Origin of the sequence: Aquisalimonas asiatica (assembly GCF_900110585.1) — a bacterium.
Lineage (GTDB): Bacteria > Pseudomonadota > Gammaproteobacteria > Nitrococcales > Aquisalimonadaceae > Aquisalimonas > Aquisalimonas asiatica.
Map to the genome: position 1 here is coordinate 113,757 of NZ_FOEG01000006.1, position 83,857 is coordinate 197,613.

An 83,857-nucleotide genomic window follows, 5' to 3' on the forward strand; every position below is an offset into this window, starting at 1 on the left:
TGCTGCCCCTGTCCATGGTTCCCGCCGAACCGGTTCCGTCGCCGCAGCCCGAGTCGCCGGAGACGGCGGCGACGGGCACCGACATGACTGCCGAGGGTGTCGAGATCATCGAGGAGGCCGATCGCATCAGTCTGCGCATCCAGGACAATCTGCTGTTCGATTCCGGCCGGGCGGACCTGACGGACGACGGCCTGGCGGTGCTGGATGGCGTGGTCGAGATCCTGCGGGAGCATGACGGCCCCATCTCCGTGGAAGGCCATACCGACAACGTGCCCATCGCCACCGAGGCGTTCCCCTCCAACTGGGAGCTGTCCACGGCGCGCGCCACCCGCGTGCTGCGGCATCTGGACGATGCCGGTGTGGATGCCACGCGCATGCGCGCGGTGGGGCGCGCCGACACCGACCCGGTGGCCCCCAACACCAACGCCCCCGGGCGCGCGGCGAACCGCCGTGTCGACCTGATCATGCACCAGCGCGAGCTGCCCTGACCGCTGAACCGGTGTGTCGAGAAGTGTGACACGCGCCACTATGTTGCAATGCGATGGGCCGTTACAATATGACCCATCGCGAGGCACCGGAATACACGTTGCCGGCTGTATGCTGGCGGCGGTCGGGCAGGGTGTCCGCGAATGGGTCATGAATTGGGTACGGGTGGATGGTGCATCGAAAAGGACAGTTGATCGGGGTAATGATCACGATGCTTGGCGCTGGAAGCGCCGGTGCAGGGGAGCTTGTGCCCATGCATGGCACGCAGCCGCAGCCACAGCCGCTGGAACTTGAGCTGCAGCTCAGCGCCGACGACTGGTTGCTCGAAAACGGGGCTGATACCCGGCAGCCGGCGTACCGCGGCGGTGGCGGTGGCGATGCCCTGGCGGCCGCAGACGACCGCTCCGGCAGCGGCTTCCGTGTCGGCCCCGTTGTGCCCGCCCTGTGCGAGGACGACCTTCCCGGCACCAGTACCGTGGTCGACGCCTACAGCCGCGCCATGGAGTGCGAGGACGACCAGATCGGCCTGTCCGTGTCCATTCGCAACTACTGATCCGTAAAGGCGGCGCGCCCGGCGTCCGGGCTCCGCCCTCCGTCAGCCTTCGTCGCGATCCAGCGGCCGGATCAGCCCTTCTTGCACCACCGATGCCACCAGGGCGCCATCGCGATTGAAGATGTGCCCGCGGGTAAAGCCGCGCGCATTGGATGCGCTGGGGCTGTCCATGTGGTAGAGCAGCCAGTCGTCCATCCGGAACGGCCGGTGGAACCACATGGCGTGGTCCAGGCTTGCCATCTGCGTCTGTTCCTGGAAGATCGTGCGCCCGTGGGGCAGCAGTGCCGTGCCCAGCAGCCGGAAGTCCGAGGCGTAGGCCAGCAGTGCGCGATGGATGGTGTCGTCGTCGGGCAGGACCCCCATGGCACGAATCCACGAGTTGCGGAATGGCGCTACGGGCTCCGGGTCCATGGGGTCTTCCGGGTCGATGGGGCGGATCTCGATGGGCCGTGCGCGGGTGGACGCTTCGCGGAACTGCTCCGGCAACCGTTCGCGGTTGCGCTCCATGATGTCCAGCTCCGATTCAACGTCGTCCGGCTCCGGGATGTCCTCCGGCATGTTGAGCTGGTGGTCGCACCCCTCTTCCAGGATCTGGAACGACACCGACATGTTGAAGATCGGGCGGCCATGCTGGATGGCCACGATGCGCCGCGTGTTGAAACTGCCGCCGTCCCGGGCGCGCTCCACGTCGTAGACAATGGGGGCGTTGGCGTCGCCGGCACGCAGGAAATAGGCGTGCAGCGAATGGGCGTAGCGATCCGCCTCCACCGTCCGGCCGGCGGCCACCAGCGCCTGCCCGAGCACCTGCCCGCCGAATACCCGGGTGCCCACGATATGCCGGCTTTCGCCCCGGAACAGGTTGGTTTCCAGTTGCTCCAGGTTCAGCAGCCCGACCAGTTTGTCTAGTTGTGCGTTCATGCCTGCCCCCAACCGTGGAACCCGGGCAGCCCGGGCCGGTCTGTTGCGTCTGCAGTGATTGAAAGGCGCCAAGAATACCAGAACTGCGGGGCGCTCACCGCCGTAACCAGCTCGCCCCGAGAATACCGACGCCGGTTACGCCCAGTGCCCAGCTGAGTGCGGGAACGCCTGCCAGCAGCGGGCCGGCGGCAAGACCGGCCATGGGCACGGCCACCGCCGCCGCCAGCACCAGGCCCGCGGCCAGCGTGCCGTCACGGCGTACGCTCAGACGGCCGATGTCCGTGCGCAGCCGTTCCAGCTCCTGACGCTGCTGGTCCATCTGACGGCGGGTGTCCTGTGCGGCCTCCAGGGCCTCCAGCACCCGTTGCGGCATGCGCGGGAGCTCTTCACCCCAGTGGGGCAGCTCCCGCTGGATGTTGCGTAGTACGGCACCGATGCCGAGCTGTCCGCGCATCCAGTGCTCCATGTAGGGCTTGGCGGTCCGCCAGAGATCCAGGTCCGGATAGAGCTGCCGCCCCAGTCCCTCGATGTTGAGCAGTGTCTTCTGCAGCAGCACCAGCTGTGGCTGGATCTCCATGTCGAAGCGCCGGCCGGTCTGGAACAGGCGCATCAGCAGGGCACCGAAGGAGATCTCCCGCAGCGGTCGCTCGAAGATGGGCTCGCACACCGTGCGCATGGCCGCCTCGAACTCCTCGACCCGGGTCTCCGGCGGCACCCAGCCGGACTCCACGTGCAGCTCCGCCACCCGGCGGTAGTCGCGGTTGAAGAAGGCCAGGAAGTTCTCGGCCAGGTAGCGGTGGTCCACCGGCCCCAGGCTGCCGACGATGCCGAAGTCCACGGCGATGTAGCGCGGATCATCCGGGTTCGCGGGGTCCACGAAGATGTTGCCGGGGTGCATGTCGGCGTGGAAGAAACTGTCGCGGAACACCTGGGTGAAGAAGATCTCAACGCCCTTCTCCGCCAGGCGGCGCATGTTGACGTCGTGCGCCCGCAGGGTCTCCACGTGATTCACCGGAATGCCCGCGATGCGCTCCATGACCATCACCTGGGCCGTGGTGAGGTGGAAGTGAACGCCGGGGACGTAGAGCAGGCTGGAGTCCTGGAAATTGCGCCGCAGCTGCGAGGCGTTGGCGGCCTCGCGCATGAGATCGAGTTCGTCCAGCAGTGTCTTCTCGAACTCGGAGACCACCTCCCGTGGCCGCAGCCGCCGGCCGTGCGCCCAGTAGCGCTGGGTCAGGGCGGCGAAGGTGTACATGAGATCCAGGTCCCTGCGGATCACCGGCTCGATGTCCGGGCGCACCACCTTGACCACCACCTCCTGCCCATCCAGCAGCCGGGCGCCGTGGACCTGGGCGATGGACGCCGAGGCGATGGGTGTATCGTCGAAGCGCGCGAATACCGTGTCGATGGGGGCGCCGTAGGAGCGCTCGATGATGCGGCGCGCGTCGATGGCCGGGAATGGCGGCACGCGGTCCTGCAGCCGTGCCAGCTCCTCGGCGATGTCCGGAGGTAGCAGGTCCCGCCGGGTGGAGAGGATCTGGCCGAACTTCACGAAGATGGGCCCCAGCTCCTCCAGGGCCAGACGGATGCGCTCGCCGTGGCTGCCGCGGGACCGGCGCACCCAGTTCCAGGGCATGATGTAGAGGGTCCAGCGCAGTGGCCGCATGATGCGCGTGGCGAGAATGACGTCATCGAGACCGTGCTTCACCAGCACCCAGTTGATGTGGGCGAGGCGCAGAAGCCGCCGGATCATTCCGCCGCTCCCCGCTGCTGCTCCAGCCGCCGGATGCGGGCCTCCAGCCGGTCGGCGTCTGCCCGCAGCCGGTCCACGTCGTCGAGGAAGGCCTCCACCTCAGGGCGAGCGGGGAGCTGCCGCTGTTCCTCGGTGAGGTACTCCGCCACCCCGCTGCCCGCGGCCTCCGCGCTATGCCGGAACCAGTCGTTCACGCCGCGCAGGGTGCGGCCGATCTGGTGTGCCGCCACGTCGCCGACGTGGTCCGCCAGCGCCTCTTCCCAGTCTACGTCCAGCTCGCGGAAAAACCGGCGCGCTTGCTGGGCCACCGCCGGGTCACCCTCGAACCGCAGCCGGCTGCCCGCCGCGTCCGGGTCCCGGGCCATGGCCAGCAGGTCGCCGACACTGCCGGTGATGACCACGTCCGCCGCGTCGTCGGCTGTCTCCGCGAGTGTCAGGCCGTCGCTGGTGAACGTCACCGTTACGGTCATCTCGGGCGCGGTGAGCTGCAGACGGAGCCGGCGCTCCAGCAGCGGGGTCAGCCGCCCCTGGAGTTCCGGGTCCATGTGCAGAATCCGGTTGACGATGTGACTGGCCGGACCCAGCAGCAGACCGAGGGATGCCATGCTCAACCTCCCGCGTGACTCAGTACCGGTAACCCCGGTGAATGGCAACGATGCCACCGCTGAGATTGGTGTAGTCGCAGTCCTCGAGGCCCGCCTCGAGCATCATGTCCCGCAGGGTTGCCTGGTCGGGGTGCATGCGGATGGACTCCGCCAGGTAGCGGTAGCTGTCGGCGTCTCCGGCGACGGCCTGGCCCATGCGCGGCAGCACCTGGAACGAGTAGGCGTCGTAGAGCGGCCGCAGGGGCCTGATGTAGAGCTGCGAGAATTCGAGGATCAGGGCGAAGCCCCCGGGGCGCAGCACGCGGCGCATTTCCGCGAGCGCGCGGGGCTTGTCGGTGACGTTGCGCAGGCCGAAGGCGATGGTGATGCGGTCGAAGCTCGCCGCCGGGAACGGCAGCGCTTCCGCGTTCACCAGGGCGTAATCGATGCCGCTGACCAGACCGGAGTCGATCATCCGGGAGCGCCCTTCGGCGAGCATGGCGTCGTTGATGTCGGTCATCACCACCTGGCCGCCCGGGGCGACCTTCGGTGCCATGAGCCGGGCCAGATCGCCAGTGCCCGCGGCCAGGTCCAGGACCTGCTGCCCGGGACGCAGACGCGCCATGGCGATGGTCTGGCGCTTCCACAGCCGGTGCAGGCCGGCGGACATGAGGTCGTTCATCATGTCGTAGCGGCTGGCGACGGAGCTGAACACTTCCCCCACGCGCCGGGCCTTGTCACCGCGCGGAACGCGCTGGTAGCCGAAGTCGATGGGGTCGTCATCGCGGGCGTTGCTGGTCACGGGTGGAACCCCTGTGTCATGGCGGCCAATGGTCGGTGCCAACGGTACCACCACCGCGCGCCGCGGAGTACCCCGCGGCGACTAACCGCGCCGCTTGTAGCCCGCCGCGGCCAGCGCGTCCAGGTATTTCGCCCAGTAGGCGTCCTGGTTGGCACCCAGCTCGTAGAGGTACTCCCAGGTGTACAGGCCCGTGTGGTGACCGTCGTCGAAGTACAGCCGCACGGCGTAGTTACCGGTGGGCTCGATGCGGGTGATGTTGACGTCTTCCTTGTTCACCTGCAGGACTTCCTGCCCCGGCCCGTGCCCCTTCACCTCGGCGGAGGGGGAGTGGACGCGGAGGTACTCGCACGGCAGCTCGAAGCGGCTGCCGTCATCGAAGGAGACCTCGAGCACTTTCGAGGCCTGGTGCAGTTGCAGTTCGGTCGGGTTTGCCATGACCACCTCGATTCAGCAAACAGGCGCCGACGCCCGTGTAGGGTGGACCTTCAGGTCCACCATGGGAAACCGGGCCGTACCACCCTGGTCTGCCCCGCGACACGGTGGACCTGAAGGTCCACCCTACGGCCCTTACAGGATGTAGCGGCTGAGATCCTCGTCCCGGGCCAGTTCCTGCAGGTGCTCGTCCACGTAGGCCGCATCCACGGTAATGGTCTGGTCGCTGCGGTCCGGCGCCTGGTACGACACCTCCTCCAGCAGCCGCTCCATGACCGTATGCAGGCGGCGGGCGCCGATGTTCTCGGTGCGCTCGTTGACCTCCGAGGCCACCTGGGCGATGCGGTTGATGCCGTCCTCGGTGAACACCAGCTCGCAGTCTTCCGTGCCGATCAGCGCCGTGTACTGTTCCGTGAGCGAGGCGCTGGGTTCGGTGAGAATACGCACGAAGTCCTCGGCCTGCAGGGCGTCCAGCTCCACGCGAATGGGCAGCCGGCCCTGGAGCTCCGGAATCAGGTCGGACGGCTTCGACAGATGGAACGCCCCGGAAGCGATGAACAGGATGTGGTCCGTGCGTACCATGCCGTGCTTCGTGGACACGGTGCTGCCTTCCACCAGGGGCAGCAGGTCGCGCTGCACGCCTTCCCGGGAGACTTCCCCGCCCTGTCCGCCCTCGTTGCCCTTGGCAACCTTGTCCAGCTCATCCAGGAAGACGATGCCGTTCTGCTCCACCCGGTCCACGGCGGTGAGCTTGATCTCTTCCTCGTTGACCAGCTTGGCGGCTTCCTCTTCCTGGAGCACCTTGCGCGCATCGCGGATCTTCATGGTGCGCTTCTGGGAGCGCTGCCCGCCCATGTTCTGGAACATGCTCTGCAGCTGGCTGGTCATCTCTTCCATGCCGGGCGGGGCCATGATCTCCACCCCCGGCGAGTGGGCGGCCACGTCCACTTCCACTTCGCGGTCGTCCAGATCGCCGAAGCGCAGCTTGTTGCGGAACTTGGTGCGGGTCGCCTCACTGTGGTCGTCGGCGTCACTGCTGTGGGTGCTGGCGCGCGGTAGCAGGATATCCAGCAGGCGCTCCTCGGCGGCCTCCTCGGCCCGGTACTGGACCTTCTCCATGGCCTCCTCGCGGGTCATCTTGATGGCGATATCCACCAGGTCGCGGATGATGGACTCCACGTCGCGGCCCACGTAGCCCACCTCCGTGAACTTGGTCGCTTCCACCTTGACGAACGGCGCCCGCGCCAGCTTGGCGAGACGGCGGGCGATCTCCGTCTTGCCCACGCCGGTCGGGCCGATCATGAGGATGTTCTTGGGCGTGACCTCGGCGCGCAGGGTCTCGTCGAGCTGCATGCGGCGCCAGCGGTTGCGCAGGGCCACGGCCACGGCGCGCTTGGCATTGGCCTGGCCGATGATGTGGCGGTCCAGTTCCTGGACGATCTCACGGGGTGTCATCTCTGACATGGCTGTTCACGCCTCCACGGTGGGCTTGCTGCCGGGCAGCTCTTCGATGGTGAGATACTGGTTGGTGTAAACGCAGATATCCGCGGCGATGTTCAGTGCCTTCTCGGTGATCTCGCGGGCGCTGAGGTCTGTGTTGTCCATGAGCGCCGTGGCGGCGGACTGGGCGTAGGGGCCGCCGGAGCCGATGCTGATCAGGTCGCGCTCCGGCTCGATGACGTCGCCGTTGCCGGAGATCATCAGGGTGAGCTCCTTGTCCGCCACCACCAGCAGGGCTTCCAGGCGGCGCAGGGCGCGATCCGAGCGCCAGTCCTTGGCCAGTTCCACCGCCGAGCGCGCCAGGTTGCCGCGGTGCTTCTCCAGCTGCCCCTCGAAGCGCTCGAACAGGGTGAAGGCATCGGCCGTGCCGCCGGCGAATCCGGCGATGACCTCGCCGTGGTAGAGCCGCCGGACCTTGCGCGCATTGCCCTTCATGACGGTATTGCCCAGGGAGACCTGACCGTCGCCTCCAAGGGCGACCCGGCCGTTGCGGCGCACCGCCAGGATGGTTGTACCTCTGAACTGTTCCACGTGACTGCTCCGCTGTTCGTGGATGGAAAGCCTGCCATTGTAGAGCGCAGACGTGTCGTTGGTCACCGTGGACAGGTGATGGGGGGTAGCGCCGCGGTTTTAAAGGGGGTGTCGACGAGGGTCAGCCGCCGGTGTCATCGCTGCCCTTGCGGGCGCGCGGGTGCGCGGCGTCGTAGACCCGGGCCAGGTGCTGGAAATCCAGATGGGTGTAGACCTGGGTCGTGCCGATGCTGGCGTGGCCGAGCAGCTCCTGCACGGCGCGCAGGTCGCCGCTGGATTCCAGCAGGTGGCTGGCGAAGGAGTGCCGCAGCATGTGGGGGTGGACCGGCTGGCCCAGCACCCGGGCCGCCAGCTGCGCCAGCCTGCTCTCGATGCTGCGCCGGGACAGCCGCCCGCCGCGCTGGCTGACGAACAGGGCGTGCTCGTCCATCGTCGCAAGCTGCCCACGCACGCCCAGCCATTCGCCAAGGCGTGAACGCGCCCGCCGCCCCACCGGCAGGATGCGCGCCCGGGATCCCTTGCCGAGCACCTGCACCGTCCCTTCCTTCAGGTCCACGCCGTCCAGGTCGAGGCCGGCCGCTTCTGCAAGACGCAGCCCGCTGGAGTAGAGCAGCTCGAACAGGGCCAGGTCCCGGAGCAGCAGCGGATCGTCGCCCGGGTCCAGGCCGTCCAGCAGGCGTGCAACGGCGTCGGCATCCAGGGTGCGGGGCAGGCGCTTGCCGCTCTTGGGCGCGGGGATGTCCGCCGCCGGGTCGTGCTGGAGCAGCCCGTCCCGCACCAGGAAACGGAAAAACGTTCGCAGCGCGGCGAGGCGGCGCTGCAGGGAGCGTCCGGAGAGCCCGCCGCGATGGCCGTCCGCCACGAACTGGCGGATATGGCTGGCGTCCAGTTCCGGCCAGTGGTCGATGGTGTGCCGGTCGCACCACGCCACCAGCGCGTCCAGGTCGCGGCGGTAGTGCTGTCGGGTCAGGGCGGCCAGGCGGCGTTCGTGGGCCAGGTGGCTGTCAAAGCGCTCCAGACAGGCCAGCGCCGCCGGGGTCATGCCGTGCCGCTGGCGCGATAGGGGCGCAGGGCGCGGCCGGCGAGCTGGCCGAGCTGGCGCAGGAAGACGGTGCCCTGGCTGGGGTTGAAGCGGTCCGGCTCGAAGCTGCCCACGGCAAGAATGCCGGAGACGTTGTGATTGTCGCTGATGGGCACGACGGCCGCGGAGCCGAGCCGGTCGGCGGCGTCGCCGAACAGCAGCGCCGCCTGTGCGGGATCGAGGCGCCCCAGACGTGGTTTCGCCGCCTTGATGAAGTCGCCGAACACCGCCTGGTCGTCGGGCGAGAGCACGTCCTGGCCGCCGGATTCCCCTTGCGTCGGCAGCAGCGCGATGGCCACCAGGTCCGACTGGAACTGGTGCCGGAGGCCGTCCTTGAGGGTCTGCAGCAGGCCGTCCAGGTCCTGGCTGTCCATGAGCTCCAGGGTCAGGCGGTGGAGCTGATCGGCAAGGCGGTCGTTGTCCCGGGCAACCTGCAGCAGGTCGTCGAGGCGGTGCTTGAGCTGCTTGTTCTCGTCGCGGAGCCGGGCGACCTGATAGGTGACCAGTGAGACCGCGTCGCCGCACTCGTGGGGGATCTGCAGGCGCGTCACAAGCGCCGGGTGGCGCACAAAGAAGTCGGGGTCCTCTTCCAGGTACGCGGCGATGGCTTCGTCCGGCAGGGTGTCATCCAGTCCCGCGCTGTTCTGGCTGGTCATCCGCCATCCTCCAGTGAGGCGCCCGGGGCGTCGCCGGGCAAAAATTCAGTGAATGCATGCCAGTTTATCGGACCTGGCCCGGGGCGTCATCGTCCGGTGACAGGGGGATGCGGCCCTGGAACACCGTGGTGGCCGGCCCGGTCATCCACACCGGCTCGCCCTCGCCCGCCCAGCGGATCGCCAGGCGACCGCCGGGGAGATCCACGGCGACAGTCTCCGCGAGCAGCCCCCGGAGGCGGCCCGCGACCACGGCCGCGCAGGCGCCCGTGCCGCAGGCGAGCGTCTCGCCGGCGCCGCGCTCGTAGACCCGAAGCCGCACATGCTCCGGGTCGACCACCTGCATGAAACCGGCATTGACCCGCGCCGGAAACGCGCCGTGGCGCTCCACGACCGGGCCGAGACGGTCCACCGGGGCGGTGTCCACGTCCGGGACCACGGTGACCGCATGGGGATTGCCCATGGAGACCGCGCCAATGGTCAGCGTTTCGCCGTTCACGTCGAGTTCGTAGGTGGTAGCCCGGGGGCTTGCGGTAAACGGGATCTCGGTCGGTTCCAGGCGCGGAGGACCCATGTTGACGGTTACCTGCCCGTCGGCCTCGATGGCGATCTCCGTCGGCCCGCCCAGGGTCTCGATGGTGAGCCGGTCGCGCGTGGTCAGCCCTTCCTCCAGCAGGAACCGGGCGAGGCAGCGCACGCCGTTGCCGCATTGCTCCACTTCACCGCCGTCGGCGTTGAAGATGCGGTAGCGGAAGTCCATGCCGGGTTGCGTGGCCGGGGCCGCCAGCAGCACCTGGTCGCAGCCCACGCCGAACCGGCGGTCCGCAATCCGGCGGACGTCGGCGCCGGACAGTGCAACGTCCTGGCGAATGGCGTCGATGACCACGAAATCGTTCCCCAGGCCGTGCATCTTGGTGAATCGCAGCGTCATGGCAGCAGCCGCTCCGGTGCCAGCTGGTCCTCGACCGTCTCCCGGCGGCGCACCAGGTGCACGGCGTCCCCGTCCACCATGAGTTCCGGCGGGCGATTGCGGGTGTTGTAGTTGGAGCTCATGACGAAACCGTACGCGCCCGCGGAGTGCACGGCCAGCAGGTCACCCTGCGCCAGCGCCAGCACCCGGTCCTTGCCCAGGAAATCACCGGTCTCGCAGACCGGGCCAACAATGTCGTAGGCCACGGGGCGGTCGCTGTCCCGGGGCTGCACCGGCACGATGGACTGCCACGCGTCGTAGAGCGCCGGGCGCAGCAGGTCGTTCATGGCGGCATCGACGATGGCGAAATTGCGGTCCGGTGTCGGCTTGAGGTATTCCACCCGGGTCAGCAGCACGCCGGCATTGGCCGCGATGGAGCGCCCGGGCTCCAGGTAGACCGCCAGCTCGCGTCCGGCCAGGCGCGCCAGCAGCGCGTCGGCATAGGTGGCCGGGTCGGGGGGCGTTTCGTCGTGATAGCACACGCCCAGGCCGCCACCGATGTCGATGTGCTCCAGGGTCAGGCCGGCGTCGCCGAGCCGGTCGATCAGCGCCAGCACCCGCTCCAGGGCGTCCTCGAACGGTGCCGTGCGCGTGAGCTGTGAGCCGATGTGGAAGTCCACGCCCACGAACTGCAGGTGGGGGAAGTCCGCATGGCGGCGGTAGAGCGCTTCCGCGGCATCAATGGAGATGCCGAACTTGTTCTCCTTCAGCCCGGTGGAGATATACGGGTGGGTCTCCGCGTCCACGTCCGGGTTGACGCGCAGGGAGACCCGCGCGCGCCGATCGAGCCGGCCGGCCACGTGATTGAGCCGCTCCAGTTCCGGCTCCGACTCCACGTTGAAGCAGCCCACCTCGGCGTTCAGGGCCTGGGCCATTTCGTAGCGACTCTTGCCCACGCCGGAGAACACCACGCGCGCCGGATCGGCGCCCGCGGCCAGAACCCGGTCCAGCTCGCCCCCGGAGACGATGTCGAAGCCCGATCCCAGGCGCGCCAGCACGTCCAGGACGGCCAGGTTGCTGTTCGCCTTGACGGCGTAGCAGACCTGATGGGGAACGGCCGCAAAGGCGTCGTCGTAGGCGTGCCAGGCCGCTTCCAGCGCGGCCCGCGAGTACACGTACGCGGGCGTGCCGTGTTCGGCGGCGATACGGCCGAGGGGCACGTCTTCGGCGTGCAGTGTGCCGTTGCGGTAGGTAAAGGGCGTCATGCGGGCTCCTGGGGGCCGTACGGGGCGCTCACCGGCGCGGTGTCCATGGCGGTGTCGTCATCGTCCTCGGGCAAGTGCAGATCGCCCTTCTGCCCGCAGGCCGCCAGCAACAGGGCGAGGGCAAGCGTGCCAGTCAGTCGGTACATGGTGTGCCACCTCCGGCGATCAAACCCCACAGTATAAAGGGCGCGCGCGCCTTCTGCAGTGGCTGCGCCAGTAGCGCCGGTGCAACGGGTCCGGGTAGCATGCGGCACCAAGGGTTTCACCACCGAGGAGATAACCATGAGCGAACTGCTGGAGTGCGTCGAGACCGGCGCCCGGGACAACGCCACGGCGAGCGTGATCTGGTTGCACGGCCTGGGCGCCGACGGCCACGATTTTGAACCCATCGTGCCGGAGCTGCGCCTGCCGGCCGGGCTGCCCGTGCGCTTTGTCTTCCCGCACGCGCCCGTGCGGCCCGTTACCCTGAACGGTGGCATGTCCATGCGCGCCTGGTACGACATCATCGCCCTGGGCGGCAACGCGCAGCAGGACGCCGACGGTATCCGCGACTCCGAACAGAAGGTGCATGCGCTGATCCGCCGCGAGAACGAGCGCGGCATCCCCACCGATCGGATCGTGCTCGCCGGCTTCTCCCAGGGTGGCGCCATCGCCCTGCATACCGGGGTGCGCTATCCGGAACGGCTCGCCGGCATCATGGGGCTCTCCACCTACCTGCCGCTGGCCGATACGGTCCCGGCGGAGCGCAACGAGGCCAACGCCGGCACGCCGGTTCTCATGGCCCACGGCACGGAAGACCCGGTGCTGCCGCTGCAGATGGGTGCAAACTCCCGGGCCCAGCTGGACGGCATGGGCTATAGCGTCGAGTGGCACGACTACCCCATGCAGCACCAGGTGTGCCTGGAAGAGATCCAGGCGATCAGCGCGTGGCTGCAGCGGGTGCTGGGGTAGTTTTCCGCCTCGGGTGGATGGCCGCATCCGCCTTCTGTGCCGTACATGTGGTGGACCTGAAGGTCCACCCTACGGTCATCGTGGCCGCACGGCCTACCGGGGAACCGGCGTCGGGTGGACGTTGACGTCCACCACCAGGCGCCGTCTGGCGGTCACTCGTCCCGCTCCAGCCGCTCCCGCGCCTTGCGGACCTGCGTCCGTACCTGTGCCGGCGCCGTGCCGCCGATGTGGTCCCGGGCGGCCAGCGAGCCCTCCAGGGTGAGCACCTCGTAGACGTCCTCGCCAATGGCGTCGGAGAAGCCCTGCAGGGTGGCCAGGTCCATGTCGGCCAGGTCGACGCCCTGCTCCACGCCGTGGCGCACGGCTGCACCCACGATGGCGTGGGCGTCCCGGAACGGCACGCCCTTGCGCACCAGGTAGTCGGCCAGATCCGTGGCGGTGGAGAAGCCCTTCTTGGCCGCGGCGAACATGTTGTCCCGCTTCGGCTCCATGGCCGGCACCATGTCGGCGAAGGCGCGCAGCACGTCCAGCACCGTGTCCACGGTGTCGAACAGCGGCTCCTTGTCTTCCTGGTTGTCCCGGTTGTAGGCCAGCGGCTGGGATTTCATCAGGGTCAGCAGGCCCACCAGGTGGCCGTTCACCCGCGCCGTCTTGCCGCGCACGATCTCGGCCACGTCCGGGTTCTTCTTCTGCGGCATGATGCTCGAGCCCGTGCAGAAGCGGTCCGGCAGGTCCACGAAGTCGAACATGGGCGAGGTCCAGAGGATCATCTCCTCGGCCATGCGCGAGGTGTGGGTCAGCAGGATGGCCGCCGCTGCCGTGAACTCCATGGCGAAGTCACGATCCGACACCGAGTCCAGGGAGTTGTCACTGGGGCGGTCGAAACCCAGCTCGGCGCAGGTCATGGCGCGGTCGATGGGGTAGCTGGTGCCGGCCAGCGCTGCCGAGCCCAGCGGCATGACGTTCAGCCGCCGCTGGCAGTCCTCCATGCGCTCCTGATCCCGCACCAGCATCTCGTACCAGGCCAGCATGTGGTGGCCGAAACTGAGTGGCTGTGCCACCTGCAGGTGGGTGAAACCGGGGATGATGGTGTCCGCCTCCCGGTCTGCCAGCTCCACCAGTCCCCGCTGGAAACGCAGCAGCTCGGCGGTAATGGCGTCGATGGCCTCGCGCAGGTAGAGTCGCACATCGGTGGCGATCTGGTCATTGCGCGAGCGGCCCGTGTGCAGCTTCTTGCCGGCATCGCCGATGCGGTCCGTGAGCCGCTGCTCGATATTCATGTGCACGTCTTCCAGCGCCGGTGACCACGGGAAGTCGCCCTGCGCGATCTCCTGTTCGATCTCCGCGAGCCCCGCCAGGATGCTGTCGCGCTCCGGCTCCGTGAGCACCCCTGCGTCGGCGAGCATGCGCGCGTGGGCCATGGAGCCGCGGATGTCCTGACGGTACAGTCGACGATCGAAGTGCTCCGAGGCGGTGAACGCCTCGACGAACTGATCGGTTGCCTCCGTGAACCGGCCGGTCCACAGTTGCTGGCTGGTGTCCTTGTCGGTCATGGGGTCTCTCGCTGGATCGTGTGACGCGAATGATACGTGTGGCGCGGAGTATACCAGCGCGGGCGTCCGGCGGCTTGCCGCGCGAGCGGACCGGAGCGGCACCGATTGCAGGCCATCCGGCGCCACGGCGCCGGCACGGGAAGGCTGATGACACACATGAACTCGGGATTCCTGCCGGACTTCTGCAACCTGCGCACCGTGCTCGCCGTGGTGGTCATTGCGGAACTGCTGGTGTTCGTCCTGGTGCTTGCCCAGCCGGCCGGGGTCGATCTCTGGCAGGCGCTCAGCCTGTACTCCCTGTATGTCCAGTGGGTCGCCCTGGGCTGCACGGTGCTGCTGTGCCTGCTGCGCAATGCGCTCAACCGGTTGCGGCCGCTGACCGCGGGGCTGCTGGCCTGGCTGCTGGTGATGGCGGTCACCGCCTTGGTTGCGCATCTCGCCTGGACGCTGGTGCTGCTGGAGAGCGAGGGGACGCGCGCCGGATTCATGCTGCGCAGCCTCGGGCTTGCCGCCGTGGTGGCGGCGGTGGCGCTGCGCTATCTCTATCTGCAGCAGGACTGGCGTCGGCGGATCGAGGCCGCGTCCTCCGCCCGGGAGCAGGCGCTGCAGGCGCGCATCCGCCCGCACTTTCTTTTCAACAGTCTGAACACCATTGCGGAGATGATCCCCTCCCGCCCCCGGCAGGCGGAGACGGCCGTGGAGGATCTGGCGGATCTCTTTCGCGCCAGCCTTGAATCCGGCGAGGGGTTGTCGACGCTGGATGACGAGCTGGCGCTGGCGCGGGGCTATCTCAACATGGAACAACTCCGCCTTGGCGACCGTCTGCAGGTGGACTGGGAGACCGACGATCTGCCCGGGCAACTTGCCATCCCGCCCATGACGCTGCAGCCCCTTCTCGAGAATGCGGTCTATCATGGAATTGAGCCCCGCCGGGATGGCGGCCGGCTGGTGGTGTCCGGTCGGGTCCGGGACGGGAGGCTCCAGGTCTGCGTGCGCAATCCGCTGCCCCCGGACGGGGCGGTCGCGCGCGGTGGGTTCGGAATCGCCCAGGACAACGTCCGTGAGCGGCTGCGGCTTGCCTACGGCGGCGAGGGGCACTTGAGCGTGCAGCAGGAGGACGACTGCTACAGCGTGTGCCTGACACTGCCCTGCGACCCAGGGGAGGCGGGCGCGGGTCAGGCGGAACGGGGGAAGGAGCATGCGCATTCTGATCGTGGATGACGAAGCACCGGCCCGGGAACGGCTGGCCCGCCATGTGGCCGATATCGGCGATCATCAGGTGATCGGCACGGCCGCGGACGGCGACGAGGCCGTGCGCATGGCGTACAGCGAGGAGCCCGACCTGGTGCTCATGGATATCCGCATGCCGGGGACAGACGGGGTGACGGCCGCCCGGGCGCTGGCGGAAATGGACGCGCCACCGGCGGTGATTTTCGTCACGGCCTACGGCGAGCATGCCCTGGCGGCATTCGACGCCGAGGCCGTGGACTATCTCGTCAAGCCGGTGCGACGGGAGCGGCTGGCCCAGGCGCTCCGGCGCGCGCGCCGCGTCACCCGCCCGCAGCTGGACGCCCTGGCACGCGAGGCGCCGCCGGTGCAGGGGCCGCGGGAGCACATCCTCTGTCGTCGCCGGGGTGCCATGGAGCTGATCCCCGTCGCCGACGTGCACTACTTCCAGGCGGACAACAAGTACGTCACCGTCTGCCATGCCGGTGGCGAGGACCTCATCGAGGAGTCCCTGCGCCAGCTCGAACACGAGTTCGGTGAGCGGTTCGTGCGCATCCACCGCAACGCGCTGGTGGCCCGTGACCGCCTGGGCCGGCTGGAGCGCGGGCTCGGTGGTCGCCCCTATCTCGCCCTGCGCGGCATGGACTGTGCGCTGCAGGTCAGCCGGCGGCACGTGAGCCGCATCCGCCAGTTGCTGGAAACCATGGGCTAGTCGTGCCGGTGCGGCCGTTCGGCAGCGCAGTGGAACCATGGCATCCTATGCGGCCCCGGACATCCTGCTGACAAGAGGCCCTGATGCGCATCGACACCCTTCGAATCGCCACCCGCAAATCACCGCTTGCCGTCTGGCAGGCCGAACACGTGGCCGGCCGCCTGCGTGCGGCGCACCCGGGGCTGCAGGTGGAGCTGGTGAAAATGAGCACCCGGGGAGACCGCATCCTGGATGCGCCGCTGGCGCGTATCGGCGGCAAGGGGCTGTTCCTGAAGGAGCTGGAAGAGGGGCTGCTGGACGGGCGTGCGGACATTGCCGTGCACTCCATGAAGGACGTGCCCGCTTTCATGACGCCGGACCTCCACCTGCCCGTCATCCCGGAGCGCGGTGACCCCCGTGACGCGTTCCTGTCGGTTCACTACGCCACCCTTGCGGAGGTCCCGGAGGGTGGCGTCATCGGCAGTGCCAGCCTGCGCCGGCAGAGCCAGATCCGGGCCGTGCGGCCCGATTTGCACGTGGAGACCCTGCGCGGCAGCGTCAACACGCGGCTGGCCAAGCTCGACGAGGGGCAGTTCGACGCCATCATCCTCGCCGCCTCCGGGTTGCAGCGGCTGGAGCTGCAGGCGCGCATCACCCGCACCCTGCCGCCCGGGGAGAGCCTGCCCGCCGTGGGACAGGGTGCGCTCGGGATTCAGTGCCGGGTGGGGGACACGGATGTGGAAGAACTCATCCGGCCGCTGGATCATGAGGACAGCCATATCCGCGTGGCCGCGGAGCGCGCCATGAACAGGGAGCTGGAGGGCAGCTGCCAGGTGCCTATCGGCGCCTATGCCGAGCTGGATGGCGATCGTCTCCGCCTGCGCGGGCTGGTGGGGTCCCCGGACGGCCGCGAGATGGTTCGCGGCGAGGTCACCGGTGCGGCGGAGGACGCCGATGACATCGGCTCCAGGCTCGGTCATGACCTCCTGGATCGTGGTGCGCGGGAGATCCTTCAGCGGCTGTTCGCCGAAACCGGGGAACAGCCTCTGTGACTGCCGCCGAGCAGCCCCTCGCCGGTGTCGGTGTCCTCGTGACCCGGCCGGCGCATCAGGCGGAGCCCCTGTGCGACGCACTGGCGGCCCGGGGGGCGGTGGTGACGCGCTTTCCGGTCATCGCCATCGGCGCGGCGCCGGACCCCCGGGCCCTGGACCGCGGGCTCGATCGCCTCGGTGATGCCGACCTGGTGATCTTTGTCAGCCCCAATGCGGTGGATGCCCTGTTTCGCCGTCTGAACGAACGCCGGCTGTCCTGGCCCGACGGGGTCCGTGTGGCCACCGTCGGGCGGGGCACCGCGCGCGCCCTGGCGGCCAGGGACGTCACCGCCACGGTGGTGCCGGCGGATGGTTACGACAGCGAGGCGCTGCTCGCCCACCCCGCGCTCCGACACGTGCGCGGTCAGCACGCTATGCTGGTGCGAGGGGACGGTGGGCGCGAACTGCTGCGGGAGACCCTCGAACGCCGGGGCGCGACGGTGGACGTGCTGGCCGCTTACAGCCGCGGACTGCCGGATGTGGATCCGGCCGTGCTGGATCAGGCGTGGGCCCGAGGTGCCCTGGATGTTGCGGTGGTCACCAGCGGCAACGCCCTGGAGAACCTGGTCAGGCTCGCCGGTGCACCGCGCCGGTCAAGGCTGTTCGGCACCGGACTGGTGGTCATCAGTGAGCGGGTTGCAGCCCGGGCCTCGGGCCTCGGGTTCTGCAATGGTATCGTGACTGCAGATGGCCCGGATTCCGACGCCCTGGCGGCGGCGGTCGAACGCTGGGTGGCAGGCAAGGGGAGACAGGCGAATTCATGAACGACGCGTCGACACATCACGGTAAGCAGGACGAGGCGGTGACGGATTCCAACGGCAGCACCACGGCGGATGCCGCACCGGAGGAGACCACCCAACCCCAGACCGATGCGGACGGTGGTGGTGGCCAGGCCGCAGCCCCGAAACCCGGCGGCGGTGACGGTGGCCGGGGTGGTGACCGGCGCGCTGCGGTGCTCGCGGCCGTTGCCCTGCTGATCGCGCTGATTGTTGCCGGCCTTGGCGGCATGGGCGGCTGGTGGGTCTGGGAGCGCTTCCAGGCGCTGGAGCGCGCCAGCGACGACTACGCCGAGCGCATGGAAGTGGCCGAGGTGCGCGAGCGCCTCGACAGCCTCGAAGGCAACCTCACCGGTCGCGTCGACAACCTGGCCGAGGAGCACAGCAGCCACGTGCGGAGTCTGGCGCGGGCGGAGGAGACCATGCGCACCGTGCGGGAGCAGCACGACAGCGCCCAGGAACGCATGGACCGCATCGAGGAGCTTGCCGCCGCGCATCGCGACGAGTGGATTCTCTCGGAGGCGGGTTACCTGTATGGCGTCGCCCGCTACCGGGCGCGCTTCCACGGTGACGTGAGCGGCGCGCTGGACGCCCTGCGCGAGGCGGACAGCCTGCTGGAAGAGCTGGGCGGTGCCACCGTGGATCAGCGTCAGGCGGTGGCCGATGCCATCAATGCACTGCTGGACGTGCGTCTGCCCGACCGTGAAGCCATGGCTGCCGACCTGCGCGCGCTCATCAACGGCGTGGATGAGTGGAGTCTCAAGCGCGTGGAGCGCCAGGTGGAGCCGGCGGACGTTCCCCGCCAGCGGGATGCCGAACTGGACAGCCTCGACGGCTGGCGGAATGCCGGGTTGCGGGCCTGGGAGCAGTTCCGGGACGCCATCGGCTCGCTGGTGGTGGTGCGCCGGGATGATGCGCCGCCACGCCTCATGGCCCCGGAAGAAAGCCATTATCTGCGGGAAAACCTCCGCCTGCAGCTGCTGTCCGCCCGCGCCGCGCTGCTTCAGGGCGACGCCGATGCGTACCGGGACAGCCTGGAAGATGTGGGCGAGTGGCTGGACCGGCACTTCGACGACGATGACGACGCCGTGCGTGAGGCCCGCGAGACGGTCAGCCGGTTGCGTGACGCGGACGTGGAAGCCGACATGCCGGATCTCGGGGAGAAGCTCCCGGAGCGCCGTCTCCCTGGTCGGAACAACATGATGGAGGGCGGTGAATGAAACGCCTGTTCCTGTTTCTGCTGGTGCTGTTCGCCAGCGCCGTTACCGCGCTCTGGTTCCACGAGCAGGCCGGCTACGTGTTGATCTCCGCTGGCGACCTCACCATGGAGACCAGCCTTTTCTTCGCCGTTGGCGTCCTGGCGGTGATGGTGGTCGCGCTGCTGCTCGTGGCCGGCATTGTCCGGCGTGTCGGTGCCATGCCGCAGGGCATGCGTCGCTGGCTGGCCGACCGCCGGGCCGGGCGGTCCCGCGACCAGCTGGTCCGCGGGCTGGCACGCCTGGCCGAAGGCGACTACCAGGAAGCCGAACGCCTGCTGATCCGCGCCGTGGATCGCAGCGAAACCTCGGTGCTGCATTATCTCAGTGCGGCCTGGGCCGCACACCGGGCCGGTGCCGACGGCCGGCGTGACAGCTATCTGGCCATGGCCGACAAGGCCGATCCCGATGCACAGCTGGCCATCGGCCTGCTGCAGGCGCAGCTCTACCTGGAAGACGAACAGTGGGAGACGGCGTTCGCCACGCTCAATCTGCTGCAGGAGCGCTACCCCCGGAATCCGCGGGTGCTGGAGATGCTGGCGCGAGCGTGCGAGGTGCTCGGCGAGGCGGACCGGCTGCTGGATCTCCTGCCGCGGCTGCGCCGGCATGCGGACATGGATTCCGAACGGCTGCATGCCCTTGGCCTCACCGCCGCCACCGGCGTGCTGGAGCAGGCCCGGCGTCGTGGCCGCGAGGCCCTGGAGCGCGCCTGGGAGCGGCTGCCGCGCGCGATGCAGGAAGACCCCGACGTGCTGCTGGCCTACGTCGACGGCATGCTGGAGCTGGCCCCGGGCAGCGAGCAGCTCGAGAAGCGGCTGCGCCTGGCGCTGCGCAAGGACTGGGACCTGCGCATCATCGAGCGCTACGGCCGGCTGGAGCTGGACGACCCGGAGCGGGCATTCAACGTGGCCGAGGGCTGGTTGCGGGAACACCCGGAAGACCCGGTTCTGCTGCTCGCCGTGGGGCGGCTTGCCATTCGCAGCAGCCTCTGGGGGCGGGCGCGGTCCTACCTGGAAGCGTCCGTCTCCCGGCAGCCCAGCGCCGAGGCGTTCTATCTCCTGGCCGACCTGCTGGAGCACCTGGGGGAGCGGGACGCGGCGCGGCGGGCCTATCGGCGCGCCGCCGAGCATGCCGGTGGCTTCCGCGCGCTGCCCGAACTCGAAGGCGTACGGCGGCAGGAGCCGGCCACGGCCGAGTCGTAAGCGGCGGGAGCGGGCGGCGTCGCCCGCTCCCGGTGCCGTGGCTCAGGACAGCGTGAGCACCGTGGAGCCGGTGGTCTGTCTGCCTTCCAGAGCGCGGTGCGCGTCGGCTGCCTGGGCGAGCGGGAAACGGTGGTTCACCTCGATGGTGACCACGCCCTTCTCCACCAGCTCGAACAGCTCCCCCGCCGCCGTCTCCAGATCCTCCCGCGCCGCCACGTAGTGGAACAGCGTCGGGCGGGTCAGGAACAGTGACCCCTTGGCGGCGAGCTGTCCCACGTTGAGTGGCTCCACCGGCCCGGACGACTGACCGAAGCTCACCAGGATGCCGCGCGGGGAGAGGCAGTCCAGCGATGGCAGGAAGGTGGACTGGCCCACCGAGTCGTAGACCACCGGCACACCCTTGCCGCCGGTGAGCTCCCGGACCCGCTCGACGAAGTCCTCGGTGTTGTAGTTGATCGGGTGGTCACAGCCGTGGGCGCGCGCCAGCTCCGCCTTCTCCGGGCTGCCCACGGTGCCGATCACCGTGGCGCCGAGGTGCTTCGCCCACTGGCATGCGATCAGGCCGACACCGCCCGCCGCCGCGTGCACCAGAATGGTGTCGCCGGCCTTCACCGGGTAGGTGCGCCGCAGCAGGTACCACGCCGTCATGCCCTTGAGCATCATGGCGGCAGCGGTCTCGTCACTGATGCTATCCGGCACCTTCACCAGCCGGTCCGCCGCCATGACCCGCTGCTCGGTATAGGCGCCCGGCGGGCCGGCGGCATAGGCCACGCGATCCCCCGGCGCAATATGGTCCACCCCTTCGCCCACGGCCTCCACCACGCCCGCCGCCTCCATGCCGGGGGTGAAGGGCAGCTGCGGTGGCGGATACAGCCCGGTGCGGAAGTACACGTCGATGAAGTTCAGGCCGACCACGGTGTGGCGCACCAGCGCCTCGCCCGCCCCGGGGGTGCCGACGTCCACCGTTTCCCAGTGCATCTGCTCCGGGCCGCCTGTCTCATGAACCACGATTGCCTGGGGCATGGATTCACCTCGCTGTGTTCTGGACCGTTGCAATGGCCGCCGCACCTGTTCAGTCGGCGGCCGCCTCGTTGGCGTCTTCGTCGTCGGCAGCCGGGTTCATCATGGCTGCCTCCACCGCCGCCAGCGCCGTCATGTTGATGATGCCGCGCACGGTCACCGACGGCGTGAGAATGTGCGCCGGCTTGTCCGAGCCGAGCAGGATCGGCCCCACCGAGACGCCGTCGCTGGTGGCCTTGAGCAGGTTGAAGGCGATGTTCGATGCGTCCAGGGTCGGCAGGATCAGCAGGTTCGCGGTGCCCTGCATCCGCGCATTGGGGAAGATGCGCCGGCGGATCTCCTGGGAGATGGCCGCGTCACCGTGCATCTCACCCTCCACCTCCAGGTTCGGGTCCCGCGCCTCGATGAGCTCCAGAGCGTCGCGCATCTTCTGGGCCGAGTCGGCGCCGGAGGAGCCGAAGCTGGAGTGGGACAGCAGCGCGACCTTGGGCGTCATGCCGAAGCGGCGCACCTCGTCCGCGGCGAGAATGGTCATCTCCGCCAGCTGCGCCGGTGTTGGATCCTGGTTGACGTAGGTGTCGCACAGGAAAAAGGTGCCCTTGGGCAGGATCAGCGCACTCATGGCCGCGAGGTTGCGCACGCCCTGCCGCCGGCCGAGCACGGACTCGATGTGCGCCAGCTGCCGGTGATAGCGGCCGTCGATGCCGCAGATCATGGCGTCCGCCTCTTCCCGGCGTACCATCAGCGCGGCGATCACCGTGTTGCGGGTGCGCACCACGTTGCGCGCCTGGTCCGGCGTGACGCCCTTGCGCTCCATGATCGAGTGGTAGAGCGTCCAGTACTCCCGGTAGCGCGGATCGTCCTCGGGGTCGGCCAGTTCGAAGTCCTCGTCCATCTTCAGGCGCAGGCCGAGGCGCTCGATGCGCATCTCCACCACCTTGCGGCGGCCGATGAGAATGGGCTTGGCCAGGCCGTCATCCACCACCACCTGCACGGCGCGCAGCACGCGCTCCTGTTCGCCTTCGGCGTAGACCACGCGGCGGGGGTGCTGGCGGGCCCGCTCGAACAGCGGCTTCATCACCAGCCCGGACTGGAACACGAACTGGTTGAGGCGCAGCTTGTAGGCGGCCATGTCCTCGATGGGCCGTGCGGCCACGCCCGAGTCCATGGCGGCCTTTGCCACGGCCGGCGCCACCCGGGAGATCAGCCGCGGGTCGAACGGTTTCGGGATCAGGTAGTCGCGCCCGAACTGCAGCGGCTTGCCGCCGTAGGCCGCCACCACCACGTCCGACGACTCCTCCATGGCGAGGTTGGCGATGGCCTCGACACAGGCCAGCTTCATCTCGTCGTTGATGGTGGTCGCACCCACGTCCAGGGCGCCGCGGAAGATGAACGGGAAGCACAGGACGTTGTTGACCTGGTTCGGGTAGTCGGAGCGGCCGGTGGCGATGATGCAGTCGGGACGTTCCTCCTGGGCCTCCTCCGGGATGATCTCCGGGGTGGGGTTGGCCATGGCGAACACCAGCGGGTCCCGCGCCATCTTCGCTACCATGCCCCGGGTGAGCACGCCGGGGCCGGAGAGGCCGATGAAGATGTCGGCGCCGTCGATGGCGTCGTCCAGGGTGCGGTCGTCGGTATCCCGGGCGAAGCTCGCCTTGCGCGCATCCAGGTTGTCCCGGCCGGTGTGGATCACGCCGCGGGAGTCCAGCATGGTGATGTGCTCGCGTTTCATGCCCAGCCCCACCAGCAGCTCCAGGCAGGCCATGGCGGCGGCGCCGGCACCGGAGCACACCACGGTGACATCGGCGATGTCCTTTTCCACCACGCGCAGCCCGTTGCGCACGGCGGCCGCGGTGATGATGGCCGTGCCGTGCTGGTCGTCATGGAACACCGGGATGTTCATGCGCTCCTTCAGCTTCTCCTCGATCTCGAAGCACTCGGGCGCCTTGATGTCTTCCAGGTTGATGCCGCCGAAGGTGGGCTCCAGGCTGGCGACAATGTCCACGAACCGGTCCGGGTCGCGCTCCTGCACCTCCACGTCGAACACGTCGATGCCGGAGAACTTCTTGAACAGCACGCCCTTGCCTTCCATCACCGGCTTGGAGGCCAGCGGGCCGATGTTACCCAGCCCCAGCACGGCGGTGCCGTTGGTGACCACGCCGACCAGGTTGCCGCGGGCGGTGACGCTGGCCGCCTCCTTCTCGTCTTCAACGATCAGTTCGCAGGCGGCGGCGACGCCGGGAGAGTAGGCCAGTGCCAGGTCGCGCTGGTTGGCAAGCGGTTTGGTCGGGACGACCTGCAGTTTCCCGGGGGTGGGGTGGCGATGGTATTCCAGTGCATTCTCACGCAGGTCGTCTGACATTACCTCTCTCCGCGGTCTCTTGTTGGTGTGCCGGCATCGGAAACCGGCCCGGTTTGTAAGCGCTCCATCATAACGCCCGCGTCAACGGCGCTTCCACCTGACCCCGGCGTCATGCCGCGTTTCGCCCCGCCTCGAGGAAGCGCCGGGTGCGCTCCAGGAATGCCTGGGGCTGTTCGGCGTGCAGCCAGTGTCCGGCGTCCGGCAGCGGCTCGATGGCGGCAGCGGGAAACAGCGCGTGGATGGCGTCGTGGGCGGACTCCGGCACGTAGTCGGAGTTGGCGCCGTGCAGGAACAGTGTCGGCCCGTCGTAGTGCCCGTCCATGTCCGGGAAGTCCGCGATGGTCGGCAGGTTCGCCTCCAGCGCCTGCAGCGGGATCCGCCAGGCGAAGGCGCCGTCCCGCGATTCCAGGTTGGTGAGCAGGAACTGCCGCAACCCCGCTTCCGGGATGTCTTCCGCCAGTGCCTCACTGGCAGCGGCCCTGGAGCCGAGGCGCTGCGGGTCCATGCGCTGTAGCGCCCGCAGCAGCCGCCCGTGTCCGTGATCCCCGTAGCGGATGGGGGCGATGTCGCCGATGAGCAGGCGTCGCACGTACGCGGGGTCGGTCAGTGCCAGCGCCATGGCGACCTTGCCGCCCATGCTGTGGCCGATGATGGTACCCGGCGGAATGCCGTAGTGGTCCAGTGTGTTGGCGACGGCGGCAGCCATGTCCGGGTAGGCCATGGTCTCCACGTGGGGCGATTGCCCGTGATTGGGGAGGTCCATGACCACCACCTGGTGGTCCGTGGCGAGATCCCGTGCGATGCGATTCCAGTTCGACCCGGAGCCGAACAGGCCGTGGAGAATGACCACGGCATGGCCCTCGCCCTGAATCCGGGTATGCAGCAACGTTTCACTCATGAGGTCTCTGTGTCCTGGTGTTGTCCCTGCCGCCGTGTCGACAGCACGGCGACGTTCTTGAGGTCCTGGACCGCCACGGTCAGCATGGACAGGTCCGGTTGTCCGATGCCGTGGATGTCGTCCAGGGTCTGCGCCAGGCGCAGGGTTGGCCCGGCCATGGTGGCCTGCCACTCCTGCACCTGTTCTGCGGGCGTGCGGGCGGCGTCGTCGGCTTGCAGGACGCTGGTGGTCAGCAGTCGCAGGTAGAGCGCGAAGTCGTCTTCCAGGCCCAGCCGGCATCGCTCTTCCCACTGGGTGGCCGTGTTCAGGCCGCGCACGGCCTCCTCCAGCCAGCGCAGGCCCAGGCTGTGGGCGAGCTGGTAGTAGACGGCGGCGGCACGGCCAGGGGTGCAGCCCGTATCCTCGGCGATCAGGGAGATGTCCATCGCCGCGCCCAGGGGGCCGAGCTGGGCGATGTCCCGGGCCAGGGCTTCAGGCAGCCCCCGGGCGACGAGTTCGCCGGCCTGCTGTGCCTGGCTGTCCTGGTCGGGGCCCGGCAACAGCGCGTCCAGCTCCGCGGCCAGGCCGGCAACGATACCGGCCAGGTGATCGCTGGTGCGCGCATCGGCGAGGCTGCCGGGCAGGTGGCGCAGCAGCCACAGTGCGGTGCGCTCGGCCAGTACCAGGATGTCCAGGCGAAGCTGCTGCTGCAGGTCGGCGGAGATGCGGTTGTCCTGGGTATCCAGGGCATCCCAGAGCTGTTCCAGGCCGAAGATGCGGCGGGCGGCGAAATACGCCCGGGCGACGTCGCCGGCCGGCACGCCGGTCTTGTCCGCCATGCGGAAGAGAAACCCGGCACCCATGCGATTGAGCATGTCGTTGGTGACCTGGGTGGCGATGATCTCCCGGCGCAGGCGGTGGTCGGGCATGTGGTTGCGGTGCTTGTCCTGCAGGGGCGACGGGAAATAGCGGACCAGGACGTCCTGCAGCCCGGCGTCGTCCACCAGATCGCTGTCCACCAGGGCGCGGAAACCGGCCAGCTTGGCGTGGGCGAGCAGCACCGCAAGCTCCGGGCGCACCAGGCCGCTGCCCGCCTGCGCCCGCTCCTCGATGGCCATGTCGTCCGGCAGGCCTTCCAGCTGGCGGTCCAGCTCGCCCGCCTGCTCCAGGGCGCGGATCTGGCGCGCATGTTCGCCGAGCAGCTCCGGCGCCCGGTACTCCATGGTGCTCAGGGCTTCGGTCTGGCGGTAGTTGTCTTCCAGCACCAGCTGTGCCACCTCGTCGGACATGTCCGCCAGCAGGCGCTTGCGCTGTTTCTCGGTGAGGTCGCCGCGCTCCATCTCCTCGTTGAGCAGGATCTTGATGTTGACCTCGTGGTCCGAACAGCTGACGCCGCCGGCGTTGTCGATGGCGTCGGTATTGATGCGGCCGCCGTGGCGGGCGAATTCGATGCGACCGAGCTGGGTGACGCCGAGGTTGCCGCCCTCGCCGACGACCTTGCACCGCAGCTGTGCCGCATCCACCCGCACCGGGTCGTTGGCGCGGTCGCCCACGTCCAGGTGGGTTTCTTCCACGGACTTGATGTAGGTCCCGATGCCGCCGTTCCAGAACAGGTCCACCGGGGCCTTGAGAATGGCCTGCATGAGCTGGTTGGGCGCCATCTGCTGGTCGTCGATACCGAGCGCGGCACGGGCCTCGGGGCTTAGCTCGATGGACTTGGCGCTGCGCGGATAGATGCCGCCACCGCGGGAGAGGAGTTTGCGGTTGTAGTCGTCCCAGCTCGAGCGGGCCTTGTCGAACAGGCGTTTGCGCTCGGCGTAGCCGGTGGCCGGATCCGGGTCCGGATCGATGAAGATATGGCGGTGGTCAAAGGCCGCCACCAGGCGGATCTGTTCCGACAGCAGCATGCCATTGCCGAAGACGTCGCCGGACATGTCGCCCACGCCGGCCACCGTGAACGGCTCGCGCTGGATGTCATGCCCCAGCTCGCGAAAATGGCGCATGACCGCCACCCACGCGCCGCGCGCCGTGATCCCCATCTTCTTGTGGTCGTAGCCGTTGGAGCCGCCGGAGGCAAAGGCGTCCCGTAGCCAGAACCCGTACTCCTCCGCCAGGCCGTTGGCAATGTCGGAGAAGGTGGCCGTGCCCTTGTCGGCGGCGACCACCAGGTAGGGGTCGTCCTCGTCGTGACGCACGACCCGCGGCGGTGGTTCCACGGTATCGCCCACGTAGTTGTCGGTGACGTCCAGCAGGCCGCGGATGAACAAGCGGTAACAGGCCTGCACCTCCGCCGGCTGGGCGTCGCGCTCCTCCGGCAGCTGCTTGGCCACGAACCCGCCCTTGGCACCCACGGGCACGATGACGGCGTTTTTCACCATCTGCGCCTTCATCAGGCCGAGCACCTCGGTACGGTAGTCCTCCTTGCGCTCCGACCAGCGCAGCCCGCCCCGGGCCACCTTGCCGCCGCGCAGGTGTACGCCCTCGGTGCGCGGCGAGTAGACGTAGATCTCGAAGGCGGGCCACGGCTTCGGCATCTCCGGAATGCGCTCCGGAATCAGCTTGAGGCTGAGGTAGGCGTGGCGCCGTCCGTCGCGGTCGCGTTGATAGGCGTTGGTACGGACGGTGGCCTGGATCGCGGCGAGCAGCCGGCGCAGCATGCGGTCCTCGTCCAGGCTGGGCACGTCGTGCAGGGCCCGCTCGATCTGTTCCGCCAGTCGGCCGGCGCGCTTGGCGTCCACCCGCTCCGGGTCGAAGCGGTTGTGGAACAGCCGGATGAGCAGCCGCGTGATGCGCGGGTTGTTGGCGAGGGTCTCTTCCATGTAGGCCTGGCTGTAGGCAGTGCCCGCCTGGCGGAGGTAACGGCTGTAGGCGCGCAGCACCACGATCTCGTCCCAGGCGAGCCGGGCGGCAAGGACCAGGTGGTTGAAGCCGTCGTCGTCGGCATGGCGGTGCCACACGGCGCCGAACGCCTGCTCGAAGTACTCGCGCACCTGCTCCACGTCCAGGTCGCCGCCGGGGTAGCGCAGGCCGAAATCGTGAATCCAGGCGGAGTGATCATCACCTGTGGCGTGAACGGTGTAGGGGCGCTCGTCGAGCACCTGCACGCCCATGTTCTCGAGGATGGGCATGGCGTCGGACAGGGTGACGCTGTCGCCGCGATGGTACAGCCGTAGCCGCAGCCGGTCCTCTGGTGCTTCCAGGGGCCGGTAGAGCACGATGTTCAGGTTGGTCCCGGCGTCCAGCTGCTCCAGCCGCTCGATGTCGTGGGCGGCGGCGCGGGCCGAGGTGTCCTCCCGGTAGGCGGCGCCGAAGGCGTGGCCGTAACGCTGGTACAGGCTGTTGCCGCGCGCTTCGCCGTAGTAATCGCGCAGCGCCTCGTGCAGGTCATCGGTCCACGCGCGCACGGTGGTGGCCAGGCGACGCTCCAGCTCCTGGTGATCCTGTTCGAGATCGGCGCCGGGGCTGACATGCAGGATGAAGTGAATGCGCGCCAGCATGGATTCCGACAGGTTGACCGTGAACTCCGAGTGCTCGGACTGGAACGCCGACTCCAGCAGGCTCTGCATGCGCTGGCGCACGTCGGTGTTGTAACGGTCCCGTGGTGCGAATACCAGGCAGGAGACGAACCGGCGGTAGGTGTCGTGGCGCACGAACAGCCGCACCTGCTGGCGGTCCTGCAGCTGCAGGATGCCCATGGCGATGTCGTGCAGGGTGTCCGGGTGGATCTGGAAGAGCTCGTCCCGCGGATAGGTCTCCAGGATGTTGATCAGCGCCTTGCTGGCGTGGCCGGGATAGGGCAGATCGGCGCGCTCCATGACCGTCTGGATCTTGCGCCGCAGCAGCGGGATGTCGCGCGGGTTGCGGTTGTAGGCCGCCGACGTATACAGCCCCAGGAAGCGGTGTTCGCCGATGACCTTGCCGTCGGCGTCCATCCGCTTCACGCCCACGTAGTCCATGTAGCCCGGCCGGTGCACGGTGGCCCGGTGGTTGGACTTGGTCAGGATCAGGGTCTCCGGGTCGCGGGCCAGCGCCTTGACCGCGGTCGGCAGCGCGTTGAAGCTCTCGGACGATCCCTTGCCGGACATCCGCCGGAGAATCCCGAGCCCGGAGCCCTTGATCGGCGTCAGCGCGTCCTTGCGGCCCTGGCGCTCAAGGTCGTAACAGCGGTAGCCGAGGAAGGTGAAATGGTCCTCCGCCAGCCAGTCGAGAAAGGCCAGGCTCTCGTCGCGGTCCGGTCCGGTGGGCGCCGTCTCGGCAAGCCCGGCGCGCGCTTCCGCCATCCGCTCGCGCATGGTTTTCCAGTCCGCCACCACCTGGTCCACGTCGTCGAGTACCCGCTGCACGTCATCGTGCACGGCGTCCATGATGTCGCGGCTGCTCTGGCGGTCCACCTCGAAGTGCATCCACGCTTCGCGCACGCCCGCATCGGCGGTGTCCGGGTTCACCTGCTCCACTTCGCCCTGGTCGTTGCGCCGGGTGACGATGATCGGGTGGATGATCAGGTGAACGGTGAGGTTGTGGCGGTTGAGGGCCATGGCGACGGAGTCCACCAGAAAGGGCTGGTCGTCGCAGATGATCTGCACGATCGTGTGGCTTGATTCCCAGCCGTGCTGCTCCGTCTCCGGGTTGTAGACGTGGATGCGGGCCTGTCCCGGGCGCCGCCGCCGGGCGAGGTGCCAGTGGGAGAGCACCGTTCCGTAGAGGTCCGCCGGCTCCCGCTGCACCAGGTCCTCCGCCGCGACGCGGTGGTAGTAGTCGCGGACCAGCCCCTTGATCGTGTCGCGTTCCTCCCTGGGCCAGCGTTCGTCGATTCGTTGCTCCACTGCGTCCAGCAGTTCCCGTTTGCGCGCTTGCGGTCCGGTTCGCATGGGTTGCGGCCCCTTCTTGTTGGTCTCCGGCTTTCCTCCAGCATACGAGCTGCACCGCCGGAGTGCACCCGTGCTAGCCCCACGTCGTATGCCCTGCGGCGGCGGTATCCGTTAGACTGCCTGCGGGCGTCGGCCACAGGGCAAGGGGAGTTATCGATGAGTCCGTCCTTCGAGGAGCAGCAGCGCCGGGTCAAGCGTCACTTCCGTAACGGCACGCCCGATGCGGAGGATCAGACGCGTATCGCGCTGTATCTGCAGGCTGTCAAGGGGATCAACGTCGCGGTGCTGGCCAAACTCGAGTGGCAGCCGGTGGACTGGCTGCCGTACCGGTTCCTCCACGGTCAGTACTACCGGGAGCTGGAGCTCAGCACGTTGCTGGGCCGCGCCACTCAGTGGTCGTCCCAGTCGCTGATCTACATGGAGGCGGCGACCCTGAGCATGGACCTGTGGACACGCACGGAAGCGGCCCGTTACCTGCCCGGCTTCTTCGAGGTGGACGAGCGTTTCTACAGCTATCTGGCGCTCAGTCACGCGTTCATGTCGGTGCTGCGGTTCATGCCGCTGGTGCCGCCCTCCGTGGATGTGGAAGCCGATCCGTTCCTGAGCGCTCTCAAGGCCATCGAGGACGAGAACGGCCGCCAGATCCAGACCCAGATCCGCATGCTCAAGGATCTGGATGCCGGCCTGTCGAGGCAGGAGCGCGAGCGTCTGGTGGAGACCCAGAGGGAGCGCGTCGAGGCGTGTTTCGCCCAGCTGCTGGCAACGCTCGGCCACCCCCCCGGCCATGGCCTGGAAGAGGAGGACGGCTGAATGCCGAGCTTCGAGCACGACGGTCAGTCCCTCTACTACGAGCTGCACGGGCGCGAGGGCGACCCGGTGGTCACCATCGTCAACGGCCTGTCCATGCGCACCAACCACTGGGCGCCCTACTTCGAGCTGCTGCCCGCCCGCGGCTGTCGCGTGCTCACCTACGACATGGTGGGCCAGGGGGCCTCGTCCAAGCCGGTGCTGGGGGCGGACTTCGACGACCACGCCACCATGCTGGCGGCGCTCCACGCTCACCTGGGCATCGAGCGGCCCTACGTGTTCGGCATCTCCTTCGGCGGCGTGGTGGCACTGAAATACGCCATCCGCTACCCGCAGCGCATTGGCGGGCTGCTGCCGGTGAGCACCTTCTCGGAGCTGGACCCGCAGCTGGAAGGCCACGCGGTCAACCTCTACCAGGGGCTGGCACGGGTGGGTTTCGAGTTCTACCTGGACCTGCTGATGCCGCTGAACTTCAGCAACCAGTACATCGCCGCGAACCGGGATCTGGTGCACCTGATCAAGCGCGTGGGGGCATCGACCAACGAGCTCTACGGCATCCAGAATCTCATGGAGTCGCTGTCGGACTTCCACTCGCTGACGCCGGAGCTGGCCGACATCGACTGCCCGACGCTGATCATGAACGGCGAGTTCGACTACCTGACCCCGCGTCATCTGCACGACATCATGCGCCGTCATATCCGCTCCTCGCGGCTCATCCTCGTGCCGCGGGTGTGCCACGCCTTCACCCTGGAGATTCCGGAGCTGACCAGCCGGCTGATCGGCGATTTCGTCAAGTCGGTCGAAGCGGGCGAATGGGTCGGCGACCAGAGCGTCTGGATCGCCGACGAGCATCCCGATGCCCAGGTGCCGCTGACCCGCTGCGAACAGGACCACCTGCGCGCGATTCCGGTGCCGGAGTCGCAGCGGCCAGCGCGTGCACCGCGGCGCGAGAACGGGCCGGGCAGCAAGAAGAAGCCGGCGGCGGGCAAGGGGCAGGCCAGCACCAAGGCGGCTTCGGGCGGGACGAAAGCGTCGACCAGCGGCAAGAAGGCAACGGCCCGCAAGAAGGCGCCCAGCGGCCAGCGGTAGCCGGCGGCGCGGCCGGATCACCGAGGGCGCGCCGCCCCTTGCACGCCCAATACCCGCGCCTGGGCACGCCGGCGCAGGTGGATGTCCCAGCCGACGCCCACGGCCAGGGCCAGGAAGCCTGCCAGCTCCACGCCCATGGTGTAGTGCACGAACAGGGCATAGCACACCACCAGCGCGCCCGCCGCACCCACGACCACGGGCGCGGCACTACGGTGATAGCGGATGCCGGGAGCGATGGCGACGACGGTCAGGATGGCGAACACGCCGATCAGGGCCGCCCACAGGCCCTCATCGACGGTGACGGCGGTCCCCGTGGCCGCCAGCATGGCCAGGGCGGCCATGGTGCCGTAGCAGGTCAGCAGTGCCAGAGCGAGGCTGGCGACGCCGCCGGCACCGCGCCGCCAGAGGGATTTCACGCCGCGGACCGGATTCAGCCGGCGGGCCCAGTGCCAGAGGAAGCCCGGTGGTCGTTCCGCCCGCTGCATGGCCAGTTCCACGGAGTGTGCACCGAAGCTCGCGGCGATTTCCCGGGTCTGGGCACTGGGGCTGTGGGCGAAATAGTCCAGCGAGCGAACGACGCGAATGTCCTCGAAACCGGCGTCGCGGAACAGGGCCAGCAGATCCTCGTCCACCGTGGCGCCCACCACGCACTCCACCCACAGGCGCGGGTCGTCGCTGCAGTCCACGGTCACCGGGCGGCGGATGACCACGTCGGCGATCTGCAGCCGGCCACCTGGGCGCAGCACACGGAACATCTCGGCGACGGCACCCCGCTTGTCCGGGACCAGGTTCAGCGCGCCGTTGCTGGTGATGCTGTCGATGCTCTCATCGGCAAGGGGTAACCGTTCCGCCGAGGCTTCCACCACGCTCACGTTGGCGGCGCCGGCTTCCCGGGCTGCGGTGCGGATGCGCCGTGTCATGCCGCCGGTGAGATCCAGGGCGATCACGTGGCCGTCAGGCCCCACGTGTTCCGCGGCGACCAGGGTGTCGCAGCCCGCCCCGGCGCCGATGTCGAGGACGGTGTGGCCGGGCTGGACGGCGTTGCCGGAGAAGGGGTAGCCGACACCGGCGAAAGCGCTGACGGCAGTGGCGGGAAGGCGGTCGAGCAGGTCGTGCGGGTAGCCCATGGCCGTCGCGGCGGCTCGGCCCACCGGGAAATGGAAAGGGGAATCCGGCGACGCCGCCACCGCGGTGTACATGTCCCGGACGGCCGCGACGATCTGCTGGCGTGAATACCCCAGTATCGCCACCATCGGATTGCCCTCCGCTCCAAGGGCCTGGATCAGTATCGATCAAGCACTTCTTTCAGGCGCTGGCGCAAGCGCTCCGGCGCGGGTGCCGTGCCCGTTCGATACACGCGCTCGCGCAGGTGCTTCTCGAACTCCGCCCGGGTGAAGCAGTCACGACAGCGCTCCAGGTGCCGGTCGATGGCGGCCAGGCGGGTGTCGTCCAGTTCTTCGTCCAGGTAGGCGAAAAGCTGCTCCAGGACCTCCTCGCAGGTCAGATCATCCCGGCTCATTGTGGCTCCTCGCCGGTTCCCGGGCGGGTCGGGTGCGGCGGCCCGCCGTGCTCCGCCTGCCGACCGTAGTCCCATAAGGCTTTCTGCAGCAGCCCGCGTCCGCGGCTCAGGCGGGACCGGATCGTCCCGACCGGCACCCCCAGCAGCGCCGCCGCCTCCTCGTAGGTATACCCCTGCAGTTCCACCAGTACAACCACCACCCGGTAGGCGTCCGGAAGGGCGTCGACGGCGCGGGCCAGGTCGTCCTGGTCCAGCGTGTCCACGAACTGTGTCTCCGGTGTTCCCCACCACAGGAGAAACGGCTGATGGAGTTTGTGAAACAGGGAAAAGGAGGTGGCCTCCCCGGCGTCCGGCGGGAGCGCGTCCCAGGGCGTCTCGCGGTCCTGCCGGCACCGGCGTCGCCGCCAGAGACTCACGAAGGTGTTGTTGAGAATACGGAACAGCCAGCCCTCGAAACGGGCCCAGTCACGCAGCTCGGGGAGCTTCTCCCAGGCCCGTTCCACCGCCTCGGCGACCACGTCTTCGGCGTCATCGGGGTCACGGGTCAGGCGCAGCGCGGTGCCGTAGAGCCTGTCCAGCAGGCCCTCCAGTTCCTCCTCGAAACGCCGGCGCAACGCCTCGCGCTGCCGGGTCTCGCTGTTCTCACCGGCTGTCATTGCTGCCCCCGCATGGAGGACGTCGGCCCGAGTGTCCCGTCACTAACAAGTCTAGTGTCCTGTCCCGGAAATTCGTGGGAACCATTTGCCCCCCGCCGTGCGTCCTTGCGATTACCCCGGGGCATACCCGGGTAACCACAACGGAGAGACCGAGGAGACACGGCAATGACGACGGCAACAGCAATCCGCGAATCGGGCCTGGTGAACCAGGACGCCCTGCGCCGGAAGGTTCAGGACATGTACCGCCGGGTGGCGAAGGAACCCGAGGGCGACTTCCACTTCGCCATGGGCCGCCCCCTGGCCGAGGAGCTCGGCTACCCGCCGACGGATCTGGACCGGATCCCCCGCCGGGCCCTGGAGTCCTTTGCCGGGGTGGGCCACTTTCTGCCGCTGGCGGCCATCCGCGCCGGCGAGACGGTGGTGGATCTGGGCAGCGGCTCCGGTGCCGACGCCTTCCTCGCCGCACTGTATACCGGGCCGACCGGCCGGGTGATGGGGCTCGACATGACCGCCGAGCAGCGCGAGAAGGCCGCACGCCTCGCCCGGGAAAACGGGTTCACCAACATCACCTTCCACGCCGGCTACATCGAGGAAACGCCCTTCGACACCGGCTCCGTGGACGTGGTGATCAGCAACGGCGTCATCAATCTTTCGGCCGAGAAGGACCGGGTGTTCGCCGAAATCGCCCGCATTCTGCGTCCCGGCGGGCGGCTGGCACTGGCCGACATCGTCACCGAGCGCCAGCTTCCGGAGACGGTGAAATGCGACGCCACCCTGTGGGCGGCCTGCATCGGCGGCGCCATGCAGCAGGACGATTACAGCGGCGGCATCACCGCGGCCGGGCTCGAAGTGGTCACGGTGGACGAGAACCCCCAGTACCGCTTCCTCACCGACGCCGCCCAGGGTGCGAGCCGCGCCTACGGCGTGAAGAGCGTCAACCTGCTGGCGATCAAGCCAGCGTAGAGCAACAGCAATCACCGCCAAGGAGAACCGCCATGAAACCGTCCATCCTGATCATCGCTGCATCGGCCCTGACGCTGGGCCTGTCCACCGCCATGGCCGCTGACGGCCACGACAATGCCGAACACGACGGACACGTGTTCGTGAAGGCGGAGGACCTGGAGTGGGGCCCGGTGGGGTCCATGGGCGACGGCGCGGAGATCGCCGTCATCGAGGGTGACCTTGCCGAGGAGGAGCCGTTCACGTTCCGCCTGCGCCTCGAGGACGGCTATCGCGTCAAGCCGCACATTCACCCGGCGTACGAGCGCGGCACCATACTTCAAGGGACGTTGCACTTTGCCCATGGTGAGACCTTCGACGCCGACAACACCACGGCGCTGCCCGAGGGGAGCACCTTCATCATGCCGCCGGGGGCCCCGATGTACGGGTACGCCGAAGGCGAGGTGATCTTCCAGCTGCACGGGACCGGGCCGTGGGGTATCGAGTACGTGGACCCGGACGACGATCCGCGGCAATAGCCGTAATGCGCGCCGCCACGGCAGCCCCGTGGCGGCGCAACCACCGGCGAGGGTCGTGAGGGAGGCGGACTGCCATGGGCCGGAACCCGGTCATCCACCGCATGGGCGCACGCCTTCCCCGCGACCGGTCTGCCGGCTACATGCGGAACGCCACGGCGGCCTGGTTGTAGCCCACACCGGAGCCGATCATCACCACCAGATCGCCGCTCTTGATGCGCCCCTCGTCCACGCTCTTCGACAGGGCCATGGGAATGCAGGCCGAGCCGGTGTAGCCCCACTTCTGCATGATCATCGGGGCCTTCTCCAGCGGCAGGCCGATGTTCTGGGCGGCCAGCTCCACGGTGTGGCGGTTCACCTGGGTGAAGATCACCTGATCAACGTCGTCGACGGTGAAGCCGTTCTGCTCCGAGAGGCGCTTGAACAGCAGCGGCCAGCCCTCGTCGTTGATCTCCGGGGGGTAGCGCTTGACCATGCGCACGTTGGTGCGCCCCGCCTCGACGGATTCCACCGAGGCCGGTTCGGCGGTGCCGCCGGAGTAGATGCCCCAGCAGTCGGAGTAGTCGCCGTCGGCCAGGAACGAGCTGCCGATGAAGCCCGGCTCCTCGGAGGGTTCGACCACGGCCGCGCCGGCGCCGTCGCCGTAGAAGAACACCGTCGGGTCCTTCGGGTCGGCCAGCTTGCGCATCATGTAGACGCCCACCACGAGAATGGTGCGGAAGTGGTTGTTGGTGGCCAGCAGCCCGGCGGCGTTCGCCAGCGCGGTGGGGAACGAGGCGCAGGCGCAGGCGACGTCGAAAGTGCCGGCCTGTTTCGCACCCAGCTTCTGCTGCAGCACCACGGAGGTGGATGGCGTGATGTAGTCCGGGGAGTCGGTGCCGAGGATGATGAGATCCACATCCTCCGGCTTGCGGCCGGCCTTCTCCAGTGCCTGCTTCGCCGCCGGCAGCGCCAGATCGGAGGAGGCCCAGTCGTCCGGCGCGTACCAGCGCTGGTCGATGCCGGTGCCCGCGGCGAGCTTGCCCACCACCTCGGGCTTGTCCAGCGCGGTGAAGCGCTCGTTCAGCTCGTCGTTGGTGACGCAGCGCTCCGGCAGGTAGTGTGCTGTGGAGACGATCTTGGCGTGGCGATTCATGGGTTACGGACCTCTGATACAGAAACCTGACTCGACTGTCATGAGAACGGCCAGATTACCCCAAACACCCCGGCAAGAAAATGGCCTTGTGCGGTGCAATGGGGCCGGGATCTACCGGATGTGAAGCAGTTCCGCCAGCAGCCGCGTATCCAGGTGCGCGGCTACCAGATCGCCGAGCCGGTCCAGCTCCTGCTCCCGGTGCTGCTGGTAATCCACCGCATCACCGACAGCCAGCCCGGCGCGCGCCAGCAGCGCGTTGGCGGCCTCCGGCGCGTCGAACAGGCCGTGGACGTAACACCCCGCCACCTGGCCGTCCGCACTCACGGCGCCGTCGGCGCGGTCCCCCAGCCGGACCAGCGGTCGTGCCAGATCGGAGCCCGTGGTGATGCCGTTGTGGATCTCGTACCCGGTGAGAGGCGCGCCTTCCGGCTCCACCGTGCCGGAGACCTGCCGCAGTTGTTTGCCCGGGATCAGGCGCGTCTCCAGCGCCAGTAAACCGAGCCCCGGGGTGGTGCCGGGGGCGCTTTCCAGGCCGTCCGGGTCGGCCACACTGTGGCCGAGCATCTGATAGCCGCCGCAGATGCCGAGTACGTGCCCGCCGTAGCGCAGGTGTCGGTGCAGCACCCTTTCCCAGCCCTGGTCACGCAACCAGGCGAGATCCGTGCGCGTGCTCTTGCTGCCGGGCAGAATGATGAGGTCCGCGGGCGGCGGGGTCTGGTCCGGGCCGACGAAGTGCAGTGCCACCCGCGGGTGCAGCCGCAGGGGGTCGAAATCGTTGTGATTGCTCATGCGCGGCAGTGCGGGCACCACCACCTGCAGGGCATCGGTGCCGGCGGCCGTGCCCGTGCGGCCGATACTGTCCTCGGCGTCCAGCACCAGCCCCTGAACGAAGGGAAGCACACCCGCCACGGGCGTCCCGGTGTGCCGGTGCAGCCACTCCAGGCCGCTGTCCAGCAGTGCCGGGTCGCCGCGGAAGCGGTTGATCACGAACGCGCGGATGCGCTCGCGCTCCGACGCCGACACCAGCTCCAGGGTGCCGACGAGCTGCGCGAAGACGCCGCCCCGGTCGATGTCGCCCACCAGCAGGACCGGGCAGTCCGCCGCCTCCGCGAAGCCCATGTTGGCAATGTCATTCTCGCGCAGGTTGATCTCCGCCGGGCTGCCGGCGCCCTCGGCGATGACGACGTCGTAGCGGGCGGACAGGCTCTCCCACGCCGCCATGACGGCTTCCCGGGCACTGGCCTTGAAGCCGTGGTAGTCCACCGCGTCCATGTTGCCGTAGACCTGCCCGCGCAGGATGACCTGCGCGCCCCGGTCGCTCTGGGGCTTGAGCAGCACCGGGTTCATGTCGCTGTGGGGTTCGATGCCGCAGGCCAGCGCCTGCAGCGCCGTGGAACGGCCGATCTCGCCACCGTCCGTGGTGACGGCGCTGTTCAGGGCCATGTTCTGGGGCTTGAAGGGTGCCACGGACACGCCCTGGTTGCGCAGCCACCGGCACAGGGCGGCCACCACCGTGCTCTTGCCGGCGTCGGAGGTGGTGCCCTGGATCATGAGTGTCGGCATGGCGATGTCTCGTTGTTACCCGTAGCAAGCCGCAAGATCGTAGGGTGGACCTTCAGGTCCACCACGCGACGCGTCGACAACCCGTTTCGGTCCGTCGATTGCAGGATGGTGGACCTGAAGGTCCACCCTTGTATCTTATCGGTTGTGTGGAAGAGGACGACCACACATGGGCCGGGTGAGCTCGAGTCCACCCGAAGAGCGTTGACTCCGCGACGTAGATTCAGCCCCCGGCCCTCTCTTTGACCTGTCCAGAGTCTGAACGGTATCCAAGGCCCCGGGCGAGTCGCATGGCCCCGGTGAGCCTGCATGTACAAGGCAAGTCGGTCGAGAGGTCTCCCATGCACATCATCGGTGTCGATGTCAGCAAGAAAAAACTCCATGCCGCCTACCTCAAGGACCCCTCCGAGGAGAAGACCAAGCCCAAGGCGGCCAGCAACAGCCCCGAGGGCGTCGATGCGCTGCTGACCTGGGCGCAGCGCCAAACCAGCGCCGCGCCCGAGGCGATGCACTTCATCATGGAAGCCACCGGCGTCTACCATGAAGCCGCCGCCGAGGCGTTGATCGCCGCCGGTGCCACTGTCTCGGTGGTCAACCCCAAGCACGTGCGCCGCTTCGCCGAGAGCCGCGGCATCGAGTCCAAAACCGATGCCCACGACCGCCGCGTGCTCGCGCTGTTCGGCCACGAACGCCGCCCCGCAGGGTGGCAACCCCCACCGGCTCACGCCAAACAGCTACGCACGCTGCTCGATCGCCTCGATGCGCTCGATGACGACATCCAGCGCGAGTACAACCGCCGAGAGAAGGCCGCAATCCAGGGCAATGACGACGTGCTGCGCTCTCACCACACCGTCATCGGCGCACTGCAGCGCGAGCGCGACCGGTTGCGCCAGGAGATCGATCACCACATCGACCGCCATCCAGACCTGCGCGACACGCACAAGCTCCTGGAGTCCATCCCCGGCATCGGCGAGCAGCTCGCCCGCCATCTCACAGCGTTCTTCGCCCTGGGGAGCTTCGGCTCCGCCGCCCAGGCCGCCGCCTACCTCGGCCTGGCTCCAAAACACAGGCAATCCGGCACCAGCATCCATGCCCAGCCACGGCTGGCCAAAATCGGCCCATCCCCCCTGCGGGCCAAACTCTACTTCCCCTCAATCGTCGCGCTCACCCATAACCACCATATCCGCGCAATGGCTCAGCGGCTGCGCAGCAAGGGAAAGAGCAACATGGCCATCATCGGTGCCGCCATGCGTAAACTCATCCACATCGCCTTCGGCGTCATCAAAAACCAGCGCCCTTACGACCCCGCTTTGACCTGACGGCCAAACGGCATGGGGTGCCTGGGATGGCGGACCTGAAGGTCCGCCCTACGGCGACTACCGCTTGACCTGCAAGACGGTATCTACTTCAGAGCTCGACGCCCTTCTGCGCGCGTACGCCACCATCCTTGAAGGCGTGCTTCTCCACCTGCATCTCGGTGACGGTGTCGGCGATGTCGATCAGCTCCTGCTTGGCGTTGCGCCCGGTCACCACCACGTGCTGCATCTCCGGGCGGGCCATCAGGTCGTCCAGCACACGGTCCTGGTCCAGGTACTCGTAGCGCAGGGCGATGTTGAGCTCATCCAGCAGAACCAGTCCGTAGGCGGGGTCGCGCAGCATGGCCACCGCCTTCTCCCAGGCCGCGCTGGCGGCCTCTTCGTCCCGGGCGCGGTCCTGGGTGTCCCAGGTGTAGCCCTCGCCCATGACGTGGTAGGTGACGTCGGGGTGGTCGCGGAAGAAGCGCTCTTCCCCGGTGGCGAACTTGCCCTTGATGAACTGCACGATCCCCACCTTCATGCCGTGGCCGAGCGCCCGGGCGACCATACCGAAGCCCGAGCTGCTCTTGCCCTTTCCGGGGCCGGTGAGCACCAGCAGGACGCCTTTGTCCTCCTGGGCCTGCGCCATGCGTGCCTCGATGGCGCGTTTCTTCTTCGCCATGCGCGCGGCGTGGCGTTCAGGGTCCTTGGCGTTGTCACGCATGGTCCAGGTCCTCCAGTGCGGCTCCGCGGAACAGGGCGGCTGCGGCCTCCGGCGCGGACGGAAAATAGGCGTGGTAATAGCTGGCGGTCAATGTGCCGTTGCGGTAGACGGCTTCCCCGGCGGTGCCGGTGCGGTTGCGCACGGTGCGGGCGGCAGGCTCCAGCGTCGTCTCCAGCCGCGAGTGGTGAAAGGTGTGCCCGCGCAGCTCGCCGCTGGGAAGCGTCAGGGATTGCAGACCGAGGCCCGTGAGCTTGCCGGCCATCACCGCCTCCCCCGGCAGCAGCCCGAGCATGCGGTGGCCGTTGCCGTCATCGTCGGTGAGCGTGTCCATGCAGGCCATCAGCCCCCCGCACTCGGCCAGAATCGGCTTGCCCTCGGCGTGGTGGGCGCGGATGGCCAGCAGCATGGGCAGATTGTCGGCGAGCTGGCGGGCGTGCAGCTCCGGATAGCCGCCCGGCAGCCACAGCGCGTCGCAGTCGGGCAGTGTCTGGTCGGTAAGGGGCGAGAACTCGGTGATCTCGGCCCCCATGGCGGCGAGCAGTTCCAGGTTGGCGCGGTAGATGAAGGCGAAGGCGGCGTCCCGGGCCACGGCGATCCGCAGTCCCTCCAGCAGCCGCGGCGGCGCCGGCAGTGGTTCGCTGGCCAGCTCCACGGTGGCCGGCAGGGTGTCCAGCCCCGCCTCCCGCAGCACCTCGGCGGCGGCATCCAGGCGCTCGTCCAGGTCCGCCACCTCGCCCGCCTGCACCAGCCCGAGATGGCGGTCCGGCACATGCAGAGATGCGTTGCGCTGGACGGCACCCAGCAGCGGCATGCGCTCGGGCAGGGAGTCCGCCAGCATTTTCCCGTGGCCGGGGCTGCCGGTGCGGTTGGCGATGACGCCGGACAGGCACACATCGTCGCGGTACAGATCCAGTCCCAGCGCCACGGCGCCGAAGGTCTGGCCCATGCCGCTGGCGTCGATCACCGGCACCACCGGCAGGCCGGCGGTTGCTGCCAGGTCCGCGCTGCAGGGGTCGCCGTCGAACAGGCCCATGGACCCTTCCACCAGCACCAGATCCGCCTCGGCGGCAGCGGACGCGAGACGCCACCGGCATTCGGCCATGCCGGTCATCCAGGGGTGGAGCTGGTAGACCGGATTGCCGGAGGCGCGCTCCAGCACCATGGGGTCCAGGTAGTCCGGGCCGTATTTGAACACGCGCACGTCGCGGCCGGCGTTCCGGTGCAGCCGCGCCAGTGCGGCGGTGATCATGGATTTTCCGGAGCCGGAGCCCGGCGCGCTGATCAGCGCGGCCGGCGCCGCTCCACGAACGGGTGTTTCATTCATTAACGGATCTCCCGTGGGATTCGGGGCGCGCGGGCGGGACGGCTCCGGCGCCGGCGGGGACGAAGACCTGGGCGCCATCCACCTCGGCCCGGGCCAGTGGCTGCTGGTAGAGCCGCTCCAGCGCCTCGGGCACCAGCATGCGCTCGGCCGGGCCCCAGCACGCCTCGCCGTCCGGGTAGAGCAGCAGCAGATGGTCGCACCAGCGCGCTGCCAGGTTGATGTCGTGCAGGCAGAGAAAGACGCCGCGGCCTGCCTCCGCCTCACTGCGCAGCAGATCCATCACGGCCACCTGATGGCGCAGGTCCAGGTGGTTGGTGGGTTCGTCGGCAAGCCAGATGTCCGGGGTCTGGGCCAGGGCCGTTGCAATGGCCACGCGCTGGCGTTCGCCGCCGGAGAGCGTACTGACCAGCCGTGACTCCAGCCCGTCCAGGGCGACGCGCGCCAGCGCCCTTCGGGCAATGGCGACGTCGTCGGCGGTCTCCATGTCCCAGGGCGACAGGTAGGGGTGCCGGCCGATCAGCACGGTCTCCAGGACTGTGGCGGGAAAGCCGTCCTGGCGTTCCTGGAAGACCACGGCGAGGGCGCGGGCCACGCGCTTGCGGCGCTGGCCGCGGAGCGCTTCCCCGTCCAGGAGCACGCTGCCGTGGCGGGGTGCCCGCAGCCCCGCAAGGGTGTGCAGCAGGGTGGTCTTGCCGGCGCCGTTCGGCCCGAGCACGCCCCAGATCTGGCCGGGCGCGATGGTCAGCTCCAGCGCCGTGCCATCCGCACGCTCCGGGATATCGATCACCAGGTTGCGTGTGCTCAGCGTGGTCATCAACGGCTCCGGTAGAGCAGGTAGAGGAACGTGGGCACCCCAAGCAGTGCGGTGATGACGCCAACCGGGAGCTGTTCCGGCGCGATCATGGTGCGCGCCAGGGTATCCGCCAGCACCAGCAGGGCACCACCGGCCAGCGCGGCGGCGGGGAGGATCAGCCGCTGGTCGTTGCCCAGCACCAGGCGCAGCATGTGCGGCACCACCAGGCCGACGAAGCCGATGCTGCCGGCGGTGGTCACCGCCACGGCGGTGATCAGGCTGGCGCCCACGTAGATGGACCACTCCAGTCCCCGCACCGGTACCCCCAGGGCGGCGGCCTGCATGGGGCCACGGGCCAGCACGTTGAGGCTGCGCCCCAGGGGCATCAGCAGCAGGCAGATCCCCAGCAGGGTGGCGAAGGCGACCCAGGGGGTGCGCGCGTAGGTGAGATCACCCATCAACCAGTACAACATGCCGGGCAACCGTTCCGTGGGGCCGACGGCCAGCATGAAGGTGATGACCGCACCCCAGCCCGCGGCGACCACCACGCCGGTGAGCAGTAGTCGCGTCGGCGTCCAGCTGCCGGTGCCATGGGCCAGCCCGAACACCAGCACGGTCGACAGCAGCGCGCCCACGAACGCGGAGCCCGAGACGGCCGCCGCGCCAAGCCCGAGCAGCATCGCGGCCAGGGCGCCCACGGCCGCGCCACCGGAGAGGCCGAGGACGTAAGGGTCGGCCAGGGGGTTGCGTAGCAGCACCTGCATCAGCGCCCCGGCCACGGCCAGCAGGCCGCCCACGGCGAATGCCGCCAGCGCGCGCGGCGCGCGCAGCTCCAGCACCAGGGTGCGGTGCAGGGGCGAGCCGTCGCCGGTGAGCACCGCCCACAGGTCGGCGGGCGGTATGTGCACGCTGCCGATGGCGACCGCAACCAGCAGCGAGACCACGGCGACTGCCGCCAGCGTCAGCAGCGGTGCGATCAGCCGCCCGGCTCCCAGCGCGGCGGCCGGCGACGCGGCTGGAGACACGCCGCCGTCAGCGGCGCTCACGCGCCTTCTCCAGCTGCTCGCAGAGGATGCGGCTGCCCTCGGCCACGCGCGGTGTCGGACGCTGGATGCTGGAAGGGGGCACGAAAAACAGGTTGTCGTGGCGGGTGGCGGTGAGGCTGTCGTACGCACGCCAGGGCTCCAGCCAGGTTTCGTCCGCCTCGCCCATGCCCCCGGCGATGATGGCCTCGGGGTTGCGGTCCAGCACCGACTCCGTGTCGATCCGTGGGGTCAGGCTGCCCAGCTCGCCGAAGACATTGTCGCCACCGCACAGGGCGGCTGCCTGGCTGATGAGGTGATCATCGTTGACGGTCATGAGCGGGTCGTCCCAGACCTGATAGAACACGCGCACCGGGTCGGCGTCGGCGTACTGGTCACGGATGCCGTCAATGGCGTCACGGAAGGCCGCCGCCTCGTCGGCGGCATGGTCAGCGGTGCCGGCCAGCACGCCGAGGCGCTCCAGCGTGCTGGCGATGTCGTCCAGCTCGCGGGGTTCGGAGAGGTAGAGCGGCAGGTCCAGCTCCTGCAGCCGCTCCAGCTGCTCCGAGGGGTTGCCGGTGATCCAGCCCACGACCAGGTCCGGCTCCCGGGCGAGCAGGGTTTCCATGTCCAGACGCTTGTAGCTGCCCACGCGCGGGACGTCTTCGGCCTCCGGCGGGTAGTCGCTGTAGGTCACGGCGCCCACCACGGCGTCGCCGGCACCGGCGGCGAACAGCAGCTCCGTGGCGCCGGGCGACAGGGAGACAATGCGCTCCGCCGGGGCGTCGAGGCAGACCTCGCGGTCGGCATCGTCGGTGACGCAGGGCCCGTCCGCCGCGTTGACCTGCCACGGGCCGAGGGCGCCCGAGACGACCAGGCCGGCCAGGATGCGCAGCGGGGTGCGCGCTGTGGTGGTTGCGATCATCTCAATCCTCTCCTCCGATCATGATCAGTCGCCCGGTTTCCGGATCACGGTAGACCTGACCCACGGATTCGTAGCCGCTGCCCGCCTCGCCGGCGCCGTCCGGCACGTCGGGTAGTTCCCGGCCCGCGTCAACATCGACGCCGCCTTCGCTGGCCTGTTCCAGGCCGTCACTGGACGCGGCCAGCGCGACCATCAGCCCCACGGCGAAGACCAGCATGATATCCGCCAGATTGGCGAGCGGCCCCATGGGATCGTCGTCGCCGGCATCGAATCGGCTGCGGCGGTAGGCCGGTACGCTCACGACTGCGCTCCTTCCAGCCGCTCCATGGCCGCGTCATACCAGCGCCGGCGCAGGCGGCCGACGAGAAAACCGAGAATGCCGATCAGCAGCCCGAGCACGGTGGTGTTGAACGCCACGGTGACGGCCTGGGCCAGGACATCCAGCTCGCCACGGCCCAGCGCGGCCAGGCCCGGCCCCAGGGGGATCAGCGTGCCCATGAGGCCGAGCATCGGCCCCACCCGCGCCAGCAGGTCGGCGCGGTCGATACGGCGCTGCGCACGGCGCGCGACGGCCTGCGCGTCACCTTTCGCCTCCATGCGCCGCAGGCCGCCGGTGCGCTCGCCCAGCGCGAGGCCCAGTTCCCACAGCGCGAGTGCGACCAGGGCCAGCAGCGCAATGATCACCGGCTCCAGTAGCCAGCCCACCACCGCGTCCATGATTTCCAGTGTTGCCGATGTGAACATCGTTGACCTCGTTGATGCGTGTTGCGGTGGTCGCGACTGACGTCGCTCCTACAGTAGGCCGTAGCCCCGTAGGGTGGACCTTCAGGTCCACCAGTTCAGCCCGGTTCATCGAAGGTGGACCTGAAGGTCCACCCTACGGGCCTTGGGAGCGGCGTCAGTCGCCACCCGTGAGTTACAGCCGCCGGCCCGCGACGATCCCTCCGGCCAGCAGGAGCAGTGCTGCGGCCGCCACCAGCCAGGGCAGCAGCACCAGCCCGCCCTCGGCGGCCTCATCACCCTCTTCCTCGGCCGCCTGCTCCTCCGCCGCGTCGTCGGCGGCCTCGGCCAGGTCGTCCGTGATGTCGATCTCGGCCACGGTGGCCGGGTCCAGGTCCCGCTCGGCCTGTTCCACCTGCGCCGTGGCGCGCACGCCGTCGAAGGCCGCCTGCAGTTCCTCGTCGCCGATCTGCTCGGCCACCCAGTCCATGGTGGGGTGGTCGGGCCGGGTGTGACCGCCACCGGGAAGGCCATGCTCCACCACCGACTCGGCGAAGTCCTGGATGAGTTCCTCCAGGATCTCCTCGTCGGCATCCCAGAAGTCGCGGTGGGCGGCCACCAGGGTGACCGCCTGCATGTGCATCTTCACGTGGATGTTGTGGTCTTCCTCCAGGAAGTCGTCGAGCCCGATGCCGTGGCTGTCGGCGAAGTAGACATCGTGGACCGCATCCCAGACCCAGGAGCGGACCACGTCGGGGTTGGTGACCTGCCAGCCCCAGAGGTTGTCCAGGAAGTCCGCGCCCATGGTCCGGGCCCCGGCGTAGCCGTGATCCATGAGTGGCTCCAGCCACTGCGGGTTCAGGTTCTGACCGCGCAGCTCGCCCAGCAGGGCGCGCTGCAGGGACTCCACGCGGGGGTTGTCCGCGTCGGCGTGCATGAGCACGCGGTTGTCGGGCGCGGTACCGGTGAGGTTCTCCACCGCCAGCGAAAGACCGCCCTGGAAGTCGAAGCCGTCGTCATTGTCCAGCAGACCGTAGACATGGCTGGCCCGGCCCAGGTAGGTGCGCCCGACGGCGCCCAGGCGGCTCTCGAAGGCGTCATGGGCGGGGTCGCCGCTGGCCTCGGTGCCGTAGGCGTGGCCCATGCGCCGGGCGTAGGCGGCGGCCACCTCGCTGCGGTCCTCCCAGGCGCCGGAGCGCTCGGCCAGGCGGTTCACGCCGGCACCGTAGGCGCCGGGGGCGGTGCCGAACACGCGCAGGGCGGCGTCGCGGCCGGCGTCGGCGGCATCGGCACCGTCGTCCATCAGCGTGCGCGTGTCTTCCACCCAGCGGGCGGCCACGTCGTTCTCGCTCAGGGCCTCGTCGCCCGGGTCACGCAGGTCCTCCGGCAGCGGGCGCAGGGCCTCGTCCAGGGCGCCGTCCAGTTGCGGGTGTTCCGCGCGGATGGTCTCGGAGGCACCATCCAGGGCCACGCGCACGGCCTTGTCCAGCCACACGAGCTGGTCCTCGTAGAGGTCACGGAACAGCCCGGAGGTGGTGAACAGGGCGTCCCGGCGACGGGAGCGGTCCTCCAGGGGCTTGCGCTCCAGGCCCTCGACAATGCCGCGGGAGTTCCACTTGGGCCGCACCCCGAGCATGTCCATGCCGAAGGCGATCATGACGCCCTCGTCGCGCACGGTGTCGGAGGCCCACAGCACGATGGCCTCGCTGCCCTCGGCTTCCGGATCGCCGCGCTCGCGGGCATCCACCGCCATTTCCTGACCCAGGGACCAGGCCACGCGGGTGGGCACCAGATCGCCGGACAGCGCGTGGAAGTTGCGCCCGGTGGGCAGCACCTCGGGGGTGCGCACCGGGTCGTTGCCATGGCCCGGCTCCACGAAACGCCCATCCAGGGCGGCGAGCAGGTTGTTGCGCTCGTTGGCGGTGGAGTTGACCAGATCCTCGCGCCAGCCCGCTTCCGGGTCCTCGTCGCCCGCCATGGAGTCAAGCATGGTCTCCACGGCGTCGTCGTCCCAGTCCCGGCCGAATACGTGCAGGCCGATGGGCATGAACTGCTCCTGCATATGGGTCACGTAGTGGCCCACTTCGTGGACCAGCAGCTCGTCGTCCACGTCGGCCAGGTCACCGCCGGAATCCTCGCCATGGTCCTGGCCGTGATCGTGATGGTGATCATCGTCATCGGCATGATCATCGTCGTGGCGGCCATGGTCGTGATCGCGATCGTGGTCATGGTCGCCGTTGTGATCGTGGTCACCGTGATCGTCGTCATGGCCGTGATCGTGGTGGTGATGACCGTGCTCCAGCTCGTGCTCGATCTCCTCGGTGAGATCCAGCGCCTCGATACGCTCGCGCAGGGTCGCCACCGCCCGGTCGCGGGTGGGCGAGTCCGGGTCGGTGGCGGACTCGAAGGTCTCCACCAACTGGCGCAGTTCCAGCAGCTCGTCGTAGAGCTCGGTTGCCTCCAGCGGCGGCGTGAGGTGGCTGATCATCACCCCCATGGCGCGGCGTTTGGCCTGGATGCCCTCGCCCACGCCGTCGACGATGTAGGGGTAGATCACCGGCAGGTCGCCGCCCAGCAGTTCCGGGTAGTCGTCGGCGGCCAGACCGGCGCGCCGCCGCGGCAGGAATTCGCGGGTGGAGTGGCGGCCCACGTAGACCAGCGCATCCGCCTCGAAGCCGTCCCGCAGCCAGTGATAGAAGCCCATGTAGTGGTGGGTGGGCGGGAATGTGGTGTTGGCGTGCAGCAGCGCTTCGCTGACTTCCCAGCCCCGGGGTGGCTGCGGGCCGATGAACACGTTGCCGAAACGGATGCCGGGGAAGACCATCTCGCCGTCGCGGACCATGGCCTCGCCGGGGGCGTCGCCCCAGCCGGTGAGGCCCGGGATGCCGGTGCGGATCAGCGCGTCGCGCAGGCTGGTCACCTCATCGGTGTCACCACCGTGCTGGAGCAGTCGGGTCCATTCGTGCTGGTACTGGGAGAGCAGGTCCAGGGCGCGGTTCTGACGGGCGTGCTCGTAGTTCTCGAGCATGTGCCGGACGTCGCCGAGGCCGCGCTCCAGCAGCCGTTCCGCCAGGGCGCGCTGTTCCTGGTCCTTGGCGTCCATGAGCCGGGCGTGCACGTAGCCGATGGGGCCGTTCTCGAGCTCCGCCTGGATGGTCTCCGGCAAGGTGTGGAAATAGTCGAGATAGTCCTCGGTCGAGAGCGTGGGCACGCGCTCGGCCAGTTCCGACAGGCCTTCGGCGTCCTCCTGGAGGTTCACGCCGCGGTCCTGGATTTCGTCCAGCAGGGCGTCGGCGTCCTCGGGCAGCTCGCCGGTGTCGTAGCCGGCGGCCTTCAGCTGCTGGAGCATCTCGAACAGGGACTCGGGCACGTCGAGCTTATCGGCGCCGACGTTGTGCCGCCCCGGCGGGTGGTTGTAGTAGACCAGCGCGACCCGCTTGTCGGCGTTGTCGGCCGTCTGCAGCCGCTGCCAGCGCTGCATGCGGTCCGCCATCGCCTCGACCCGCTCCGGGACCGGGCGGGTGAGCTTGAGTGTCACCCCGGTGGCGTCGTCGGTCTCAGGCGATTCGGCCGTTGCCAGCACCATGGGCTGGCTGATGCCCTGCAGCTCGGGCATGGCGAGCTGGTAGTGGACGTTGTCCCAGGGGATGCCCTCTTCCGACAGTTGCCACTCCGGCTCGGTGAGGTCGCTGAGGCGGATGCCCTTGACCACGGGCACGTCCAGGGCGCCGAACGCCTCGGTGACGTCCCGCCGGCCCTCGCCGCCCCCCACGGTGAAGTACTTGAGGCTGACCACGCCGGTCAGCTCCGCCGGTGCGCTGCGCTCGGCGAGGGTCTCCACCGCCTCGACGCTGGCGCCACCCCAGCGGGCCAGCACGGCGAAACACTGGATGCCACGCTCCTCGAGGGCCTCACAGGCGGCGTCCAGCAGTGCCCGGTCGCCAGGCCGGTCGCCGGTGTTGCCATCCAGCAGTGCCACGGCGGGCCCGTCGTCCAGGTCGAGGTCCGCCGGGTCGGCGCTGGCTTTGCCGTTGCGGTAGTAGCGGATGGGGTCCTGCGGGCGCGGCTCCGGCACCTCCATGTCGTGACCGGCATGAGCCAGCAGCCACTCCATCATGCCGGCCATGTGGTCCGGGCTGCGTCCCTGGTAGAACGCGCGCCCGTTCAGCCAGTCGGCCTGATCGGGGAAGGCGTCGCGCTGTGCGGCCAGATGCTCGCGGGGGTCTTCGCCGGCATCCGGGTTGGCTACCAGCTCGTTGACGGCCTCGTCGGAGAGGCCGTCCAGCACCGGCTCTCCGTCCAGCCGCGAGAGCCGGGTAATGCGGCGGTCGCTGTTCATGGCCAGCACCGGCACGTCCGCGCCGGGGCTGGCCTCGCGTAACAGGCGCTCGATGCGCCCGACCTGATCGCCGAAGACGCCGGCCATGAACACGGCGTCGGCCTCGCGCCAGAGCCCGGCCACCTCGCCGTCCGATTTCTCGGCCAGCTGTTCCGGGGTGCGCAGCACCACATCGTGCTCGGGGTGGGCGTCCACGAAGGCATGGGCCCCGGCCGCCACTTCGGCGGCGGAGCGTTCGGAGACAATGCCGACGATGGTGGCGGCGGAGGCAATCCCTGGCAGCAGCAGTGCCAGCAGTAGCACGCTGAATCGCATCATCATTTATCGGTTCCCGTAACGGACGCTGAGAAAGGCGGTGCGGCCGGCGTTCTTGTAGTCGAAGTCGCTTGTACTGTTCCGAGCCGTGACATAATCCGTGTCGAAGACGTTATCGATCGTGAGCCGGGCAGACCAGTTGCGCGCAAACTCCCAGCCGGCGCGCAGGTTCATCAGGCCGAAGCCGGGCAGCCGGTCATCGCCCTGGTAGCGGTCACCCTGGAAGATCCCGCTGGCGCCGACGGAAGCCGTCCCGATGGACCGGTCGAGATCAAGACGGGCCGTTCTGGTCGCGCGGCGCTCCAGGCGCTCACCGCTGTCGCGGTCACGCGGATCCGTCAGCGTCGCGGAGGCCTGCACATCCCACGCGCTGATGCGGGTCTGCAGCGAGCCTTCCAGCCCCTGAATGCGGGCGCGGTCGACATTCTCGGGCCGCATGACGCCGTCGTTTCCAAAGGCGTTCTGGATGAGGTCGTCCACGTGACTCTGGTAGGCGGCAAGATCCCAGCGGAGATGCTGGTATTGACCGGTTATGCCGATCTCCGCGGTCTGGGAGCGCTCGGGGGAGAGGTTGTCGTTGCCTTCGAAAATAAAGCCGTCGCCGTAATCGGTAAAGGGGAAATAAAGGTCGTTGAACGTGGGCGCACGGAATGCCGTGCCGTAGCTCAGACGCAGTCGGTGATTGGCGTCCAGCGCCTGTCCGAATGCGGCGCCACCGGTGACGCGGTCACCAAAGGCCTCGTTATCATCGAGGCGCACACTGAGCTGGATCTCCGAGTTGTCACCACCGATCAGGTACTGTCCGAAAGCGGCGCGATTATCACGGCGGGTCTCGTCGTAGTCGGTGGTTCCCGCGACCTCGTCGCGCTGAAACTCCGCACCAAAGACGACTTCGTTGTTGCCGTGGATGGCCGTGTTCTCCATCCGGGCGGTGCGCGTTTCGGTATCGAAGACCGAGATTCCGGATCCCTCGAAGTTCTCCTGTTCGTCACGGGCCTGGCTGATCTGCAGCCGGGTGGTCCATGCTGCGCCGATCGGGATCAGCGTGTGGGCGCCGATGGCCTGGTTCAGAAAATCGGTATCGCCGCCGTCGAATTCCGTGTTGCCTTCGGCGCGAAACCCGAGAACGCCGACCTCCGTGCCGTTATCGAACTGATGGGTAAGCCGTCCAACGTTGGCGTTGTTGACGAACCCCCGGTCGTCCCCGTCTTCCCGAACCGGGGCGCCGCGCGTATGGAAGCGGTTGGTGCTCACGCTGTAGGACGTGCCGTCCGCCGCACCCGCGAAGCCCGCACCAATCTCGCTGCTATCGAATGAACCATAGCCCCCTTGAATCCAGTACTGATCGCCGTCTCGCCCGTCCGGGGTGAACGCCTGCACGACCCCACCGACCGCGTCGGCGCCGTAGATGCTTGCCCTGGGCCCGCGGACAACCTCCACGTTATCGAGAAGCTGTGGCGGGATGAACTGCCAGGGCACGCCGCCGGTCGTGGCCGAACGAATGCGCACACCATCGATCAGCAGCATCGTGGATTCGGAACCGGTGCCGCGCGTATAGACGCTGGTGGCCTTGCCGAAGGAGCCGTTGGTCTGGACGTCGAGCCCGGGCTGACCACGCAGGATGTCGCCAAGCTCCCGTGGCTGCTGCCGGTCCAGAGTCTCGCGGTCGATCACAGTGACCGAGCTGAGGCTTTCGTCCACGGTCTGGGTGGAGAGCGTCGGCGTCACCACCACGGGGTTGAGCTGGATCGGGTCGTCCCCCGAGGCGCTCAGAGGCGCCAGACACACGGCCACCGTGGCCGCAGCTGCAGGCTTGCTGAAGTACATGGTTGTCCCCTTTCGCCGTGCCACCCGCACGGGCGTATCGTTCTGTAATAGTGGCGCGTGGGTGGGGCGATCAGGCGGCAAGTGGCGGAGTCTGCCGGCCTGTGCGTCGCCCTCCGCAACGCGCGGCAAACCCGGCAGGCCGGTCTACGGGCTGATGAGCGGGGAGCTGTGGACCCGTCCCTGGGCGACCGCCTTCCCGTGCATATTGCACAGTGGCCGAGAGGTCGCCTTTGACTCAAACACCGTTGCGGGGGCAGCGTCGGAATGGGGCCGCGTGCCGTGAGGCGGGCCGGTACCGACTTCCCGTTTCATCCCGTCACAGCCGGTTGGTACTGCACGGGACACCTGCAGGGAGGCGAATGACGCTAGCAAGGGGGGTGCCGGTAGTCAAATCGACAGGGCGGTATCGAGCCGTGCCAGCCCCGCTTCATCCGGGGCGAGTCCGAAGCGCAGCGCGGCCGGCCCCTGGAACAGGCGCACCAGGATGCCCTCGCGGGCGAGTCGATCCTGCAGCGCGGCCGACTCGCCGTGCGGGCAGTAGCGAAACAGGCTGGTGCCTCCGGCGGGCGTCAGCCCGTGGCGTCGGAGCACCTGGTCCAGGGCTGCCGCCCCGGCGTCGAGACGCCGGCGATTGGCCTCCTGCCAGGCGCGGTCGGCCAGGGCCTGGCGCATGACCCAGCGTGCCGGGTGGCTCACGGCCCAGGGGCCAAGCAGCGTGTCGAGGTGGTCGCAGAGCGGCGCCGGGCCGAACAGAAAGCCGCCCCGCAAGCCGGCGAGCCCGAAGAACTTGCCCAGGGACCGCATGACCAGCAGTCCGTCCGGCCCCGTGGCGGGCGCCACGCTGTCTGCGGGTGTCGGGTCGATGAAGGCTTCGTCCACCACTAGCCAGCCGTCCCGCGCCTGCAGCCGACGGTGCCACTCAAGCAAACGCTCCGTCGGGACGGTAAGCCCGGTGGGGTTGTTCGGGTGTATCCAGACCAGCACGTCCAGGTGGTCCAGATGCGCGTCCACATCGTCGTGGGGCACATTGATCACCGCATGACCCTGCTGGCGCCACCACCACGCGTGTTCCGCGTAGCCGGGGGCGGGTACGCCGACCCGGCAGGGCGCCCGCAGTCGTGGTAGCGCCTGGATGACCGCCTGGGAGCCGGCCGTGGTGACGCAGCCGGCCGCAGCCGGGGCGCCCGCCCACGCCCTTGCGATCGCCGGCAGGTCGTCGTCCGCCTCGGGCAGGCGCTGCCACACCGACCCGGGGACTTCCGGCACCGGCCAGGGCCACGGGTTGATGCCGGTGGAGAGGTCCAGCCAGTGTTCCAGGGGGATGCCGTATGCGGCTGCCGCCCGGTTCAGCCTGCCGCCGTGATCAGGGACCATGCCATGCCTCCCAATAGGATGACGGCCAGCCAGCAGAACACGGCGCGGCGCACCAGCACGACCGCGGCGTCGATGGTGGCGCCGTCTGGTGGCGGACCTTCGCCCAGGGGTGGGCGTTCCCGCCAGCCGTCCCGGTAGGGCGCGGCGCCGCCGAGGGTGACACCAAGCGCGCCGGCGCCCGCGGCCATTACCGGCCCGGCGTTGGGGCTCTCCCACGCGCCCGCCTGGCGGAACCAGCAGGACAGGGCCGTGGCGGTGCGGCCAGAGGCGGCGTAGGCCAGCGCCGTCAGCCGCGCCGGTATCCAGTTGAGCGCATCGTCGAGCCGCGCGACCACGCGGCCGAACAACAGGTAGCGCGGTGTCCGATAGCCCCACATGGCGTCCAGGGTATTCACCAGGCGGTGCAGGATTACGCCCGGCAGGCCCGCGACCAGGTACCAGAACAGGCTGGCGAAGACGGCGTCGGCGCCGTTCTCCAGGACCGACTCGGACGCCGCCCCGGCAACGCCCCGTTGATCCAGCGCCCGGGTGTCGCGGCTGACCATGGCGCCCACGGCGTCTCGGGCACCGGCAAGGTCGCCGTGGATCAGCGGTGTGGCGACGGCGCGGGCGTGATCTCCCAGGCTGCGCGGGCCGATGGCGAGATACAGCACCACAATCTCCAGGGCCACCAACACGACCGGCGGCAACACCAGCGCCAGTACCACGGCGACAAGGACGGGCGGTGCCAGCAACACGGCGGCTGCCGTCAGGCCGGACGCGATGCTGCCGTGCCCGTCCGGGTTGAAACGGCGCTCGACGGCATCCGCCAGTGCCCCGAACAGCACCAGCGGGTGCAGCCGCCGGGGCTCCCCCAGCAGCGTATCCAGAATGACAGCGCCGATACAGACAAGCGCGGTAAGCAAGGCGTCCTCGTGGCAACATGGCGAAGCCGGTCAGTGTATACCGCGGCTTGACACCCGTCAGGGGCGGGCCGAACATCCGGTGCCCTCCATACACAGCGGGGACATGCCTGTCATGACCACCAACACGCCCTGGGACGCGCCGATTCCTGCCCCCGACACGGGCGCGGCGGACGCGGCCTGGCAGCGGCAGATGCAGCTGACCAAACCGCCGGGATCGCTGGGCCGCCTGGAAACGGCGACCGTGCGCCTGGCGGCGCAACAGCGAACGTCGCTGCCCGCGCTGGAGCGTGTGTGGATTACGGTGTTCGCGGGTGACCACGGTGTCTGCGACGAGGGTGTATCCGCTTTTCCGCAGGCCGTGACGGCCCAGATGGTCCGGAATTTCGCGGCGGGCGGTGCGGCGGTCAGCGTGCTGGCTCGCCACCTGGGTGCCACCCTGGAGGTGGTGAATGCGGGCACGGTGACGCCTCTGCCGCCTCTGGCGGGCGTACGCGATGAGCCGGTCATGCCTGGCACCGCGAACGCCGTCCGCGAGCCGGCCATGAGGGCGGCTCAGCGGGACCAGGCGCTGGCGCTCGGTGACGGGGCGGCGGCTCGCGCCAGCGACGCCGGCGCGCAGCTGTTCATCGGCGGTGACATGGGCATCGGCAACACCACGTCCGCCGCGGCGGTGGCCTGTGCCCTGCTCGGCGCATCGCCGGAGCAACTGGTCGGTCGCGGCACCGGGGTGGACGACGACGGGCTGGTTCGCAAGCGTGGTGCCGTGGCGGCGGCCCTGGCGCGCCACGGTGACGACCGCGCCCCGCTGTCCGTGCTGGCCTCCCTGGGCGGGCTGGAGATCGCCGCCCTTGCCGGTGCCATTCGCGGCGCGGCAAGCCGCGGCCTGCCGGTGCTGGTGGATGGCTTCATCGTCAGTGTCGCGGCGCTGGTGGCGGTGCGCCACACGCCGGATGTGGCGGCATGGCTGCATTTCTCCCACCGCTCCGCGGAGGCGGGTCACGATGCGGTGCTGCGGGCACTGGACGCGGAGCCCCTGCTCGATCTCGGCATGCGGCTGGGTGAAGGCAGTGGCGCTGCGGTCGCGGTGCCACTGTTGCAGGCGGCCTGTCGCCTGCACGGCGAGATGGCGACATTCGAATCGGCAGGTGTCAGCGATGGCGGTTGAGGAAACGCGCTCCACCTGGGTCGACCTGATTCGCCACGGGCAGCCCGAGGGTGGGCAGCGCTACCGTGGTCATCGGGATGATCCGCTGAGCCACGTGGGCTGGGAGCAGATGCGCGCCGCGGTGGAGCCGCGGGACCACTGGGACGTGGTGATCACCTCGCCGCTGTTGCGGTGCCGCGCCTTTGCCCAGGCGATCGCCGACGAACGCGGCATTCCGCTGCACGTTGAGCCCGATTTCAAGGAAATTTCCTTCGGCCGCTGGGAGGGCATGAAGGCCGAGGAGATCCTTGCCCGGGACGGTGACCGTCTGGCGGCGTTCTGGTCCGACGGCGAGGCGAACCCGCCCCCGGGTGGCGAGGCGTTGAGCGCCTTTCACGGTCGTGTTGCCCGGGGCTGGCATCACTGGGTGCATGCGCTCTGGGGGCAGCGGATCCTCGTGGTCGCCCATGGTGGCGTGATCCGCATGATGCTCGCCTGCGTGCTGGACGTGCCACCCGGGCGGCTCATGGCCGGGCTGCACGTGCCCTACGCCTGTCGCAGCCGCGTGCGCATGGACCGCACGGACCACGGGCTACTCAGTTGCCTCATGGCCCATGGTGAGGGCCCGCCATGATCCGCGGCCTGCTATTGGCGACGGTGTTCCTCACGCGGATTCCCGTCCGCCTCCCCGAGGAGCTTGATGAACGGGATCAGGGCATGGCCGTGGCGGCCTATCCGCTGGTGGGGCTCGTACTGGGTGTGGGGCTCGCGGTGCTGGCCTGGTTGCTCGGAGTGGCGGGCCTGCCGCCGCTGCCGACCGCCGTGGTGGTGGTCGCGGCACTGGCCGGCGTGACCGGCGCCCTGCACCTGGACGGGCTGGCGGACTCCGCGGACGCCTGGCTCGGCGGCCACGGTGACCGCGAGCGCATGCTCACCATCATGAAGGATCCCGCCTGCGGGCCGGCGGGTGTGGTCGCCGTCGTGCTGGTGCTGCTGGCCAAGGTGGCGGCGGTGGCGGCGCTGCTGGATGCCCCGGGCGGCTGGGTCGCCCTGGTGCTCGCGCCCATGCTCGCCCGGGGTGGCTGCGCGCTGCTGTTTCCCCTGCTGCCCTACGTGCGCGCCGGCGGGCTGGGTGAAGCGGGTGCCCGGCATCTGGCTGGCTCTCAGCTCACGGTGACGCTGGTCGCCGGTGTCGTGGTCAGTCTGGTGCTGGCCGGTTGGGCCGGTCTGGGCATGGTGCTCACCGCCGTCGCGGTGCTGTGGCTGGGCGTGTGGCTGATGCGGCGGCTGCTGGGCGGGTTCACCGGCGATACCGCCGGTGCATTGCTGGAGAGCACCGAGGCGGTAGTGTTGCTGGTGGCGAGCGCGATGGTGATCGGCGCGCAGGGATGACGGCATCCGCCTGCTTGCCGGCGGGTGAGTTGTCGGTGGATGTAAACATCCACCCTACGGCGCTACGGCGCTACGGTGCGATGGGAGCCGCGCGGCCGCGACCTCGCGTAGGGTGGACCTTCAGGTCCACCATTGTCTCTACGGTCCGGCCCGGGGTCGTTGTCAGATCTCACCCTTGAGCACGTGCGGCAGGCCGGCCACGGCCATCACCACGGTGTCGCACCGCTCTGCCAGCGACTGATTCAGCCAGCCCAGCTCATCGGCAAAACGGCGCGTCAGCGGATCCATGCCGATGATGCCGAGCCCCACCTCGTTGCTGACGATCACCGCGCGCCCCGGGTAGCGGGCCAACGCGGCCAGAAAGGCATCGCGCTCGGAGGACCAGGCCGCTCCGTCGTCCTCGCCCAGCATCTGCCCCAGCCACAGGCTCATGCAGTCCACCAGCAGCGTGGGCGCGTCGTCCGCGGCCAGGTTGTCCAGCGCCGTGCCGAGCGCCCGGGGTTCCTCCACGAGCGCCCAGCCGGACGGCCGCCGCTGCTGGTGGCGATGAATCCGCTCGGCCATTTCGCCATCCCCGGAGCGGGCGGTGGCGATATAGCAGACGGGCCCGGCGCCCGCCGCCACCAGGCGTTCGGCAAGGGCGCTCTTGCCGGAGCGGATGCCGCCAGTCACGAGACAATGTTGCATGGGCCGGATCATAGCAGGGAACCGGGATGCGGCGTGCCAACGAAAAGGGCCCGGCACATGGCCGGGCCCTTGGAGACCAGGATCAGATCCGGCCCTGATTATACCCCGAAGGCGTCCCGGGCAGTCTCCAGGGCGTCGTCCTCGCCATCCTTCGTGGTGACGCCATCGAGCCAGCGCTCCAGCAGCTCCGGATTGTTCTCGATGAGCTTGGTGGCGGCGTCCCGGTAGTCCATGTTGTCGTCCATGATGTAGGACTCACCCTCGTTACGCTCGTCCACGGTGAGCGTGAACTGCTCGAGCAGCTGCGCGGCGTTGGGGCAGCGGTCCTGGTAGCCGGCGTTGATGACCGTGTAGACCGTGGCTTCACCCAGGTTGGGGCCGAAGTAGTCATCGCCGCCTTCCAGGTACTCCATGTCCAGGTTGTGGTTCATGGGGTGAGGTGCCCAGCCGAGGAAGACCACCCAGTCCTCGTTGCGGGTGGCGCGCTCGACCTGGGTGAGCATACCCGCCTCGGAGGATTCCATGAGCCGCCAGTCGCCGAGGTCGAAGGCGTTGTCGTCGATCATGTCGAGGATGATCTCGTTGCCGTCGTTACCCGCCTCGATGCCGTAGATGCGGGATTCGAACTCATCCGCATGCTCGGCGAGATCCCCGAAGCTCTGGACGCCCGCCTCGTAGACGTAGGCGGGGACGGCCAGGGTGTACTTGGCGCCTTCCAGGTTGGCCACCAGCTTCTCCATGTCGCCGGAGTCCAGGTGCGGGCGCACCATGCTCTCCTGGGTGGGCAGCCACAGGCCCATGAAGGCGTCGCGCTCGCCGCTGGACACGGCCTCGAAGGAGATGGGCACCGAGGCGGAGGTCACATCCGTTTCATAGCCCAGGGTCTCGAGGACCATGGCAGCCATGTGAGTGGTCATGGACTCGCCGGTCCATTCGACGTTGGCGAAACCGACTTCGTTGCATTCGGCCGCGTCGCCGGCGTGGGCCGATGTGGCGGCCATGCCCAGGGCCGTCGCCGTGGCGATGCCGATGATTCCGTTTCTCATGATGGTTACCTCCGCGCTTGAACGCGCCCGTGGGGCGGCGCGTATTGAAAAGGGGCCGGTCGACGGAGCACGTTGCCGTTCAACCGATGCCGAATTAACTTTAATTGAATAATCAATCAATATCAAATAGACTGATTTCCAGTGAGCGGACAGGGCCATGCAGGGCCCGTTTGACGGGGAGTAGAGCCACATGCCGAAGCGTGGGATGGAGCCGATCCGGCAGCTGCAGTTCATTGAAGCGACGGTTCAGATCATCCATGAGGAAGGCCTGCACGGAACGACGCTATCCCGCGTCGCCAGGCGTGCCGGAGCATCACCCGGGCTGGTGGCGCACTACTTCGGCGACAAGTCCGGCCTGCTGCACGCCACGTTCCGGCATCTGGCGCGTGCGCTGGGCGCCGAGTTCAGCCGTCGGCTTCAGGGTGTGAGTGATGCCCGCGAGCGGCTGCTGGCCGTGATCGACGCCAATTTCGCCGAGTCCCAGTCCAGCCCCGCTGTGGTGAGCGCCTGGCTCGCCTTCTGGGGGCAGGTCAACCACCGGCCCGAACTGGCGCGCGTCCAGCGCGTGGTCACCAACCGGCTCAAGAGCAACCTGCTCTACAGCCTGCGGCAGCTGGTCGACGAGGACGAAGCGGAGCAGATCGCCACCGGCCTGGCGGTGATGATCGACGGTCTCTGGCTGCGCGCCATGCTGCGCACGGGCGGGTTGAACGTGGCCGAAGCCCGCGCACTGGCACGGGACTACCTCACGACGCAACTTGCAATACGGACGACGGAGACGACGGATGCCTGAGTTTGACGACCGTCTGCTGTGGATTGGCGGCCAGCCCGTGGACGCCGCGGCCGGTGGCCGGTTCGAAACCCGCAACCCCGCCACGGGCGCCGTGCTGGCGCGGGTGGCGCTGGCGGATGCGGACGATGTGGAGCGCGCCGTCGCGGCGGCGCGGGCCGGCCAGCGCGAGTGGGCCGCCATGACCGGTGCCGCCCGGGGGCGGGTGCTCCAGCGCACCGCCGAGCTGCTGCGCGCCAACCGGCAGGAGCTGGCACAACTGGAGTGCCTGGACGGCGGCAAGCCCATTGCGGAAACCCCGGAGGCGGATGTGGACTCCGGTGCCGACTGCCTGGAGTATTTCGCCGGGCAGGCCGCTTCGCTGCAGGGCGAGTACCAGGATGTGGATGGCGGATTCTTCTACACGCGCCCGGAGCCGCTGGGCGTGTGCGCCGGCATCGGTGCCTGGAACTACCCGTTGCAGATCGCCTGCTGGAAATCCGCCCCGGCGCTGGCCGCGGGCAACGCCATGATCTTCAAGCCGGCGGAGCTCACGCCCCTGTCCGCCATGCGTCTTGCGGAGCTGTTCCGCGAGGCCGGCCTGCCGGACGGCGTGTTCAACGTGGTCCACGGCTTCGCCGAGACGGGGCAGGCCCTGGTGCGCCATCCCGGCATCGCCAAGGTGTCTCTTACAGGCGAAGTGGGCACGGGCAAGGCCGTCATGCGTGACGCGGCCGACACGCTGAAGGCGGTGACCATGGAGCTGGGCGGCAAGTCGCCACTGATCGTCTGGGACGACGCCAGCCTTGACGACGCCGTGAGTGGCGCCCTGCTGGGCAATTTCTACACCCAGGGCGAGATCTGCACCAACGGCACCCGCGTGTTCGTGCACGAGGACGTCATTGACGACTTTCTGGAGCGGCTGCGTACGCGCACCGAAAAACTCCGGGTGGGCGATCCCGCGGACCCGGGCACCGACGTGGGGGCCATGATCTCCCCGGAGCACGGTGAACAGGTGCTCAGCTATATCGAGAAGGGCAAGGCCGAGGGCGCCACCCTGATCACCGGGGGTGAGCGGGTGACGGTACCGGGCTGCGAGGCCGGCTGCTTCGTCGCACCCACGATCTTCAGCGGCTGCCGTGACGACATGACCATCGTGCGCGAGGAGATCTTCGGCCCGGTCATGTCGGTGCTGCCGTTCCGGGACGAGGACGACGTCATCCGACGCGCCAACGCCACCGATTACGGGCTGGCGGCCGGTGTTTTCACGCGGGATCTCACGCGCGCCCACCGCGTCGTGGCGGCCCTGGACGCCGGCACCTGCTGGATCAACCATTACAACCTCACGCCCATCGAGATGCCTTTCGGTGGTGTGAAGCAGTCCGGCATCGGCCGGGAGAACAGCCGCCACGCGCTGACCCACTACACGCGCCTCAAGAGCGTGTTCGTGGCCTCCGGCGCCGTGGACGCCCCCTACTGAAACCCTCTCGCCGGCCGGCCGCCCTAGGGGCGGCTCGTGCCGTTGCGTATCGACCCAGCGGAGCCATCGCCATGGCGAGCGAAGAACGTTTCGACTACATCATCGTGGGTGCCGGCTCGGCGGGCGCCGTGCTGGCCCACCGGCTGACCGAGGACGCGGACGTCTCGGTGCTGCTGCTGGAGGCCGGCCCCATGGACCGCAGCCTGTTCATCCACATGCCCTCGGCGTTCGCCTATCCGCTCGCCGACGACACGTACAACTGGTACTACCACAGCGAGCCGGACCCGCACATGGACAACCGCGCCATGTACTGCCCGCGCGGCCGGGTGCTGGGGGGGTCAAGTTCCATCAACGGCATGGCCTACGTGCGCGGGCACGCCCTGGACTACGAGAACTGGGCGAAGGACTTCGGCCTGGCTGGCTGGGAATACCGCCACTGCCTGCCCTACTTCCGCCGCGCTGAGGATTTCGATCAGGGCGAGAACGCCTACCACGGCGTCGGCGGCCCGCTGCACGTGACCACCGGCGAGATGAAGAACCCGCTCTACGGTGCCTTCGTCGAGGCCGGCGTCGCCGCTGGCTACCCCCGTACCGAGGACATGAACGGCTACTGCCAGGAGGGCTTCGGGCCGATGTTCCGCACCACCAAGGACGGCTGGCGCTGGAGCACGGCGAACGGGTATCTCCGGCCGATCATAAAGCGGCCCAATCTGACCGTGCGCACTCGGGCGTTCACCCGGCGCGTGATCACCGCGGGTGAGCGCGCCATCGGCGTGGAGGTGGAGCACCGGGGCAGCACCACGGTGATTCACGCCGACCGCGAAGTGCTCCTGTGCGCTGGCGCGATCAATTCACCGCAGACGCTGATGCTCTCCGGCATCGGCCCGGCCGACCATCTGCGCGAGCACGGCATCGGCGTGGTGGCCGATCGCCCGGGCGTGGGGCAGAACCTGCAGGACCACCTGGAGATCTACGTCCAGTACGCCTGCAAGCAGCCCATTACCCTCTACAGCGCCCTCAAGCCCTGGAACAAGGCCATGATCGGTGCCGAATGGCTGCTGAAGCGCACCGGGCTGGGCGCCACCAACCACTTCGAGTCGGGCGGGTTCATCCGCAGCGACGCCGGTGTGGAGCACCCCAACCTGCAGTACCACTTCCTGCCCATGGCGGTGACCTACGATGGCAAGACCACCCAGCAGCGCCATGGCTTTCAGGCCCACGTGGGACCGATGCGCCCGGAGAGCCGGGGCTCGGTCACACTGACCAGCGCTGATCCGCATCAGGCGCCGCGCATTCTGTTCAACTACATGAGCAGCGAGCGCGATCGCCACGAGATGCGCCAGAGCGTCCGTCTGACCCGTGAAATCATGGCCCAGGCGCCGATGGACGACTTCCGTGCCGAAGAGCTGTCACCCGGCCCCGACGTGACCACGGACGCGCAGCTCGACGCGTTCGTCCGCCAGCATGGCGAGAGTGCCTACCACCCGTCCTGCACCTGTCGCATGGGAACGGCCGATGACCCGGGCGCGGTAGTGGATGGCCAGGGTCGCGTTTACGGCGTTGACGCCCTGCGTGTGGTGGACGCCTCGATCATGCCGCGGATCGCCAGCGGCAACCTGAACGCACCCACCATCATGATCGCCGAGAAGATTGCGGATGCCATTCGCGGTCGCGGTGCGCTCGTGGAGGAGCAGCCCTGGTATCAGCCGGCCAACCTGGCCACCCGGCAACGCGAGGGCGAACCGGAGCGGTCGCTGTAAGGCGTATGTAAGGCGTGTCCCTCCAGACTGTCTCTGTCCCCGGAGCATTCCCGGGACGGCGGGCCGCTCACTGCGGTGTAACCGAAGAGACATCATCGACCGAACAACAAGGAGGGTCACCCATGCGCAGGACCATGACGGCACTGGCACTGTCATCGGCGCTCGTCGCCGGCACCGCCCAGGCGGAGGTTCCCGGGCAGGGCACGTTCGCCCTGTCCATCACCGATCTGTTCTCCGGCCCGGCTGTCGCCCAGGGCCCCCTGGGGACCGGCTTCTCCGGTCCCACGTACAACGCCGGCTACTTCGTCACCGATGACATCATGCCGTACGGCTCGCTGACCATTTCCAGCGCGGAAGACACCATGTTCCTGCTCCGGGGCGGCTCCCGCTTCTACGCCATCCCGGGGGACACGGGCTCGCTGCGCACCTTCATCGATGGTGAGCTGCTCTTCTTCTCCAACGGTATGGACGCCGTCGGCCTGGGCGGCAATTTCGGCATGGAGTACCACGTTTCGCGGCATTTCAGTGTCTCCGGCCGTGTCGGTCTATCGCTGGTCAACCCCGACGAGGGCGACACGGTCTTCAACCTCGGAACCGCCAGTACTGCCGTGAACTTCTACTTCTAGGCTCTGCTCCCGATCGACCTCTTGAGCCGGTTTGGCCGGTCGCCCGTCCGGGGTGGCCGGTCTCTTTTTCGCATGCCGGGACGCCAGCGGATTGTGTTGGCCGTCCCCGCGTGGCAACATGCGCTTCGCAAACGCTGCAGGAAGCTGCGTTCCCGGCGAAAGGAATCGCGCCCGCCCCCATGCGGGACATTACCGCCGTGTTCGTGGCTCTTGTGAGGGAGCACACCACGAGGAACACGCGATATGGCAGAGCAATACGCATCAGCGGATGCTGAAACACCCGCCCCCGGAACGCTCTCCGAGACTGTCGGCTACGCATTCGCTCTGTTTCGGCGGCACTTTCTGCGCCTTCTCCCTCTCGGGATCGTTTTCCATGCGGCCTTCGCAGGCTACCTCCTGTACCTGAGTCGGGCTCCCTATGCAGACTCGGACCCTGGGTTAGGTCTGGTTGTGCTGCATTTACTCATGGTCATCCTGTTCTGCTGGGTATGGGCGTTTGGTGCCCGGTGCGTCCATGACCAGGAGGCGGCTGGCGATGTGGAGCCTTACGACGGCCATGCGGGGTTGTTCGGGCGGGTGATTCTCCTGTTTGTCCTGTTTCAGTTTCTTTCCGTCCTCGCCGTCTTTCCTCTGGTGTTCTTGATGGAGGTCGGCGGAGTGTGGCTGGCCGGCGTCGTGGCCATCGTCAGTGGCTTGTATCTGTCGATCCGCTGCTGGATGGTTCCCGTGGTCATGGGGGTGGAGGATCGGTACTCGATGGATGCCATCGGGCGCTCCTGGAAGCTCACCTCCGGTGGCCCGGCCTTTCTCCTGGCCCTTGGCGTTGTGCTCTTTGCACTGGCGGCGACCGCGGTACCCGGGATGCTGTGGAAACTCGGGCTGGATGCCGTCTTCTACCCCGGCTACCTCATGGACAACGGCACCGCCTTTTTCTGGTGGCTTGGTGTTGTCGGGGGGGAGGCGCTGCTCTTCCCGCTGTTCATCGCGGCCAGCGTCGCGGCGCTGCATGCGCTCCAGGCCGGCTGTCCGGCTGACGCCGAGACCGATGCCGAGACCGATGCCGACTAACTGCCCCGGGAGCCTCATATCATGAACGAACCGACGCTGACAGGCGATCAGTCACCTGCGCCCCGGGGCCTCATCGCGGCGATGGGGTGGACAATGGGGCTTCTCGCCCGGCACTGGTGGCGTTTGACGCTGTTCGGGGGCGCGGTGCTTGCGGTCATGATCGCGCTCCATTGGGTGACGCCCGTCTCGCGATCCGCCGCTTTTGTCTCGGCGTTCCTGCTGACGCAATTCCTCCATGTCTTCGCCCTGATGGCGGGGCTACGTCTCCTGTACAACTGGGAGCACGGCATCACGCCGTGGTGGCGGATTGGTGCATTGCGGCTGCTTCTGCCCGCCATCGGGGTTACAGTGCTGATGCAGTTGATGCTGTGGGCGATCTCCGGGCTCCTCTCCGTTGTCCTCAAGCTCTTCGGCCTGCCCTCCATTTCCGCCATTACACATGGGGCCCCGGTGTTATCTTCCGGGGCGTTCTCGCTGTTCGCGGTCGTTGTAATCGTCCTGGCGATCGTCCTGACGATCATCTCGGTGCGAATGGTCCCCTGGGTTCCACTGATGTCACTCCGCAGGCTCGGTGTGATTGCTGCCCTGAAACGCGCCTGGTCGCTCACCTTCGACAGCTGGTGGTTTACCGCCCTGCTGGCGCTGTTCTACGCCGCGTTGACCGTGGGGGCTGAAATCGCGCTTGAGGCCGGGCTCTACGCGCTGCCGCTGCACGGGTATGAGCTGTTCTGGTGGATCATGATGGGTCTGGCTCAGGCATTCATTGCCTTCTCCATCGCTCTGGTGGTCCCTGTGGGCTACGTGCTGGTGCACTCGCTGGAGGCGCGCGAGGCGACGAGGCTGGAGCAGTTGCGGCCGGTGTCGAGAAACCGGGACCAGTGAGAAAGGAAGACGCCACAAGGAGCACGTGGTATGGCAGAGCAATACGCATCGGCGGATGCTGAAATACCGGCCCCCGGAACGCTCTCCGAGACGGTCGGTTACGCAGTGACGCTCTTCCGCCGGTACGTTGTGCTCCTTCTGCCCATCGCGCTGTTCGCTCACGGATTCGTCGAGTGGTATTTCGTTTTCCAGTCCCGGGCTTTCCACAAGGGAACCGTCCCCGGCGTCTGGCTGCTCGTGCTACAGACCTTCGCTGTCATGGTGTACTGCTGGGCCTGGATGCTTGCTGCGCGACTCGTCCACGAGCGGGAGGTCGCAGGCGGCGAGGAACCCTTTAACGGTCATGTCGGGCTCTTTGGCCAGGCTGTCCTCCTGGTAATTCTATGTCTGATTCCCGCGATGCTCTCGGTCATGCCGCTGCTGCTGCACGCCTTGCTGACCGGGGGGTCGTGGCTGCCTTTCTTCGTGGCAGTGGCTGTCTTCATGTATCTGGCGACCCGTCTGTGGCTGACTCCTGTCGTCATGAGCACCGAGGATCTGTGGCCGATGGACGCCTTCGGGCGCTCCTGGGCGCTCACATCCGGCCTATCGGCCCATTTCATGACGTTGGGCGTCGTCGTTTTCATGCTGGTCGCAACCGTGTTGCCGGCGGTGCTCTGGAAGTCCGTGCTCGGCTCGGCGTTCTTTCCCGCCTATGTGACGGATGATGGCGCTGCCGTGTTCTGGTGGATTGGCGCAGTCGTCGTTGGGATGCTGCTGTTTCCGCTTTTCGTTACCACCAGCGTTGCGGCACTGCTTGCGCTCGAGGCCCGCGACCGGGCGAAACCCGATACCGACGAACGGATCGGCGGATTCTGATCACGGCCGCGCGGACGCTGGTGCACCCCCCGGAAGTGCCCAAGGTGGCGAGGCTGGAGCAGTCGCGGCCGGTACCTGGAAACCGGGACCAGTAAGAAGGGACACACCACAAGGAAGGCGCAATATGACACAGCAATACGTATCAGCGGATGCCGAAACGTCCGTGCCCGGGACGTTCTCCGAAACTGTCAGCTACGCATTCACCCTGTACCGGCGGTACTTTCTGCTCCTTCTGCCTCTGGGTCTGTTCACCCACGCGATCACCGAAGGCTACGTCCTCTACCTGTCCCGGAGTCTTGATTCGGTCATGGATTCTGTAACGGGGCTGATCCTGTTCCAGGCACTCTCGATCATCGTGTTCTGCTGGGCCTTGATGTTCGGCATGCGGCGCACTCATGTGCTGGAAACCGCAGGCTGGGCGGAACCCTTTAAAGGTCATCCGGGGCTTGTCGGCCGGATTATTGTCCTGCAGATCCTGTGTATGGTTCTTGGTCTGGCTGCCACCCTCCCGCTGATCCTGATCGCGCAGATTGGAGGGCCGTGGCCGGTTCTCATCCTGGTCATTGCTGGTTCCCTGTATCTGGGGGTCCGCCTGTGGCTGGTTCCTGCCGCAATGGGTGTGGAGGACCTGTGGCCGATCGACGCCTTCCAGCGTTCCTGGGCGCTGACGTCCGGTGCTCCGGCCTTCTTCCTGACGCTGGGCATCCTCGCTTTCGCCATGGTTGCAGCGGTGTTGCCGGGGGTGCTGTGGAAACACGTGCTCGATGTCGCGTTCCATCCCGCGTATCTGACGCACGACGGCGCCGCGCTCTTGTGGTGGCTGGGTGCCGTCGGCGTCGAGGCGGCGATCTTCCCGCTTCTTGTCACCACCGGCGTGGCGATCCTGTACGCTCTCAAGGGCCGGAGACTGTGCTGATCCCGGTGCAGTGCCTGATGCCGTCATCGTCCGGCTGCCGGGTACGCTCCGTGGTCCGGAGTCAGGCGCAGGGCGGGCCTGACGGTTCACTCTGCGGGCTGACAGGACGTCCGGACGGGTCAGTCCATTCCGCTTGCAGCGCTTGACCCCGTGCCGGCCAGATTGCAGATTGTGGGGTTGGAACGTGTGGGCACGGCTGCAACTGCCCGGCGAAGAATAAGAAGTGAGCGGGTGGCAACAATGCCCAGGATGCGGGTGCTACACAAGGATGATCAGGACCCATGGCTGCTTCCGGTAACGGATGATCCCGCGGTGCGTGCATTGTGGCAGGCCCGGGAGCGCGCTCATACGGATCCTTACGGCGCTGCCCAGACCGTGGAACCCTTGTTACCGGCACTGGCCCAGCGCAACGATTTATCGCCGTGGCTGGCGTTCACCATCGCCGTGACCGGGCGCATCCATACCCTGTCACGCTTTGATACCCTGGATCCCTTCATCGATTTCTTCGAAACGGAACGGCCCCACCTGGTTGCGCCGCCGGCCATTACCCTCGAGGTTGATTCCTGTTTTTTCGGGGCCCTGGTGTTTCGCAGGCCGGATCACCCTGATCTGGAGGAATGGGCGAGCCGGTGCGAGGAGGCTTTCGAGGCCGACGGGCCAATCTTCGCCCGCCTGAGTGCGGCCAATTACCTCCTTCTTCATCGCATCTGGTGTGGCCATCTGATGGCCGCCGACTCCCTGTGCAGCCGGATGATGGCGCTGCGGGAACGCACCGATGACGTGAGAAGCCGCCTGTTATGCCATTCGGCCAGCGCCATGATCCGGCGGTTGTTCCTGGATTACGACGCCTGTCACCGTGAGATCGAGCTCGGTATGCAGCTGGCGGACGAGACCGGGGTTCACTCCTGGGATTCCCACCTGGCCATGCAGGCGGCCTTTCTGGGGCTGAGTCGGGGGCGTGTCGAGGAAGGGCGTTACTGGCTGGACGCCATGGGGCCGGCGGCGCCGCCCGAGTACCTGCTGGATCGCTCCGGTTATCACTACACCCTCGCGTGGCTGCATTCGCTGGAGCAGCGGTTGCCCCGGGCCCAGGAGCACGCTGCCGAGGCGGTGCGCCTTGCCCGGCAGTCCGGTGCCGTATTCCCCCAGGCGGTGACGCACATGGGACTGGGCCAGCTCTATCTGGATCGGGGCCGTGTGGCGAGCGGGCTCTATCATATCGCCCAGGCGCGCCGTGTCGGCCGACGCATGCGGTCCGCAAAGCCCGTGCAGTTCATGCGTGGTCTGCTGCAGGCACAGGTGGCGTTCAAGCTCGGCATGCAGCGGCGGGGTGTGAAGGCGCTGCGCCACGCCCTGCAGGTGGGCAGTGCCGAGCATTACGTGAATTACCCGTGGTGGCGGCGCGACATCATGGCAGAGCTCTGCAGCGAGGCTCTGAAATCGGGCATCGAGACGGAGTACGTGCAGCAGCTGATTCGGTTGCGCCGCCTGCGTCCCCCGGCCGATACCGCTGTCGCCGCGGACTGGTACTGGCCGCTGGAGATCGACGTGCTCGGCACGCCGCAGGTGCTGCTGGATGGTGAGCCGATCAGCCTGGGGCCGAGAATGCAGGCGTTGCTGGTGGCGCTGGCCTGCCTGGGTGATCGGCGTGCGTGGGTGAGTCGCGAGGCGCTGGCGGATCACCTGTGGCCGGACAGTGAGGGTGATCGGGCGCAGCAGACACTGGATACGGCCCTCCATCGCCTGCGTCGGCAGCTTGGCAGTGACGAGGCGGTGATCGTCACGCGACCCGGTGCAGTGGCGCTGGATCCCGGGCTGTGCCGGGTCGACTACTGGGATCTACTGGATTACGTGGAAGCGGGCCATCTGGACCAGGCCGGCGTTCGGGAACTGCTCCACCTCGGGGCGCGGTTGTGCGGCGGGGCGGACGAGAGCCATCGCCTGTTGCTGCCCGTGGACAGCCTCCGTCGCCGCCTGGTGGCGCGGGTGCTGGATGCCGCTTCCGGCGAGGGCGTGCCTGTGGGCACACGTCAGTACTGGCTTGAGAGCCTTGTGGCCATGGTGCCGGAGGATGAGAGTGCCTGGCAGGGGTTGATCCGCCATTACCGGCACAACCGCATGGAGGCGGCTGCCAGTGATGCGGAACAGCGGTGTCGGGAGACCCTGGGAGCCGGGGCTGTCGCCGGATAGGCCGCTGCCCGGGCCCGTCAGCCGCCGGAGCGCAGCTTGCGGCTGTTCTCCACCGTCCGGAACACCAGCGGCGGGACGGGGCGGTCCCGGTCTGCCGCCTCCACTGCCTCGACCACTTCATCGTGCACGGGTGATTTCGGGCAGGTCGGGTCGGTGACGGCGGGATCCCCGGCGAGCAGATACGCCTGACAGCGGCAGCCGCCGTGGCACTGGCTGAGAATCTCGCAGCTTGCGCACGGCTCGGGCAGCCAGTCGTCGCCGCGGAAGATGTTGAACGCCTCGGAATCCTCCCAGATCGCCCGCAGCGGTGTGTCCACCACCGATGGCAGAGACAGGCCCGGAAGTCCCGCAGCCCCGTGACAGGGCAGCGCCCGGCCATCCGGTGCCACGCCGAGGAAGGTGCTGCCCCAGCCGTTCATGCACGGTTTCGCCTTGCCGTCGTAGTAGTCGGAGGCGACAAAGAAGATCCGCATGCGGCCGTCCACCTTCTGCCGCCAGCGCTCGGTCACTGCTTCCGCGTGCTCGATCTGCGCACGGGTGGGCATGAGCGCAGCGCGGTTGTGGAATGCCCAGCCGTGGTACTGGGTGTTGGCCAGCTCGACGTAGTCCGCGCCCAGATCCCAGGCGAGCTGCAGAATGCTGTCGATGTGGTCCAGGTTGAGCCTGTGCAGGACGATGTTGAAGACCATCGGGTAGCCCTGGGAGTGGATCGCCCGGGCGATGGCCTGCTTGTGCTCGAAATGGCCCCGGCCCGCCACCATGTTCGACAGTTCGCTGTCATCCGCCTGGAAACTGAGCTGGATGTGATCCAGCCCTGCCTGCCGCAGCTGCGCCAAGCGTGCCTCGTCCATGCCGACACCGGAGGTGATCAGGTTGGTGTAGAAGCCCATGGTGTGGGCTTCGCCCACGAGAATCTCCAGGTCCTTGCGCAGCAGCGGCTCGCCGCCGGAGAGCCCGAGCTGGACCGAGCCCAGCTCCCGGGCCTGGCGGAAGACGCTGAGCCACTGCTCGGTATCGAGCTCGTCACGGTAGTGGGCGAACCCGAGGGGGTTGGAGCAGTAGGCACACTGCAGCGGGCAGCGGTAGGTGACCTCAGCCAGCAGCCACAGCGGCATGCCCTGCACGGGCCGGGCTGCGGGCTGCGACGTCGCAATTGCTTCAGTGCTCATGGCCCTGCTCCTCCCACTGGACCCACCCCTGGCTGCGGGCATCCACCAGAAATTCCACCACATCGTCGGCCACGTCGGCGTCCGGGAACCGGCGCGAGAGTTCGTCGATGAGGTCTGCAAGGGTTCGACCGTCACACAGCGCGAGAATTTCCCCCGCGGATTCATTCAACTGCACCATGCCTTCCGGGTAGAGCAGCACGCGGGCCTCCTGGGCAGGTTCCCACTGCAGGCGAACGCCGCGGGCCAGGGCGATGGGTGTGGAGCGATCCATTCAGTCTCCCTCCGGAACGGCGTGATAGGGCGGCATTCCGACCACGTAGGCCAGGTACATGGCATCAAGCATGGTCCACAGAACGTCCAGTTTGAAGCGCAGCACCTCCAGGGCGCGCTCCTGGCGCTCGCGGGTGTCGAACAGATCCAGGGTCAGCGCCAGGCCGTGCCGGACATCCTCGCGGGCCTGTCCGAGACGGTTCTCGAAATAGGCCAGCCCCGCGCGATCCACCCAGGGGTAGTGGCGCGGCCAGGTCTCCAGCCTGGAGCGGTGCGCATCGGGTGCGAACAGCTCGGTCAGTGAGGAGCACACCGCCTCCTGCCACGGCTGCTGCCGGGCGAAGTTGTGGTAGGCGTCCACGGCGAAGCGCACCCCGGGGAGGACTTCGTCCAGGGAGGTCATGCGCTCGCGGGAGACGCCCACGGCGTCACCCAGCGCCAGCCAGGCGGCAATGCCGCCCTCGTTCCGGTCATCGCCATCGTGGTCGATGATGCGCTGGATCCACCGGCGGCGGACGTCACGATCCGGACAGTTGGCGAGCACCGCCGCATCCTTGCGCGGGATGTTGATCTGGTAGTAGTAGCGGTTGATTACCCACCCCTGCATCTGCTCGCGGGTGAGCTCCCCGGCGGCCATCATCTTCTGGTAGGGGTGGTGGAAATGGTAGTACCGGCCCAGCGCGCGGAGCTGGCGCTCGAATTCTTCCCGGCTCCACGGTGCCTCAGAGCTCGATGACCATGCCGTCATGGGCAACCTCGATCCCCTCCTCGGCCAGTTGCGCCCGCTCGGCGGACGCGGGGTCGAGAATGGGGTTGGTGTTGTTGATGTGAATGAGAACGCGGCGCGCGCGGGGGTAGCGGCGCAGGCGTTCGATCATGCCGCCCGGCCCGGTCTGGGGCATATGGCCCATCTCCCTGGCGGTCTTGCGGCCACCCACGGTCCGCTGCATTTCGTCGTCGGTCCAGGTGGTGCCGTCCACCAGCAGGACGTCTGCGCTTGCCATCCAGGTCTCCAGGTGGGGCTCCATCTCCCCGAGTCCGGGCGCATAGAAGGCGGCGCGTCCGCTGCTCCGGTCCTCCAGGAAAAGCCCCAGGTTGTCGCCGGGCCGCGGGTCGGCCCGGTGGGGGGAGTAGGGCGGTGCCTTGCTGGTCAGCGCCACGGGCGTGAAGCGGATGCCGGGCACCTCGGCGGGCTCGACCGCCTGTCCATCCAGCGGCAGGTTGTGGACCTGCGTGCCGCAGTAGTGGGAGAGGATCTCGAGGATCGGAAAACCGGTCCGCAGATCCTCTTCGGCCCGTTCGCTGCAGTAGACCGGCAGTGGTGTTGCGCTCTCGCGCAGCATCAGCAGACCGGTGACGTGATCGATCTGGCTGTCCATCAGCGCGATCGCGGCAATGCCGGTATCCCGTGCACCGCGCCCGGGCTGGAGCTCCGGGGTGGCGAGTATCTGCGCGCGAATGTCGGGGGAGGCGTTGATCAGCAGCCAGCGCTGGCCATCGGCGCTGACCGCGATGGACGACTGGGTGCGGCTTTCGTCCGCCAGCCGGCCGGATCGTGCCTCACGGCATCGGGGGCAGTTGCAGTTCCACTGGGGGAATCCGCCGCCCGCGGCGGATCCAAGCACGCGAATGCGCATCGGTTGATTGATCCGGAAGAACCGGGGCCGGCGTGTGCCGGCCCCTGTCGAGTCACCGTGCGGTGACGTACAGGTTGATTTCGAACCCGAGTCGAATGTCGTTGTAAGCAGGCTTGGTCCACATACAGCTTTACCTCCCCGTGTAAAGAACGGCAGATGAAGGCGGGAGCAACATGCTCAGGCCCGGTCCCGCCAGCCGGTACTTGAGTATAGACAACACCGCGATTGTGCACAGGAAAACCCCGGAATGCCCCGCTCTCAATGGCGGGGGGTCGCGGGTTTTCAGACCGCTGCTACTATTATATCTACCCCTTACCTGTCAATGACGTGAGCGAGTCAGCAGCGGTTCGAATGTCAGCGTCGGCACCGGTATCAACCGGGCCCCATGTTACGGGAGGGACGGAATCATGGACAACGCGGTATCGATTCACCCGGTGATCGACCGGGGCACCCCCCGGGAAGACTCTGGCTTCCGTGGCGGAACCCTGGCCTGCAAGTGCAGCCAGGATCCGGTGCAGGTCAGAGTCGACGCCCAGGTCGCCCACAACCACGCCTGTGGTTGTACCAAATGCTGGAAACCCGAAGGCGCGCTTTTCTCCATGGTCGCCGTTGTTCCGCGGGAGAAAGTCAGCGTCACCGCCAACGAGAACAAGCTCGACACTATCGATTCCGGCGCTGTCATCCAGCGCCACGCCTGTCGCGATTGCGGCGTCCACATGTACGGCCGCATCGAGAACAGGGACCACCCCTTCTACGGTCTCGACTTCATCCATCCCGAATTGTTCCGCGAGGAAGGTTGGGCGCCGCCGGAGTTTGCAGCGTTCGTGTCGTCGATCATCGAATCGGGAACACCCCCTGAGCAGATGGACGATGTGCGCTCGGATCTCCGCCGGCGCGGGCTGGAGCCGTACGACTGTCTGTCGCCACCGTTGATGGATGTGATCGCCACGCATACTGCGAAAGCCAGCGGCGCTTTGCGGGCGTGACGGGCTAGACCGCGGCCTCGGGGCCGCTGAGGTTGCAACCGCAGGATGCGGTAACGCACGACAACGAAGAGCAGTGATGCTGTGAAGTGTGGTGAGGAGGGCTAGAGCGGATTGGTTAATCGAATCGTTGTTTAACAATCAGAACAAGCTGCACTGCAGTACCTCTTGGAGGAGGAGCCATGTTTAGAATTCGACACTGTTTAGCGGCCGCAGCAATCGCGGCCATGGCAACCACGGGCGCTCAAGCGAACCAGAGCGTCCTCGACATGCAGGACAACCCCGAACTCTGGCCGACCCAGCTCGGGAATTACGCCGGTAACCGTTACAGCCGTCTGGACCAGATCAACCGGGACAACGTCCAGGATCTGGTGCCCACCTGGCAGTTCTCCACCGGTGTTCTGCGCGGCCATGAGGGTGGGCCGCTGTATGTGGGCGACGGGCGGCTGTATATCCACACCCCCTTCCCCAACCGGATCTATGCGCTGGATCTGGAAGACGATGGCCGGGTGATCTGGATGTACGAGCCCGACCAGGACTCCCGGGTCATCCCGGTCATGTGCTGTGACACCGTCAACCGCGGTCTCGCCTACGCCGATGGACGTCTGTACCTCAACCAGGCGGACAATACCGTTATCGCCCTGAACGCCGAAGACGGTGAACTCCTCTGGAGTGTCGACAACGGCGATCACACCGAGGGCGAGACCATGACCATGTCGCCCCTGGTGGTGAACAACAAGGTCATCGTCGGCAACAGCGGTGGTGAGTTCGGTGTCCGCGGTCATATCACGGCCTACAACGCCGAGACCGGTGAAATGGAGTGGCGGGGCTATTCCCAGGGACCGGACAGCGACGTGCTGCTGGACCCGGAGACCACCCTGATGATGGGCGAACCGGTGGGTGAAGCGGATCTGGGCGTTACCACCTGGCCGGATGACGAGTGGGAGCGTGGTGGCGGTGCCCCCTGGGGCTGGGTGACCTACGATCCGGAGCTCAACCTTATCTACTACGGCACCGGCAACCCCGGCACCTGGAACCCGGCGCAGCGGGCGATCGATGGTGAGCCGGCCGACAACAAGTGGGCCATCACCGTGTTCGCGCGGGACGCCGACACCGGTGAGGCCAAGTGGGTCTACCAGAAGGTGCCGTTCGATGAGTGGGACTACGACGGCGTCAACGAGAACCAGCTGATCGACGTGGAGTGGAACGGCGAAGACCGCAAGGGCCTGGCGATCATCGATCGCACCGGCTTCGGCTTCCTGCTGGACCGCGAAACCGGCGAGCTGCTGGTGGCGGAGAAGTTTGCGCCGGAGACCAACTGGGCGACCCACTACGATATGGAGACCGGCCGTCCGCAGGTGGATCCGGAGTACAGCACCTTCCAGCAGGGTGTCGACGTGAACACCACCGGTATCTGCCCCACCGCCATGGGCGCGAAGAACATGCAGCCCAGCTCCTACTCGCCGGAAACCGGCCTGATCTACGCCGGCATCAACCGGATCTGCATGGACTACGAGCCCTACGAGACCGAGTACGTCACGGGTCAGCCCTACGTGGGGGCCACGCTCAACATGATGCCGTCGCCCGAGGATGCCGGTGGCCACGGTGGCCTGGGCAGCTTCATGGCGTGGGACCCGGTCGCGGGTGAAGTGGTGTGGGAGATCGACGAGCGCTTCGCGGTCTGGAGCGGTGCCCTGACCACCGCGGGCAATGTCGCCTTCTACGGAACCCTTGAAGGCTACATCAAGGCCGTGGACCTGGAGACCGGCGATCACCTCTGGCAGTTCAAGACCCCGTCGGGAATTATCGGCAACATCAACACCTTCCAGCACGAAGGCAAGCAATACATCGCCGTGCTCTCCGGTGTTGGTGGCTGGGCCGGTATCGGTCTTGCCGCCGGCCTGACCGATCCCGAAGAAGGCCTGGGCGCCGTGGGCGTGTTCGCCGCGCTTGATGACTACACCAAGCTCGGCGGCGTGCTGACGGTCTTCAGCCTGCCCGATCGTTGATCCGCAACGCCCTGACCGCCCGATCCGCCCCGGTTGCAGCAACCGGGGCGGATCGGGCCACGGCCGGTGCGGATCGGCCGCACCGGCTCCATGCCAAGCGAACAAGACGGTGAGCCGGTATGACGATGAACAACAAACTCTGGATGGGGCTGGGGGTTGGCGCGGTTGCCTCCCTGGCAATCGTGTTCGGACCGACCAGCGCATCCGGCGACGACGCCGACTCCGGCGTGCACGAGCCCGGCGTCTATACGGTGGAGGACGGCAAGGTGGACGAGCTCACCTTCCGGGGGTACGAGGCCTACGCGCGCAGCTGTGCCGCATGCCACGGCCCGGATGGCGTTGGCTCGTCGTTCGCACCCAGCCTGGTGCGCGCCGCCGAGCGTCGCGGCTTCGACGAGTTCAGCCGCACGGTGGCGGAGGGGATGGAGGTCCAGCCGGGCCAGGTGATGCCCTCCTTTGCCGATGATCCCTATGTCATGGAGCACGTGGGCCACATCTACAGCTACCTGAAAGCGCGGGCCGACGGCGAGGTGGGACGGGGCCGGCCCCAGGTAATCGAGGAGGAGTGAGCGACGCGTCAACGCACCACGACGAAGATACAGAACCAAGGGGGTGCAATGCATCGTCGTAGCTGGCGTACGGCAATAGTGGCCTGCGGGTTGCTCTGCCTGTCCGGTGCCTTCGGGGTGCCCGCCTGGGCAGGGCCACCGGAGATCACCGAGCGCGGGCAACTGCGGGTGTGTGCCGACGGCAACAACCTGCCGTTCTCCAATCGCGATGGCGAGGGGTTCGAGAACCGCATCGCCGACATGATGGCCGAGGAACTCGACGTCCCGGTGACCTACGTCTGGGCGCCGCAGATCATGGGGTTTGTCCGTAACACCCTGGATCTGGGGGTGTGCGACGTCATCATCGGCGTGGCCGCCGGATACGAGCTGGTCCGGAACACCAACGCCTACTACCGCTCGGTCTATTCCCTGATCGTGCCGGAGGACTCGGATCTCGACGTGAGCTCGCTTCACGACCCCGCCCTGGCGGATCTGCGCCTCGGTGCAATCACCGACACCCCACCGGTGGTGCCCCTGCGCAGCGCCGGCGCCAGCGTCAAGACCTACGCCCTGCAGGCGGACACCCGCGTGGTCTCGCCGGTGCGCAACGCGGTGCAGGACGTGGCTGACGGCGTCACGCAGGGCGCCGTGCTGTGGGGGCCCATTGCCGGCTACTACGCCAGCCGCCAGGACCCGCCGCTTCGGGTCCTGCCGCTGGTGGGCGATACCCCCGGGGCGCACCTGCAGTTCCGGATCACCATGGGGGTGCGCCGTGGCGAACCGCGCTGGATGGACTGGATCAATGACTTCATCGACCGGCGTCAGGCCGACATCGACGCGGTGCTCGCCGACTACGGTGTGCCGCTGGTGGATCGGCACGGGCAGTTGATCCCGGTCGACTCCAACGAGCAAGGAGACTGACACCATGCTGCGACGTTTTCGCTATGGCGTGGCCGGCGGCGTGATCGCGCTAATGGTTCTCTCGGCGGGCAACGTGCAGGCGCAGCGCGCGGCCACCGGGCCGCCGGACTGGCCGTGCGTGCAGCGCCTCATTCCCGAGCTGAGCTGGGGCACCCTGTGGGCGGGGCCATCGCCGGAGGAGCTGGAGCGTGACTGGTGGGACGACGAGGAAGCAGCCCGGGTGGTGCGACACGCCGCCGCCAGGGGCACCAGCGACCAGGAGGCGCTGGAGCGCGTGCGTGCTTTTCTCGAGGAGGTGGACTCCGGCAACGAAGAGCGCCTGACCCTGCTCTTCGCCGGCCTGTTCCAGGAGGTCAACCGCGAGCGCACCCGCACCATCAACGCCGTGCGGCGATACGCCCGCGGCCAGGTGGAGCGCCTCGACGCCATTTCCGAGCTGGTGGACACGCTCGAGGAGCTCCGCTCCGAGGATGCCGATCCAGAGCGTATTCAGCGCGTCGAGGACGAGCTGTTCTGGGAGCGGCGGCTCTTCGAGCAGCGCCAGGACTCCCTGCAGGCCCTGTGCGACAAACCTTACCTGCTGGAGGAGCGACTCAGCCGGCTGGTGCGGGAAATCCAGACCAGACTCTAGCTTGAGGGGGTGCGATGCGGGGACAGACCGGCGTGGCAGGGAGTGTGCTGGCGGCGTTGCTGCTCGCGGTGACAAGCGCCATCGCGCCGGGGGCGCTGGCCGAGGACCCGGACGTGATGACCATTGGCTATATCGGCATGGAACCGCCCGGCGACCGGGCGCCGGTGTCCCTGCTGGACCCGGAGCTGGATGACGAAGGTGTGCAGGGCGCGCGCCTAGGCATCGCGGATAATAATGCCACGGGCCAGTTCCTCGGCCAGGATTTCACCCTTGTAGAGGCCATTGTCCCCGACGACGGTGACGTCCACGCCGGCCTTGATGAACTCGTCGACGCCGGGGCCCAGTGGATCGTCAGCGGTCTGCCTTACGAGGCGCTGCGGTCGCTGATGGAGCACCCGGACGCCCAGGCGCGTGTCGTCTTCAATGCCGGCGCCCCGGACGACAGCCTCCGTGGCGAGCACTGCCGGGCGAACCTGTTCCACACCATGCCCAGCCGGCGCATGCAGGCTGATGCGTTGGCGCAGTTCCTGCGCTACAAGCGCTGGAACCGCTGGGCGCTTGTCCATGGCAACACCGATGAGGACCGGCGCCTGGTGGCCGCCTACCGGGACGCCGCCCAGCGCTTCGGCATGCGGGTGGTGGGCGAGAAGGAGTGGCCGCACACCGCCATGGCCCGCCGGGCCGAGGGTGGGTTTCACGCCATCCAGCGCGAGATCCCCGTCTTCGTCCAGGACTTCTCCGAGCACGACGTGCTGGTGATCGCCGACGAAACCGACTATTTCGGCGAGTACTTTCCGCATCAGACACGGCTGCCCCGCCCGGTGGCCGGCACCCAGGGGCTGATGCCCACCGCCTGGCACCGGGGCCACGAATCCTGGGGCGCCGTGCAGCTCCACCGCCGCTTCGAGGACCAGGCCGAACGCTGGATGACGCCCCGGGACTTCGCCGCGTGGGTGGCCGTGCGGGCGCTGGGTGAGGCGGCCTCGCGCACCGGCTCAGTCGAGCGCGAGGTGGTGGAGGCGTACATGCTCGGCGACGACTTCGCCCTCGCCGCCTACCTGGGGCAGCCCGTGAGTTTCCGCTCCTGGGACCGGCAGCTCCGCCAGCCGATGCTGCTGGCCGGGCCGCGGATGATCGTATCCGTGTCGCCACAGGAGGGGTTCGAACACCCGAACACGCCACTGGACTCCCTCGGGCACGACGCCCCCGAGTCCCGGTGCGAGCTGGACTGACCGGCATGGGCCCGCGCCCATGCATCACCCCGGAGAGCCGGACATGATCACCAGACCTGGAGCCCTCTGCTGTCTACTCGTGGCACTGCTGCTGGTGCCGCCCGCGGCCCTTGCCGAGCGCGTGTTCGTCTCCAACGAGAAAGACAACACCATCTCGGTGATCGACGCCGAGAGCATGGAAGTCACCGACACCATTCGTGTCGGCCGCCGCCCGCGGAGCATGGCATTCAGCAACAACGGGGAATGGCTGTTCGTGGCCGTGGGCGATGACGAGGCCATCGACATCATCGACCTGGAGACCCTGGAAGTGATCGCGCGCCAATCCTCCGGGCCCGATCCGGAGGTGATTCGTGTCGATCCCAACCGGCCGTACATCTACGTCTCCAACGAGGACGACAACATCGTCACCGTCATCGACTACGAGCGCCGCAGCCGCGTGGCGACGGTGCCGGTGGGGGTGGAGCCCGAAGGGCTGGCCATCAGCCCGGACGGCAAATGGATCGTCAACACCACCGAGACCTCCAACATGGCGCACTTCATCGACGCCGAGTCGCTGGACGCCGTGCACCATGTGCTGGTGGATGCCCGCCCGCGCCACGCCGTGTTCACCCATGACGGCGCCGAAGTCTGGGTTTCGGCAGAGATCGGCGCCACCGTGTCGGTGATCGACATGGACGACCTGGCGGTCACGCACACCATCCGCTTCGACATCCAGGGCGTGCCGCGGGAGACCGTGCAGGCCGTGGGGGTGGAGCTGACGTCGGACGGCCGTTACGCCTTCGTGGCGCTGGGGCCGTCCAACCGCGTGGCCGTGGTGGACCAGCAGAGCTACGAAGTGCTGGATTACATTCTGGTCGGGCAGCGCGTGTGGCACCTCGCGCTCAACAGCGACGAGACGCGGCTATTCACCACCAACGGCGTCAGCGGTGATGTGACCGTGATCGACGTGGATGCGCTGCGGCCGCTGCGCTCGATCCCGGTGGGCCGGTTCCCGTGGGGCGTGGTGGTCAGCCCATGAGTGTGGCGGTGGCTCCGGCGGGCGCGGATCCGGCACTGGAGGTGGCTGACCTGGACTTCAGTTACAGCGGCAAGCCGATTCTGAAGCAGGTGGGTTTCTCCGTGGCGCAGGGGGGCTTCGCCGTGCTGCTGGGCCCCAACGGTGCCGGCAAGACCACCCTGTTCTCGCTCATCACCCGCCTCTACGACCGGCGCGTGGGCACGATCCGGGTTGGCGGCTGCGACGTGCGCGACCTCTCCACCGCGGCGCTCGGGCAGATGGGCGTGGTCTTCCAGCAGCCCACCCTGGACCTGGATCTCACCGTGCGGCAGAACCTCGCCTACCACGCCGCGCTACACGGCATGAGCACCCGCACGGCAAGGCGTCAGGCAGACGAGCAGGTGGAGCGGCTCGGCCTCGGCGACCACCTGCGTCGCCGGGTGCGGGAGCTCTCCGGCGGGCAGCGGCGGCGGGTGGAAATCGCCCGCGGCCTGCTGCACCGGCCACGGTTGCTGTTGCTCGATGAGCCCACCGTGGGGCTGGACGTGGCCTCCCGCCGGGGCATCGTCGAGCACGCCCACCGCCTCAGCCACGACGATGGTGTGGCGGTGCTGTGGGCCACCCATCTCATTGACGAGGTGCACGCCACGGACCAGGTCATCGTCCTGGACCGGGGCTGCGTGCGCGCCGACGGCGGGGTGGCGGACATCCAGGCCGCCACCGGCACGGCCACCATCGCCGATGCGTTCGACGTGCTCACTGAAGCGGGGCACGCATGAGCAGCGTTATCGCCTACGCCCACTGCATGCGCGGCATCCTCACCCGCGAACTCATGCGATTCGTGCACCAGCGCAGCCGCTTCATTGCTGCCCTGGTGCGGCCGCTGGTGTGGCTGCTGGTGTTCGCCGCCGGATTCCGCATGGCGCTTGGCGTGGCCATGACCGAGCCCTACCAGACGTACATCCTGTACGAGGAGTACATCGTCCCCGGCCTGGTGGGCATGATCCAGCTCTTCAACGGCATGCAGAGCTCCCTGTCCATGGTGTACGACCGTGAGATGGGCAGCATGCGCGTGCTGCTGGTGAGCCCGTTTCCGCGCTGGTACCTGTTGCTGTGCAAACTGCTGGCGGGGACGCTCGTCTCCATCGTGCAGGTCTATGTGTTTCTGGCCATCGCCTACGCGTACGGTGTGCAGGCGCCGCTCGGCGGCTACCTCTACGTGCTGCCGGCGCTGATCGTCACCGGTTTCATGGTGGGGGCCCTGGGGTTGCTGCTGTCATCGTTCGTGCGGCAGCTCGAGAACTTCGCCGGCATCATGAACTTCGTCATCTTCCCGATGTTCTTCATCTCCTCGGCGCTCTACCCGTTGTGGCGCCTGCAGGAGTCCAGCGTCATCGTCTACCAGCTGGCGTCGTGGAATCCGTTCACCTATGCCGTAGAGCTGATCCGGTTCGCCCTCTACGGGCACTTCAACACCACCGCCGCGCTGATCACCGGCGCCGTCGCCGTGGTGTTCACCGGCCTGGCGATCCTCGGCTACAACCCCGCCCGCGGCATGATGACCCACAAAGCGGGCAACGGCGGCGACTAGCGAGACGTGGTGGATGTAAACATCCACCCTACAACGGGCCCTGCCGCAAACGACCGTAATGACCGTAGGGTGGACCTTCAGGTCCACCAACCAACCAACTAATCGGAGGAAATCTCCCTCAAATACCGGATCACCAACTCCCGCTCCCGCTCGTCCAGCCCCCAGAACACCATCCGCGAGCCCGGAACCACCTGCTCCGGATTCTCGAGAAAGGCGTCCAGCGTCTCCGGGGTCCACACCACGTCGGCGTTCTCCATGGCGGGTGAATACTGGAACTCGCTCACCGCGCCAGCCGGCCGGTTGAGAATGTTGTGCAGGCTTGGCCCGGCCCGGTGGCTGCCCGGCGCAACCGCGTGGCAGCCCGCGCACTGGGTGATGAATATCCGCTCGCCGCGCACCAGGTCGGCGTTGTCCGCCACGGCCGGTAATGGCGCCAGCAGCACAAGCACCCACCCGATGGAGCGCGTGGCGCCTAGAAGCATCGCAGATCCGCTTCCGCCTGCGCCCGCCGGAACTCCTGCATCCGGTCTTCCATGCCGCGCTCGGTGCGGAACAGCACACCCAGCTCGCCCCGGCGCTCGCGCATGCTGAGTATCGTCTCCGCTTCCTCGTAGTCTTCGTAGGGCATCAGCTCCGCAATCACGTCGATGCTGCAGGCGCACTTCTGCATGACGAGCTGATTCTGCCCATTGGCCGCCATGCAACCGAGCACATAGTCCACACGGGCGGCGGTGGGGTAGTCATTGGCGGCCGCCACCCCGGGTGCCCCGACGAAAGCCAGAAGCAGCAATGGCGCAATGCCGTGAATCAGGCTCCACCGTTTCATTGTGTGATGCTCCCTGATGCCGTCCCGCGTTATTGGAGTATAGACGCGGTTTCCGGATGCTGGCGGCCATAGCAGGCGCCAATGTTCGTCGGCGCAGTCGCATTATTTTAGGGACTGCCTACGCGGCAGCGAACGTCGATCTTGAGGCCTGCATGCAGGACCGGATTTTCTGAGCTGCCTACGCGGCAGCGAACGCAAGAAACGTGTCGAGTGGCCATAGGCGCGTTTTCTGAGCTGCCTACGCGGCAGCGAACCATCGGGGACCTGCCCGAGGGCCAGCTGTGGCTTTCTGAGCTGCCTACGCGGCAGCGAACAACCGCGTCGCCCACTGGGGCGGCATCCGCGATTTCTGAGCTGCCTACGCGGCAGCGAACGATCGAATGCTCGAAAACCTGCAGCGCGAATGTTTCTGAGCTGCCTACGCGGCAGCGAACTTCTTCCCGCCGTCGATGACGTTGAAGCCGTGTTTCTGAGCTGCCTACGCGGCAGCGAACCCAGGAAAACGAGCGGGGACGCCGTGCGTTCTTTTCTGAGCTGCCTGCGCGGCAGCGAACTCCAAGCGAGTGCCCGGGTCTCGAACGTGTCATTTCTGAGCTGCCTACGCGGCAGCGAACCCTGGCGCCGTCAGCGAGGTGCTCTACGGGCTTTTCTGAGCTGCCTACGCGGCAGCGAACGAACGGTGCCGTGGTCGCCCTAGACGAGCTCTTTTCTGAGCTGCCTACGCGGCAGCGAACGATCGCGTCACCACTGAAGGCTTGATCGGTGATTTCTGAGCTGCCTACGCGGCAGCGAACAACCAGTAGTTATAACCAGTAGATCCTCACACATTTCTGAGCTGCCTACGCGGCAGCGAACAGTCGGACCACGGCGGTCATGAAGGACGAGGTTTTCTGAGCTGCCTACGCGGCAGCGAACGATGTGACCGCCCGGGAATGTCTTGTGCAGCATTTCTGAGCTGCCTACGCGGCAGCGAACGCGCGACACTGCACCTCGGGCGCTCCCCATGGTTTCTGAGCTGCCTACGCGGCAGCGAACACAATCCGGCGCTGGGAGTACGGTGACGCCGATTTCTGAGCTGCCTACGCGGCAGCGAACCGCCGCGCCGAGTACCGACGCGCAATCCGCGATTTCTGAGCTGCCTACGCGGCAGCGAACTGGTCATCGGGGCGGTGATCTGCTTGGACATATTTCTGAGCTGCCTACGCGGCAGCGAACCGGGAGCTGGTAGTGGAGGTCGTCATCGGACATTTCTGAGCTGCCTACGCGGCAGCGAACCGTGGTCCGAAACTGACTGGCTGCCCTCGCCATTTCTGAGCTGCCTACGCGGCAGCGAACTCCCCGTTGACACGTGCTCCGCTACCGGCAGTTTTCTGAGCTGCCTACGCGGCAGCGAACATGGACACCCGCCAGGACATGGAGCGGGCTGTTTTCTGAGCTGCCTACGCGGCAGCGAACCTGAAGGGGCAGGACAGCAAGACGTTCCGCCATTTCTGAGCTGCCTACGCGGCAGCGAACATTCCCGTTACGCGGCGGCGGGGCAGCCATTATTTCTGAGCTGCCTACGCGGCAGCGAACCTCCCATGTCCCGGTTGTGCCTGTCAATTCGATTTCTGAGCTGCCTACGCGGCAGCGAACTTCCTGCTGGCCGATCTCTGCGAGCATCTGTCTTTCTGAGCTGCCTACGCGGCAGCGAACGACATGGTGCTGTTCCGGCCCGACAGTGCCGATTTCTGAGCTGCCTACGCGGCAGCGAACATGAAGGATCTAGACCGGCGTCTGCGGCAGCTTTTCTGAGCTGCCTACGCGGCAGCGAACCCGTGGGTGTCGGAGCGGTTGGACTCCCGGATTTTCTGAGCTGCCTACGCGGCAGCGAACGCTGTCTGGGTCACTACATGGAGCCCTACGATTTTCTGAGCTGCCTACGCGGCAGCGAACGCGCCGTACAGGAAGGCGTAGATGAAGGTCTTTTTCTGAGCTGCCTACGCGGCAGCGAACCTATCTTATACGCAGTCCTAATGGTGGTTCTGTTTCTGAGCTGCCTACGCGGCAGCGAACCAGAAGTCCTTCCAGTTCGAGGCGGTGTCATATTTCTGAGCTGCCTACGCGGCAGCGAACCGGCAGGAACATCTGCTCACCAGCCCGGGGACGTTTCTGAGCTGCCTACGCGGCAGCGAACTCACAGTTCCACGCAGCGTACGCGCTCGATGATTTCTGAGCTGCCTACGCGGCAGCGAACTTACGGCTTGAGCGATGCGCGCTGCCGCAGGGTTTCTGAGCTGCCTACGCGGCAGCGAACCGCCTGCCAGCCCTCCGGCAGGGGCATGACAATTTCTGAGCTGCCTACGCGGCAGCGAACGCCAAAGCCGCAGCGAAGCGCATGATAGCGAGTTTCTGAGCTGCCTACGCGGCAGCGAACGCGAGCCATTGCCGTGCGCCAATGCGTAGTTTTTTCTGAGCTGCCTACGCGGCAGCGAACAGCTTCAGCAGTTGCCGGGTGAGCTCGGAGTATTTCTGAGCTGCCTACGCGGCAGCGAACGGGGTGGCGTTGTGACTCTCAGGGACGGTCCATTTCTGAGCTGCCTACGCGGCAGCGAACCGAAGAATACTGCGGAGAGTTGGTATGAGTCATTTCTGAGCTGCCTACGCGGCAGCGAACGGGATATCTGGACCGGGCCGCCGGATGCTAGGTTTCTGAGCTGCCTACGCGGCAGCGAACAGCGACGAGTGAAGTGGCCCCCAAATTTTGGACAGGTGCCTAAGCTCTGATTCATCATCTCCACAAGGAGGAGAATCATGAGCAAGAAACGCAAGCAATACAGCCCATCGTTCAAGTCCAAAGTCGCTCTGGCCGCCCTCAAGGGTGACCAGACCACATCCGAGATCGCCGCCCGATTCCAGATTCACCCCACCATGGTCAGTACCTGGAAGCGCGAGCTGCTGGAGAACGCTCCAGACCTCTTCGAAGGCAAGAGGAAGGCCGGCAAGCAATCCGATGAGCCCAGCACAGACGAGCTTTACCGCGAGATCGGTCGACTGACGGTGGAGCGCGATTTTTTGTCGCGCAAGCTCGATCAGTAAG

The 83,857-nt window shown here is 67.8% G+C and carries 78 protein-coding genes, 1 CRISPR repeat array and 1 riboswitch (1 of these 80 running past the window's edge); of the genes, 36 read left to right on the forward strand and 42 right to left on the reverse strand.

The genetic code is table 11. The features are described from left to right. Positions 1-488, forward strand: partial view of an OmpA/MotB family protein gene (locus BMZ02_RS13470; protein WP_091644832.1) — the 3' portion only. Its footprint begins 229 nt before the window's first position; 488 of the gene's 717 nt are visible here — the last part of the coding sequence; its start codon lies off the left edge, out of view; its stop codon occupies positions 486-488. Between the two features lie 251 nt (positions 489-739). After that, the gene (locus tag BMZ02_RS13475) at positions 740-1,039 is read left to right on the forward strand and encodes a hypothetical protein (RefSeq protein WP_091644834.1); all 300 of its coding nucleotides are present in this window, start codon (positions 740-742) and stop codon (positions 1,037-1,039) included. Positions 1,040-1,081: 42 nt separating this feature from the next. Here the strand turns inward: BMZ02_RS13475 and tesB are convergent, their stop codons facing one another. The 12 genes from tesB to lptM form a co-directional block, all read right to left on the reverse strand. After that, complete coding sequence (gene tesB, locus BMZ02_RS13480) at positions 1,082-1,957, reverse strand: acyl-CoA thioesterase II (protein WP_091644835.1); 876 nt, start codon at positions 1,955-1,957, stop codon at positions 1,082-1,084. A gap of 94 nt (positions 1,958-2,051) precedes the next feature. Beyond that, positions 2,052-3,710, reverse strand: a complete 1,659-nt coding sequence (gene ubiB / locus BMZ02_RS13485) for a ubiquinone biosynthesis regulatory protein kinase UbiB (protein ID WP_091644837.1) — start codon at positions 3,708-3,710, stop codon at positions 2,052-2,054. Beyond that, positions 3,707-4,315, reverse strand: coding sequence for a ubiquinone biosynthesis accessory factor UbiJ (locus tag BMZ02_RS13490; protein ID WP_091644839.1), 609 nt, complete (start codon positions 4,313-4,315; stop codon positions 3,707-3,709). Before BMZ02_RS13490 ends, ubiB begins: the two co-directional genes overlap by 4 nt. A 19-nt stretch (positions 4,316-4,334) precedes the next feature. Next, positions 4,335-5,096, reverse strand: a complete 762-nt coding sequence (locus tag BMZ02_RS13495) for a class I SAM-dependent methyltransferase (protein WP_091644841.1) — start codon at positions 5,094-5,096, stop codon at positions 4,335-4,337. A gap of 81 nt (positions 5,097-5,177) precedes the next feature. Further along, positions 5,178-5,531, reverse strand: coding sequence for a gamma-butyrobetaine hydroxylase family protein (locus BMZ02_RS13500; RefSeq protein ID WP_091644843.1), 354 nt, complete (start codon positions 5,529-5,531; stop codon positions 5,178-5,180). Positions 5,532-5,663: 132 nt separating this feature from the next. After that, a complete protein-coding gene (gene hslU, locus BMZ02_RS13505; protein ID WP_091644845.1) occupies positions 5,664-6,992 on the reverse strand; it encodes an ATP-dependent protease ATPase subunit HslU in 1,329 nt (442 codons plus the stop codon). 6 nt (positions 6,993-6,998) lie between these two features. Next, positions 6,999-7,559 carry an ATP-dependent protease subunit HslV gene (gene hslV, locus BMZ02_RS13510; protein WP_091644846.1) on the reverse strand — a complete coding sequence of 187 codons (561 nt, stop codon included), beginning with the start codon at positions 7,557-7,559 and terminating at the stop codon, positions 6,999-7,001. Positions 7,560-7,680: 121 nt separating this feature from the next. Continuing rightward, positions 7,681-8,601, reverse strand: a complete 921-nt coding sequence (gene xerC, locus BMZ02_RS13515) for a tyrosine recombinase XerC (RefSeq protein WP_091644848.1) — start codon at positions 8,599-8,601, stop codon at positions 7,681-7,683. Continuing rightward, entirely contained in the window at positions 8,598-9,296 is a 699-nt protein-coding gene (locus BMZ02_RS13520) for a DUF484 family protein (protein WP_091644849.1), read from the reverse strand. Before BMZ02_RS13520 ends, xerC begins: the two co-directional genes overlap by 4 nt. 64 nt (positions 9,297-9,360) lie before the next feature. After that, positions 9,361-10,224, reverse strand: a complete 864-nt coding sequence (gene dapF, locus BMZ02_RS13525; protein ID WP_091644851.1) for a diaminopimelate epimerase — start codon at positions 10,222-10,224, stop codon at positions 9,361-9,363. Beyond that, on the reverse strand, positions 10,221-11,468 hold the full coding sequence (gene lysA / locus BMZ02_RS13530) for a diaminopimelate decarboxylase (RefSeq protein WP_091644852.1): 1,248 nt from the start codon (positions 11,466-11,468) through the stop codon (positions 10,221-10,223). Before lysA ends, dapF begins: the two co-directional genes overlap by 4 nt. Further along, positions 11,465-11,614, reverse strand: a complete 150-nt coding sequence (gene lptM / locus BMZ02_RS18850; RefSeq protein ID WP_139209219.1) for an LPS translocon maturation chaperone LptM — start codon at positions 11,612-11,614, stop codon at positions 11,465-11,467. Before lptM ends, lysA begins: the two co-directional genes overlap by 4 nt. Before the next feature lie 136 nt (positions 11,615-11,750). Here lptM and BMZ02_RS13540 point away from each other — a divergent pair, with 136 nt between their 5' ends. Next, positions 11,751-12,419 (forward strand): alpha/beta hydrolase, encoded by a 669-nt coding sequence (locus tag BMZ02_RS13540; protein WP_091644856.1) that lies wholly within the window; start codon positions 11,751-11,753, stop codon positions 12,417-12,419. Positions 12,420-12,571: 152 nt separating this feature from the next. On the opposite strand, the gene argH is transcribed toward BMZ02_RS13540, so the two are convergent. Further along, positions 12,572-13,972 carry an argininosuccinate lyase gene (argH, locus tag BMZ02_RS13545; RefSeq protein WP_091644857.1) on the reverse strand — a complete coding sequence of 467 codons (1,401 nt, stop codon included), beginning with the start codon at positions 13,970-13,972 and terminating at the stop codon, positions 12,572-12,574. A gap of 147 nt (positions 13,973-14,119) precedes the next feature. On the opposite strand from argH, the gene BMZ02_RS13550 reads away from it, so the two are divergent. From BMZ02_RS13550 to BMZ02_RS13575, 6 genes are all read left to right on the forward strand, one after another. Further along, positions 14,120-15,193 carry a sensor histidine kinase gene (locus tag BMZ02_RS13550; protein WP_091644965.1) on the forward strand — a complete coding sequence of 358 codons (1,074 nt, stop codon included), beginning with the start codon at positions 14,120-14,122 and terminating at the stop codon, positions 15,191-15,193. Next, positions 15,171-15,911, forward strand: a complete 741-nt coding sequence (locus tag BMZ02_RS13555; RefSeq protein WP_091644859.1) for a LytR/AlgR family response regulator transcription factor — start codon at positions 15,171-15,173, stop codon at positions 15,909-15,911. Before BMZ02_RS13550 ends, BMZ02_RS13555 begins: the two co-directional genes overlap by 23 nt. Positions 15,912-15,994: 83 nt before the next feature. Next, positions 15,995-16,942, forward strand: a complete 948-nt coding sequence (hemC, locus tag BMZ02_RS13560) for a hydroxymethylbilane synthase (RefSeq protein ID WP_091644861.1) — start codon at positions 15,995-15,997, stop codon at positions 16,940-16,942. After that, the gene (locus BMZ02_RS13565; RefSeq protein ID WP_091644863.1) at positions 16,939-17,745 is read left to right on the forward strand and encodes a uroporphyrinogen-III synthase; all 807 of its coding nucleotides are present in this window, start codon (positions 16,939-16,941) and stop codon (positions 17,743-17,745) included. The genes hemC and BMZ02_RS13565 overlap by 4 nt, the downstream gene beginning before the upstream one ends. After that, a complete protein-coding gene (locus BMZ02_RS13570; protein ID WP_091644864.1) occupies positions 17,742-18,977 on the forward strand; it encodes a uroporphyrinogen-III C-methyltransferase in 1,236 nt (411 codons plus the stop codon). Before BMZ02_RS13565 ends, BMZ02_RS13570 begins: the two co-directional genes overlap by 4 nt. Next, positions 18,974-20,215 (forward strand): heme biosynthesis HemY N-terminal domain-containing protein, encoded by a 1,242-nt coding sequence (locus tag BMZ02_RS13575; protein ID WP_091644866.1) that lies wholly within the window; start codon positions 18,974-18,976, stop codon positions 20,213-20,215. The genes BMZ02_RS13570 and BMZ02_RS13575 overlap by 4 nt, the downstream gene beginning before the upstream one ends. Positions 20,216-20,257: 42 nt before the next feature. On the opposite strand, the gene BMZ02_RS13580 is transcribed toward BMZ02_RS13575, so the two are convergent. The 4 genes from BMZ02_RS13580 to BMZ02_RS13595 form a co-directional block, all read right to left on the reverse strand. Continuing rightward, positions 20,258-21,238, reverse strand: coding sequence for a quinone oxidoreductase family protein (locus BMZ02_RS13580; RefSeq protein ID WP_091644868.1), 981 nt, complete (start codon positions 21,236-21,238; stop codon positions 20,258-20,260). Between the two features lie 49 nt (positions 21,239-21,287). Further along, positions 21,288-23,597 (reverse strand): NADP-dependent malic enzyme, encoded by a 2,310-nt coding sequence (locus BMZ02_RS13585; RefSeq protein ID WP_091644869.1) that lies wholly within the window; start codon positions 23,595-23,597, stop codon positions 21,288-21,290. 109 nt (positions 23,598-23,706) lie between these two features. Then, positions 23,707-24,495, reverse strand: coding sequence for an alpha/beta fold hydrolase (locus tag BMZ02_RS13590; RefSeq protein ID WP_091644871.1), 789 nt, complete (start codon positions 24,493-24,495; stop codon positions 23,707-23,709). Then, positions 24,492-29,342 carry an NAD-glutamate dehydrogenase gene (locus BMZ02_RS13595; protein WP_091644873.1) on the reverse strand — a complete coding sequence of 1,617 codons (4,851 nt, stop codon included), beginning with the start codon at positions 29,340-29,342 and terminating at the stop codon, positions 24,492-24,494. Before BMZ02_RS13595 ends, BMZ02_RS13590 begins: the two co-directional genes overlap by 4 nt. A 156-nt stretch (positions 29,343-29,498) precedes the next feature. On the opposite strand from BMZ02_RS13595, the gene BMZ02_RS13600 reads away from it, so the two are divergent. Together BMZ02_RS13600 and BMZ02_RS13605 are read left to right on the forward strand one after the other, a co-directional pair. Further along, on the forward strand, positions 29,499-30,152 hold the full coding sequence (locus tag BMZ02_RS13600; RefSeq protein WP_091644874.1) for a hypothetical protein: 654 nt from the start codon (positions 29,499-29,501) through the stop codon (positions 30,150-30,152). After that, complete coding sequence (locus tag BMZ02_RS13605) at positions 30,153-31,238, forward strand: alpha/beta fold hydrolase (RefSeq protein ID WP_091644876.1); 1,086 nt, start codon at positions 30,153-30,155, stop codon at positions 31,236-31,238. Positions 31,239-31,255: 17 nt separating this feature from the next. Here the strand turns inward: BMZ02_RS13605 and BMZ02_RS13610 are convergent, their stop codons facing one another. Genes BMZ02_RS13610 through BMZ02_RS13620 form a run of 3 tightly spaced genes read right to left on the reverse strand, consistent with a single transcriptional unit; the run spans position 31,256 to position 33,413 of the window. After that, complete coding sequence (locus BMZ02_RS13610) at positions 31,256-32,491, reverse strand: MerC family mercury resistance protein (RefSeq protein WP_091644877.1); 1,236 nt, start codon at positions 32,489-32,491, stop codon at positions 31,256-31,258. 29 nt (positions 32,492-32,520) lie between these two features. Continuing rightward, entirely contained in the window at positions 32,521-32,757 is a 237-nt protein-coding gene (rsrA, locus tag BMZ02_RS13615; RefSeq protein WP_091644879.1) for a mycothiol system anti-sigma-R factor, read from the reverse strand. Then, the gene (locus BMZ02_RS13620) at positions 32,754-33,413 is read right to left on the reverse strand and encodes an RNA polymerase sigma factor (protein ID WP_091644881.1); all 660 of its coding nucleotides are present in this window, start codon (positions 33,411-33,413) and stop codon (positions 32,754-32,756) included. Before BMZ02_RS13620 ends, rsrA begins: the two co-directional genes overlap by 4 nt. A 165-nt stretch (positions 33,414-33,578) precedes the next feature. Here BMZ02_RS13620 and BMZ02_RS13625 point away from each other — a divergent pair, with 165 nt between their 5' ends. Both BMZ02_RS13625 and BMZ02_RS13630 read left to right on the forward strand, forming a co-directional pair. Beyond that, positions 33,579-34,376: a methyltransferase domain-containing protein gene (locus tag BMZ02_RS13625; RefSeq protein ID WP_091644882.1), complete on the forward strand. Its 798-nt coding sequence runs from the start codon at positions 33,579-33,581 to the stop codon at positions 34,374-34,376. 32 nt (positions 34,377-34,408) lie between these two features. After that, entirely contained in the window at positions 34,409-34,891 is a 483-nt protein-coding gene (locus BMZ02_RS13630) for a cupin domain-containing protein (RefSeq protein ID WP_091644883.1), read from the forward strand. A gap of 136 nt (positions 34,892-35,027) precedes the next feature. Here BMZ02_RS13630 and BMZ02_RS13635 read toward each other — a convergent pair whose 3' ends face one another. Together BMZ02_RS13635 and BMZ02_RS13640 are read right to left on the reverse strand one after the other, a co-directional pair. Continuing rightward, positions 35,028-36,023 (reverse strand): 3-oxoacyl-ACP synthase III family protein, encoded by a 996-nt coding sequence (locus tag BMZ02_RS13635; protein ID WP_091644885.1) that lies wholly within the window; start codon positions 36,021-36,023, stop codon positions 35,028-35,030. Between the two features lie 111 nt (positions 36,024-36,134). Next, the gene (locus BMZ02_RS13640) at positions 36,135-37,586 is read right to left on the reverse strand and encodes a cobyric acid synthase (protein WP_091644886.1); all 1,452 of its coding nucleotides are present in this window, start codon (positions 37,584-37,586) and stop codon (positions 36,135-36,137) included. Between the two features lie 338 nt (positions 37,587-37,924). Between BMZ02_RS13640 and BMZ02_RS13645 the strand changes: the two genes are divergently transcribed. Beyond that, positions 37,925-38,902, forward strand: a complete 978-nt coding sequence (locus BMZ02_RS13645) for an IS110 family RNA-guided transposase (protein ID WP_171909930.1) — start codon at positions 37,925-37,927, stop codon at positions 38,900-38,902. An 88-nt stretch (positions 38,903-38,990) separates the two neighbouring features. Here BMZ02_RS13645 and cobO read toward each other — a convergent pair whose 3' ends face one another. From cobO to cbiB, 11 genes are all read right to left on the reverse strand, one after another. Further along, on the reverse strand, positions 38,991-39,602 hold the full coding sequence (cobO, locus tag BMZ02_RS13650) for a cob(I)yrinic acid a,c-diamide adenosyltransferase (protein WP_091644890.1): 612 nt from the start codon (positions 39,600-39,602) through the stop codon (positions 38,991-38,993). Beyond that, positions 39,595-40,926: a cobyrinic acid a,c-diamide synthase CobB gene (locus tag BMZ02_RS13655; RefSeq protein WP_091644892.1), complete on the reverse strand. Its 1,332-nt coding sequence runs from the start codon at positions 40,924-40,926 to the stop codon at positions 39,595-39,597. Before BMZ02_RS13655 ends, cobO begins: the two co-directional genes overlap by 8 nt. After that, on the reverse strand, positions 40,919-41,740 hold the full coding sequence (locus tag BMZ02_RS13660) for an ABC transporter ATP-binding protein (RefSeq protein WP_091644894.1): 822 nt from the start codon (positions 41,738-41,740) through the stop codon (positions 40,919-40,921). The genes BMZ02_RS13655 and BMZ02_RS13660 overlap by 8 nt, the downstream gene beginning before the upstream one ends. Beyond that, entirely contained in the window at positions 41,740-42,699 is a 960-nt protein-coding gene (locus tag BMZ02_RS13665; protein ID WP_091644967.1) for a FecCD family ABC transporter permease, read from the reverse strand. The genes BMZ02_RS13660 and BMZ02_RS13665 overlap by 1 nt, the downstream gene beginning before the upstream one ends. A 52-nt stretch (positions 42,700-42,751) precedes the next feature. Continuing rightward, positions 42,752-43,663 (reverse strand): cobalamin-binding protein, encoded by a 912-nt coding sequence (locus tag BMZ02_RS13670; protein WP_425425088.1) that lies wholly within the window; start codon positions 43,661-43,663, stop codon positions 42,752-42,754. Positions 43,664-43,667: 4 nt separating this feature from the next. Next, positions 43,668-43,967 carry a DUF2149 domain-containing protein gene (locus BMZ02_RS13675; RefSeq protein ID WP_091644897.1) on the reverse strand — a complete coding sequence of 100 codons (300 nt, stop codon included), beginning with the start codon at positions 43,965-43,967 and terminating at the stop codon, positions 43,668-43,670. Beyond that, positions 43,964-44,410, reverse strand: a complete 447-nt coding sequence (locus BMZ02_RS13680; RefSeq protein ID WP_091644898.1) for a MotA/TolQ/ExbB proton channel family protein — start codon at positions 44,408-44,410, stop codon at positions 43,964-43,966. The genes BMZ02_RS13675 and BMZ02_RS13680 overlap by 4 nt, the downstream gene beginning before the upstream one ends. 172 nt (positions 44,411-44,582) lie before the next feature. Then, positions 44,583-49,040, reverse strand: a complete 4,458-nt coding sequence (locus BMZ02_RS13685) for a cobaltochelatase subunit CobN (protein WP_091644969.1) — start codon at positions 49,038-49,040, stop codon at positions 44,583-44,585. 6 nt (positions 49,041-49,046) lie between these two features. Beyond that, positions 49,047-50,867 (reverse strand): TonB-dependent receptor domain-containing protein, encoded by a 1,821-nt coding sequence (locus BMZ02_RS13690; RefSeq protein WP_091644900.1) that lies wholly within the window; start codon positions 50,865-50,867, stop codon positions 49,047-49,049. A gap of 120 nt (positions 50,868-50,987) precedes the next feature. Next, positions 50,988-51,231, reverse strand: a riboswitch (cobalamin riboswitch). 23 nt (positions 51,232-51,254) lie between these two features. After that, positions 51,255-52,241 carry a threonine-phosphate decarboxylase CobD gene (gene cobD / locus BMZ02_RS13695; RefSeq protein ID WP_091644902.1) on the reverse strand — a complete coding sequence of 329 codons (987 nt, stop codon included), beginning with the start codon at positions 52,239-52,241 and terminating at the stop codon, positions 51,255-51,257. Then, positions 52,214-53,146 (reverse strand): adenosylcobinamide-phosphate synthase CbiB, encoded by a 933-nt coding sequence (gene cbiB, locus BMZ02_RS13700; RefSeq protein ID WP_091644903.1) that lies wholly within the window; start codon positions 53,144-53,146, stop codon positions 52,214-52,216. The genes cobD and cbiB overlap by 28 nt, the downstream gene beginning before the upstream one ends. Before the next feature lie 112 nt (positions 53,147-53,258). Here cbiB and cobT point away from each other — a divergent pair, with 112 nt between their 5' ends. From cobT to cobS, 3 genes are read left to right on the forward strand one after another with little or no spacing between them, the layout of a single operon-like run. Next, a complete protein-coding gene (gene cobT / locus BMZ02_RS13705; protein ID WP_091644905.1) occupies positions 53,259-54,311 on the forward strand; it encodes a nicotinate-nucleotide--dimethylbenzimidazole phosphoribosyltransferase in 1,053 nt (350 codons plus the stop codon). Then, on the forward strand, positions 54,301-54,924 hold the full coding sequence (locus BMZ02_RS13710; RefSeq protein ID WP_091644906.1) for a histidine phosphatase family protein: 624 nt from the start codon (positions 54,301-54,303) through the stop codon (positions 54,922-54,924). The genes cobT and BMZ02_RS13710 overlap by 11 nt, the downstream gene beginning before the upstream one ends. Beyond that, positions 54,921-55,682, forward strand: a complete 762-nt coding sequence (gene cobS, locus BMZ02_RS13715) for an adenosylcobinamide-GDP ribazoletransferase (protein ID WP_091644908.1) — start codon at positions 54,921-54,923, stop codon at positions 55,680-55,682. Before BMZ02_RS13710 ends, cobS begins: the two co-directional genes overlap by 4 nt. Positions 55,683-55,844: 162 nt before the next feature. Here cobS and cobU read toward each other — a convergent pair whose 3' ends face one another. Further along, a complete protein-coding gene (cobU, locus tag BMZ02_RS13720; protein WP_091644971.1) occupies positions 55,845-56,369 on the reverse strand; it encodes a bifunctional adenosylcobinamide kinase/adenosylcobinamide-phosphate guanylyltransferase in 525 nt (174 codons plus the stop codon). A 98-nt stretch (positions 56,370-56,467) separates the two neighbouring features. After that, entirely contained in the window at positions 56,468-57,415 is a 948-nt protein-coding gene (choX, locus tag BMZ02_RS13725; RefSeq protein ID WP_091644910.1) for a choline ABC transporter substrate-binding protein, read from the reverse strand. Between the two features lie 190 nt (positions 57,416-57,605). Here choX and betI point away from each other — a divergent pair, with 190 nt between their 5' ends. The 9 genes from betI to BMZ02_RS13770 all read left to right on the forward strand — a co-directional run bounded on the left by betI (position 57,606) and on the right by BMZ02_RS13770 (position 67,964). Further along, positions 57,606-58,208, forward strand: a complete 603-nt coding sequence (gene betI / locus BMZ02_RS13730; protein ID WP_091644912.1) for a choline-binding transcriptional repressor BetI — start codon at positions 57,606-57,608, stop codon at positions 58,206-58,208. Further along, entirely contained in the window at positions 58,201-59,664 is a 1,464-nt protein-coding gene (gene betB, locus BMZ02_RS13735; RefSeq protein WP_091644914.1) for a betaine-aldehyde dehydrogenase, read from the forward strand. The genes betI and betB overlap by 8 nt, the downstream gene beginning before the upstream one ends. A 71-nt stretch (positions 59,665-59,735) precedes the next feature. Further along, entirely contained in the window at positions 59,736-61,424 is a 1,689-nt protein-coding gene (betA, locus tag BMZ02_RS13740) for a choline dehydrogenase (protein ID WP_091644915.1), read from the forward strand. A gap of 122 nt (positions 61,425-61,546) precedes the next feature. Then, positions 61,547-62,050 (forward strand): hypothetical protein, encoded by a 504-nt coding sequence (locus BMZ02_RS13745; protein WP_091644917.1) that lies wholly within the window; start codon positions 61,547-61,549, stop codon positions 62,048-62,050. Positions 62,051-62,500: 450 nt separating this feature from the next. Next, positions 62,501-63,118, forward strand: a complete 618-nt coding sequence (locus BMZ02_RS13750) for a hypothetical protein (protein ID WP_139209220.1) — start codon at positions 62,501-62,503, stop codon at positions 63,116-63,118. 21 nt (positions 63,119-63,139) lie between these two features. Further along, entirely contained in the window at positions 63,140-64,000 is an 861-nt protein-coding gene (locus tag BMZ02_RS13755) for a hypothetical protein (RefSeq protein WP_091644920.1), read from the forward strand. Positions 64,001-64,030: 30 nt separating this feature from the next. Further along, entirely contained in the window at positions 64,031-64,858 is an 828-nt protein-coding gene (locus BMZ02_RS13760) for a hypothetical protein (protein WP_091644922.1), read from the forward strand. Positions 64,859-64,982: 124 nt separating this feature from the next. Next, positions 64,983-65,774 (forward strand): hypothetical protein, encoded by a 792-nt coding sequence (locus BMZ02_RS13765; protein WP_091644924.1) that lies wholly within the window; start codon positions 64,983-64,985, stop codon positions 65,772-65,774. 240 nt (positions 65,775-66,014) lie between these two features. After that, entirely contained in the window at positions 66,015-67,964 is a 1,950-nt protein-coding gene (locus BMZ02_RS13770; RefSeq protein ID WP_139209221.1) for an AfsR/SARP family transcriptional regulator, read from the forward strand. Positions 67,965-67,981: 17 nt separating this feature from the next. On the opposite strand, the gene pqqE is transcribed toward BMZ02_RS13770, so the two are convergent. Genes pqqE through pqqA form a run of 5 tightly spaced genes read right to left on the reverse strand, consistent with a single transcriptional unit; the run spans position 67,982 to position 71,164 of the window. Beyond that, positions 67,982-69,133 carry a pyrroloquinoline quinone biosynthesis protein PqqE gene (pqqE, locus tag BMZ02_RS13775; RefSeq protein ID WP_091644927.1) on the reverse strand — a complete coding sequence of 384 codons (1,152 nt, stop codon included), beginning with the start codon at positions 69,131-69,133 and terminating at the stop codon, positions 67,982-67,984. Further along, the gene (pqqD, locus tag BMZ02_RS13780; RefSeq protein WP_091644929.1) at positions 69,123-69,404 is read right to left on the reverse strand and encodes a pyrroloquinoline quinone biosynthesis peptide chaperone PqqD; all 282 of its coding nucleotides are present in this window, start codon (positions 69,402-69,404) and stop codon (positions 69,123-69,125) included. Before pqqD ends, pqqE begins: the two co-directional genes overlap by 11 nt. Beyond that, entirely contained in the window at positions 69,405-70,151 is a 747-nt protein-coding gene (gene pqqC / locus BMZ02_RS13785; protein ID WP_091644931.1) for a pyrroloquinoline-quinone synthase PqqC, read from the reverse strand. Next, positions 70,126-71,040: a pyrroloquinoline quinone biosynthesis protein PqqB gene (gene pqqB / locus BMZ02_RS13790; RefSeq protein WP_091644933.1), complete on the reverse strand. Its 915-nt coding sequence runs from the start codon at positions 71,038-71,040 to the stop codon at positions 70,126-70,128. Before pqqB ends, pqqC begins: the two co-directional genes overlap by 26 nt. Positions 71,041-71,092: 52 nt before the next feature. After that, the gene (pqqA, locus tag BMZ02_RS19430; RefSeq protein ID WP_091644973.1) at positions 71,093-71,164 is read right to left on the reverse strand and encodes a pyrroloquinoline quinone precursor peptide PqqA; all 72 of its coding nucleotides are present in this window, start codon (positions 71,162-71,164) and stop codon (positions 71,093-71,095) included. A 283-nt stretch (positions 71,165-71,447) separates the two neighbouring features. On the opposite strand from pqqA, the gene gfa reads away from it, so the two are divergent. The 9 genes from gfa (at position 71,448) to BMZ02_RS13840 (ending at position 79,952) form a co-directional block, all read left to right on the forward strand. Then, positions 71,448-72,026 (forward strand): S-(hydroxymethyl)glutathione synthase, encoded by a 579-nt coding sequence (gene gfa, locus BMZ02_RS13800; protein ID WP_091644935.1) that lies wholly within the window; start codon positions 71,448-71,450, stop codon positions 72,024-72,026. 179 nt (positions 72,027-72,205) lie between these two features. Beyond that, on the forward strand, positions 72,206-74,032 hold the full coding sequence (locus BMZ02_RS13805; RefSeq protein WP_091644937.1) for a methanol/ethanol family PQQ-dependent dehydrogenase: 1,827 nt from the start codon (positions 72,206-72,208) through the stop codon (positions 74,030-74,032). 119 nt (positions 74,033-74,151) lie between these two features. Beyond that, a complete protein-coding gene (locus BMZ02_RS13810) occupies positions 74,152-74,601 on the forward strand; it encodes a c-type cytochrome (protein WP_091644939.1) in 450 nt (149 codons plus the stop codon). Positions 74,602-74,649: 48 nt separating this feature from the next. Then, the gene (locus BMZ02_RS13815; protein WP_091644941.1) at positions 74,650-75,501 is read left to right on the forward strand and encodes a quinoprotein dehydrogenase-associated putative ABC transporter substrate-binding protein; all 852 of its coding nucleotides are present in this window, start codon (positions 74,650-74,652) and stop codon (positions 75,499-75,501) included. 4 nt (positions 75,502-75,505) lie between these two features. Then, positions 75,506-76,132 (forward strand): hypothetical protein, encoded by a 627-nt coding sequence (locus tag BMZ02_RS13820; RefSeq protein WP_091644943.1) that lies wholly within the window; start codon positions 75,506-75,508, stop codon positions 76,130-76,132. A 14-nt stretch (positions 76,133-76,146) separates the two neighbouring features. Then, a complete protein-coding gene (locus tag BMZ02_RS13825) occupies positions 76,147-77,364 on the forward strand; it encodes an ABC transporter substrate-binding protein (protein WP_091644944.1) in 1,218 nt (405 codons plus the stop codon). Positions 77,365-77,407: 43 nt separating this feature from the next. After that, positions 77,408-78,382: a PQQ-dependent catabolism-associated beta-propeller protein gene (locus tag BMZ02_RS13830; RefSeq protein WP_091644946.1), complete on the forward strand. Its 975-nt coding sequence runs from the start codon at positions 77,408-77,410 to the stop codon at positions 78,380-78,382. Beyond that, complete coding sequence (locus BMZ02_RS13835; protein ID WP_091644947.1) at positions 78,379-79,140, forward strand: ATP-binding cassette domain-containing protein; 762 nt, start codon at positions 78,379-78,381, stop codon at positions 79,138-79,140. Before BMZ02_RS13830 ends, BMZ02_RS13835 begins: the two co-directional genes overlap by 4 nt. Beyond that, complete coding sequence (locus BMZ02_RS13840; RefSeq protein WP_091644949.1) at positions 79,137-79,952, forward strand: ABC transporter permease; 816 nt, start codon at positions 79,137-79,139, stop codon at positions 79,950-79,952. The genes BMZ02_RS13835 and BMZ02_RS13840 overlap by 4 nt, the downstream gene beginning before the upstream one ends. 98 nt (positions 79,953-80,050) lie before the next feature. Here BMZ02_RS13840 and BMZ02_RS13845 read toward each other — a convergent pair whose 3' ends face one another. Next, on the reverse strand, positions 80,051-80,434 hold the full coding sequence (locus tag BMZ02_RS13845) for a c-type cytochrome (RefSeq protein WP_091644951.1): 384 nt from the start codon (positions 80,432-80,434) through the stop codon (positions 80,051-80,053). Further along, the gene (locus BMZ02_RS13850; protein WP_091644953.1) at positions 80,425-80,778 is read right to left on the reverse strand and encodes a hypothetical protein; all 354 of its coding nucleotides are present in this window, start codon (positions 80,776-80,778) and stop codon (positions 80,425-80,427) included. Before BMZ02_RS13850 ends, BMZ02_RS13845 begins: the two co-directional genes overlap by 10 nt. A gap of 106 nt (positions 80,779-80,884) precedes the next feature. Next, positions 80,885-83,494: a CRISPR direct-repeat array (repeat unit 28 nt; unit sequence TTTCTGAGCTGCCTACGCGGCAGCGAAC). A gap of 77 nt (positions 83,495-83,571) precedes the next feature. On the opposite strand from BMZ02_RS13850, the gene BMZ02_RS13855 reads away from it, so the two are divergent. Continuing rightward, entirely contained in the window at positions 83,572-83,856 is a 285-nt protein-coding gene (locus BMZ02_RS13855; RefSeq protein WP_007153505.1) for a transposase, read from the forward strand. Position 83,857 lies beyond the last annotated feature (1 nt).

What these genes read in the sequence shown, in the direction of transcription:
- BMZ02_RS13475 (WP_091644834.1), top strand. Translation starts at nt 740, where the DNA reads ATGCATGGCACGCAGCCGCAGCCACAGCCGCTGGAACTTGAGCTGCAG.
- tesB (WP_091644835.1), bottom strand. Translation starts at nt 1,957, where the DNA reads ATGAACGCACAACTAGACAAACTGGTCGGGCTGCTGAACCTGGAGCAA.
- ubiB (WP_091644837.1), bottom strand. Translation starts at nt 3,710, where the DNA reads ATGATCCGGCGGCTTCTGCGCCTCGCCCACATCAACTGGGTGCTGGTG.
- BMZ02_RS13490 (WP_091644839.1), bottom strand. Translation starts at nt 4,315, where the DNA reads ATGGCATCCCTCGGTCTGCTGCTGGGTCCGGCCAGTCACATCGTCAAC.
- BMZ02_RS13500 (WP_091644843.1), bottom strand. Translation starts at nt 5,531, where the DNA reads ATGGCAAACCCGACCGAACTGCAACTGCACCAGGCCTCGAAAGTGCTC.
- hslU (WP_091644845.1), bottom strand. Translation starts at nt 6,992, where the DNA reads ATGTCAGAGATGACACCCCGTGAGATCGTCCAGGAACTGGACCGCCAC.
- xerC (WP_091644848.1), bottom strand. Translation starts at nt 8,601, where the DNA reads ATGACCCCGGCGGCGCTGGCCTGTCTGGAGCGCTTTGACAGCCACCTG.
- BMZ02_RS13520 (WP_091644849.1), bottom strand. Translation starts at nt 9,296, where the DNA reads ATGACCAGCCAGAACAGCGCGGGACTGGATGACACCCTGCCGGACGAA.
- dapF (WP_091644851.1), bottom strand. Translation starts at nt 10,224, where the DNA reads ATGACGCTGCGATTCACCAAGATGCACGGCCTGGGGAACGATTTCGTG.
- lysA (WP_091644852.1), bottom strand. Translation starts at nt 11,468, where the DNA reads ATGACGCCCTTTACCTACCGCAACGGCACACTGCACGCCGAAGACGTG.
- lptM (WP_139209219.1), bottom strand. Translation starts at nt 11,614, where the DNA reads ATGTACCGACTGACTGGCACGCTTGCCCTCGCCCTGTTGCTGGCGGCC.
- BMZ02_RS13540 (WP_091644856.1), top strand. Translation starts at nt 11,751, where the DNA reads ATGAGCGAACTGCTGGAGTGCGTCGAGACCGGCGCCCGGGACAACGCC.
- argH (WP_091644857.1), bottom strand. Translation starts at nt 13,972, where the DNA reads ATGACCGACAAGGACACCAGCCAGCAACTGTGGACCGGCCGGTTCACG.
- BMZ02_RS13550 (WP_091644965.1), top strand. Translation starts at nt 14,120, where the DNA reads ATGACACACATGAACTCGGGATTCCTGCCGGACTTCTGCAACCTGCGC.
- BMZ02_RS13555 (WP_091644859.1), top strand. Translation starts at nt 15,171, where the DNA reads ATGCGCATTCTGATCGTGGATGACGAAGCACCGGCCCGGGAACGGCTG.
- hemC (WP_091644861.1), top strand. Translation starts at nt 15,995, where the DNA reads ATGCGCATCGACACCCTTCGAATCGCCACCCGCAAATCACCGCTTGCC.
- BMZ02_RS13570 (WP_091644864.1), top strand. Translation starts at nt 17,742, where the DNA reads ATGAACGACGCGTCGACACATCACGGTAAGCAGGACGAGGCGGTGACG.
- BMZ02_RS13575 (WP_091644866.1), top strand. Translation starts at nt 18,974, where the DNA reads ATGAAACGCCTGTTCCTGTTTCTGCTGGTGCTGTTCGCCAGCGCCGTT.
- BMZ02_RS13580 (WP_091644868.1), bottom strand. Translation starts at nt 21,238, where the DNA reads ATGCCCCAGGCAATCGTGGTTCATGAGACAGGCGGCCCGGAGCAGATG.
- BMZ02_RS13585 (WP_091644869.1), bottom strand. Translation starts at nt 23,597, where the DNA reads ATGTCAGACGACCTGCGTGAGAATGCACTGGAATACCATCGCCACCCC.
- BMZ02_RS13590 (WP_091644871.1), bottom strand. Translation starts at nt 24,495, where the DNA reads ATGAGTGAAACGTTGCTGCATACCCGGATTCAGGGCGAGGGCCATGCC.
- BMZ02_RS13595 (WP_091644873.1), bottom strand. Translation starts at nt 29,342, where the DNA reads ATGCGAACCGGACCGCAAGCGCGCAAACGGGAACTGCTGGACGCAGTG.
- BMZ02_RS13600 (WP_091644874.1), top strand. Translation starts at nt 29,499, where the DNA reads ATGAGTCCGTCCTTCGAGGAGCAGCAGCGCCGGGTCAAGCGTCACTTC.
- BMZ02_RS13605 (WP_091644876.1), top strand. Translation starts at nt 30,153, where the DNA reads ATGCCGAGCTTCGAGCACGACGGTCAGTCCCTCTACTACGAGCTGCAC.
- BMZ02_RS13610 (WP_091644877.1), bottom strand. Translation starts at nt 32,491, where the DNA reads ATGGTGGCGATACTGGGGTATTCACGCCAGCAGATCGTCGCGGCCGTC.
- rsrA (WP_091644879.1), bottom strand. Translation starts at nt 32,757, where the DNA reads ATGAGCCGGGATGATCTGACCTGCGAGGAGGTCCTGGAGCAGCTTTTC.
- BMZ02_RS13620 (WP_091644881.1), bottom strand. Translation starts at nt 33,413, where the DNA reads ATGACAGCCGGTGAGAACAGCGAGACCCGGCAGCGCGAGGCGTTGCGC.
- BMZ02_RS13625 (WP_091644882.1), top strand. Translation starts at nt 33,579, where the DNA reads ATGACGACGGCAACAGCAATCCGCGAATCGGGCCTGGTGAACCAGGAC.
- BMZ02_RS13630 (WP_091644883.1), top strand. Translation starts at nt 34,409, where the DNA reads ATGAAACCGTCCATCCTGATCATCGCTGCATCGGCCCTGACGCTGGGC.
- BMZ02_RS13635 (WP_091644885.1), bottom strand. Translation starts at nt 36,023, where the DNA reads ATGAATCGCCACGCCAAGATCGTCTCCACAGCACACTACCTGCCGGAG.
- BMZ02_RS13640 (WP_091644886.1), bottom strand. Translation starts at nt 37,586, where the DNA reads ATGCCGACACTCATGATCCAGGGCACCACCTCCGACGCCGGCAAGAGC.
- BMZ02_RS13645 (WP_171909930.1), top strand. Translation starts at nt 37,925, where the DNA reads ATGCACATCATCGGTGTCGATGTCAGCAAGAAAAAACTCCATGCCGCC.
- cobO (WP_091644890.1), bottom strand. Translation starts at nt 39,602, where the DNA reads ATGCGTGACAACGCCAAGGACCCTGAACGCCACGCCGCGCGCATGGCG.
- BMZ02_RS13655 (WP_091644892.1), bottom strand. Translation starts at nt 40,926, where the DNA reads ATGAATGAAACACCCGTTCGTGGAGCGGCGCCGGCCGCGCTGATCAGC.
- BMZ02_RS13660 (WP_091644894.1), bottom strand. Translation starts at nt 41,740, where the DNA reads ATGACCACGCTGAGCACACGCAACCTGGTGATCGATATCCCGGAGCGT.
- BMZ02_RS13680 (WP_091644898.1), bottom strand. Translation starts at nt 44,410, where the DNA reads ATGTTCACATCGGCAACACTGGAAATCATGGACGCGGTGGTGGGCTGG.
- BMZ02_RS13685 (WP_091644969.1), bottom strand. Translation starts at nt 49,040, where the DNA reads ATGCGATTCAGCGTGCTACTGCTGGCACTGCTGCTGCCAGGGATTGCC.
- BMZ02_RS13690 (WP_091644900.1), bottom strand. Translation starts at nt 50,867, where the DNA reads ATGTACTTCAGCAAGCCTGCAGCTGCGGCCACGGTGGCCGTGTGTCTG.
- cobD (WP_091644902.1), bottom strand. Translation starts at nt 52,241, where the DNA reads ATGGTCCCTGATCACGGCGGCAGGCTGAACCGGGCGGCAGCCGCATAC.
- cobT (WP_091644905.1), top strand. Translation starts at nt 53,259, where the DNA reads ATGACCACCAACACGCCCTGGGACGCGCCGATTCCTGCCCCCGACACG.
- BMZ02_RS13710 (WP_091644906.1), top strand. Translation starts at nt 54,301, where the DNA reads ATGGCGGTTGAGGAAACGCGCTCCACCTGGGTCGACCTGATTCGCCAC.
- cobS (WP_091644908.1), top strand. Translation starts at nt 54,921, where the DNA reads ATGATCCGCGGCCTGCTATTGGCGACGGTGTTCCTCACGCGGATTCCC.
- cobU (WP_091644971.1), bottom strand. Translation starts at nt 56,369, where the DNA reads ATGCAACATTGTCTCGTGACTGGCGGCATCCGCTCCGGCAAGAGCGCC.
- choX (WP_091644910.1), bottom strand. Translation starts at nt 57,415, where the DNA reads ATGAGAAACGGAATCATCGGCATCGCCACGGCGACGGCCCTGGGCATG.
- betI (WP_091644912.1), top strand. Translation starts at nt 57,606, where the DNA reads ATGCCGAAGCGTGGGATGGAGCCGATCCGGCAGCTGCAGTTCATTGAA.
- betB (WP_091644914.1), top strand. Translation starts at nt 58,201, where the DNA reads ATGCCTGAGTTTGACGACCGTCTGCTGTGGATTGGCGGCCAGCCCGTG.
- betA (WP_091644915.1), top strand. Translation starts at nt 59,736, where the DNA reads ATGGCGAGCGAAGAACGTTTCGACTACATCATCGTGGGTGCCGGCTCG.
- BMZ02_RS13745 (WP_091644917.1), top strand. Translation starts at nt 61,547, where the DNA reads ATGCGCAGGACCATGACGGCACTGGCACTGTCATCGGCGCTCGTCGCC.
- BMZ02_RS13755 (WP_091644920.1), top strand. Translation starts at nt 63,140, where the DNA reads ATGAACGAACCGACGCTGACAGGCGATCAGTCACCTGCGCCCCGGGGC.
- BMZ02_RS13760 (WP_091644922.1), top strand. Translation starts at nt 64,031, where the DNA reads ATGGCAGAGCAATACGCATCGGCGGATGCTGAAATACCGGCCCCCGGA.
- BMZ02_RS13765 (WP_091644924.1), top strand. Translation starts at nt 64,983, where the DNA reads ATGACACAGCAATACGTATCAGCGGATGCCGAAACGTCCGTGCCCGGG.
- BMZ02_RS13770 (WP_139209221.1), top strand. Translation starts at nt 66,015, where the DNA reads ATGCCCAGGATGCGGGTGCTACACAAGGATGATCAGGACCCATGGCTG.
- pqqE (WP_091644927.1), bottom strand. Translation starts at nt 69,133, where the DNA reads ATGAGCACTGAAGCAATTGCGACGTCGCAGCCCGCAGCCCGGCCCGTG.
- pqqD (WP_091644929.1), bottom strand. Translation starts at nt 69,404, where the DNA reads ATGGATCGCTCCACACCCATCGCCCTGGCCCGCGGCGTTCGCCTGCAG.
- pqqC (WP_091644931.1), bottom strand. Translation starts at nt 70,151, where the DNA reads ATGACGGCATGGTCATCGAGCTCTGAGGCACCGTGGAGCCGGGAAGAA.
- pqqB (WP_091644933.1), bottom strand. Translation starts at nt 71,040, where the DNA reads ATGCGCATTCGCGTGCTTGGATCCGCCGCGGGCGGCGGATTCCCCCAG.
- gfa (WP_091644935.1), top strand. Translation starts at nt 71,448, where the DNA reads ATGGACAACGCGGTATCGATTCACCCGGTGATCGACCGGGGCACCCCC.
- BMZ02_RS13805 (WP_091644937.1), top strand. Translation starts at nt 72,206, where the DNA reads ATGTTTAGAATTCGACACTGTTTAGCGGCCGCAGCAATCGCGGCCATG.
- BMZ02_RS13810 (WP_091644939.1), top strand. Translation starts at nt 74,152, where the DNA reads ATGACGATGAACAACAAACTCTGGATGGGGCTGGGGGTTGGCGCGGTT.
- BMZ02_RS13815 (WP_091644941.1), top strand. Translation starts at nt 74,650, where the DNA reads ATGCATCGTCGTAGCTGGCGTACGGCAATAGTGGCCTGCGGGTTGCTC.
- BMZ02_RS13820 (WP_091644943.1), top strand. Translation starts at nt 75,506, where the DNA reads ATGCTGCGACGTTTTCGCTATGGCGTGGCCGGCGGCGTGATCGCGCTA.
- BMZ02_RS13825 (WP_091644944.1), top strand. Translation starts at nt 76,147, where the DNA reads ATGCGGGGACAGACCGGCGTGGCAGGGAGTGTGCTGGCGGCGTTGCTG.
- BMZ02_RS13830 (WP_091644946.1), top strand. Translation starts at nt 77,408, where the DNA reads ATGATCACCAGACCTGGAGCCCTCTGCTGTCTACTCGTGGCACTGCTG.
- BMZ02_RS13835 (WP_091644947.1), top strand. Translation starts at nt 78,379, where the DNA reads ATGAGTGTGGCGGTGGCTCCGGCGGGCGCGGATCCGGCACTGGAGGTG.
- BMZ02_RS13840 (WP_091644949.1), top strand. Translation starts at nt 79,137, where the DNA reads ATGAGCAGCGTTATCGCCTACGCCCACTGCATGCGCGGCATCCTCACC.
- BMZ02_RS13845 (WP_091644951.1), bottom strand. Translation starts at nt 80,434, where the DNA reads ATGCTTCTAGGCGCCACGCGCTCCATCGGGTGGGTGCTTGTGCTGCTG.
- BMZ02_RS13850 (WP_091644953.1), bottom strand. Translation starts at nt 80,778, where the DNA reads ATGAAACGGTGGAGCCTGATTCACGGCATTGCGCCATTGCTGCTTCTG.
- BMZ02_RS13855 (WP_007153505.1), top strand. Translation starts at nt 83,572, where the DNA reads ATGAGCAAGAAACGCAAGCAATACAGCCCATCGTTCAAGTCCAAAGTC.